The sequence below is a fragment of the Streptomyces sp. NPDC057697 genome, from assembly GCF_042799335.1.
Classification (GTDB): domain Bacteria; phylum Actinomycetota; class Actinomycetes; order Streptomycetales; family Streptomycetaceae; genus Streptomyces.
In genome coordinates this window covers 733,860-847,396 of the sequence record NZ_JBHVJA010000002.1, presented here as the reverse complement: position 1 = coordinate 847,396, position 113,537 = coordinate 733,860, and the positions used below count along the sequence as shown (strand labels likewise).

General features: G+C 72.1%; 96 protein-coding genes, 2 tRNA genes, 2 pseudogenes and 1 riboswitch (1 of these 101 only partly in view). Of the genes and pseudogenes, 41 read left to right on the top strand and 59 right to left on the bottom strand.

Going from position 1 to position 113,537, the window contains the following annotated elements; translation table 11 throughout:
- Positions 1-171 carry the start of a TetR/AcrR family transcriptional regulator gene (locus ACFVFH_RS08780; RefSeq protein WP_383765198.1) on the bottom strand. The gene continues 471 nt to the left of window position 1, outside the view, so 171 of the gene's 642 nt are visible here — the first part of the coding sequence; its start codon is at positions 169-171; its stop codon lies off the left edge, out of view.
- Positions 172-358: 187 nt separating this feature from the next.
- Here ACFVFH_RS08780 and ACFVFH_RS08775 point away from each other — a divergent pair, with 187 nt between their 5' ends.
- The 4 genes from ACFVFH_RS08775 to ACFVFH_RS08760 all read left to right on the top strand — a co-directional run bounded on the left by ACFVFH_RS08775 (position 359) and on the right by ACFVFH_RS08760 (position 5,224).
- A complete protein-coding gene (locus ACFVFH_RS08775; protein WP_383765196.1) occupies positions 359-1,912 on the top strand; it encodes an APC family permease in 1,554 nt (517 codons plus the stop codon).
- Positions 1,912-3,012, top strand: a complete 1,101-nt coding sequence (locus ACFVFH_RS08770) for an alcohol dehydrogenase catalytic domain-containing protein (RefSeq protein WP_383765194.1) — start codon at positions 1,912-1,914, stop codon at positions 3,010-3,012. Before ACFVFH_RS08775 ends, ACFVFH_RS08770 begins: the two co-directional genes overlap by 1 nt.
- Positions 3,013-3,099: 87 nt before the next feature.
- Positions 3,100-4,434, top strand: a complete 1,335-nt coding sequence (locus ACFVFH_RS08765; RefSeq protein ID WP_383765192.1) for an NAD-dependent succinate-semialdehyde dehydrogenase — start codon at positions 3,100-3,102, stop codon at positions 4,432-4,434.
- Between the two features lie 310 nt (positions 4,435-4,744).
- Positions 4,745-5,224, top strand: a complete 480-nt coding sequence (locus tag ACFVFH_RS08760; RefSeq protein WP_383765190.1) for a VOC family protein — start codon at positions 4,745-4,747, stop codon at positions 5,222-5,224.
- A gap of 248 nt (positions 5,225-5,472) precedes the next feature.
- On the opposite strand, the pseudogene ACFVFH_RS08755 reads toward ACFVFH_RS08760, so the two are convergent.
- Positions 5,473-6,060 (bottom strand): annotated as a pseudogene (locus tag ACFVFH_RS08755) (MFS transporter); the annotation flags it as partial.
- Here ACFVFH_RS08755 and ACFVFH_RS08750 point away from each other — a divergent pair.
- Positions 6,060-6,317: pseudogene (locus tag ACFVFH_RS08750) on the top strand (TetR-like C-terminal domain-containing protein); the annotation flags it as partial. The pseudogenes ACFVFH_RS08755 and ACFVFH_RS08750 sit on opposite strands and share 1 nt — an antisense overlap.
- Positions 6,318-6,362: 45 nt before the next feature.
- Here the strand turns inward: ACFVFH_RS08750 and ACFVFH_RS08745 are convergent.
- From ACFVFH_RS08745 to ACFVFH_RS08720, 6 genes are all read right to left on the bottom strand, one after another.
- Positions 6,363-6,986, bottom strand: coding sequence for a nucleotidyltransferase domain-containing protein (locus ACFVFH_RS08745; RefSeq protein ID WP_383765188.1), 624 nt, complete (start codon positions 6,984-6,986; stop codon positions 6,363-6,365).
- A gap of 528 nt (positions 6,987-7,514) precedes the next feature.
- Positions 7,515-8,441, bottom strand: a complete 927-nt coding sequence (locus ACFVFH_RS08740; RefSeq protein WP_383765186.1) for an NAD(P)H-binding protein — start codon at positions 8,439-8,441, stop codon at positions 7,515-7,517.
- Positions 8,438-8,797: a DUF952 domain-containing protein gene (locus ACFVFH_RS08735; protein ID WP_383765184.1), complete on the bottom strand. Its 360-nt coding sequence runs from the start codon at positions 8,795-8,797 to the stop codon at positions 8,438-8,440. The genes ACFVFH_RS08740 and ACFVFH_RS08735 overlap by 4 nt, the downstream gene beginning before the upstream one ends.
- Before the next feature lie 9 nt (positions 8,798-8,806).
- Positions 8,807-10,240: a choice-of-anchor A family protein gene (locus tag ACFVFH_RS08730; protein WP_383765183.1), complete on the bottom strand. Its 1,434-nt coding sequence runs from the start codon at positions 10,238-10,240 to the stop codon at positions 8,807-8,809.
- 647 nt (positions 10,241-10,887) lie between these two features.
- Positions 10,888-11,895 carry an NAD-dependent epimerase/dehydratase family protein gene (locus tag ACFVFH_RS08725; protein ID WP_383765599.1) on the bottom strand — a complete coding sequence of 336 codons (1,008 nt, stop codon included), beginning with the start codon at positions 11,893-11,895 and terminating at the stop codon, positions 10,888-10,890.
- A gap of 85 nt (positions 11,896-11,980) precedes the next feature.
- Entirely contained in the window at positions 11,981-12,934 is a 954-nt protein-coding gene (locus ACFVFH_RS08720; RefSeq protein WP_383765181.1) for a LysR family transcriptional regulator, read from the bottom strand.
- A 244-nt stretch (positions 12,935-13,178) separates the two neighbouring features.
- Here ACFVFH_RS08720 and snpA point away from each other — a divergent pair, with 244 nt between their 5' ends.
- Positions 13,179-13,859, top strand: coding sequence for a snapalysin (gene snpA, locus ACFVFH_RS08715; RefSeq protein WP_383765179.1), 681 nt, complete (start codon positions 13,179-13,181; stop codon positions 13,857-13,859).
- Positions 13,860-13,928: 69 nt separating this feature from the next.
- Here the strand turns inward: snpA and ACFVFH_RS08710 are convergent, their stop codons facing one another.
- Entirely contained in the window at positions 13,929-15,224 is a 1,296-nt protein-coding gene (locus tag ACFVFH_RS08710; RefSeq protein WP_383765177.1) for an MFS transporter, read from the bottom strand.
- A gap of 105 nt (positions 15,225-15,329) precedes the next feature.
- Between ACFVFH_RS08710 and ACFVFH_RS08705 the strand changes: the two genes are divergently transcribed.
- A complete protein-coding gene (locus tag ACFVFH_RS08705; RefSeq protein ID WP_383765175.1) occupies positions 15,330-16,031 on the top strand; it encodes a FadR/GntR family transcriptional regulator in 702 nt (233 codons plus the stop codon).
- 98 nt (positions 16,032-16,129) lie between these two features.
- On the opposite strand, the gene ACFVFH_RS08700 is transcribed toward ACFVFH_RS08705, so the two are convergent.
- From ACFVFH_RS08700 to ACFVFH_RS08690, 3 genes are all read right to left on the bottom strand, one after another.
- Positions 16,130-16,804, bottom strand: coding sequence for a DUF6304 family protein (locus ACFVFH_RS08700; protein WP_383765173.1), 675 nt, complete (start codon positions 16,802-16,804; stop codon positions 16,130-16,132).
- Between the two features lie 215 nt (positions 16,805-17,019).
- On the bottom strand, positions 17,020-18,015 hold the full coding sequence (locus ACFVFH_RS08695) for a family 2 encapsulin nanocompartment cargo protein polyprenyl transferase (protein WP_383765597.1): 996 nt from the start codon (positions 18,013-18,015) through the stop codon (positions 17,020-17,022).
- 211 nt (positions 18,016-18,226) lie between these two features.
- Positions 18,227-19,633 carry a family 2B encapsulin nanocompartment shell protein gene (locus tag ACFVFH_RS08690; protein WP_383765171.1) on the bottom strand — a complete coding sequence of 469 codons (1,407 nt, stop codon included), beginning with the start codon at positions 19,631-19,633 and terminating at the stop codon, positions 18,227-18,229.
- Positions 19,634-19,821: 188 nt separating this feature from the next.
- Between ACFVFH_RS08690 and ACFVFH_RS08685 the strand changes: the two genes are divergently transcribed.
- The 3 genes from ACFVFH_RS08685 to ACFVFH_RS08675 all read left to right on the top strand — a co-directional run bounded on the left by ACFVFH_RS08685 (position 19,822) and on the right by ACFVFH_RS08675 (position 22,562).
- Entirely contained in the window at positions 19,822-20,271 is a 450-nt protein-coding gene (locus ACFVFH_RS08685) for an RrF2 family transcriptional regulator (RefSeq protein WP_383765169.1), read from the top strand.
- 105 nt (positions 20,272-20,376) lie between these two features.
- Entirely contained in the window at positions 20,377-21,573 is a 1,197-nt protein-coding gene (locus tag ACFVFH_RS08680; protein ID WP_383765168.1) for a globin domain-containing protein, read from the top strand.
- Positions 21,574-21,623: 50 nt separating this feature from the next.
- Positions 21,624-22,562: a 1-aminocyclopropane-1-carboxylate deaminase/D-cysteine desulfhydrase gene (locus ACFVFH_RS08675; RefSeq protein WP_383765166.1), complete on the top strand. Its 939-nt coding sequence runs from the start codon at positions 21,624-21,626 to the stop codon at positions 22,560-22,562.
- Between the two features lie 13 nt (positions 22,563-22,575).
- On the opposite strand, the gene ACFVFH_RS08670 is transcribed toward ACFVFH_RS08675, so the two are convergent.
- Complete coding sequence (locus tag ACFVFH_RS08670; RefSeq protein WP_383765164.1) at positions 22,576-24,180, bottom strand: Na+/H+ antiporter; 1,605 nt, start codon at positions 24,178-24,180, stop codon at positions 22,576-22,578.
- 57 nt (positions 24,181-24,237) lie between these two features.
- On the opposite strand from ACFVFH_RS08670, the gene ACFVFH_RS08665 reads away from it, so the two are divergent.
- The 3 genes from ACFVFH_RS08665 (at position 24,238) to ACFVFH_RS08655 (ending at position 26,091) form a co-directional block, all read left to right on the top strand.
- On the top strand, positions 24,238-24,498 hold the full coding sequence (locus ACFVFH_RS08665; RefSeq protein ID WP_383765162.1) for a UBP-type zinc finger domain-containing protein: 261 nt from the start codon (positions 24,238-24,240) through the stop codon (positions 24,496-24,498).
- A 229-nt stretch (positions 24,499-24,727) separates the two neighbouring features.
- Positions 24,728-25,141 carry an anti-sigma regulatory factor gene (locus ACFVFH_RS08660; protein WP_072483809.1) on the top strand — a complete coding sequence of 138 codons (414 nt, stop codon included), beginning with the start codon at positions 24,728-24,730 and terminating at the stop codon, positions 25,139-25,141.
- Complete coding sequence (locus ACFVFH_RS08655) at positions 25,030-26,091, top strand: RNA polymerase sigma factor SigF (protein ID WP_383765596.1); 1,062 nt, start codon at positions 25,030-25,032, stop codon at positions 26,089-26,091. Before ACFVFH_RS08660 ends, ACFVFH_RS08655 begins: the two co-directional genes overlap by 112 nt.
- Positions 26,092-26,181: 90 nt before the next feature.
- On the opposite strand, the gene ACFVFH_RS08650 is transcribed toward ACFVFH_RS08655, so the two are convergent.
- On the bottom strand, positions 26,182-26,559 hold the full coding sequence (locus ACFVFH_RS08650; protein WP_383765595.1) for a hypothetical protein: 378 nt from the start codon (positions 26,557-26,559) through the stop codon (positions 26,182-26,184).
- Positions 26,560-26,800: 241 nt separating this feature from the next.
- Here ACFVFH_RS08650 and ACFVFH_RS08645 point away from each other — a divergent pair, with 241 nt between their 5' ends.
- Together ACFVFH_RS08645 and ACFVFH_RS08640 are read left to right on the top strand one after the other, a co-directional pair.
- A complete protein-coding gene (locus ACFVFH_RS08645; RefSeq protein WP_383765160.1) occupies positions 26,801-27,769 on the top strand; it encodes a diacylglycerol/lipid kinase family protein in 969 nt (322 codons plus the stop codon).
- Between the two features lie 319 nt (positions 27,770-28,088).
- Positions 28,089-28,346 (top strand): WhiB family transcriptional regulator, encoded by a 258-nt coding sequence (locus ACFVFH_RS08640; RefSeq protein ID WP_003953983.1) that lies wholly within the window; start codon positions 28,089-28,091, stop codon positions 28,344-28,346.
- Positions 28,347-28,541: 195 nt separating this feature from the next.
- Here the strand turns inward: ACFVFH_RS08640 and ACFVFH_RS08635 are convergent, their stop codons facing one another.
- Both ACFVFH_RS08635 and ACFVFH_RS08630 read right to left on the bottom strand, forming a co-directional pair.
- The gene (locus tag ACFVFH_RS08635; RefSeq protein WP_383765594.1) at positions 28,542-30,008 is read right to left on the bottom strand and encodes a histidine kinase N-terminal domain-containing protein; all 1,467 of its coding nucleotides are present in this window, start codon (positions 30,006-30,008) and stop codon (positions 28,542-28,544) included.
- 365 nt (positions 30,009-30,373) lie between these two features.
- Positions 30,374-31,444, bottom strand: coding sequence for an SIS domain-containing protein (locus ACFVFH_RS08630; protein ID WP_383765158.1), 1,071 nt, complete (start codon positions 31,442-31,444; stop codon positions 30,374-30,376).
- A 195-nt stretch (positions 31,445-31,639) separates the two neighbouring features.
- Between ACFVFH_RS08630 and nagB the strand changes: the two genes are divergently transcribed.
- Positions 31,640-32,425, top strand: a complete 786-nt coding sequence (gene nagB, locus ACFVFH_RS08625; RefSeq protein WP_383765157.1) for a glucosamine-6-phosphate deaminase — start codon at positions 31,640-31,642, stop codon at positions 32,423-32,425.
- Positions 32,426-32,601: 176 nt separating this feature from the next.
- Here nagB and ACFVFH_RS08620 read toward each other — a convergent pair whose 3' ends face one another.
- The 4 genes from ACFVFH_RS08620 to ACFVFH_RS08605 all read right to left on the bottom strand — a co-directional run bounded on the left by ACFVFH_RS08620 (position 32,602) and on the right by ACFVFH_RS08605 (position 37,349).
- A complete protein-coding gene (locus ACFVFH_RS08620; RefSeq protein ID WP_383765155.1) occupies positions 32,602-34,143 on the bottom strand; it encodes a glycoside hydrolase family 3 protein in 1,542 nt (513 codons plus the stop codon).
- Between the two features lie 3 nt (positions 34,144-34,146).
- A complete protein-coding gene (locus tag ACFVFH_RS08615) occupies positions 34,147-34,977 on the bottom strand; it encodes a carbohydrate ABC transporter permease (RefSeq protein WP_344508893.1) in 831 nt (276 codons plus the stop codon).
- Positions 34,974-35,966, bottom strand: coding sequence for a carbohydrate ABC transporter permease (locus tag ACFVFH_RS08610; RefSeq protein WP_383765153.1), 993 nt, complete (start codon positions 35,964-35,966; stop codon positions 34,974-34,976). The genes ACFVFH_RS08615 and ACFVFH_RS08610 overlap by 4 nt, the downstream gene beginning before the upstream one ends.
- 99 nt (positions 35,967-36,065) lie before the next feature.
- The gene (locus tag ACFVFH_RS08605; protein WP_383765151.1) at positions 36,066-37,349 is read right to left on the bottom strand and encodes an extracellular solute-binding protein; all 1,284 of its coding nucleotides are present in this window, start codon (positions 37,347-37,349) and stop codon (positions 36,066-36,068) included.
- A gap of 279 nt (positions 37,350-37,628) precedes the next feature.
- Here ACFVFH_RS08605 and ACFVFH_RS08600 point away from each other — a divergent pair, with 279 nt between their 5' ends.
- The 5 genes from ACFVFH_RS08600 to ACFVFH_RS08580 all read left to right on the top strand — a co-directional run bounded on the left by ACFVFH_RS08600 (position 37,629) and on the right by ACFVFH_RS08580 (position 44,420).
- Positions 37,629-38,393 (top strand): GntR family transcriptional regulator, encoded by a 765-nt coding sequence (locus ACFVFH_RS08600; protein WP_383765149.1) that lies wholly within the window; start codon positions 37,629-37,631, stop codon positions 38,391-38,393.
- 267 nt (positions 38,394-38,660) lie between these two features.
- Positions 38,661-38,915 (top strand): DUF3311 domain-containing protein, encoded by a 255-nt coding sequence (locus ACFVFH_RS08595; RefSeq protein WP_383765148.1) that lies wholly within the window; start codon positions 38,661-38,663, stop codon positions 38,913-38,915.
- Complete coding sequence (gene mctP / locus ACFVFH_RS08590; protein WP_383765147.1) at positions 38,912-40,546, top strand: monocarboxylate uptake permease MctP; 1,635 nt, start codon at positions 38,912-38,914, stop codon at positions 40,544-40,546. The genes ACFVFH_RS08595 and mctP overlap by 4 nt, the downstream gene beginning before the upstream one ends.
- 165 nt (positions 40,547-40,711) lie before the next feature.
- Positions 40,712-40,853: riboswitch (cobalamin riboswitch) on the top strand.
- A 139-nt stretch (positions 40,854-40,992) separates the two neighbouring features.
- On the top strand, positions 40,993-43,404 hold the full coding sequence (locus ACFVFH_RS08585) for a ribonucleoside-diphosphate reductase subunit alpha (protein ID WP_383765146.1): 2,412 nt from the start codon (positions 40,993-40,995) through the stop codon (positions 43,402-43,404).
- Complete coding sequence (locus ACFVFH_RS08580; RefSeq protein ID WP_383765144.1) at positions 43,404-44,420, top strand: ribonucleotide-diphosphate reductase subunit beta; 1,017 nt, start codon at positions 43,404-43,406, stop codon at positions 44,418-44,420. Before ACFVFH_RS08585 ends, ACFVFH_RS08580 begins: the two co-directional genes overlap by 1 nt.
- On the opposite strand, the gene ACFVFH_RS08575 is transcribed toward ACFVFH_RS08580, so the two are convergent.
- Positions 44,417-44,629, bottom strand: coding sequence for a hypothetical protein (locus ACFVFH_RS08575; protein WP_383765142.1), 213 nt, complete (start codon positions 44,627-44,629; stop codon positions 44,417-44,419). The two genes, ACFVFH_RS08580 and ACFVFH_RS08575, sit on opposite strands and share 4 nt — an antisense overlap.
- A gap of 81 nt (positions 44,630-44,710) precedes the next feature.
- On the opposite strand from ACFVFH_RS08575, the gene ACFVFH_RS08570 reads away from it, so the two are divergent.
- Positions 44,711-45,685 carry a GlxA family transcriptional regulator gene (locus ACFVFH_RS08570; RefSeq protein WP_383765140.1) on the top strand — a complete coding sequence of 325 codons (975 nt, stop codon included), beginning with the start codon at positions 44,711-44,713 and terminating at the stop codon, positions 45,683-45,685.
- Positions 45,686-45,757: 72 nt separating this feature from the next.
- Here ACFVFH_RS08570 and ACFVFH_RS08565 read toward each other — a convergent pair whose 3' ends face one another.
- The 9 genes from ACFVFH_RS08565 to ACFVFH_RS08525 all read right to left on the bottom strand — a co-directional run bounded on the left by ACFVFH_RS08565 (position 45,758) and on the right by ACFVFH_RS08525 (position 54,219).
- Entirely contained in the window at positions 45,758-46,489 is a 732-nt protein-coding gene (locus ACFVFH_RS08565; RefSeq protein ID WP_383765138.1) for a D-Ala-D-Ala carboxypeptidase family metallohydrolase, read from the bottom strand.
- Positions 46,490-46,664: 175 nt separating this feature from the next.
- Positions 46,665-47,303, bottom strand: coding sequence for a peptide deformylase (gene def / locus ACFVFH_RS08560; protein WP_383765136.1), 639 nt, complete (start codon positions 47,301-47,303; stop codon positions 46,665-46,667).
- A 142-nt stretch (positions 47,304-47,445) separates the two neighbouring features.
- Entirely contained in the window at positions 47,446-48,438 is a 993-nt protein-coding gene (locus tag ACFVFH_RS08555) for a tetratricopeptide repeat protein (protein WP_383765134.1), read from the bottom strand.
- 91 nt (positions 48,439-48,529) lie between these two features.
- Positions 48,530-49,795: an HD-GYP domain-containing protein gene (locus ACFVFH_RS08550; RefSeq protein ID WP_383765132.1), complete on the bottom strand. Its 1,266-nt coding sequence runs from the start codon at positions 49,793-49,795 to the stop codon at positions 48,530-48,532.
- Positions 49,792-51,228 carry an HD-GYP domain-containing protein gene (locus ACFVFH_RS08545; protein ID WP_383765130.1) on the bottom strand — a complete coding sequence of 479 codons (1,437 nt, stop codon included), beginning with the start codon at positions 51,226-51,228 and terminating at the stop codon, positions 49,792-49,794. Before ACFVFH_RS08545 ends, ACFVFH_RS08550 begins: the two co-directional genes overlap by 4 nt.
- A 133-nt stretch (positions 51,229-51,361) precedes the next feature.
- A complete protein-coding gene (gene rsrA, locus ACFVFH_RS08540; protein ID WP_093549884.1) occupies positions 51,362-51,682 on the bottom strand; it encodes a mycothiol system anti-sigma-R factor in 321 nt (106 codons plus the stop codon).
- Positions 51,679-52,335: a sigma-70 family RNA polymerase sigma factor gene (locus tag ACFVFH_RS08535; protein ID WP_189273941.1), complete on the bottom strand. Its 657-nt coding sequence runs from the start codon at positions 52,333-52,335 to the stop codon at positions 51,679-51,681. The genes rsrA and ACFVFH_RS08535 overlap by 4 nt, the downstream gene beginning before the upstream one ends.
- Positions 52,336-52,691: 356 nt before the next feature.
- Positions 52,692-53,387, bottom strand: coding sequence for an alpha/beta family hydrolase (locus ACFVFH_RS08530; RefSeq protein WP_383765128.1), 696 nt, complete (start codon positions 53,385-53,387; stop codon positions 52,692-52,694).
- A 16-nt stretch (positions 53,388-53,403) separates the two neighbouring features.
- The gene (locus ACFVFH_RS08525; protein WP_383765126.1) at positions 53,404-54,219 is read right to left on the bottom strand and encodes an SOS response-associated peptidase; all 816 of its coding nucleotides are present in this window, start codon (positions 54,217-54,219) and stop codon (positions 53,404-53,406) included.
- A 77-nt stretch (positions 54,220-54,296) separates the two neighbouring features.
- On the opposite strand from ACFVFH_RS08525, the gene ACFVFH_RS08520 reads away from it, so the two are divergent.
- The 4 genes from ACFVFH_RS08520 to ACFVFH_RS08505 all read left to right on the top strand — a co-directional run bounded on the left by ACFVFH_RS08520 (position 54,297) and on the right by ACFVFH_RS08505 (position 57,915).
- Complete coding sequence (locus ACFVFH_RS08520; RefSeq protein WP_383765125.1) at positions 54,297-55,010, top strand: M50 family metallopeptidase; 714 nt, start codon at positions 54,297-54,299, stop codon at positions 55,008-55,010.
- A gap of 155 nt (positions 55,011-55,165) precedes the next feature.
- Positions 55,166-56,482, top strand: coding sequence for a 3-phosphoshikimate 1-carboxyvinyltransferase (gene aroA, locus ACFVFH_RS08515; protein ID WP_383765123.1), 1,317 nt, complete (start codon positions 55,166-55,168; stop codon positions 56,480-56,482).
- A gap of 3 nt (positions 56,483-56,485) precedes the next feature.
- Positions 56,486-57,502 carry a ribosome small subunit-dependent GTPase A gene (rsgA, locus tag ACFVFH_RS08510; protein WP_383765121.1) on the top strand — a complete coding sequence of 339 codons (1,017 nt, stop codon included), beginning with the start codon at positions 56,486-56,488 and terminating at the stop codon, positions 57,500-57,502.
- Positions 57,503-57,591: 89 nt separating this feature from the next.
- On the top strand, positions 57,592-57,915 hold the full coding sequence (locus ACFVFH_RS08505; protein WP_266414540.1) for a multidrug efflux SMR transporter: 324 nt from the start codon (positions 57,592-57,594) through the stop codon (positions 57,913-57,915).
- On the opposite strand, the gene ACFVFH_RS08500 is transcribed toward ACFVFH_RS08505, so the two are convergent.
- Positions 57,845-58,597, bottom strand: coding sequence for a TetR/AcrR family transcriptional regulator (locus ACFVFH_RS08500; RefSeq protein ID WP_383765119.1), 753 nt, complete (start codon positions 58,595-58,597; stop codon positions 57,845-57,847). The genes ACFVFH_RS08505 and ACFVFH_RS08500 overlap by 71 nt on opposite strands.
- 122 nt (positions 58,598-58,719) lie before the next feature.
- Here ACFVFH_RS08500 and hisN point away from each other — a divergent pair, with 122 nt between their 5' ends.
- Both hisN and ACFVFH_RS08490 read left to right on the top strand, forming a co-directional pair.
- Positions 58,720-59,520, top strand: a complete 801-nt coding sequence (gene hisN / locus ACFVFH_RS08495; protein ID WP_383765117.1) for a histidinol-phosphatase — start codon at positions 58,720-58,722, stop codon at positions 59,518-59,520.
- Positions 59,521-59,694: 174 nt separating this feature from the next.
- Positions 59,695-60,099 carry a cyclic nucleotide-binding/CBS domain-containing protein gene (locus tag ACFVFH_RS08490; protein WP_383765116.1) on the top strand — a complete coding sequence of 135 codons (405 nt, stop codon included), beginning with the start codon at positions 59,695-59,697 and terminating at the stop codon, positions 60,097-60,099.
- Between the two features lie 75 nt (positions 60,100-60,174).
- On the opposite strand, the gene ACFVFH_RS08485 is transcribed toward ACFVFH_RS08490, so the two are convergent.
- Positions 60,175-61,626, bottom strand: coding sequence for a catalase (locus ACFVFH_RS08485; RefSeq protein ID WP_383765114.1), 1,452 nt, complete (start codon positions 61,624-61,626; stop codon positions 60,175-60,177).
- Positions 61,627-61,787: 161 nt separating this feature from the next.
- Here ACFVFH_RS08485 and ACFVFH_RS08480 point away from each other — a divergent pair, with 161 nt between their 5' ends.
- The 4 genes from ACFVFH_RS08480 (at position 61,788) to ACFVFH_RS08465 (ending at position 65,262) form a co-directional block, all read left to right on the top strand.
- Complete coding sequence (locus ACFVFH_RS08480; RefSeq protein WP_383765112.1) at positions 61,788-62,207, top strand: Fur family transcriptional regulator; 420 nt, start codon at positions 61,788-61,790, stop codon at positions 62,205-62,207.
- Positions 62,208-62,410: 203 nt separating this feature from the next.
- Entirely contained in the window at positions 62,411-63,220 is an 810-nt protein-coding gene (locus ACFVFH_RS08475; RefSeq protein WP_383765111.1) for an ABC transporter ATP-binding protein, read from the top strand.
- Complete coding sequence (locus ACFVFH_RS08470) at positions 63,217-64,086, top strand: ABC transporter permease (RefSeq protein ID WP_383765109.1); 870 nt, start codon at positions 63,217-63,219, stop codon at positions 64,084-64,086. The genes ACFVFH_RS08475 and ACFVFH_RS08470 overlap by 4 nt, the downstream gene beginning before the upstream one ends.
- A 75-nt stretch (positions 64,087-64,161) precedes the next feature.
- Positions 64,162-65,262 carry an ABC transporter substrate-binding protein gene (locus tag ACFVFH_RS08465; RefSeq protein WP_383765592.1) on the top strand — a complete coding sequence of 367 codons (1,101 nt, stop codon included), beginning with the start codon at positions 64,162-64,164 and terminating at the stop codon, positions 65,260-65,262.
- Positions 65,263-65,345: 83 nt separating this feature from the next.
- Here the strand turns inward: ACFVFH_RS08465 and ACFVFH_RS08460 are convergent.
- The 4 genes from ACFVFH_RS08460 to ACFVFH_RS08445 all read right to left on the bottom strand — a co-directional run bounded on the left by ACFVFH_RS08460 (position 65,346) and on the right by ACFVFH_RS08445 (position 70,951).
- Positions 65,346-65,419: transfer RNA gene (locus tag ACFVFH_RS08460), tRNA-Met, on the bottom strand.
- A gap of 93 nt (positions 65,420-65,512) precedes the next feature.
- Positions 65,513-67,633, bottom strand: coding sequence for a tetratricopeptide repeat protein (locus ACFVFH_RS08455; RefSeq protein WP_383765107.1), 2,121 nt, complete (start codon positions 67,631-67,633; stop codon positions 65,513-65,515).
- A gap of 213 nt (positions 67,634-67,846) precedes the next feature.
- Positions 67,847-67,920: transfer RNA gene (locus ACFVFH_RS08450), tRNA-Met, on the bottom strand.
- 52 nt (positions 67,921-67,972) lie between these two features.
- Complete coding sequence (locus tag ACFVFH_RS08445; protein WP_383765590.1) at positions 67,973-70,951, bottom strand: UPF0182 family protein; 2,979 nt, start codon at positions 70,949-70,951, stop codon at positions 67,973-67,975.
- A 137-nt stretch (positions 70,952-71,088) separates the two neighbouring features.
- On the opposite strand from ACFVFH_RS08445, the gene ACFVFH_RS08440 reads away from it, so the two are divergent.
- Positions 71,089-71,649 (top strand): PPA1309 family protein, encoded by a 561-nt coding sequence (locus ACFVFH_RS08440; RefSeq protein ID WP_383765106.1) that lies wholly within the window; start codon positions 71,089-71,091, stop codon positions 71,647-71,649.
- A gap of 31 nt (positions 71,650-71,680) precedes the next feature.
- Here the strand turns inward: ACFVFH_RS08440 and ACFVFH_RS08435 are convergent, their stop codons facing one another.
- From ACFVFH_RS08435 to ACFVFH_RS08420, 4 genes are all read right to left on the bottom strand, one after another.
- Positions 71,681-72,769 (bottom strand): PDZ domain-containing protein, encoded by a 1,089-nt coding sequence (locus tag ACFVFH_RS08435; RefSeq protein ID WP_383765104.1) that lies wholly within the window; start codon positions 72,767-72,769, stop codon positions 71,681-71,683.
- A gap of 143 nt (positions 72,770-72,912) precedes the next feature.
- Positions 72,913-73,083 (bottom strand): hypothetical protein, encoded by a 171-nt coding sequence (locus ACFVFH_RS08430; RefSeq protein ID WP_383765103.1) that lies wholly within the window; start codon positions 73,081-73,083, stop codon positions 72,913-72,915.
- Between the two features lie 128 nt (positions 73,084-73,211).
- Positions 73,212-73,673: a molybdenum cofactor biosynthesis protein MoaE gene (locus tag ACFVFH_RS08425; protein WP_383765101.1), complete on the bottom strand. Its 462-nt coding sequence runs from the start codon at positions 73,671-73,673 to the stop codon at positions 73,212-73,214.
- Between the two features lie 102 nt (positions 73,674-73,775).
- Entirely contained in the window at positions 73,776-74,918 is a 1,143-nt protein-coding gene (locus ACFVFH_RS08420) for an SDR family oxidoreductase (protein WP_383765100.1), read from the bottom strand.
- 192 nt (positions 74,919-75,110) lie between these two features.
- Between ACFVFH_RS08420 and ACFVFH_RS08415 the strand changes: the two genes are divergently transcribed.
- Together ACFVFH_RS08415 and ACFVFH_RS08410 are read left to right on the top strand one after the other, a co-directional pair.
- Positions 75,111-76,565 (top strand): zinc-dependent metalloprotease, encoded by a 1,455-nt coding sequence (locus ACFVFH_RS08415; protein ID WP_383765098.1) that lies wholly within the window; start codon positions 75,111-75,113, stop codon positions 76,563-76,565.
- Entirely contained in the window at positions 76,562-77,107 is a 546-nt protein-coding gene (locus ACFVFH_RS08410; RefSeq protein ID WP_383765096.1) for an NUDIX hydrolase, read from the top strand. Before ACFVFH_RS08415 ends, ACFVFH_RS08410 begins: the two co-directional genes overlap by 4 nt.
- A gap of 80 nt (positions 77,108-77,187) precedes the next feature.
- On the opposite strand, the gene ACFVFH_RS08405 is transcribed toward ACFVFH_RS08410, so the two are convergent.
- From ACFVFH_RS08405 to ACFVFH_RS08390, 4 genes are all read right to left on the bottom strand, one after another.
- Positions 77,188-77,943, bottom strand: a complete 756-nt coding sequence (locus tag ACFVFH_RS08405; protein ID WP_383765095.1) for an AIM24 family protein — start codon at positions 77,941-77,943, stop codon at positions 77,188-77,190.
- A gap of 19 nt (positions 77,944-77,962) precedes the next feature.
- On the bottom strand, positions 77,963-78,643 hold the full coding sequence (locus ACFVFH_RS08400) for an AIM24 family protein (RefSeq protein WP_383765094.1): 681 nt from the start codon (positions 78,641-78,643) through the stop codon (positions 77,963-77,965).
- Between the two features lie 11 nt (positions 78,644-78,654).
- Positions 78,655-80,334 (bottom strand): TerD family protein, encoded by a 1,680-nt coding sequence (locus ACFVFH_RS08395; RefSeq protein ID WP_383765093.1) that lies wholly within the window; start codon positions 80,332-80,334, stop codon positions 78,655-78,657.
- Between the two features lie 107 nt (positions 80,335-80,441).
- The gene (locus tag ACFVFH_RS08390; protein ID WP_383765091.1) at positions 80,442-81,065 is read right to left on the bottom strand and encodes a M48 family metallopeptidase; all 624 of its coding nucleotides are present in this window, start codon (positions 81,063-81,065) and stop codon (positions 80,442-80,444) included.
- A gap of 218 nt (positions 81,066-81,283) precedes the next feature.
- Here ACFVFH_RS08390 and ACFVFH_RS08385 point away from each other — a divergent pair, with 218 nt between their 5' ends.
- Together ACFVFH_RS08385 and ACFVFH_RS08380 are read left to right on the top strand one after the other, a co-directional pair.
- Positions 81,284-82,429 (top strand): ThiF family adenylyltransferase, encoded by a 1,146-nt coding sequence (locus ACFVFH_RS08385; protein ID WP_383765089.1) that lies wholly within the window; start codon positions 81,284-81,286, stop codon positions 82,427-82,429.
- Positions 82,430-82,470: 41 nt separating this feature from the next.
- Positions 82,471-83,973 carry an ABC1 kinase family protein gene (locus ACFVFH_RS08380; RefSeq protein WP_383765087.1) on the top strand — a complete coding sequence of 501 codons (1,503 nt, stop codon included), beginning with the start codon at positions 82,471-82,473 and terminating at the stop codon, positions 83,971-83,973.
- 371 nt (positions 83,974-84,344) lie between these two features.
- Here ACFVFH_RS08380 and ACFVFH_RS08375 read toward each other — a convergent pair whose 3' ends face one another.
- The 5 genes from ACFVFH_RS08375 to ACFVFH_RS08355 all read right to left on the bottom strand — a co-directional run bounded on the left by ACFVFH_RS08375 (position 84,345) and on the right by ACFVFH_RS08355 (position 88,391).
- Positions 84,345-84,560, bottom strand: a complete 216-nt coding sequence (locus ACFVFH_RS08375; RefSeq protein WP_383765085.1) for a hypothetical protein — start codon at positions 84,558-84,560, stop codon at positions 84,345-84,347.
- Between the two features lie 236 nt (positions 84,561-84,796).
- The gene (locus tag ACFVFH_RS08370) at positions 84,797-85,120 is read right to left on the bottom strand and encodes a hypothetical protein (protein ID WP_383765589.1); all 324 of its coding nucleotides are present in this window, start codon (positions 85,118-85,120) and stop codon (positions 84,797-84,799) included.
- A gap of 32 nt (positions 85,121-85,152) precedes the next feature.
- The gene (locus ACFVFH_RS08365; RefSeq protein ID WP_383765084.1) at positions 85,153-85,521 is read right to left on the bottom strand and encodes a WhiB family transcriptional regulator; all 369 of its coding nucleotides are present in this window, start codon (positions 85,519-85,521) and stop codon (positions 85,153-85,155) included.
- A gap of 173 nt (positions 85,522-85,694) precedes the next feature.
- Positions 85,695-86,033 carry a hypothetical protein gene (locus tag ACFVFH_RS08360; RefSeq protein ID WP_383765082.1) on the bottom strand — a complete coding sequence of 113 codons (339 nt, stop codon included), beginning with the start codon at positions 86,031-86,033 and terminating at the stop codon, positions 85,695-85,697.
- Positions 86,034-86,198: 165 nt separating this feature from the next.
- Entirely contained in the window at positions 86,199-88,391 is a 2,193-nt protein-coding gene (locus ACFVFH_RS08355) for an ATP-dependent DNA helicase UvrD2 (RefSeq protein ID WP_383765080.1), read from the bottom strand.
- 319 nt (positions 88,392-88,710) lie between these two features.
- On the opposite strand from ACFVFH_RS08355, the gene ACFVFH_RS08350 reads away from it, so the two are divergent.
- Positions 88,711-88,965, top strand: coding sequence for a mycoredoxin (locus ACFVFH_RS08350; protein WP_329919845.1), 255 nt, complete (start codon positions 88,711-88,713; stop codon positions 88,963-88,965).
- A gap of 73 nt (positions 88,966-89,038) precedes the next feature.
- Here the strand turns inward: ACFVFH_RS08350 and nudC are convergent, their stop codons facing one another.
- The 5 genes from nudC to ACFVFH_RS08325 form a co-directional block, all read right to left on the bottom strand.
- On the bottom strand, positions 89,039-89,986 hold the full coding sequence (gene nudC / locus ACFVFH_RS08345; protein WP_383765079.1) for an NAD(+) diphosphatase: 948 nt from the start codon (positions 89,984-89,986) through the stop codon (positions 89,039-89,041).
- Positions 89,987-90,030: 44 nt separating this feature from the next.
- Positions 90,031-91,425 (bottom strand): dipeptidase, encoded by a 1,395-nt coding sequence (locus tag ACFVFH_RS08340; protein ID WP_383765077.1) that lies wholly within the window; start codon positions 91,423-91,425, stop codon positions 90,031-90,033.
- An 85-nt stretch (positions 91,426-91,510) separates the two neighbouring features.
- Positions 91,511-95,275, bottom strand: a complete 3,765-nt coding sequence (locus ACFVFH_RS08335) for a UvrD-helicase domain-containing protein (RefSeq protein WP_383765075.1) — start codon at positions 95,273-95,275, stop codon at positions 91,511-91,513.
- A gap of 58 nt (positions 95,276-95,333) precedes the next feature.
- Entirely contained in the window at positions 95,334-99,215 is a 3,882-nt protein-coding gene (locus ACFVFH_RS08330) for an ATP-dependent helicase (RefSeq protein WP_383765074.1), read from the bottom strand.
- A 401-nt stretch (positions 99,216-99,616) separates the two neighbouring features.
- A complete protein-coding gene (locus ACFVFH_RS08325; protein WP_383765073.1) occupies positions 99,617-100,051 on the bottom strand; it encodes an MGMT family protein in 435 nt (144 codons plus the stop codon).
- 206 nt (positions 100,052-100,257) lie between these two features.
- Here ACFVFH_RS08325 and ACFVFH_RS08320 point away from each other — a divergent pair, with 206 nt between their 5' ends.
- The 3 genes from ACFVFH_RS08320 to ACFVFH_RS08310 all read left to right on the top strand — a co-directional run bounded on the left by ACFVFH_RS08320 (position 100,258) and on the right by ACFVFH_RS08310 (position 106,929).
- Positions 100,258-103,134, top strand: a complete 2,877-nt coding sequence (locus tag ACFVFH_RS08320; RefSeq protein ID WP_383765072.1) for a lysylphosphatidylglycerol synthase domain-containing protein — start codon at positions 100,258-100,260, stop codon at positions 103,132-103,134.
- Between the two features lie 335 nt (positions 103,135-103,469).
- A complete protein-coding gene (locus ACFVFH_RS08315) occupies positions 103,470-105,074 on the top strand; it encodes an alpha/beta hydrolase (protein WP_383765070.1) in 1,605 nt (534 codons plus the stop codon).
- Positions 105,075-105,405: 331 nt separating this feature from the next.
- The gene (locus tag ACFVFH_RS08310; protein WP_383765587.1) at positions 105,406-106,929 is read left to right on the top strand and encodes an alpha/beta hydrolase; all 1,524 of its coding nucleotides are present in this window, start codon (positions 105,406-105,408) and stop codon (positions 106,927-106,929) included.
- Between the two features lie 61 nt (positions 106,930-106,990).
- Here ACFVFH_RS08310 and moeZ read toward each other — a convergent pair whose 3' ends face one another.
- From moeZ to ACFVFH_RS08285, 5 genes are all read right to left on the bottom strand, one after another.
- Positions 106,991-108,169, bottom strand: a complete 1,179-nt coding sequence (gene moeZ / locus ACFVFH_RS08305) for an adenylyltransferase/sulfurtransferase MoeZ (RefSeq protein WP_383765069.1) — start codon at positions 108,167-108,169, stop codon at positions 106,991-106,993.
- A gap of 85 nt (positions 108,170-108,254) precedes the next feature.
- Positions 108,255-109,085, bottom strand: a complete 831-nt coding sequence (locus ACFVFH_RS08300) for a spherulation-specific family 4 protein (RefSeq protein ID WP_383765067.1) — start codon at positions 109,083-109,085, stop codon at positions 108,255-108,257.
- Positions 109,073-110,038, bottom strand: coding sequence for an NAD-dependent epimerase/dehydratase family protein (locus ACFVFH_RS08295; RefSeq protein WP_383765066.1), 966 nt, complete (start codon positions 110,036-110,038; stop codon positions 109,073-109,075). The genes ACFVFH_RS08300 and ACFVFH_RS08295 overlap by 13 nt, the downstream gene beginning before the upstream one ends.
- A 155-nt stretch (positions 110,039-110,193) precedes the next feature.
- Positions 110,194-111,570, bottom strand: coding sequence for a hypothetical protein (locus ACFVFH_RS08290; protein ID WP_383765064.1), 1,377 nt, complete (start codon positions 111,568-111,570; stop codon positions 110,194-110,196).
- Positions 111,563-113,380 (bottom strand): DUF3492 domain-containing protein, encoded by a 1,818-nt coding sequence (locus ACFVFH_RS08285; RefSeq protein WP_383765062.1) that lies wholly within the window; start codon positions 113,378-113,380, stop codon positions 111,563-111,565. The genes ACFVFH_RS08290 and ACFVFH_RS08285 overlap by 8 nt, the downstream gene beginning before the upstream one ends.
- Positions 113,381-113,537 lie beyond the last annotated feature (157 nt).

Here is a 113,537-nt window from a genome sequence, read left to right as displayed (position 1 = left end):
GAAGTAGTGGTGGATCAGTCCGGGCCGGACCCCGAGGTCGTCGGCGATCCGCTGCCGGGTGACGCACTCCAGCCCTTCCTGGAGCCCGACCCGGGCGGCCGCCGCGACGATCTCGCCGCGGCGCTCGGCCGCCGATTTGCGCACTTGTTTCCCGGGACCCCTTGACGTCATGGCGACGATGCTATTGGCTTTGCTGCCAATTGAGTAATTGGCTCTATCGCCAATAACTCGACGCCACCGGGGCGGGCGCCGCCGGGGCCGACGCCGTCACCGAGGTGCGGCGGCCGGAGGCCGGTGCCCCGGGGCGAGCGGCGCCGCCGGGCGCGCTCTGCACATGCACCACTGCCAGGAGACCAACGTGGACGACCCCCGCACCGATGCCGGTGATCTGGCCGAGTACGGCTACCAGCAGGAACTGAAGCGCACCCTGTCCGCGTGGGCCGTGTTCGCCATCGGATTCGCGACCATCTCCCCCGTCGTCGGCATCTACGCCGTCGTCCAGCTGGGGTTCGTCTTCGCCGGGCCCGCCTGGATCGGGGCGGTCGTCGTCGCGTTCCTCGGGCAGTTGCTCGTGGCCACGGTCTACGCCGAGCTGTCCTCGCAGTTCCCGATCACCGGAGGCGTCTACCAGTGGGTCCGCCGACTGGGCGGGCCGCGGCTCGGCTGGCTGGTCGGCTGGATCTACCTCGCCTCGGCGGTCGCCTCCCTGACCACCGTGGCCTACCTGGGCGCCACCTGGCTGCACATGCTGGTCAGCGACGCGGCGCTGTCACCGGCCACCCACGTCCTGCTGGGCGTGGTCTTCGTCGCCGCGGCCCTCGGCATCAACCTGCTGGGGGTCAACCCGGTCAAGCACTTCCTCAACGCGGGCATCGTCGCCGAGGGGGTCGCCTCCATCGCCGTCAGCCTGATCCTGCTCCTCTTCGCGCGCCACAACGGGTTCGGCATCCTGTTCGACACGTTGGGCGCGGAATCCGCCTCCGGCGGGTCCGTCGCGGCCGGGTTCCTGACCTGTCTGGCCGTGGCCGGCTGGGCCTTCCTGGGCTTCGACGCCACCACACAGGTCGCCGAGGAGACCGAGCAGCCCCGCCGCAGCGTGCCCCGGGCGCTGGTGCGTGCCTATCTGTTCGTCGCCTTCACCGTGCTGCTCACCGCGTTCGCCGTGACCCTCGCGCTGCCCCGCCCCGAGGAGGCCGTCTCCGGGAAGGTCGCGGACCCCGTCTTCACCGCCGTCACCGACGGCCTGGGGGCTTGGAGCGAGAAGCCCTTCATCGTGGTCGTCCTGATCGCGTTCTTCGCCTGCGCCATCTCGATCCAGACCTACATCGGGCGGGCCGTCTACGCCTTCGCGCGCGACCGGCAGCTGCCCTTCTCGCGTCGGCTCGCCACCGTGGGGCCGCGCCAGATCCCCTGGGTCTCGCTCGTCGTGACGGCCGTCCTGGCCGGTCTCGGCCTGGTGCTCGGGCTGAACGGCAACGCGGCGGCCACGCTGATCGCCTTCGGGTCCGGCGGTTTCTACTTCGTCTTCCTGGCGGTCGCCGTCGTCGCGCTCCTCGCCCGTCTCAACGGCCGCTGGAATCCGGCCGCCGGAGAGCTGCGCCTGGGCCGTACCGGCCTGCTGATCAACGCCCTCGCGGTGGTGTGGCTGCTCTTCGAGGCGGTCAACATCGCCTGGCCCCGCGCCGGGCTGGCCCCGGCCGGAGGCAGCTGGGTCCAGGTCTGGGCCGTGGTCCTGGTCTTCTCCGCGCTGTTCGTCGTCGGGCTGGCCTACGTCGTGATCGCCAAGCCCCACGCCCAGCTGCCCCTCGGCCCGACCGGCGGCGACGCCACCGGACGGGCCGCCGCAGAACCCGTCACCGAATCCGTAACCGAACCCACCGCTGAACCCACCGCAGAAGTTAAGGCGCCCTGATGTCCACCCAACTCTCCCCCGCGATCGCCTTCGACCCCGTCGCTGGGCTGCACACCCGCGAGATCTCCCACCGGCCCGCCGGACCGGGCGAGGTCGAGATCGAGGTGCGTGCGGCAGGGGTGTGCCACTCCGATCTCCACATCCTCACGGGCGACTGGCCCAGCGACCGCCCCCTCGTCCTCGGCCACGAGGCCGCCGGGGTGGTCGCCGCGGTGGGGCAGGGGGTCACCGACCTCAAGGCGGGCGACCACGTCGTACTCTCCTGGTTCGCGCCCTGCCGTCGCTGCCGCAAGTGCCTGGCCGGAACGGCCTGGCTGTGCACCGGCACCCGGGCCGTCGCCAACACGCTGCCCGACGGGACGACGCCCTTCACGGACGCCGGGGGCGAGGAGATCTGGCCCTACCTGGGGCTGGGCGCGTTCACCGAACGGCTGGTCGTGCCGGAATCGGCCGCGGTCAAGGTGCCCGACGAGCTGCCGTTCGGCATCGGGGCCCTCCTCGGCTGTTCCATCTCCACCGGTATCGGCGCGGTCATGAACACCGCCGGGGTCCGGCCCGGCGAATCCGCGGTCGTCATCGGCACCGGCGGGGTCGGACTGTCCGTGGTGATGGGGCTGCGCCTGGTGGGGGCGGACCCCGTCGTCGCCGTCGACCTCTCACCCGAACGCCTCGCCGCGGCGAGGCGCTTCGGAGCGACCCATACCCTCGACGGCGCCACGACCGACGTGGCCGCCTGGTGCCAGGAAGAGCTCGGCGGGGCCGACTACGCCTTCGAGGCGATCGGCAGCCCCAAGGTCATCGAGACCCTTCCCGCGATGCTCACCTCGGGGGGCGCGGCCGTCCTGGTCGGCATGGCCGCCGCCGGCGCGACGGGCGCGTTCGACCTCTTCGACCTCGCCGACCAGGGCAAACGCATCCTAGGATGCAACTACGGTTCCAGCGTCGGTGCGCTCGACATCCCCAAGCTGGCCCGCCTCTACCTGGCCGGGAGGCTTCCGCTGGACGAGCTGATCGGCACCGTCCGCCCGCTCCGGGAGGCGGCCGCCGCCTTCGAGGACCTCCGGTCCAACGTCGGGGTCCGCACCATTCTGGAGCCGTAGGAGTTCTCGCCGCGTACCCGTGGCAGACATACCCACGCAGGAAACGGCCTCCGGCCGCCGCACCCCCCAACTCTTCCGGGAGAATTGATGTACGCCGTCACCGACCCGTCCACCGGCACCACCGCAGAGACCTACCCGACCGCCACCGACGCCGAGATCGCCGCGGCCGTCGACGCCGCCCACGCGGCCACCGTCTGGGGGCGGACCAGCTCGGTGGCCGAACGCGCCGCGCTGCTGCGCCGGCTCGGGGACCTCCACGCCGAGCACCGCGCCGAACTGGCCGCCGGGATCGTACGGGAGATGGGCAAGCCGCTCGAAGAGGCCGAGGGCGAGATCGACTTCTGCGTCGACATCTACCACTACTACGCGGACCACGCCGAGGCGTTCCTGGCCGACGAGGAACTGCGGGTGACCTCGGGCCCCGGCCACGCCGTCATCCGGCGCAGCCCGGTGGGCGTGCTGCTCGGCATCATGCCGTGGAACTTCCCCGCCTACCAGGTCGCGAGGTTCGCCGCCCCCAACCTCGCCCTGGGCAACACCATCCTCCTCAAGCACGCCCCGCAGTGTCCGGCCACCGCGGCGCTGCTCGAACGGCTGTGCGCCGAGGCGGGCTTCCCGGCGGGGGCGTACGTCAACATCTACGCCACCAACGAGCAGATCGCCGACGTGATCGCCGACCCGCGCGTCCAGGGCGTCTCCCTCACCGGCTCGGAGCGGGCCGGTGCCGCCGTGGCCGAGATCGCCGGACGGCACCTGAAGAAGGTCGTCCTCGAACTCGGCGGCTCCGACCCGTTCATCGTGCTCTCCACCGACGACCTCGACTCCGTGGTGGACGCCGCGGTCTCCGCCCGGCTCGACAACACCGGCCAGGCCTGCAACGCCGCCAAGCGGTTCGTCGTGGTGTCCGAGCTCCACGACGCGTTCGTCGAGAAGTTCACCGAGCGGCTCCTCTCCCGCCAGTCCGGCGCACCGCTGTCGTCGGTCGCGGCCGCCGAGACCCTCGGCCGCCAGGTGGACGCCGCCGTCGCCGAGGGCGCGACGCTGCACACCGAGGGCGAGCGCAAGGGCGCCTACTTCCCGGCCGGGGTCCTCACCGGACTCACCACCGACCACGCCATGGCACGCCAGGAGCTCTTCGGACCGGTCGCCATGATCTTCCCGGCGGCCGACGAGGACGACGCCCTGCGCATCGCCAACGACACCCCCTTCGGCCTCGGCTCCTACCTCTTCACCACGGACCCCGCGCAGGCCGAGCGGGTCGCCGGCCGCATCGAGGCCGGCATGGTCTTCGTCAACGGCGTCGGCGCCGAGGGGGCCGAGCTGCCGTTCGGCGGCATCAAGCGTTCCGGCTTCGGCCGGGAGCTGGGCCGGCCGGGCATCGAGGAGTTCGTCAACAAGAAGCTCATCCGCACCATCGTCTAGGCTCCCGCGCCCACGGCTCCGCCGCGGGCCGGACAGGCTCCCCGAAGGGCCCGACCACCGGATTTCTCCGGAGCGGTCGGGCCCTTCATCATGTGCGCAGGCGGTGGGAGACGGTTTGCAGAGCCGTTTACCCGGAACGCGGCCGTGTCGTCCGGGGTTTCGCCTTCCCCGAGGGGACCATATGAAGTCGGCCACCACCGGTCCCCCGCCGTTCCGCTCCTGGTTCCCCCGATGACTCTTCGGCACAGGATCGGTCGTCATGGGCGGACCCGCGCGGGCGGCGGGGCCGCGTACACGAGGGGAGACAGCGATGACCACCGAGGGCTTCACCACATGTCTGTGGTTCGACGGACAGGCGGAGGAGGCTGCGGAGTACTACGTCTCGGTCTTCAGGAACTCCCGCCTCGGCAGGATCGGCCGGTACAGCGAGGCGGGGCCGGGACCCGCCGGGTCGGTGATGACGGTCGAGTTCGAGCTCAACGGCCAGCGGTTCGTCGGGGTGAACGGCGGGCCGGAGTTCACCTTCAACGAGGCCGTCTCGTTCCAGATCGACTGCGCCGACCAGGCGGAGGTGGACTACTACTGGGGCAGCCTCACCGACGGCGGCGAGGAGGGGCCCTGCGGCTGGCTGAAGGACCGGTACGGCCTCTCCTGGCAGGTCGTGCCGGACGGCCTGACCGAATTGCTCCTCGACCCGGACGCGACGAAGGCCGCCAGGGCGACCGCCGCGATGATGGCCATGAAGAAGCTTGACATCGCCGCACTGCGGACAGCGCACGACGCGGGCTGAGCCACGCTGAACCGCGCCGGCGCCGGAGGGCGGAGGGCGGAGGGCGGAGGGCCGGACGCCGGAAGGCCGGACGCCGGAAGGCCGGACGCCGGAAGGCCGGACGCCGGAAGGCCGGACGCCGGAGAGCCGGATCCGCCGACGACCGTCGGACCCGCCCTCCGGCGTCCGCGCCTCGGCGTCCTCCGGCACGCGCCACGCCCCCGCCCGCCGAGATCCGCCCCTCTGCACCCGACCCCTGCACCCGGGGGTCACCCCCGCCCGCCGCGTCCCGCACGGCGCGGGCCGAGGAAGGCGCCCGCGAGCAGCGCGCCAGCCAGGACCAGTGCCGAGTCGACCAGGATCGCGACCGTGACGCCCGAGAGGACGCCCTCGGGGCCGGTGTCGCCGAGGGCGGACATCCGGGCCGTGGCGACGGCGCTCATGACCGGGATGCCCATGGCGATGCCGACCTGTTGGGTCATGGTGGCGAGGCCGGTGGCCAGGCCCTGTTCCTCGTCGGGGAGGCCGGAGGTCGCGGTGACCATGAAGCCCACGATCATCAGCATGTTGCCGATCCCGCCGACGAAGGTGGCCGCCAGCAGCAGCGCGATCCAGCCCCCGGAGCTCCCGAGCGCCACCAGGGAGAGGGTGGCCGCCGCCTGGACGGCCCCGCCCGCGACGATCGTCGTACGGCTTCCGAACCGGCCGACCGCACGGCCGCCGAGCATGCCGCCGATCACCGTGCCGACGCCCAGGACACCGAAGGCGAGACCGGTGGCGAGCGGTGAGTAGCCGAGGACTTCCTGGAGGTAGAGGGTGAGCAGGAAGACCAGCGAGGTCTCCGTGACGAAGGCGATCCTGCGACCCGCGCACCGCCGAGGCGTTGCACCGGTTCTGCGCGATCCGCGTCGAGGAACGGGCCGGCTGCGTCACCGAAGCCGTCGAGCGCGGGGAGCTGCCCGGGGGCACGGACCCGCACGAGGTCATCCGCGCCGTGTCGGCGCCGCTCTGCTACCGGCTGCTGGCCAGTGGCGGCCCGCTCGACGAAGCGGCGGCGGACCGGGCCGCCGAGGCTGCCGGGGCGGCGGCCCGAGCGGGCGCGTACGTCGGCTGACGACCGCTCGCCCGGCCGGGTCCGTACGTCGGCCGGCCGGGCCGGTCAGTCCGCCGAACAGGCACGCAGACGGGCCGCCCATGGATGGCCGGCGCCCCGGGACAGCGTGATGGTCTCGGTCAGCCAGGCTCGCTGGTCCGCGGTGAGGACCGGCAGCACCTCGGCGAAGTCCCGCTCGTCCTTCGGACGCGGGGACCCCGCCTTGTACAGCAGCTGCACCTCGGGGCAGAGGTACGGGACGCCGCTCGCGGAGACGCGGCCGAGCCGGTCCAGCGGCAGGCGGATGCGGGGATCGCGGCGGAAGAGCCAGTCGCCGTCCTCCGTGTCGTCGAGCATGAGCTGGACGCGCCAGGGCTCGTCCGGCCCCGGGCGGCACCAGATGTCGTGCACCTCCGGCGGCAGGGTCTCGCCGGGGAGCCAGCGGCGCAGGGTTCCGGGCGGGTCCGCCGCCCACCACTCCCAGCCCGCCAGGACCCGCTGGGCGGCGAGCTGGTCGCGGCGGAGCAGCAGTACGTCGATGTCGGCGTGATCCCGGAAGGCATGGCCCACGGCGAGTTCGACCGCGTATCCCCCGGCGATCCACCAGGGCACGCGCAGCGGAGCGAGGAGCCGGGCGGCCTCGTCCGGCGAGGGCGGGTCCCAGGGGCCCCACGGGGTTTCGGTACGCATGACCCAGGGCCTTTCTTCCGGATCGGGTCGCTTTCGCCCGGATCGGTTCTGATCGTGTCGGACCAGGTCGGATCGGATCGAGCACGGACCGGGCCGAGTCGGATCGGATCAAGCCGGTCCGGGCCGGTCCGGGCCGGTGCGGGCCGGTGCGGGCCGGTGCGGGCCGGTCCGAGCCGAGCCGAGCCGGTCCAGGCCAAGTCGGATCGGGCCAAGTCGGATCGGATCGAGCACGGACCGGGCCGACTCGGCCCGATCCGCGTCGGCGGCGCGTCGAGTCGAATCGGGCCCGATCGCGCCGAGTCGACTCGGGCCGGGTCGAGTCGGGCCGGTCGAGTCGGGCCGGTCGAGTCGGGCCGGATCAGGGAGCGGCGTCAGGTGCGTGCGACCGCACGGCGGCGGCGGGGGGGATGGCCCGGAGCGTCGGCGCGCGGGCGCACCAGGCCCCTCGCGGGGCCGGTGGCGTCGTCCGCCCCGGGCAGGACGCAGGGCCCGGCTCCCCCGTCCCCGACCGCCGCGCCCGCCGTGGGCTCAGTCCGTCCTCAGCAGATGCCGGTAGCTGTCCGGATGCTCCCTCAGGAAGGCGGCCAGGCCCGTCGCCGGATGCCCGGTGAGCCGCGGCACGGCGTCCGAGACCGTGGCCATCTCACCGGTGGCGATGGCCTCGTACGACGTGACCCAGCCGGCCACCTCCCAGTCCTCGGCGCCGTACTGCGCCCGGGAGGCGTAGGCCTCCTCGCGGGTCTCCGGCACATAGGTGACGGTCCGGCCGCTGACCCTGCTCAGTTCCTCGGCCGCCTCGGTGAGGGTGAACGCCTCGGGGCCGGTGAGGTCGTAGGTGAGCCCGTCGTGGCGGGTGCCGGCGCTCTCGGCGTCGGCCAGCAGGACGGCCACCGCGGCGTCCGCGATGTCGTCGTGCGCCACCGCCGCCACCCGGCCGTCGCCCGCCGGGCCGCGCAGCACCCCGTCGGCACCGGTCATGGCCGGGATGCCCGCGAGGTAGAGGCTGTCGCGGAGAAAGGTGTACCGGACATCGGCGGCCCGGATGCGCGCCTCGGTGTGCCAGTGGTCCCGGGCGAAGGTGAACGTGGCGTCCGGCGCCGCGCCCAGGAAGGAGACGTACACGATGCGTTCGACGCCCACGGCGACGGCCGCGTCCACGGCCGTCGTGTGCTCACGCACCCGGTCCGGGCTCTCGTGCGCCGAGACGAGGAACAGCGTGTGCGCCCCGGCCAGCGCGCGGCGCATGGCCTCCCCGTCCCCGTACGGGGCGGGCGGCGCGGCGACGGCACCGGGCAGTTCGGGCAGCCGGGAGGGGTCCCGTCCGAGCAGTCGGACGGGCACGCCCGCGCGCGCCAGGCGCAGGGCGACCCGGCCGCCGACGGCTCCGCCCGCGCCGGTGACGGCGACGATGGGGGCGCCCGGGTTCTCCGGGCCGGTGGGGGGTGGGTTGCTCATGCGGGGTCGCCTTCCTTGCGGGGCCAGGGGCGCACCTCCACGACCGCGTCCACCGGGACGGGTCCGTAGACGTGCGGGAACTCCTCGCCGCCGGGCACGAAGGACTCGTACCGTACGGGCGCCGGGAGCCGGTCGGGATCGATGACGAGGACGACGAGTTCCTGGTCGCCGGTCCCGGCACCGCTCCCGGCCCCGTACAGCATCTCGGCCACGCCGGCGAGTTGGTGGGGCAGCGAGCAGTGGATGAAGCCCTCTTCGTGCAGGGTGCGGCCGCGGGTGGACATCTCGTACGTCCCGATCCCGCGGGCCGCCTCCCACAGCGGGCCTTCGGTGAGGTGCAGCAGCAGTTCGGCCATGGGCCAAAGCTAGCCGCGTCGACGCGCCCGCCGGGCCATCAGCGTGGCCGCCGATCCCGACACGAGCAGCGCGGCGGCGATCCCGCCGAGAATCCACTCACCGCGCGCACCCGTGTCCGGAAGCTCCCCTCCGGGGTGCGGCTCCTCCGGCCCACCCGGCACGTCCGGCCCACCCGGCGCGTCCGGCCCACCCAGCGCATCCGGCCCACCCAGCGCATCCGGCCCGCCCGGCTCCTCGGGCTCCTTCGGCCCGCCGGGCTCCTGCGGACGGGTGCGGGTCGGGGTGGGCTTCGGACCGGGGGTGTGGGTGGCGGTGGGGGTCGGCGTGGGGGTGGAGGCGGGGCTGGATGTCGTCGGGCTCGGGCTCGGGGTGGGCGTCGGGGTCGGGGTCGGTTCCTCGCCGCAGGTCGGCAGATCGCCGTCGAAGGGATAGGCGTGCAGCTCCTGGCCGCCCGACTCGCCCGCCGAGGCGTGGGTCAGTGAACCGGCGGTGTAGAAAAGGCCGTTGGTGCCGCTCATGTCCAGGGTGGCCGTGCTCGACCGCTGCCCGATCAGCACACTCCCCTGGAACTGACCGGTGCCGTGCAGCCCGACCTCGGTGGCGTCCGGGAAGTTCCACAGCAGGTGCTCACGGAGTCCGGGCTGCGGAAGGGAGCCCGCCGTCGTGCTGATGCTGCGGCTGCTCCCGTAGACGTTGACGAGCACCGTCGCGCCCTCCGGGATCCCGTTGAACACCAGCTCCTGCGGGCCGCCCCGGGCCGAGACCAGATCGGCGTCCACCGCGAACACCTGGAGGGCCGAGGTGCCGTCGCCAGTGAAGACGGTCTCGGGACCGGCGTCGACCACCGTGCCGGTGGCGGGGCGGCGGTGGTCCCGGCCGTCGTCGTAGGCATAGCAGTGGGCCGCCTCCGTCAGCCGGTCGCGCAACTCCGTGTACGGGCCGGTGGCGGCCGGGTCGTGGACCGCCTCCGGGATCACCGTTCCGGAGTCGCGCCCGGCGTACCTGACGACACCGTGGTTCGCCCCCTCCTCGGCAACCGGCCGCTGCCCGGCCGCGACGGTCAGGTAGTCGGAGCCGTCGGGCGGCGGCACCCGGGAGCCCACGCCTGCCACGCCGACGTCGTGGATCCGCGAGGCGCCCGCGCGCTTGTCCATGTCGAACCGTTCGAGGACGACGGTCCTCCCCTCGGCCTCGGCGGCGGCCTCCCGGACCAGGAAGTCGCCGCCGACGAAGATGTCGATCCCGCTGTCGTGATGGGCGACGGGTCCGTTGTGCCGATCGGGCCAGGTCGTCGGGCAGTCGCCGCCCAGGCACGGGCCGAGCCCGCCGGGCAGCGGGTCGGCGAGGGCGAGCGATGCCATCGTGCCCACCATGGCCGCGGCCGCCGCCGTGGCCACCGCCGCCCGGATACCTGTGCCGCGTCTGCGCGCTTGTGTTGCCATAAGGGGCAATATGCAGCTTTACCTAATAAATGACAGGAAGGCCACGCCGGTTCATGCCCGATGCACCCGTATACACCGGCCGCATCCGGGTAATCGGACGCCGGTCCCACCCGCGCGCACGTGCGGGCGTGGTACGAACACCCGGCGCCCGTCGCCGTCCTCGCGCCCCACCCACGCGCACGTGCGGGCGTGGTACGAACACCCGGCGCCCGTCGCCGTCCTCGTGCCCCACCCGCGCGCACCTGCGGGCGTGGCCCCGGTACTCAGTGGTGAGTGACGGCCGTCCCACCCGGGCACGCGCGCGCGTGTCGTCGCCACGAGCCCCTCGACGCCCTCCCGTGTCGTCCCACCCGCGCACGCGGGCGCGTGTCGACATCGTGTCCGATGAAGGCATCGTGTTCGTCGTCCCACCCGCGCACGCGGGCGCGTGTCCGTGCTCCATGGCGCCGGGGATCGCGGTGTCCGCGTAGTCCCACCCGCACGCGTGCGTGTCCGTGAGCGGGGTGCGCTGCTTGGCCCGGGTGTGGTCCCGGTCCCACCCGCGCACGCGGGCGCGCGTCGGCCGGGCCGTTCCCCCGGGCCGCTCCCCGGCCCCGCCCCGCCCCGCGCGCACGCGCACGCCCGGTCCGAAGCGGCGCGGCGGGCCGTCAGGCGGCCGGATCCGCCAGCAGTTCGGCCTCCACCCGCGGGTCCAGGCCGACCGCGGGCCGGTCCGGTCGCTGCGGGGGCTCGCCGCCCAGCTCCACCAGCCACTTCCAGGTGTCGGCGACCGTCTCCTCGACGGGGCGGCAGCGCAGACCGGTCGCGTACGCCCTGGCGACGTCACCGCGGTGGATCGCGTCGTACAGCTCGCCCGGCGGCAGCCAGACCGGCAGATCGTTCCATGGCTCCACGCCCGCCGCGAGGATCCGCTCCGCGGGCGTCCAGCGCAGCTCCGCGTCGGAACCGGTGGCCCGTACGCAGGCCTCCAGCAGCTGCCGCATGGTGGCGTGCCCCGAGCGGCTGACCAGGTTGTACGGCCCGTGCAGCCCGCTGCGGGCCGCGTCGAGCAGCCACTCGGCGAGGTCGCGGGCGTCGATGTACTGAAGCATCAGATCCGGGGTGCCGGGGGCGAGTACGGGCCCGCCCCGGGCGATCCTCAGCAGCCACCAGGGCAGTCGGCCGATGTTCTCCCAGGGCCCCAGGATCAGCCCCGCGCGGGCGAGCAGGGCCCGGTCGCCGAAGGCGTCGAGCGCGGCCAGTTCGCCGCCGCGCTTGGCGAGGGCGTACGAGACGTCACCGCCCGCGTCGGGCGAGGCACCGGCCACCACCGGCCCCTCCTCCGGCAGGCCGTCCGGGGCCGGTTGCTCGTACACGGAACGGCTGGAGACATACGCGTACCGGGCGGTCCGGTCCGCCAGCAGCCGGGCCGCGTCCCGGACGGCCGAGGGGGCGCCGCTCCAGGTGTCGACCACCAGGTCCCAGGCGTGCCCGCCGTCCGTTCCGCCGGATTCGGCCAGGGCGGCGAGGCCGCCCTCGGCGGTGCGGTCGCCGAGGAGTTCCGACACGCCCGCCGGGGGCGCGTGCCGGCCCCGGTGGAACACCGTGACGTCCCAGCCGCGCGCCAGCGCCGCCTCGGTGACCGCGCGCCCCACGAACTCCGTACCGCCCAGCATCAGAAGCCTCATGGGACCGACTCTGCCCGGCGGACGACCCGGTGGGAACCCGGCCTCGCTCTCGGCGGAATCGGGAACCCGTGCGTCAGGGCGTGCGGGCGAGCGGGCTGCGGTTGCGCAGCAGCCACTGGTGGTACCCGGCCGCGCGCCGGGCCGCTTCCCGGTAGGCCGCCTCCAGTTCCCCGTAGACCGTCGCCATGTCGGCGCCCGGCCGGGAGACCAGCAGCAGCCGTACGGCGAGGGGGTCGTCGCGCAGCGGGCGGATCGCCATGTCGTCGCGCGGTCCGGAGGTGGGCTGGCAGGGGGCGACCGCCTCGCCGAGCACGACGAGGGAGGCGGCGGTGAGGTAGTCGCCGTGCAGCACGGTCGGGGCGACGCCGGCCGCGCCGAACACCCGGCGCAGCCCGTCCCATTCGCCGTCCACCGTGGGATCGACCATCCACCGGTCGGCGGCCAGGTCGACGAGGTCGACCACCGGCCGGGAGGCGGCCGGGTGGTCCCTGGACATGGAGATGAACTGCGGTTCGCGGTCCAGGAGTACGCGCTGCTCCAGGCCGTCCGGGACGGCCAGCGGGCTGCCCTCGACCTCGTGCACGAAGGCGACGTCCAGCACGCCCGACGCGACGTCGCCGAGCAGCGCGCGGGCCGACACGTCGACCCGCAGCGAGATGTCCGTACCGGGCAGCCGGAGCCGCAGCCGGCGCAGCCAGCCGCCGATGACCCGGCTGGCGGTGCAGCCGATGCGCAGCCGGGGCCCAGAGGCGCCGACCGCGTCGGCCTCCGCCCGCGCGTCGCTGACCAGGGCGGTCATCCCGTCGACCAGGGGGCGGGCCCGGCTGAGGACAGCGCGGCCGAGCAGCGTCGGGCGGCAGCCGGTCCGCTCGCGGCAGAACAGCTCGGCGCCCAGGGCGTTCTCGATCCGGCGCAGCTGGGTGGTCAGGGAGGGCTGGCTGACGCCCAGCCTGCGGGCCGCTCGGTGCAGGCTGCCCGTGTCCGCGATGGCGCAGAGCGCCCTGAGGTGTCTCACCTCAAGCTCCATACGGTCGAGCGTAGGGCGGCGGGCGACTGTCGCACCAGACTCCCCAATCGCCTCAAAGTCCTTTAATTCACCTGGAGTTGGTGCAGGCTTCGACGGCGGTACCGGAGGGGGTGATAACCGCGCGCTATCGCCGGTTGACATCATCCGCCGGGGCTCGCGCTCCCCGACACTCTCTCCGTACCGCACCCGTCCGAGTCCGATCATCGGACGGGTTCATCGGACCGGTAACGGTAGGAGACCCCCCATGAGACACCCCAGGACCGTCATGTCGGCCGTGGTCGGCCTCGGCTTCGGCCTCGCCGCCGCGCTGGGCACGGCACCGGCCATCGCCTCCCCGGCCCCCGCCACCGCGCCCCCCACCGCCACCGCGTCGAAGGCCGAAGCGGGCTACGCCGCCTACGCCGGTTCGCGCGAGAACGCCGCCGCGAACAAGGCGTTCTTCGAAGCGGTCGTCAAGTCCGTGGCGAAGAAGCAGGCGGCGCACCCCGGCATCAAGTCGGTCACCATCGTCTACAGCACCGCCAACGCGCCGAGCTTCCGTACCCAGATATCCAACAGCGCGCAGATATGGAACAGCTCCGTCTCCAACGTTCGGCTCCAGGAGGGCTCGAACGCGGACTTCAACTACTACGAGGGCAATGACTCCAGGGGCTCGTACGCGAGCACCGACGGGCACGGCAACGGATACGTCTTCCTGGACTACGCGCAGAACCAGCAGTACGACTCGACCCGCGTCACCACGCACGAGACCGGGCACGTGCTCGGCCTTCCGGACCACTACTCCGGCCCGTGCAGCGAGCTGATGTCGGGCGGTGGCCCCGGCCCGTCCTGCACCAACCCGTACCCCGACGCGAACGAGCGCAGCCAGGTCAACTACCTCTGGCAGTACGGCTTCGCGGCCTCCCTCGCGCGCAACGCCTCCTGACTCCGGTCCGGACGCGCCGCACCACCGGGGCCACCTCGTAGGACGGGGTGGCCCCTCCGCGCGTCCGGCCTACTCGTCCCGGGGGCCGGTACGGAGCAGGGTCAGCCGCACTCCGACGAGCAGCTGGAGCGCGGCGAGCACGAGCAGTACGGCCAGCGGCAGCGCCCAGCCGCCGGTGGACGAGCGCAGCAGCCCCACGCCGAAGGGGCCTGCCGAGGCGAGGAGATAGCCGGTGCTCTGGGAGAAGGTCGACAGCGCGGCGGTCTCCTGCGCGCTGCGGCCGCTCGTCCCGATGACGGCCAGGACCAGGGGGAACGCCCCCAGCCCGAAGCCGGTCAGTACGGCCCACAGGACGGGCAGGGCCACCGGGGCGCAGAGCAGACCGAGGTAACCGGCCATCAGCGCGGCGCCGACCAGGACGAACGCGCACCGCAGCCGCGCCGCCGTCCGGGTGAGCGGCATCAGGACGAAGGTCGAGGGCACCCCCACGATCAGCGCCAGCCCCAGCATCACCCCGGCCCGGTCGGAACTCATCCCGTGGTCGGACAGGACGGTCGGCAGCCAGCCGATGACCGCGTAGCTGTTGAGGGACTGAAGGGCGAAGAACGCCGTCACCAGCAGCCCGAAGCGGGTGCGCCCGGCGCTCCAGGCGGAGATCCGGCCCTCCTGCGCACGCTGTGCCGCGACCCGCCAGGACCCCGGCCGCAGACCCCACACCACCAGGGCGGCCACGGCGGGCACGGCCCAGACCGCCAGTCCCGTCGACGCCTTCCCCGCCAGACCGGCGACGGGCACGGCCACGGCGGCCGCGACGGCCGAGCCGAGCGCCATCGTGGTGGTGTACACCCCGGTGAGCAGGGCGACACGGGCGGGGAAGTGCGCCTTGACCACGGCGGGCAGCAGGACGTTGCACAGGGCCGGCCCGGCCGCCCCCAGCAGCGTGCCCGCCAGCAGCGCCCAGGTCTGCGGCACCGCGCGCACGGCGAGCCCCGCGGAGAGCACCGCCAGAGCCAGCAGGACGGCACGCTCGGTGCCCAGGCGCCGGGCCAGCATGGCGCTGGTCGCGCCGACCGCCGCGAAGCACAGCGTCGGAAGGGCCGGGACCAGCGACGCGACGAGCGGGCCGAACCCGAGCTGGGCCCGGAGCTGCTCCAGCAGCGCGGACGCGCTGCTGATGCCCAGCCGCAGGTTGAAGGCGATCAGGACGATGCCGACGGCGGTCAGCCAGGCAGCGGCGGAACGGGACATCGGCCGGGCGGGGGCGGGGTCCGAGGAAGGGGCGGGCTCCGGGGCCGGGGCGGGCTCCGGGAGCCGGTCGGCCTTCGAGGGACGGGCGGTGTGCGGGGATCGGCGAGCGAGTGGCATGACGGAAACATAAAACGTCTGACCTTTAACGTCCAACCTTTAAAGTAGGATGGTTCCCGCACCCGCTCGCCCCGCCGGACCCCACCCGGCCAGGAAGGATCCCCCGTGGCCCTGCCCTCCGTCCGCCGCTCGGTACTGGTCGACGACGTCATCCAGCGGCTGCGTGACGAGATCACCTCGGGAAGATGGCCGCTGGGGGCCCGCATCCCGACCGAGACGGCCCTCATCGCGGAGCTAGGCGTCGCACGCGGAACGCTCCGCGAGGCCACCCGCGCCCTCATCCACGCGGGGCTGTTGCAGGCACGGCAGGGCGACGGCACCTATGTGCGTGCCACCAGCGAACTGTCCGGCGCCGTCCAGCGTCTCGACAGCGAGCTGGGCGAGGTCCTCGAAGTCCGTCAGGGCCTGGACGCCCAGGCCGCCCGGCTGGCCGCCGCCCGCATCACCCCCGAGGCGCTGGCCCTCCTCGACGCACTGCTGGTCCGGCGCGCCACCGCCTGGCGGGAGCGCGACCGGGACGCGTGGATCGAGGCCGACCACGCCTTCCACCAGGCGGTCGCCACCGGCGCCGGCAACAGCCTGCTGAGCGACCTCTACGCCGCTCTCGGCCCGGCCCTGCGCCGCTCCATGGCAGCCCACTGGGACGATCACGGCTTCGACGGCGCGGACCCCCGCGGGCACGAACAGCTGCTCGACGCGCTGCGCGCCGGGGACGCCGACCGCGCGGCCCGCAGCGCCACTTCCAACATCGACGCCACCGGCGACTGGCACGCCACCACGCCGCCCTCCCGGCCCGGACCGGCCTGAGCCCCGGCCCGGCGGGAGAAGGAGCGGGAGAAGGCCAGGCGTCTTCCGCGCAGGAGCAGGAGCAGGTCAGGCGTGTTCCGCGCAGGAGCGGGAGAAAGTCAGGCGTGTTCCAGCGGGAACGCGCCGCGGTGTCCGGTGCCCGCGCCGGTGTCCGGGCGGGGCTCGTACTCGCGGCAGCTCCAGATCTCCTGGACGAATCCGGTACGCCGCTCCCACAGGTCCAGGACGTCGCCCTCACCGGCCGCCCCGCGGTAGGCGTCCTTGGCGCCCCGGAAGCAGGCGAGACCGCCGGAGAGCCCGCGCCCGATGGCCGGGGCCGGGAAGTAGTCCGAGAAGGCGCAGGCGATGCAGGTCCGCAGCCGTACGCCGGGCGGCAGGGCGCGCTGGATCGTGGCGAGGGCGGAGGCGAAGTCGCTCTCGGCCCGGTGGGACGCGTAGGCCGCGCCGCCGAACTGCAGCTCAAGACTGAGATGCGAATCGGGGCGGCGCAGCGACAACAGGCAGCTGAGCGTGGCCTGGTGAACGGCTCCGTCCCAGCTGACCGGGAACGGCAGGTCCCACTCCAGGACGCAGTCGCTCAGCGCGCCGTCCACCAGCACGAACCGGTCGTCGGCCGGTGGCGTGCCGACCGCCGGGGTGAGGCCGTCGAAGCTCGCGCCCTCGAAGTCGATGCCCCTTGTCCGGAGGCGTAGTTGCTGTCCGTCGGTGGTGAGGACGACGGCGTCGGAACCCTGTCGGTCCCGGTACCACCCTGCCCATGACTCGTCTGTCATGGGCACGGACTGTAGCCCGTGCCCATGACAGTCGCCGTGTCGCCCTCCGTTTCCCGCCACGGGGGTTGTGACCTCGGCGGCTCCTGCCGTTCTCCCGCCGCCGCCCCCTTCGCCGTTCCCGGCCCCCCGTGCCCGGGAATCCGCGTTCCGCTCAGGTGCGTCCGCCCCCCGTACGGCCGCTCCCGGCGCCTCCGTTCCGCTCCCGGCGCCCGGTCTCAGTGCGTCCGGCGGGTGACGAACTCCGCCAGGGTCAGGAGGTCCCCGGCGCGGGCCAGGTCGGGGACCGCCCGGGACAGATGGTGGACCGCGCGGGCCATCCGGTCCGCCGCGCAGATCTGCGCCCAGTCCCGGCCGCCGGCCCGGTCGACGGCGTCGGCGGCGCGGGCGACCTCGCCGGGCGCGCTCATCGATCCCCGGTAGAGCGCGGCCAGTTCGGCCGCCGCCGGGGTGCCGGAGGTCAGCGCGGCGACGACGGGCAGGGACTTCTTGTGGGCGACGAGGTCCGCTCCGACCGGCTTCCCGGTCCGCGCCGGGTCCCCCCAGATGCCGATCAGGTCGTCGATGAGCTGGAAGGCGAGGCCCGCCTCCCGGCCGAAGCCGTCCATCGCGCCGACCGCCCGCTCCTCCGCGCCCGCGTACAGCGCGCCCAGCGCGCAGGCGCAGCCGAGCAGGGCGCCGGTCTTGGCGGTGGCCATGGTCAGGCACTCGTCCAGCGTGACCTCCTCGGGCCCCCGGTCCTCGAAGGCGCAGTCGGCCTGCTGGCCCGCGCACAGCTCGATGATGCAGGTCGAGAGCCTGGCCGAGGCGCGGGCCCCGGCCGGGACCGGGTCCTCGGCGAGCAGTCGCTGGGCCAGGGCGAGCATGGCGTCGCCCGCGATGACCGCGTCCGGGATCCCGAAGACGGCCCAGGCCGTGGGCCGGTGACGGCGGGTCCGGTCCTCGTCGATGACGTCGTCGTGCAGCAGGGTGAAGTTGTGGGCCAGCTCCACGGCGACGGCGGCCCGTACCGCCTGTTCCGGGTCGCCGCCCAGCGCGCGGGCCGCGGCGAGGACCAGGGCGGGCCTGATCGCCTTGCCCGCCGGGCCCGAGGACGGACCGCCGTCGGCCTCCTGCCAGCCGAAGTGGTACATCGCGACGCGGCGGATCGATCCGGGCAGGGACTCCACCGCGGCGCGCAGCCGGGGGTCGACGAGGGCCCGGGTCCGCTCCAGGAGGACCTCGGCCTCCTGGCCCTGGGCCGGGAGGGCGGCGCCCCGTGTCGGCGGGACGGGCGCGGTGTCGTCGCCCGGGGCCCGGGGTGTCAGTGGTTGGGGTACGTGGTGGGTCTTCACTGGGCGTCCTCCCGAGGCCGCCCCGGGCACGGTTGCCCGGTGGCGGAGGTTGACAGGGGCCCGGACCTTGTCCGTCCGGGCCCCCGAGGGGCTACCGCCAGCGGCCGACCTCGACGTTTTCCAGGACGCCCAGGGCGTCCGGCACGAGGATGGCCGCGGAGTAGTAGGCCGTCACCAGGTAGGAGATGATCGCCTGCTCGTCGATCCCCATGAAGCGGACCGAGAGGCTGGGCTCGATCTCGTCGGGGATGCCGGTCTGGTGGAGCCCGATGACGCCCTGCTCGTCCTCGCCCGTCCTCATGCAGATGATCGAGGTGGTCCGGGCGTCCGAGACCGGGATCTTGTCGGACGGGAAGATCGGCACTCCCCGCCAGGCCGGCACGTGGTGTCCGCCGATGTCGACGGTCTCCGGGACCAGACCGCGCTTGTTGCACTCGCGGCCGAAGGCGGCGATGGCCTTCGGATGGGCGAGGAAGAGCTTGGAGCCGCGGCGGCGCGAGAGCAGTTCGTCCATGTCGTCGGGGCCGGGCACACCGTCGTGCGGCTGGAGGCGCTGCCCGTAGTCGCAGTTGTTGAGCAGCCCGAACTCGCGGTTGTTGATCAGCTCGTGCTCCTGGCGCTCGCGGAGCGCCTCGACCGTCAGCCTCAGCTGCTGCTCGGTCTGGTTCATCGGCTGGTTGTAGAGGTCGGCGACCCGGGTGTGGACCTTCAGCACGGTCTGGGCGACGCTCAGTTCGTACTCGCGGGGCGCCGCTTCGTAGTCGACGTACGTGTGCGGGACGACGGCCTCGCCGACATGGCCCGCGGAGAGGTCGATCGCCGCTTCGCCGTACTTGTTGGTGCGCTGCTCCGGGACGGCGAGCAGGCCGGCGAGGTGGTCGCGGAGCGAGCCGGCCCGCTCGGCGAGGTCGAGGACGTCCGCCCGGCTCAGCGTGAGCACCGTGCAGGCGGTGACGGCGCGGGCCGTGTACTCCCAGACGGCGTCGCCGTCGACGAGCGACTGGTCGCCGAAGTAGGCCCCGTCGGCGTGGACCCCGAGCACCGTCTCGTCGCCGTACGGGCCGGTGCCGATCTTCTCGACCTTGCCGTGCGCCAGCAGATAGACGCTGTCCGCCGCATCCCCCGACGCGGCCAGCACCTGTCCCGCCGCGATCTCGCGCTGTTCGCACCGCCGGGCGAGCTCGCCCAGCACTTCCTCGTCGCCGAAGTCCCTCAGAGCGGGCAGCTCGCCGAGCTCGGCGGGGATGACCGCGACCCGGTCCCCCGTCTGCACGAAGGTCACCCTGCCGTCCCCGACCGAGTAGCTCAGCCTGCGGTTCACCCGGTAGGTACCACCCTGCACCTGCACCCACGGCAGCGACTTCAGCAGCCACCGCGAGGTGATCTCCTGCATCTGCGGGGCGGACTTGGTGGTCGTCGCGAGGTTCCGCGCCGCCGCCGTCCCCAGACTCTGCCGGGGTGGCGCCGACGTGTCCTGAACCTCTTCACCAACGGACATCTGACGTCCTCTCGATTCTTCGGCTGACCTGCGTGAAGAAGCCTTTCAGCACGGAGAGCGCCCGCACCATTACACAAAAGAGTGTGATTAATCGGCCTAGGGCTGGGCACGACGCACAGCGATGTCCGCATTGTCCGAGGATTCGCTTTAACTTGCATCTGTGATGCAAGTTATCTACGCTTCCCACCATGCGGCTGACGAGATTCACCGACGTGGCACTGCGCGTACTGATGCGCCTCGCCGTCGCGGAGAACGAGGATCCGCCGACCACCCGGGAGGTGGCGGCCACCATGCAGGTGCCGTACACCCACGCCGCGAAGGTCGTCGCCAGGCTCCAGCACCTCGGCCTCGTCGAGGCCCGGCGGGGCCGGGGCGGCGGGCTCAGCCTGACCGGCGCGGGGCGCTCCGCCTCCGTCGGTGAACTGGTCCGTGAGCTGGAGGGACCCGGCGACGTCGTCGAGTGCGAGGGCGCCACCCCGTGCCCCCTGCGCTCGGCCTGCCGGCTGCGCAGCGCCCTGCGCCGCGCGGAGGAGGCCTTCTACGCCTCCCTCGATCCGCTCACCGTCACCGATCTCGTCGCATCCCCCACCGGACCGCTGCTGATCAGCATCGGCAGCGGCCGCCCGGACACCGGCTGACCCGGTCCCTCACCCCACCCCGGCCCCACCCGGCTCCGCGCCGCCCGGTTCCATGCCGCCCAAAAATACGCATCTCAAATACCAATTAAAATCCAAGGAGTACCGATGCTCTCCGAGACGTCGACCACCACCGTCCGCGCCACCCTCCCCGTCGTGGGCGCGGCCATCGGAGACATCGCCGATCTCTTCTACCGCAAGCTCTTCGACGCCCACCCCGAGCTGTCGCGGGACCTGTTCAACCGCGGCAACCAGTCGTCCGGAGCCCAGCGCCGGGCGCTCGCCGGCTCCATAGCCGCCTTCGCGACCCAGCTGATCGAGCACCCGGACACCCGCCCCGACGTGATGCTCGGCCGGATCGCCCACAAGCACGCCTCCCTCGGCGTCACCGCGGCCCAGTACGACGTCGTGCACACACACCTGTTCGCCGCCATCGCCGAGGTGCTCGGCGACGCCGTCACCCCGGAGGTCGCCGCCGCCTGGGACGAGGTCTACTGGCTGATGGCCGGCGCCCTGATCTCGATCGAGGAGCGGCTGTACGCGCAGCAGGGTGTCGTCGCCGGAGACGTGTGGCGCGCGTGGGAGGTGGTCGCCCGGATCGAGGAGACCGCCGATGTCGCCACCTTCCAGCTGCGCCCGGCCGACGGCGCCCCGGCCCCGGCCTTCCGGCCCGGCCAGTACGTCTCCGTCCAGGTGGAACTCCCCGACGGGGCGCGCCAGATACGCCAGTACAGCCTCTCCCGCGCCCCCGGCTCGCGGCTCCGCTCGATCACGGTCAAGCGGGTGCACGGCGGCGGCTCGCCCGACGGGGAGGTCTCCCGCCATCTGCACACCGAAGTGCGCGCGGGCGACCTGCTGCGCGTCTCCGCCCCGTACGGCGATCTGGTGCTCGACTCCGCCGACGCCCCGATCCTGCTCGCCTCCGCGGGCATCGGCTGCACCCCGATGCTCTCGATGCTGGAACACCTCGCGGCGAGCGGCCACCGCGCCCCGGTCACCGTCGTGCACGCCGACCGCTCCCCCGCCACCCACGCGATGCGCACCGACCACGCCCTGCTCACCGGCAAACTCCCAGACGCCACCGCCCACTTCTGGTACGAGGACCCCGAGCCCGGCCACCCCGCCGACCGCACCGGCCTCGTCGACCTGAGCGGACTCGCCGTCGCCCCCGGCACCCACGCCTACCTCTGCGGCCCGCTGCCCTTCATGCGCGCGGTCCGCACCCAGCTGCTGGCCAAGGGCGTCCCGGCGGCCGACATCCACTACGAGGTCTTCGGCCCCGACATGTGGCTGGCCCGGGACTGACCCCCGGCGCCACCGGCCGCGCGGGCGACCGGCCCGGCGACAATGGCGCCATGTCCTTCGAAGCGCCCGACCTCTCCCGGCTGCGGCCGGTGCTGCCCTCGCCGCTGCGACCGGTCGAGGACGAGCGCTTCGCGCGCCACGGCGTACGGCTGCTGCTCAAGCGCGACGATCTGATCCACCCCGATCTGCCCGGCAACAAATGGCGCAAGCTCTCGCTCAACCTGCGGGAGGCCGCCGGACGCACCGTGCTGACCTTCGGCGGCGCGTACTCCAACCACCTGCGGGCCACCGCCGCGGCCGGCCGGCTGCTCGGCTTCCCCACCATCGGGGTCGTGCGGGGCGACGAGCTGGCCGACCGCCCGCTGAACCCCTCGCTGGCCCGGTGCGCCGCCGACGGGATGACCCTGCGCTTCATGGACCGCGCGACCTACCGCGCGAAGGGCGATCCAGAGGTCCTGGCGGGGCTGCTGAGCGCCTACGGGGAGTGCTGTGTCATCCCGGAGGGCGGCAGCAACGCCCTGGCCGTACAGGGCTGTACAGAGCTGGGGCGCGAGTTGCGCGGCCGGGCCGACGTGGTCGCGGTGGCCTGCGGCACCGGGGGCACCCTCGCCGGTCTCGCCGCCGGTCTCGCGCCGTCGCAGCGCGCCCTCGGCGTCCCGGTGCTGCGCGGCGGCTTCCTCGGGGACGCGGTACGGGACCTCCAGCGGGAGACGTTCGGCGGCCCGGCCGGTTCGTGGTCCCTGGACGAGCGGTTCCACTTCGGCGGCTACGCCCGGACGCCCCCGTCCCTGCACGCCTTCGCCGACGACTTCGAGCAGCGGCACGGCCTGTCCGTCGAGCGGATCTACGTCGCCAAGCTGCTGTACGCGCTCACCGAGCTGGCCGGCCAGGGCGCGTTCCCTCCGGGAACCACGGTCGCGGCGGTCGTCACGGCCGGGGACGCGCGGCCGGAGGGCGGGGCCTCCCCCGCCCCTGCGGGGGAGGCGTGATCCGGGCCGGACCTCAGCGGGAGTCCGACTCCTCCCGGTAGGCCGCGGCCTCCTCCAGGTCGAGCCGCCGCAGCAGCGTCCGCAGCATCTCGTCGTCGATCCGCCGCTCGTCCCGCAGCGTCACGAAGACCGCGCGTTCGGCGTCGATCATCTCCCTGGCCAGCCGCCGGTAGGTGTCGTCCGCCGACTCCCCGGTCACCGGATCGGCCGCGCCCAGCCGCTCCCACACCGCGTTGCGGCGGCGTTCCAGCACCGCGCGCAGCCGGTCGGCGAGGGGGCCGGGCAGCTGGTTGCGCTCATCGGCGAGCAGCTCGTCGAGCCGCGCCTCGGCGGCCGCGGAAGCCTCGCTCTGGGCCTGCGCCTCGGCCAGCGTCTCGCTCTTCGCGTCGCGTCCCGGGAGCCTCAGGACCCGTACCAGCAGCGGCAGGCTGAGCCCCTGGATCACCAGGGTGCCGATGACCGTGGTGAACGTCAGGAAGAGCACCAGGTTGCGGGCCGGGAAGGGACTTCCGTCGGAGACGGTGAACGGGACGGAGAAGGCGATGGCGAGCGAGACGACACCGCGCATCCCCGCCCAGCCGACGATCAGCGGTGCCTTCCAGTCGGTGTCGGGCTCGCGGGCCCTGATCCGTTTCGACAGCCACCGGGGCAGGTACGTCGCCGGGAAGACCCAGACGAAGCGGACCACGACGACGGCGAGGAAGACGAGCACCGCGTACCGGACGGCCTCGCCCACGGCGTAGGTGCCGAGCCCCTTCAGTACGAAGGGCAGCTGGAGCCCGATCAGCGCGAAGACCGCGGACTCCAGGACGAACGCGACCATCTTCCGGACGGCCTCCTCCTGGAGCCGGGTCGCGAAGTCGACCTGCCAGGACCGGTGGCCCAGGTAGAGCGCCACGACGACCACGGCGAGCACCCCGGAGGCGTGCACCCGCTCGGCCGCCGCGTACGCCACGAAGGGGATCAGCAGCGACAGGGTGTTCTGCAGCAGCGCCTCCTTGAGGTGGGTGCGCAGCCAGTGCAGCGGCACCATCAGCACCAGGCCGACCGCGACCCCGCCGACGGCGGCGAGGAAGAACTCCCCGATCCCCGCGCCCCAGCTCATTCCCTCGCCCACGGCGGCGGCGAGCGCCACCTTGTAGGCGGTGATCGCGGTGGCGTCGTTGACCAGCGACTCGCCCTGAAGGACCGTCGTGACCCGGCCGGGCAGCCCGACCCGGCGCGCGATCGCGGCGGCCGTGACCGCGTCCGGCGGAGCGACCACCGCGCCGAGCACCAGCGCGGCGGTGAGCGGCAGGTCGGGCACCAGGCGGTACGCGAGCCACCCCACCGCGACGGTCGCGAACAGCACGTAACCGATCGAGAGCAGCGCGACCGGCCGGACGTTGGCCCGCAGATCGAGGTACGAGCTGTCGACGGCCGCCGTGTAGAGCAGGGGCGGCAGCAGCAGCGGCAGCACGACGTGCGCGTCCAGCGTGTAGGTGGGCACCCCCGGCACATAGGAGGCGATCAGGCCCGCGGCGACGAGCAGCAGCGGGGCGGGCACCGGGGTGCGGCGGGCCGCCCCCGCGACCGCCGCACTGACCGCGACCAGCCCCACCAGCGGCAATACGTCCATTCCACGGTCCTCACATCCGCAGTCCACGGTCCACGTATCCGTCGTAACCTGACAATCATGAGTGACTGCCCGCACGTGTCCGCACTGCCGCGCCCCGAACCGGCCCCGCTCGGCGCGACCTGTCCGGGCTGCCTGGCGGCGGGCACCCACCCCGTACAGCTGCGGCTCTGTCTGGTCTGCGGCCATGTCGGCTGCTGCGACTCCTCGCCCCTGCGGCACGCCAGGGCCCACTTCGAGGAGACCGGCCACCCGGTGATGCGGAGCTTCGAGCCCGGCGAGAGCTGGCGCTGGTGCTTCGAGGACGGTTCGATCGTCTGACGCCGGGGTACGTCAAACCGGCGCCGGTTCTTCGTAATTGACCGACGCAGCCCTCTAGCCACTGTGTGTACTCATGGGTTTACCATGAGTGACAGCCATGGGCTGGGGCTCTGGCGACACGGCATCATGGGTCGCGATAGCGTCGCGGACCAGACCGAAGACGTACCACATGGCTCCGGGGCACCCTTCCCGGATCCTCGAAAGAGTTTGTGCCACCTTGGAGGTGAGGGTGTCCCAGATCGCAGGCGAGCCCGGGAATCAGGACTTCGTAGAGGTCCGGCTGCCCGCTGCGGGTGCCTACCTGTCGGTGCTGCGGACGGCCACGGCCGGTCTCGCAGCGCGTTTGGACTTCACTCTCGACGAGATCGAGGATCTTCGCATCGCGGTCGACGAGGCCTGCGCGATCCTGCTTCAGCAGGCCGTGCCGGGCTCCGTCCTCAGCTGCGTCTTCCGGCTCGTCGAGGATTCTCTCGAAGTCACGGTGGCCGCCCCCACGACGGACGGACGGGCGCCGGAGCGCGACACCTTCGCCTGGACGGTGCTCTCCGCACTGGCCGGCAAGGTCGACTCCTCGGTGGCCGACGACCGGACGGTCAGCATCAGCCTCTACAAACAGCGCGGCGCGGGACCCGGGCCGGCGTGAGCAACGGGAACGGGGTCGGTCCTGTGCGGGACGAAACGATGCGACCAGGGGTGGTGCGCGCAGCAGGCATCCCGGAACAACAGGCCCTGCCCCATCCGGTGGACGGGGCGGACGGGCCGGTGGGCCGTACGGTCGCGGTGGAGCAGTCGCAGGCGGAGCGGGCAGGCCAGATGAGCGAGCACGGGCACCACGATCCACACGACCGCAGCGGGGCGCGGGCGCTCTTCGTCGAACTGCGCGCGCTTCCCGACGGGTCGCCCGAGAAGGCCGAGCTGCGCAACCGGCTGGTGCGGATGCATCTGCCGCTGGTGGAGCATCTGGCCCGCCGCTTCCGCAACCGCGGCGAGCCGCTGGACGACCTGACCCAGGTCGCCACGATCGGCCTGATCAAATCGGTGGACCGGTTCGACCCGGACCGCGGCGTCGAGTTCTCCACGTACGCGACCCCGACGGTCGTGGGCGAGATCAAGCGCCACTTCCGCGACAAGGGCTGGGCGGTCCGGGTGCCGCGGCGCCTCCAGGAGCTCCGGCTCTCGCTGACCACGGCTACCGCCGAGCTCTCCCAGCAGCACGGCCGCTCGCCGACGGTCCATGAGCTGGCGGAGCGGCTGGGCATCTCCGAGGAAGAGGTCCTGGAGGGCCTGGAATCGGCCAACGCGTACAGCACGCTCTCGCTGGACGTGCCGGACACCGACGACGAGTCCCCGGCGGTCGCGGACACGCTGGGCTCCGAGGACGAGGCGCTGGAGGACGTCGAGTACCGGGAGTCCCTCAAGCCGCTGCTGGAGGACCTGCCGCCGCGCGAGAAGCGGATTCTGCTGCTGCGCTTCTTCGGCAACATGACCCAGTCGCAGATCGCGCAGGAGGTCGGCATCTCGCAGATGCACGTCTCCCGGCTGCTGGCCCGCACGCTGGCGCAGCTGCGTGAGCGGCTGCTCGTCGAGGAGTAGCGCGACCGGGGCCGTCGCCCACGCGGCCCTCCCGCGCCCGGGGCGGGCCGGTGCCGTGCGTTCCGTCCGCCCGGCTGCCGGGCGGACGGTTCAGCCCTCCGGTGTGGTGCCGGGCCGGCGGATTCCGAGGGCCTCGATCGTCGTCGGCCTGACCAGCTGGTAGAAGGCCGTCAGGGTCACCGCGGCGAGCACGATCCCGGCCGGGATCAGCACGCCCTGCGACCTCAGCAGCGTCCAGGCCACCGGGAGCGCGATGAGCTGGGTGATGAGCGCGGGGCCGCGGCTCCAGCTGCGCCGCCGCAGCAGACCGCGGGCGGCGAGGAGCGGGATCAGGGCGAGCGCGATCAGTGTCAGCCCGCCCATCTCCGCCTGCTGCGGGCTCTCGGGGCGTCCGAGCAGCCCCATGACCAGCATGTAGATTCCGCCGATGGCGAGCGCCGCCCCTTCCAGGGCGGTGAGTCCGGCCACGAGAGTGATCCTGCTCGGCTTCGCCGGTTCGAGCCTCGGCGAGGGCGACGAGGAGGGCGTGTTCTGCTGAGTACTCACCCTTGCAGGTTGGCATCCCGGCGGCGCGGAAGCGAAGCCGGGGTCGCGATCGCCACGGGAACGGAGCAGCCCGCCCGTCCCGCCGCACCCGGGTCGTCACCGAGCGTGAAGGTCATGGGGCAGGACTTCAGGGCGATACCGCGCGGTAGGTAGTCTGGCGGTCATGCGCGCACTCCTCGTGGTCAATCCAGCTGCTACCACCACCAGTGCGCGGACGCGTGATGTGCTCATCCACGCGCTGGCCAGCGAGATGAAGCTGGAGGCCGTCACCACGGAGTACCGGGGCCACGCCCGGGACCTGGGGCGGCGGGCCGCGGACGCCGACGACATCGACCTGGTGGTCGCCCTCGGCGGCGACGGCACGGTCAACGAGGTCGTCAACGGCCTCCTGCACAACGGCCCCGATCTGGACCGCCTGCCCTGCCTCGCGGTGGTCCCCGGCGGCTCCACCAATGTGTTCGCGCGCGCCCTGGGGCTGCCCAACGACGCGGTGGAGGCGACCGGCGCGATCCTGGACGCGCTCGCCAACCGGACCGAACGCACGGTCGGTCTCGGCCTGGCGGCCGGCACCCCGGGCACCGAGGACGAATCGGTCCCGGAACGCTGGTTCACTTTCTGCGCCGGGCTCGGATTCGACGCGGGCGTGGTCGGCCGGGTCGAACAGCAACGCGAACGCGGCAAGCGCTCCACCCATGCGCTGTACGTGCGCCAGGTGGTCCGGCAATTCCTCGACGAGCCGCACCGCAGACAGGGCGTGATGACCCTGGAGACCCCCGGACAGGAACCGGTCACGGACCTGGCGCTGTCCATAATCTCGAATACCGCGCCCTGGTCCTACCTGGGCAATCGCCCGCTGTACGCCTCCCCGAAGGCCACCTTCGACACCGGCCTGGACGTCCTCGGACTGAAGCGGCTCTCCACTCCGGCGGTCGCCCGGTACGGCAGCCAGCTGCTCACTTCGAGCCCGGAGAAGGGCCCGTCGGGAAAGCACGCCGTTTCACTTCACGACCTCACGGACTTCACCTTGCATTCAAAGGTGCCACTCCCTTTCCAGATGGACGGCGACCATCTGGGAGTGCGTACAAGTGTGACGTTCACAGGCGTACGCCGTGCACTGCGTGTGATTGTGTGAGTGGAAGGGACCAAAGTCCTTTAACTCGAACGTTTGGGCTGGGCTCCACCCCATAGAAGTACGGCTGTGACCTAGTCGACACCGAGGAATCAAAAAAAAGTTTCCAGAAGGGGTTGTATCCGCCGCTGAGGTTTGCGAATCTCTACATGGCGATCGGGACGGCCCGCAACACCGGCCTCCACTGAGAGCCAGAACCCCTCCTCACTGCACAGGACCACAACCAGTTCATCTGGGCGTCGGCCCATCACCTGTGGGGGGATTCGTGAAAGCGTTCACATTCACAAGCACCAGTATGTAATACCAAGGAGAGGTAGCAGCCATGGACTGGCGTCACAACGCCGTTTGTCGTGAGGAAGACCCCGAGCTGTTCTTCCCCATCGGCAACACCGGTCCTGCGCTGCTGCAGATCGAGGAAGCCAAGGCCGTCTGCCGTCGCTGCCCCGTCATGGAGCAGTGCCTGCAGTGGGCGCTCGAGTCCGGCCAGGACTCCGGCGTCTGGGGTGGCCTCAGCGAGGACGAGCGCCGCGCGATGAAGCGCCGTGCCGCTCGCAACCGGGCGCGTAACGCCAGCGCCTGACCGACGCCACCGCTACGAGCCTCAGCCAGGCGGCGCGTACAGAGCGTACGCACAACCCCGCCCCCCGAGTCGCAGCGCGCAGTACCCCCGAAGCGCATGCATGAACAGTGGGCCCGGACCGTGAGAACGGTCCGGGCCCACTGCTGTGTGCGGGCCATCGCCCGGCCGCCGTCGCCAACCGGCCGACGGCGAGGGCTACTTCTCGGACCGGACCGGGATGTCGAGCACCACCTGGGTGCCGCGTTCGGGAGCCGGGACCATGCCGAAGGTTCCGCCGAGCTCCCCCTCCACCAGCGTCCTGACGATCTGGAGCCCCAGATTGCCGGCGCGCTGCGGATCGAACCCCTCGGGCAGTCCGCACCCGTCGTCCTGGACCGTGATCAGCAGCCGGGTCCCGGCCGAGGAGCCGCCGCGCACCGCGGACACCTCCACCGTTCCGGACTCGGCGAGCGTGAAGGCGTGCTCCAGGGCGTTCTGCAGGACCTCCGTGAGCACCATCGCCAGCGGCGTGGCCACTTCGGCGTCGAGGATGCCGAAGCGTCCCGTCCGGCGGCAGGTGACCTTGCCCGGCGAGATCTCGGCGACCATCGCGATGACGCGGTCGGCGATGTCGTCGAACTCCACCCGCTCGTCCAGATTCTGGGACAGCGTCTCATGGACGATGGCGATCGAACCGACGCGCCGGACCGCCTCGTTGAGCGCCTCGCGGCCGCGCACGGAGTCCATCCGGCGGGCCTGGAGCCGCAACAGGGCGGCAACGGTCTGGAGGTTGTTCTTCACCCGGTGGTGGATCTCCCGGATGGTGGCGTCCTTGGTGATCAACTCGCGTTCGCGGCGACGGAGTTCGGTCACGTCCCGGAGCAGGACCAGCGAGCCGATCCGGACGCCCTTGGGCTTGAGCGGGATCGCGCGGAGCTGGATCACCCCGCCCGCGCACTCGACCTCGAACTCCCGGGGCGCGTAGCCGCTGGCCAGTTTCACCAGGGCCTCGTCCACCGGGCCCCGGGAGGGGGCGAGTTCGGCGGTGATCCCGCCGAGGTGCTGGCCGACCAGGTCGGAGGCGAGGCCCAGACGGTGGTACGCGGAGAGGCCGTTGGGGCTGGCGTACTGGACGACCCCGTCGGCGTCGAGCCGGATCAGCCCGTCGCCGACGCGCGGCGAGGCGTCCATGTCGACCTGCTGGCCGGGGAAGGGGAAGGACCCGGCGGCGATCATCTGGGCCAGGTCGGAGGCCGACTGGAGATAGGTGAGCTCCAGCCGGGACGGGGTCCGGACGGTGAGGAGGTTGGTGTTGCGGGCGATGACCCCGAGGACCCGGCCCTCCCTGCGCACGGGGATGGACTCGACCCGTACCGGCACCTCCTCGCGCCACTCCGGGTCGCCCTCGCGCACGATCCGGCCCTCGTCCAGCGCCGCGTCCAGCAGGGGGCGGCGGCCGCGCGGCACCAGGTGTCCGACCATGTCGTCCTGGTAGGAGGTGGGGCCGGTGTTGGGGCGCATCTGGGCGACGGACACATAGCGGGTGCCGTCCCGGGTGGGCACCCAGAGCACGAGGTCGGCGAAGGAGAGGTCGGAGAGCAGCTGCCACTCCGAGACCAGCAGGTGCAGCCACTCCAGGTCGGTGTCACCGAGGGCTGTGTGCTGGCGTACGAGGTCGTTCATGGAGGGCACGTGTGCGAGCGTACCCGCGTGCGGGCAAAGGTTCCGAACCGGACGACCCGGCCGCGCGTGCAGGAGGAAGGGCCCGGAAATTGCGGCGCTCCGACGGATGGACACGGGCGAATGGTCTAGTCCACAATGCTCAAGACAGAGCTTCCGCTCTCCCCGCACAGGAGGGCGGATCGAGGTACCCGCGCTCTCTGCCCTGACCGCGCCGGTATCTCTCCCCCGGCCGGGGGCACCGCACACCGTCGGCCGGACAGACCGGTCGTACCGGCCGGTCTTACTCCGGGCTGCGGTGCCGGACGGGCCGAGGGTCCCGTCCCGGCGCCGTGGCCCGCGGGTGTTCCCGGGGCCGTCCGCCGCGCTCAGCGGGTCTCGGTGACCTTGGCCAGGGCGCGGGGCGCGTCCGGATCCTGGCCGCGGGCGATCGTCACCTCGTACGCCAGCAGTTGCAGCGGCAGGATCTCCAGGACCGGCTGGAGCTCCTCGGCGACCCCGGCGGTCGGCAGCACGAAACCCGCGGAGGCCGCCTCGACCTGGGCCCGCGGGCCGACCACGAAGAGGTCCGCGCCACGGCCCCGCAGCCGGTCCAGGACCGGCTGGAGCGCCTCGCCGCCCCGGCCGTCGGTGACCACGGCGATCACCGGGGAGATGTTGTCGACCATCGCCAGCGGGCCGTGCAGCAGGTCGGCGCCCGAGTAGGAGAGGGCCGGGATGTAGCTGGTCTCCATCAGCTTCAGGGCCGCTTCCTTGGCGGTGGGGTAGCCGTAGCCGCGGGAGGTGATGACCATGCGCTCGGCGAAGCGGTAGCGCGCCGCCAGGGCCCTGACCTCGTCCCCGCGGGCCAGGATCTCCGCGGCCCGGTCCGGCAGGACCCCGGCGGCCGAGCCGTCGCCCCCGGCCAGCCCCTCGACGAAGAGGTAGAGGGACAGGAGCGAGGCGGTGTACGTCTTGGTGGCGGGTAGGGCCTTCTCCGGTCCGGCCAGGATGTCGATGTGGTACTCGGAGACGGCGGACAGCGCCGAGTCCCGGTTGTTGGTGACGGCCAGCGTGATCGCGCCGGCCTCGCGCGCCGCCCGCGTGGAGGCGACCAGGTCGGGCGAACCGCCGGACTGGCTGACGGTGATCACCAGGACGTCCCTGAGGTCCGGCTTCGCGCCGTACGCGGTGGTGGTCGACATCGAGGCGAGCCCGCAGGGCAGGCCCAGCCGGATCTCCAGCAGGTACTTGGCGTACAGCGCGGCGTTGTCCGAGGTGCCCCGGGCGGTGAGCAGGACGAAGCGCGGCTTCCGCGCCGCGACGGCGGCGGCCGCCGCTCGGATCGCGGGGGCGCCCCGGTCCAGGATGCGGCGGAGCACCGCGGGCTGCTCGGCCATCTCGCCGGACATGATCCGGCCCGGCCGCTCGCTCTCCCGGGCGGGTGGAGTGGCGGACATGTCGAGTGCCTCCCAGGGGTCCCGGGGCGCCGGCGACGCCGTCCGGACCAGTCGACCACGGAGGGCCGAAGGACCGCCAGCGGACGGCGGCCGTCGTGGGCGCATCCACCGTGCCCGCGTTGACGGGGTCTGCTAGATTGGGAGCCTATTGGTCTATACCACCTGACTCCACTCTTCAGATCGGCAGGCCCGCGCGTGGAAGTTGTCATCGTCCCGGACGCCAAGGCAGGCGGCGAACTCATCGCGGAGGCCATCGCCGCCCTGCTGAGCCGCAAGCCCGACGCCCTTCTCGGCGTTGCCACCGGCTCGACCCCGCTGCCCATCTACCAGGCGCTGGCTGCCAAGGTCCGCTCCGGTGCCGTCGACGCCTCGCGCGCCCGCATCTGCCAGCTCGACGAGTACGTCGGACTGCCGGCGGGCCACCCCGAGTCCTACCGCTCGGTGGTGCTGCGCGAGGTCGTCGAACCGCTCGGTCTGTCCGAGTCCTCCTTCATGGGCCCCGACGGCTCCGCCGAGGACGTCCAGGCGGCCTGCCAGGCGTACGACAAGGCGCTCGCCGAGGCGGGCGGCGTGGACCTCCAGCTCCTCGGCATCGGCACCGACGGACACATAGGCTTCAACGAGCCGTGCTCCTCGCTCGCCTCCCGTACCCGGATCAAGACGCTCACCGAGCAGACCCGGATCGACAACGCGCGCTTCTTCGACGACGACATCACGCAGGTGCCGCACCACGTGATCACCCAGGGCATCGGCACCATCCTGGAGGCCCGTCACCCCGTCCTGCTCGCCACCGGCGAGGGCAAGGCGGACGCCGTGGCGCAGACGGTGGAGGGCCCGGTCGCCTCGGTCGTGCCCGCGTCGGCGCTCCAGCTCCACCCGCACGCCACGGTGGTGGTCGACGAGGCCGCCGCGTCCAAGCTGAAGCTGGCGGACTACTTCCGCGCCACGTACGCGGCCAAGCCCGCGTGGCAGGGGCTGTAGGACCTCGCCCACGGACCGGACCGGGCTCGCGGGTCCGGTCCCGGAGAGGCCCCGGCCGACCGGGACACGACGAGAGGGCCGGGGCACCCGCACTGGGTGCCCCGGCCCTCTCGTGCGCCGTCGACGGGCCCGGCCGGGCGTGATGCGGCCCCCCGGCCCCGCATCACGCCCGGCGCTCAGGCCGCCGGGCCGTCCGTGCCCCTGACGATGAGCTCCGCCGCCGCGAGGCCGCAGACCCGGGCCGCGCCATGGGTGGCGATGTGCAGGGCGCCACGGGCGGCCGCCTGCGGAACGCCCATCTCGACCACGACGGTGTCGGGCCGCCGGGCCACCAGGGCGTCGAGCGCCTCGCCCATCCAGGCGTGCCGGTGGACGTCGCGGACCACGACGACGATGCGCCGCTCCCCCGCCGCCGCCAGCACCGCTTCGACGGGCGCCTCGGTCTCGCTGCTGTACGTCCCGGTCCCGGTGCCCGGCACCAGCCGGGCCAGCTCGGCGCCGACGCCCCACGGGGTCTCGTCGCCGACGGCGATGTTCGACGCCGAGGTGAACGCGGCGACGTACCCGGGCTCGGTCAGCGGGGCGGCGGAGCCGGTCGCCCGCACGGCCCGGCGGGCCGCGACCAGGCCGATGTCGGAGCCGATTCCGGTGCCGGGCGCGGTCCCCTCCTGCGCTGCCGCACCCGGACCCGGACCGGCCTCCTTGGCCCCCTGCGTCCAGGACGCGAGGGCACGCACCCGTGCGGCCGCGTCCGCGAGCCGCTCCTCGGCGAGTTCACCGCTGTGCACCGCGCGGACCAGCGCGTCGCGCAGCCGGAGCACCGTGCCGTCGTCCTCCAGGCCGCCACCGACACAGAGCGCGTCGGCCCCGGCGGCGATCGCGAGGACGGAGCCCTGCTCGATGCCGTACGTCGCGGAGATGGCCTGCATCTCCACGGCGTCGGTGACGATCAGACCGTCGTAGCCCAGCTCCTGGCGGAGCAGGCCGGTGAGGATCTGCGGGCTCACCGTGGCGGGACGCTCCGGGTCGAGCGCGGGCAGCAGGATGTGCGCGCTCATCACGCACTTGGAGCCCGCCGCGATGGCCGCCCGGAAGGGCACCAGCTCACGGGCGTGCAGGGTCTCCAGGTCCACGTCGATGCGCGGCATCGCGTGGTGCGAGTCGATCGCGGTGTCGCCGTGCCCCGGGAAGTGCTTGGTGCAGGCGGCGACCCCGGCGGCCTGGAGGCCCTCGATGTACGCGGCGGTGTGCCGGGCCACGAGCGCGGTGTCGGCGCCGAAGGACCGTACGCCGATGATCGGGTTGCCCGGGTTGGAGTTGACGTCCGCGGACGGCGCCCAGTTGAGGTTGACGCCGCACTCGGCGAGCCGGCGGCCGAGCTCCTGGGCGACCGCGCGGGTCAGGTCGAGGTCGTCGACGTGTCCGAGGGCGAGGTTGCCCGGGAACGAGGAGCCGGTGCGCACCTCCAGGCGGGTGACGTCGCCGCCCTCCTCGTCGATCGCGACGAGAAGGTCCTCGCGCCCGGCCCTGAGCTGGGCGGTGAGCGCGGTGACCTGCTCGGCCGTACGGATGTTGCGCCCGAACAGCGCGACGGAGGCGAGGCCCTCGTCGACCCGGCGCAGCACCCAGTCCGGGGCGGTGGTGCCGGTGAATCCGGGCTGGAGGACGGCGAGCGCGTCGCGGGTGACGGTGTCCGTGGTGGATATCAAGGTGGTCATGGGTTATCCCTTCACGGCACCGTCGGTGAGGCCGCTCACGGCCTTGCGCTGCAGGAAGACGAACAGGACGAGGATCGGGATGGCGAAGATCGAGGCCGCCGCCATGGTGGCGCCCCAGTCGTCGCCGAACTGGCTCTGGAACTGGGAGAGCCAGAGCGGAAGCGTCTTGGCCTCGGGGTCCTTGTTGAGGATCAGGACCAGCGGGAATTCGTTCCACGCGGTGATGAAGCCGAAGAGCGAGGTGGCCATCAGACCGGGGGCGAGCAGCGGCAGGATGACCTTGACGAACGCCTGCGGGCGCGTGCAGCCGTCGACCATGGCGGACTCCTCCAGTTCCTTGGGCACCGCGGCAACGTAGCCGCGCAGCGTGAGGATCGTGAAGGGGAGCACCATCACCATGTAGAAGAGCGTCAGCGGGACCAGGCTGTTGAGCATGTCCGCGTCGCGGACCAGCATGTAGATCGCGATGACCATGACTTCCCACGGCGCCATCTGGGCGATCATGAAGACCAGGATCATGCCCTTGCGGCCCTTGAACCGCATCCGGGCCAGCGCGAACGAGGCGAAGAGCGCGATGATCAGCGAGAAGACCACCGCGAGTAGGGTGACGGTGAGCGAATTCCTGACCAGGGTCAGGAAGTTCGGTGCGTGGTACGCCGTCTTGAAGTGCTCGAAGGTGATGTCGGTCGGGAACCAGACCGGCGTCTCGGTGATGATGTCGCCGGTCGGCTTGAACGCCGTGCTGAACATCCAGTAGACGGGGAAGACCAGTGCGGCGAAGAGGATGATCGCCGTCGCGTTGGGCCAGATGCGGCCGAACAGTGAGCGCTTCACAGCTCGTCCTCCTCTTGCTTGAGAACGATGCGGAGGTAGTAGGAGGTCAGCCCCAGCATGATCAGGATGGTCAGCAGCGAGATCGCCGCGCCCATGCCGTAGTGCTGGTTGCCGACGCCCTCGACGAAGGCGTAGATCGGCAGGGTCTCGGTGAGTCGGTTGGGGCCGCCCTCACTGATGGTGAAGATCTGCGGGAACGCCTTGAAGACCCAGATGACTTCGAGGAAGGTCGTGGCGTAGAGGAAGGGCCGCAGGAACGGGAAGGTCACCGAGGTGAAGATCTTCCAGTTGCCGGCGCCGTCGAGCGCGGCGGCCTCGTACAGCTCCTTGGCGATCGTCGTGGTCGCCGCGTAGAGGTTGATCGCCACGAAGGGGATGGATCCCCAGACGATCAGCAGGGTGACCACGAAGAAGGTGGAGAACTGCGATCCGGTCCAGTTGAAGTCGGCCATCGAGTGCCAGCCGAGCTTGTCCAGCACGTAGTTGACCACGCCGTAGCGCGAGGCGAACAGCCACTGGAAGACGGTGGACGCGGCCACGATCGGCATCGCCCAGGCGAGCACCAGGCCGACCATCAGGGTCAGCCGCATCTTCTTGCCGAGGCGGGCGAGCAGCAGTCCGACCAGGGTGCCGAGGACCATGATCAGGACGACGTTGGCGCCGGTGAACACGATCGTCCGGAGTGTGACCTTCCAGAAGTCCTCACCGGTGAGGACCTCCTGGTAGTTCTTGAAGCCGTTCCACTCGGTGACATGCTGGATCAGCTGTCCCATATTGAGGTTCTGGAACGACAGCATGGCGTTCTTCACCAAGGGGTACCCGAGGAGGAGCGCCGTCACCGCGAGTGCGGGAATCATCAACAGGTACGGCGCCGCGCCGATCCCCGGCTTCCGCTTCTTTCCCCCGTGCTGCCCGACGGGTGGTTTCCCGTCCTGCCTGCGGACTGCGGCCGTCTTGGCCACATCCGAGGGATCGGTCTGCACTGCCATGCTCGCCATCTCTTCCAACAAAGCCCTACACGGAACGGTGCGTACAACCGGGGCGGCGGGTCAGGACCCGCCGCCCCGGCGCGGGACGCGCTACTGCGACTACTGCTGCTGGCTGAGGCGCTTGTTGAGCTCGCCCTCGACCTGCTTGGCGGCGTCGGCGGGCGACTTGCCCTGCAGAACCAGGGTCATGTAGGTCTTGATCGGGTTCGGCGGGTTCTCGACCGGCGCCCACTCCGGGATCAGCGGCGTGGTGCCACCGGACTTGGCGGCGGCCGGACCGGCGGCCTCGGCGGCGGGCTGGCCGACGGTGTACTTCTGCATGGCGTCGTTCTTCGGGGACCAGCCGGCCTCCTTGATGAGCGCGCCGTCGTTCTGCTCGGAGAGCGCGATCTTCAGGAATTCCTTGGCCAGGTCCTGCTTCTTGCTGCCCGCGGCCACGGCGAGGTTCGAGCCGCCCAGGAAGACGCCCTCGGGCTTGTCGGCGGTCTCACCGGGGATGGTGAAGAAGCCGATGTCGTCCTTGAGCTTCGGGTTGGCCTTGAGTGCGGTACCGGCCTCGTAGCCCATCGCGATGATGGCGCCGGTCTTGCCCTTGGCGAAGACCTCGGCCTGCTGCGGGGTGGCCTCGTCCTTGTCCTTGGGAGCCTTGGAGAAGGCCTGGTACTGCTTGTAGACGTCCATGGCCTCGGCGACCTTCGGGTCGGCCAGGTTGGAGACGTACTTGTCGCCTTCCTTCTTGACCGGCGAGACGTCCTTGCCGACGAGCAGGCCGTCGAAGAAGTACCAGTTCTGGCCGGGCAGGTAGATCGGCTCGGCGTCGCCCTTCTTCTCGATGGCCTTGAACGCCTTGAAGAGGTCGTCGCGGGTCTTCGGCGTCTCGGTGATACCGGCGTCCTTGAAGACCTTCTTGTTGTACATGACGACGCGGTTGCCCACGTACCACGGCAGGGCGTACTGCTTGCCGTCGTAGATGGAGGGCTGGTTGACGCCGTCGGCCCAGGCGGAGCCGATCTCCTTCTTCAGGTCACCGAGGTCCGCGAGACCGCCGGTCTTGGCGTACGCCGGGGTCTGGGTGTTGCCGATCTCCAGGACGTCCGGCGGGTTGGACTCGGAGAGGGCGGTGGTGACCTTCTGCTGAATGCCGTTCCAGTCCTGGACTTCGATCTTCAGCTTGGCCTTGGTCTTCTTCTCGAACTCCTCGGTGACCGTCTTGGTCCACCCGTCCGGGTTCGAGCCGGACATGGTCCACACCGTCAGGGTCTGGCCCTTGTACGCGTCCGGACCGGCCTTCTTGCCACTGTCGCCGCCGTCGTCGGACCCACACGCGGCGAGGCCGATCATCATGCCCGCGACGCCGATCGCCGCGATGAGCTTGCGCTTCACGCCAAACCCTCCTCAGGGATACTGCAACCCCGCCCACCGCGAAGACATTCGACGAGTACTGCTGGGGCTGGACCTGGTCTTTAATGGTTTAGACCAGTACCGGGAGCTTGGCCTAGACCTTTTGGGGTGTCAAGGGTGTATAAGAAGTGCACTCGCGTCCGTTATAGGACCGACACCTAAGGGAGGGCGACGAGCCGTGACCGGACCGTGCCACCATGTGAGCCGCGACAGACGGAGGAGCCGGTGACGGCAGCAACGCAAGCGTCGGGAAGGCGGACCATGGGTGCCGACGGGGGCAGTACGGAGAACGAGACGGGCGCGGCCACGCGTACGGCGCGCGTCCCGAAGTACTACCGGCTGAAGCGACATCTGCTCGACATGACGGACACCATGCCGCCGGGCACCCCCGTGCCACCGGAGCGGACCCTGGCCGCCGAGTTCGACACCTCGCGCACCACCGTGCGCCAGGCGCTCCAGGAGCTGGTCGTCGAGGGCCGCCTGGAGCGCATCCAGGGCAAGGGCACCTTCGTCGCCAAGCCGAAGGTCTCGCAGGCCCTGCAACTCACCTCGTACACCGAGGACATGCGCGCCCAGGGCCTCGAACCGACGTCCCAGCTGCTGGACATCGGCTACGTGACCGCCGACGACACGCTCGCCGGACTCCTCGACATCACCGCCGGCGGCCGGGTGCTGCGGATCGAGCGGCTTCGGCTGGCGAGCGGCGAGCCGATGGCGATCGAGACCACCCATCTTTCGGCCAAACGCTTTCCGGCGCTGCGCCGTTCGCTGGTGAAGTACACCTCCCTCTACACCGCGCTGGCGGAGGTGTACGACGTACGGCTGGCGGAGGCCGAGGAGACCATCGAGACCTCACTGGCCACCCCGCGCGAGGCCGGGCTGCTCGGCACGGACGTGGGCCTGCCGATGCTGATGCTCTCCCGGCACTCGGTCGACGGACAGGGCGAGCCGGTGGAGTGGGTGCGCTCGGTCTACCGGGGCGACCGGTACAAGTTCGTGGCGCGGCTGAAGCGGCCCACGGACTGAGAGCGTCCGGCGCGATGGACGATTTTCCGCCACCGCGCCCGTACGGACCACCGCTGAGGGCCCCCGTGGAATTCACCATTCCACGGGGGCCTCTCGCATGCCCTGGTACGGACCAACTCTCGTACGCCTGACGCAATTTCGAGCATATGCACCCACCCGGGCGACCGTTGTCGGACCGCAATGCGGACAGGGGGTGACGTTGACCGGAACCCTCCCCTAGATTTCCTGCGCATTACCAGGTGATCAGCGAGGGGACGGAGTCGCCGCATGCCAGCAGAACCAGAAGGAAAACCGCCCACCGTCACACCGGTCCGGGTGGTCATCGCCCTCTGTCTCGTCGCGCCGTTCGTGGCGATGCTCTGGGTGAGTTCGTACGCGAAGGTGGACCCCACCTTCATCGGCATTCCGTTCTTCTACTGGTACCAGATGCTCTGGGTGCTCATCTCCACCGCGCTCACGATGACCGCGTACAAGCTGTGGCAGCGTGACCAGCGCGCCCGCAAGGGAGGTGGGCAGGCGTGAAGGACGGTGTGAACGGCGTCGCGCTCGGCGTCTTCATCTTCTTCTTCGTGGCCGTCACGGTCATGGGCTTCCTGGCGGCGCGGTGGCGCAAGGCCGAGAACGAGGCCAGTCTCGACGAATGGGGCCTGGGCGGTCGTTCGTTCGGGACCTGGGTCACCTGGTTCCTGCTCGGCGGCGACCTGTACACCGCGTACACCTTCGTCGCCGTTCCGGCGGCGATCTACGCGGCGGGGGCGGCGGGCTTCTTCGCCGTGCCCTACACGATCCTGGTGTACCCGCTGATCTTCACCTTCCTGCCGCGGCTCTGGTCGGTCTCGCACAAGCACGGATACGTCACCACCTCGGACTTCGTCCGCGGGCGCTTCGGCTCCAAGGGACTGTCGCTGGCGGTCGCCGTCACCGGCATCCTCGCCACGATGCCGTACATCGCGCTCCAGCTCGTCGGCATCCAGGCGGTGCTGGACGTGATGGGCGTCGGCGGCGGCGAGAACACCCACTGGTTCGTCAAGGACCTGCCGCTGCTGATCGCGTTCGCGGTGCTCGCCGCGTACACCTACTCGTCGGGGCTTCGGGCGCCCGCGCTGATCGCGTTCGTCAAGGACGGGCTGATCTACCTGGTCATCGCGGTGGCGATCATCTACATCCCGATCAAGCTCGGCGGCTTCGACGACATCTTCGCCAAGGCGGGCGAGGCGTTCTCGAAGACCAATCCGGCGACCGGACAGCCACGCGGCGCGCTCGCGCCGGGCGAGGCGGGCCACTGGGGATACGCCACCCTGGCGCTGGGCTCGGCGCTGGCGCTGTTCATGTACCCGCACTCGATCACGGCGACGCTCTCCAGCCGCAGCCGCAACGTGATCCGGCGCAACACCACGATCCTGCCGCTGTACTCGCTGATGCTGGGCCTGCTGGCGCTGCTCGGCTTCATGGCCATCGCCGCCGGGATCAAGGTGGACAACGGACAGCTGGCCATCCCGCAGCTGTTCGAGGACATGTTCCCGGACTGGTTCGCGGGCGTCGCGTTCGCCGCCATCGGCATCGGCGCGCTGGTGCCCGCCGCGATCATGTCGATCGCCGCGGCGAACCTCTTCACCCGCAACATCTACAAGGACTTCCTGAGGCCGGACGCGACCCCGGAGCAGGAGACCAAGGTCTCCAAGCTGGTGTCGCTGCTGGTCAAGGTCGGCGCGCTGGCCTTCGTCCTCACCATGGACAAGACGGTCGCGATCAACTTCCAGCTGCTCGGCGGCATCTGGATCCTCCAGACGATGCCGGCCCTGGTCGGCGGCCTGTTCACCCGCTGGTTCCACCGCTGGGCGCTGCTCGCGGGCTGGGCGGTCGGCATGGTGTACGGGACGGTGGCCGCGTACGGGGTCGCCAGCCCGACCCAGGCGCACTTCGGCGGATCGTCCAAGGAGATCCCTGGCATCGGCGAGATCGGCTACATCGGCCTCACCGCGTTCGTGCTGAACGTGGTCGTGACGGTGGTGCTCACCTTCGTCCTGAACGCCGTGAAGGCGCCCGCCGGGACCGACGAGACCTCCCCGGCCGACTACACGGCCGACGCGGGCGACCCGGGTGTCAGCGCGGAGCTCCCGCCGGCCACGGCAGGGGCGCCGGGCGGCCACTGAGGCCCGCGCCAACGGCCCGTCGACGGCCCGTCGAGCCTCCTCCAGCGGGGCGCGGCGGGCCGTCGGCGTGATCCGGCCCCACGGCCCCGGAAAGGGCCGTACGGCTCATTCTGTGGGCCCGCTCCGACGGGCGCGACACAACATGTGGGGGCTGCCTCATCAGGCAGCCCCCACATGTATGCTCGTCCTCGCTGTCGCCGCAGGGGAATCCGGTGAGAATCCGGAACTGTCCCGCAACGGTGTATTCAGTGCGCTTTTGTGCACCCCCGAGTCAGTCCGACGACCTGCCGGCAGCGCATCCGGCTCGACCGAACCGGATGCCAGACGTCCGGGCCTCGCGGTTGGGCCGGTGGACGCCGTGCGGAGTGCTGCCCTGCCCCGGGTGCGTGTCCGCCCGGCTGCCACGATCCCCCGCCGGCCCCGAGCCGAGCGAGGGAGAGCACCACGTGACCATCGCGCCAGCCGATCCGGCTTCAGTCGCCGAGTCCGCAGCAGCCGAGTCCGAGGCAGCCGTACAGGACGGACCGGGGACCGCGCTGCTGCGCACCCTGACCGCCCTCACCGCCGATCTGCCCGACACCGACCCCGGCCGGGTCGCCGCCGCCGCGCTGCGCGGCCGCAGCGCGCGGGCGGACGAGGCCGAGCTGCGCGCGCTGGCCACCGAGGCCGCCGCGGGTCTGATCTCCGAGGACCCGGCCTACTCCCGGCTCGCCGCCCGGCTCCTGACCCTCGCCATCGCGGACGAGGCGGCCGGCCAGGGCGCGGTCTCCTTCTCCGCCTCGGTCGCCGTGGGGCACCGCGAGGGCCTGATCGCGGACCGTACCGCCGAGTTCGTGGCCCGGCACGCGGCCGCGCTGGACGCGCTGGTGGAGCGTGCGCTCGCCGACGGCGCGGACGACCGCTTCGGCTACTTCGGGCTGCGGACGCTGCACAGCCGCTATCTGCTGCGCCACCCGCACACCCGTCAGGTCATCGAGACGCCCCAGCACTTCATGCTGCGCGTCGCGGCCGGGCTCGCCGAGGACGACTCGCAGCGCGCGGTGGACGAGGTGGCGGCGCTGTACGGGCTGATGAGCCGACTCGACTACCTGCCCTCCTCCCCCACGCTCTTCAACTCCGGCACCCGGCACCCGCAGATGTCCTCCTGCTACCTGCTGGACTCCCCGCTGGACGAGCTCGACTCGATCTACGACCGCTACCACCAGGTGGCGCGGCTCTCGAAGCACGCGGGCGGCATCGGTCTGTCGTACTCCCGCATCCGCTCCCGCGGTTCGCTGATCCGCGGCACCAACGGGCACTCCAACGGCATCGTGCCGTTCCTCAAGACGCTCGACGCCTCGGTCGCCGCGGTCAACCAGGGGGGCCGCCGCAAGGGCGCCGCCGCCGTCTACCTGGAGACCTGGCACGCGGACATCGAGGAGTTCCTGGAGCTGCGCGACAACACGGGCGAGGACCAGCGGCGTACGCACAACCTCAACCTGGCGCACTGGATCCCGGACGAGTTCATGCGCCGGGTCGACGCGGACGGCGACTGGTCGCTGTTCTCGCCCGCCGACGTGCCCGGCCTGGTCGACCTGTGGGGCGACGAGTTCGACGCCGCGTACCGGGCCGCCGAGGCGAAGGGCCTGGCCCGCAAGTCGCTCCCGGCCCGCGAGCTGTACGGCCGGATGATGCGCACCCTCGCGCAGACCGGCCAGGGCTGGATGACGTTCAAGGACGCCTCCAACCGGACCGCCAACCAGACCGCCGAGCCGGGCAGCGTGGTCCACTCGTCGAACCTGTGCACCGAGATCCTCGAAGTCACCGACGACGGGGAGACGGCCGTCTGCAACCTGGGGTCGGTCAACCTCGGCGCGTTCGTGTCCGGCGGCGACATCGACTGGGAGCGGCTGGACGCCACCGTCCGCACCGCCGTGACCTTCCTGGACCGGGTCGTCGACATCAACTTCTACCCGACCGAGCAGGCCGGCCGCTCCAACGCGAAGTGGCGCCCGGTGGGCCTGGGCGCCATGGGCCTCCAGGACGTCTTCTTCCAGCTGCGGCTGCCGTTCGACTCCCCCGCGGCCCGCGCGCTCTCCACGAAGATCTCCGAACGGATCATGCTCGCGGCCTACGAGGCGTCCTGCGAGCTCGCCGAGCGGTCGGGTCCGCTGCCCGCCTGGGAGCAGACCCGCGCCGCGCGCGGAGTGCTGCACCCGGACCACTACAGCACCGAGCTGAACTGGCCGGAGCGCTGGGACGCCCTGCGCGCCCGGGTCGCGAAGAGCGGGATGCGCAACTCGCTGCTGCTCGCCATCGCGCCGACGGCGACGATCGCCTCGATCGCGGGGGTCTACGAGTGCATCGAGCCGCAGGTCTCCAACCTCTTCAAGCGCGAGACGCTCAGCGGTGAGTTCCTCCAGGTCAACGCGTATCTGGTGGACGAGCTGAAGAAGCTCGGCGTCTGGGACGCGCGGACCCGTGAGGCGCTGCGCGAGGCGAGCGGCTCGGTGCAGGGCTTCGCCTGGATCCCGGAGGACGTGCGGGCGCTGTACCGCACGGCGTGGGAGATCCCGCAGCGCGGCCTGATCGACATGGCGGCGGCCCGTACGCCGTTCCTGGACCAGAGCCAGTCGCTGAACCTGTTCCTGGAGACGCCGACGATCGGCAAGCTCTCCTCGATGTACGCGTACGCCTGGAAGCAGGGGCTGAAGACGACGTACTACCTGCGCTCGCGCCCGGCGACCCGGATCGCCCGTGCCGCCTCCGGCCAGGCCGCGGCCGCCGCCCCCATTCCCGTACAGCAGGCGTCGGCGCCCGACGCGGACGCGATCGCCTGCTCCCTCGAAAACCCCGAGTCCTGCGAGGCCTGCCAGTAATGAGCACATCCGAGAACAAGAACCTGCTCGACCCGGGGTTCGAACTGACGCTGCGGCCGATGCGCTACCCGGACTTCTACGAGCGCTACCGCGACGCGATCAAGAACACCTGGACGGTGGAGGAGGTCGACCTGCACTCCGACGTCGCCGACCTCGCCAAGCTGTCCCCCGGTGAGCAGCACATGATCGGCCGGCTGGTCGCGTTCTTCGCGACGGGCGACTCGATCGTCTCCAACAACCTCGTGCTGACGCTGTACAAGCACATCAACTCCCCGGAGGCGCGGCTGTACCTGTCGCGGCAGCTCTTCGAGGAGGCCGTGCACGTCCAGTTCTATCTGACGCTGCTGGACACCTATCTGCCCGACCCGGACGACCGGGCCGCCGCGTTCGACGCGGTCGAGGAGATCCCCTCGATCCGTGAGAAGGCGCAGTTCTGCTTCAAGTGGATGGACTCGGTCGAGAAGATCGACCGGCTGGAGACGAAGGCCGACCGCCGCCGCTTCCTGCTGAACCTGATCTGCTTCGCGGCGTGCATCGAGGGGCTGTTCTTCTACGGCGCCTTCGCCTACGTCTACTGGTTCCGCTCGCGGGGTCTGCTGCACGGTCTCGCCACGGGCACCAACTGGGTCTTCCGTGACGAGACGATGCACATGAACTTCGCGTTCGAGGTCGTGGACACCGTCCGCAAGGAGGAGCCGGACCTCTTCGACGACGAGCTCCAGCAGCAGGTCACCGACATGCTGAAGGAGGCCGTGGCCGCGGAGCTGCAGTTCGGCCGCGATCTGTGCGGTGACGGCCTGCCCGGCATGAACACCGAGTCGATGCGGCAGTACCTGGAGTGCGTCGCCGACCAGCGGCTGACCCGGCTGGGCTTCCCGGCGGTCTACGGCTCCGAGAACCCGTTCTCCTTCATGGAGCTCCAGGGCGTGCAGGAGCTGACGAACTTCTTCGAGCGCCGGCCGTCCGCCTACCAGGTGGCGGTGGAGGGCTCGGTCGCCTTCGACGACGACTTCTAGATCCTGGCCCAGCTTCTGAGGTAGGGGCGCCGCGCAGCCGTGACCGGCTGCGCGGCGTCCGCCGTTCGTGGGGGTTCGTCGCTCCGGGCGCGTTCCGCGGCACGCAGCTCGCGGTCGATGCGGCGCTCGCGGGCGAATCCGACGAGGGTGGGCAGCAGGAAGAGGGCGATCAGCACGGTGATGCCCAGGACGTTCTGGAATGTGTTCATGGCTCCACTCTCGTCCGCGCGGAGCGATCGCGGCAGTGGCAGGACTGTCATGGACCATCGAATTACTGCCACACTGGCTCCATGCTGAAGAATGTCGCCGCCCTGCTGCTCGACGAGGTCCACCCCTTCGAACTCGGTGTGCTGTGCGAGGTATTCGGGCTCGACCGCAGCGACGAGGGACTCCCGGTCCATGACTTCGCCGTGGTCTCCGCCGAGGGCCCGGTGCTGCGGACCCACGCGGGGTTCACCATCAGCACCCCGCACGGCCTCGACCGCCTGGAGGAGGCCGACCTCATCGCCGTGCCGGCCGGCAGCCACTTCATGGACCGGGAGTACCCCGAGGAGGTGCTCGGCGCCCTGCGCCGGGCGGTGGACCGGGGCGCGCGGGTGCTGAGCGTCTGCTCCGGCGCGTACGTGCTCGGCGCGGCCGGGCTGCTCGACGGGCGCCGCTGCACCACGCACTGGCGCCATGCCGCGGAGCTGGCCCGCCGCTATCCGCGGGCCGTCGTGGAACCCGATGTGCTGTACGTGGACGAGGGCCAGGTCATCACCTCGGCGGGCACGGCCGCCGGGATCGACGCCTGCCTGCACCTGGTCCGGCAGGCGTACGGACCCGACGCCGCCAACGCGATCGCCCGCCGCATGGTGGTGCCGCCGCACCGGGACGGCGGCCAGGCGCAGTACATCGAGCGGCCGCTCCCCCGGACGCCCTGCGACACCGTCGGCGAGACGCTCGTCTGGATGGAGCGCCACCTGGACCGGGAGATGACCGTCGAGCAGCTCGCCGCGCAGGCCCACATGTCGCCGCGCACCTTCGCCCGCCGCTTCCAGCAGGAGACCGGGACCACTCCGTACCGCTGGCTGCTGCGCCAGCGGGTGCTCCTGGCCCAGCATCTGCTGGAGACCTCGGACGACACGGTGGAGACGATCGCCGGGCGCACCGGTTTCGGGACCGCCGCCGCGCTGCGCCACCAGTTCGTCCGCTCCCTGGGCACCACGCCGAACGCGTACCGCCGCACCTTCCGCGGACCGGGCGCGATGGTCGACGTGGCCTGACGGGGCCGCCGGCCGTCCTGTGCGGGAGGCGGGGGCGGGGCCCGCCTGCTCCGGCGGGCCCCGCCTGCCGTGTCAGATGCCGCAGTTGGGGGCGGACCAGAAGTGGCTGGGGCCCTGGTTCACATGGACGTGGTCGTTGTGGTCCGGGTAGCCCGGACCGAGGATGCCGTTGAAGCCGTGGTTGCGGGCCTCCTTGGCCAGGGTGCAGAAGGCGATCCCGCCCAGGTCCGCCGCGTCCCCGTACAGATGGCGGCTGTTCGACGCCCCGCCGACCGCGCTGTTGCAGGACGTGGAGCGGAAGCCGCTGTTGACGGTGATGGGGCGGTCACCGAGCGCGTGGCGCAGCGCCTCCAGCTTCCACATGGTGCTCAGCGCGTTGGCCTTGGCCGTTCCCGCGGCGACGGCCCCGCCGGCCCAGGTGCTGTTGCAGTGGTTGAGCTCGGCATAGGTGAAGTGGGCCGGGGTGCAGTCGTTGTCCTGGAGCGCGTAGATCTTGGCCTGGGTGGCCGGGCCCGCGATGCCGTCGGCGGCGAGGCCGTAGGCGGCCTGGAAGCGCTTGACGGCGGCGGTGGTGGCCGGTCCGTAGGAGCCGTCGACGGCGAGTACGGAGTTGTAGCCGGGGTATCCGGCCACCCGGATCTGGAGCTGGACGACGTCGTTGCCGGTGGCGCCGGGGGACAGCGTGCGGGTCCAGGTGTAGCAGCCGTCGGCCTGTGCGGTGCCGGCGGTCACCATGGCACCACCCAAGGCGAAAGCCATGGTCATGACAAGTCCGAGCAGGAGTCGTGCGGCACGTCTGAGCATATGAGGGCTCCCCGTTGTGACGACAGTGTGGTCAGAGAGCTTGTCGGACGAGTCGACGCGCGTCAACTACGCGGGAGCCGAGGGGAGTTGACGGGATCCCCGGCACAGAAGCCGCCGGGCCCGCCCCTCGCGAGACGGCGAGGGGGCGGGCCCGGCGGTGACGGTCGGGGTGCGCTCAGTCGTTCGGCACGGTCTCGTAGCGCGGGGTGTTCTCCGCCATCTGCCGCAGCGCGTCCTTGCGGTCCCGCTTCGAGAGCCGGTCGATGTACAGATAGCCGTACAGGTGGTCGGTCTCGTGCTGGAGGCAGCGGGCGAAGTAGCCGTCGCCCCGGACCTTGATCGGGTTGCCCAGGGCGTCCTGACCGCGGACCACCGCGTAGTCGGGGCGGGCCAGCGAGGCGTACGCCGTCGGGACGGAGAGGCAGCCCTCGTTGGAGTCGTCCAGGACCCGGTCCTCGGGCGCCAGCTCTTCGAGCACCGGGTTGCAGACGGCGCCCACGTGCCGCACGCCCTCGTCGTCCGGGCAGTCGTAGACGAAGACCTTGAGGTCGACACCGATCTGGTTGGCGGCCAGGCCGACGCCCTCCGCCGTCCGCTGGCTCGCGAACATGTCGTCGATCAGCCGGGCCAGCTCGTCGTCGAACTCGGTGACGTCCTTGCACTCCTTGTGGAGCACCGGGTTGCCCACCACCGTGATCGGACGCGAGGTGCCGCGCTCGCGGTGTGCCGCCTCGCGCGCCTCACAGTCCTCGGTGTCCACGACGAAACCCTCGTCGTCGACGCTGATCTGCTCGTCCGTCTCCTGCTGCGCCATGTCCGCCGTACGCCTTCCTCAAAACCTGAAACCGGGCCTTGTACCCGAAGCCCGGCCCTACCCGAAACCCGGCCGTCCGACTCTTCCACGGCCCGGACATCCGGGCGCCGCGACCGGTGCCCGTACAGCCTACGGGCACCGGTCAGCAGACTTCTTCGAGATCCCGCCACTCGCGGCTGTCCGGGCTGTCCGCCACCCAGCCGTCCAGCAGACCGCGCACCAGTCCGGCCGGGGCCGCTATCCCGCACTCCCGCTCGGGCAGCCACAACTCACCGGCGGTGCGATGGCCCAGCGGGCCCGGATGCCCCGGCTCGCTGTGGTCGTGCGGGTCGAGATGCTCGCCGTCGCCCTCGTCGCTCTCCATCCGGCTCTCCGAGCAGGCCCGGCAGAGCAGCCGCACGGAGGACGACCAGTCCTCGGCGGCGAACCCGGCGTCGGACGCCAGCTGCTCCAGCGCGTCCCGGTCCTCCTCGGTGGCCGCTTCCAGCAGCACCACCCAGGTCGGCACGGGGGACGGCGCCCACAGCTCGATCTCGTCGAAGACGGGGTACGAGGGCCCGGCCGCGGTGACCCGCTCGCCGTGCGGCACCCCGTCGTGCAGGACGACCTCGCCCCAGCGGCGGCCGGACGACGGCAGCGGGATGGAGAGCACCTCCATCCGGGCCGGATCGAGCCTGCGGCCCCAGACCACCTCGGCCTCGCCCTCCGGCGACAGCCGTACCGCGGCGCTGCCCAGCTCCATGCCGACCGGCTCGCTGTTGGCCGCCGAGGTGTGCTGGCCGGCGCCCGGCACCTTCAGGCCGTACGCCTGCCAGGCCCGGCGGGCCAGCGGCCAGTCCTGGAGCGCCGTGGCGGCGATCCCGACGTTCCACCAGTCGGGAGCGCCCGATTCCTTGTCGAGCAGCGCGACGGCCCGCAGGCCGGCGGCTCTCGCCTGTTCCCAGTCATGCCGGAACTTGTGCAGCAGCGCCAGGTTGAACCATGACTCGGAGAGCCAGGGTTCCAGGTCCGCCGCACGTGTCAGCAGTGCGCCCGCGTCCTCGTACCGGCCGTCGCCGATCAGCGTGAACGCGCGGTCGGTGGCCTGCCGCCAAGAGGCGGAAGGCCGATGCCGTACCTTCCCGAAGATCCTCACGATTCCCGCCCGTCCCGACTGGACACCCTCGTTTTCCGCTCTTCTTCGCATCCAACCATGCCGGGCCGGACGCCCGCTCATTACCCATGGGTTACCCGGGCGGGACCGGGGCAGGAGCGCCCCGGGCCAGGACCCTGGCCAGTGATTCCACGACTTCGGGCTGATAGTCGTGGGCGGTCCCGAGCCTGAGTTGTTCCAGTGCGCCCAGCGGCCCGATGAGACTTTCCCCGCAGAGGTCGTCGTATGCGTTGACGACTCTGACGATCCTGGCGGACAACGGCTGCTCGCGGTAGGGGTCTGCCTGCCGTTCCACGACGACGGCGACCTCGGTGTCCACCCCGGTCTGCCGGACCACGGCGCCGCCGAGCAGGGCGATGCGGCGCTGCTCGGCGGCGGGCAGGGTGGCCGTCGCCCCGTCCGGGACCGGGTCGACCAGGGAGAGCTGGCCGATGTCGTGCATCAGCGCGGCGTGCTCCAGCACGGTCAGCCGGTTCCCGGAGAGCCCCAGCTCGCGGCCGACCGCCCGGCAGAGCGCAGCGACCCTGCGGGCATGCCCGTGCGGGGTGTACCCGGCGATCTCGGTGGACCGGGCGAGCGAGGCGATGGTCTGCCGGTAGGTGGTCCGCACCGCGGCGAACCGGCGGAACGAGACCTGGGTCAGCAGCAGCGGTACGCACAGCACCGGCAGCGCCCACAGCCCGGCGACGGCCACCCCGAGGGCCATCACGACCCCGGTCGCACAGACCGCGGACCCGATGCCGAGGAGACCGCGCAGCTCGTCCCTGAGCAGCGGCGGGTAGGGGTGACGGGTGCGCGAGCGCAGCAGCAGGGCCGCGAGCACGGCGTCGCACAGCGCGGTCAGGACGAGGATCAGGAGCAGGAGGAGCACGTAGTACGGGCCCTCGGCCAGCCGGCCACCGGCCCGCCCGCTGTTGTACAGCGGCTGGAAGCAGACGGCGGCGAAGGCGACGGTCAGGACGCGGCGGGCCACCCGGTCGGGGGCGGGCCCGGTGCCGCGCGCCACCTGGGGCACACAGGCGACCAGCTGGGCGGCGACGAGCACGGCGATCACCTGGAGGACGCCGTGCGCCGTCGGCGCCCCGCCGCTGCGGCCGAGCAGGGCGTACGCGAGGGCTCCGGCGGCCCCGAGCGGCGCGGGCTCGCGCTCTCCGGGCAGCGCGCCCCAGCGGGCCAGCTCGCCCACCGTGATCAGCACCCCGAAGGCGAGGGCGTGGCCGGGGTCGTGGACACCGCCCCAGAAGGTGTGGCCCAGCCCGGCGGCGGCGAGCAGCGCGGCGGCGCCCCGGACTGCGAGGACGGCGGGGGGCGGCCGTCTCCCGGCCCCGGTCCGGCTCATCGGCGGCGGTCCGCGGGCGCCTGCGGGCCGGGGGCCGCGCCGGGCCCGGCCGCCGATGCCTGCGGCGGGGGCACGCGGGAGGGCCGGGCGGCCGGCACGGCCTCGTCCCGGGGCGCCGGGGCCCCGGGCCCGTCCGCCGTCCCGGCCGCGGTCACCGCCGACCAGCCGTGCCGGTCGAGGCCGCGTACCAGCGCCCGGACCATCTGCGGGTCGAACTGGGTGCCCGAGCAGCGCTTCAGCTCCTCCAGCGCGGCCGGCACCGGTCGCCCACGCCGGTAGGACCGGGTGGAGGTCATCGCGTCGAAGGCGTCCGCCACCGCGACGACCCGGGCGAACTCCGGGATCTCGCGCCCGCTGAGCCCGTACGGATAGCCGCTGCCGTCGAGCCGTTCGTGGTGGTGCAGGATCGCGTCGCGCGCCTCGCCGAGGAAGCCGATGCCGCGGACGATCTCGTGCCCGTACTCCGGATGCAGCTCGATCACCTGTCGTTCCTCCGGCGTGAGCGGGCCGTCCTTGCGGAGCACCCGGGTGGGGACGCCCAGCTTGCCGACGTCGTGCAGGATGCCGGCGAACCGGACGACCTCCAGACGGTCCTGGTCCATGCCGAGTTCGCGGGCGATGAGGACGGAGGCCCGCCCGACCCGTTCGCTGTGGCCCCGGGTGTAGGTGTCCTTGATGTCGACCGCCTGGACCAGCGCCCGGATGGTGGCGCGGTGGGCGGTGTGCTCGCGATGGTACTGCGCGAAGACCCAGCAGGAGATGTACATCGGCAGCAGCACGATGAGCGCGGACAGCGGTCCGTACGGGCCGCGCCACAGCACCGCCATCATCAGCCCGGCCAGTCCGTGGACCAGGTGCGGCCCCAGCGAGCGGGGCAGCAGCCCGCTCCAGGCCCGTCGCGGGGGGACCCGTTCCGCCACGGCCAGGACGGAGCCGTCCAGCGCGGTCAGGACGAGGCTGAAGGCCAGGGCCCCGGCGCAGGCGGGCAGCAGCGCGTGCGGGAGGTCGGGGAGCCCTCCGGTGCCGGTGCCGCCGAGCGTGGCGGGGCCGCCGAGCAGCGCGTGGACGGACGAGGCCGCCCAGACGGTGACGGCGAGCTGCGCGGCGCGCCAGACGCGGCGCGCGGCGACGGGCGGGCGCTCCACCCGGCCGACGAGCGACCCGGGGACGGCGACCAGGGCGGCCGCGGCGGGCGGCAGCAGGAAGGCCGCGGCGAGCAGCAGCGGGAAGAACGATCCGGCGTGGATCGGCACGGAACTGCCGAAGAACGGGCCGCGCCCGGGGAGTTCACAGGCCAGATAGAGCCCGGTGAGCAGGGCGACGGTGACCCAGGGGGTGCCCGCGCCGGCGCGCAGCGCGGGAAGCGCGCCGCACAGGGCGCCCGCCGCGACCACCGCGATGTACGCGCGCGCCGCCCCGCGTGTGGCTCTCACCCGCTCGGCCCCTCCACCTGGTCAATGGAGGCGCCACGCTAGCGAGTTGTGCGACGGGTGGAGCGTCAATGCTCCCGATTAGCACATTCGGGTGATTCGGTGGCGTCGGCCGGGTCCGGCCCGCCGCCGGCTGTCACTCCTTGGCGGCGGTCGGCTGTTCGCTCTCCGCGGCCGTCAGGTCCTGCTCGGGCACGGCCTGCCCCGAGCGGATCAGATCGATCCGGCCCATCACCTTGGACCGCAGATCACTGGGCACGTCGTCCTGGCCGCAGCAGCGCTTCACCAGCTTCTTGACCGCCTGCTCCAGGCCGTACTTCTCCAGGCACGGGGAGCACTCCTCGAAGTGCACCTCGAACTTGGTGCAGTCGCTGTCGGGCATCTCGTGGTCGAGGAACTCGTAGAGATGATCGAGGACTTCCGAGCAGTCCGTCTCGTGCGGCTCTCCGCAGCTCATGAGCCCGAGCCTTTCCGATCGTCCGACTCTCCGGCACCGGCCGGGACGAGCCCGCGCTCACGGGCGTAGTCCTCCAGCATGCCGCGCAGCTGGCGGCGGCCCCGGTGCAGTCGGGACATCACCGTACCGATGGGAGTCCCCATGATGTCCGCGATCTCCTTGTAGGCAAAGCCCTCGACATCGGCGAGATACACGGCGATGCGGAACTCCTCGGGGATCGCCTGCAGTGCGGACTTCACGTCGGAGTCGGGCAGGTGGTCGAGCGCCTGCGATTCCGCGGAGCGCAGACCGGTCGACATGTGCGACTCGGCGCGCGCGAGCTGCCAGTCCTCGATCTCCTCGGCGGCGCTGCGCTGGGGCTCGCGCTGCTTCTTGCGGTACGAGTTGATGAACGTGTTGGTGAGGATGCGGTACATCCACGCCTTGAGGTTGGTGCCCTCACGGAACTGGTGGAAGGAGCCGTACGCCTTGGCATACGTCTCCTGGACCAGGTCCTCGGCGTCCGCGGGGTTGCGCGTCATGCGCAGCGCGGCCGAGTACATCTGGTCGAGGAAACCGAGCGCGTCCCGCTCGAAACGCGCGTTGCGCTCGGCGGTCGTCTCCTGTGCGCGGCCGTCGTCGGTCCCTGTGTCGGTCCCAGTGACCGGACCCACCTCCTCCAACGCTGTGGCGGATCCGAGACCGGACCCGCTCGAATCGGAGAATAGTCGACCTTGCTTCGTGACGGGCTGTCGTTCCGATCCGCCCAGGGTCCGCTCGGGAGCGGTCGTGCCCGCGTGCAGGACCGTCCACTCCAGGTCAGCGGCGTTCGAGCGGCGCGGGCAGATGGTCGAACCCATGCGACGGACTCCCTCTCCACGTACGACGTTGATGTACCGATGACACCGACAACAGTGGCCCCCCGCACAACATTCCCGGGGCCCGCGTCACACCGTTTCCGGGGTCCACCCCACCCGATTCCCGGGCCGTGCGCCCCGACGACTCCCAAGGACCGCTCCCCGGGTCCGCGTCACCCGAGGGCGGTCAGCCAATCGGTCACAGCGCCGGTCAGGATCCCCATCGCCGCCTCCTCGCCCGGACCGGTCCTCTTCGGTACGGCGAAGCCGTGGTCGCCATAGGGCACTTCGGCGATCCGGTACTCCCCCGGCGGGAACTCGTCGGGCCGCCCGAACGGGTCGCGGCCGCCCTGCACCACGAGCGTGGGCACGCCGGTGCCGAGGAGTTCGTCCGCGCGGGACTTCTCCGGCCGGCCCGGCGGGTGCAGCGGGAAGCTGAGCGCGAGGACCGCGCGGGCGCCGAGCTCCGCGGCCGTCCGGCAGGCCACCCGGGCGCCGGCGCTGCGCCCGCCCGCGACGACGGGCGCCCCGGCGGCGGTGAGCGTGGGCCACAGCCCCCGCCATCCGGCGTCCAGGGTCTTCGGGGCGGGCGCGAGCCGTTTCCCGGCGACCCGCCACGGCTGCTCCACCAGGGCGACGGTCACCCCGTGGGCGGGCAGCGCGGCGGCCAGGGCCTGGAGGTCGCGGGCCTCGATGCCGCCGCCCGCGCCATGGCCGAGGGCCAGCACGGGGCGGGGGGCGGGGGTCTTCGTCGTGCCCGTCGCGGGGAACCAGGTGATCCTGGCCGGTCCGGCGGCGGTGTCGACCGTTTCGGACCGGTGGCCCGGCTCCGCGGTACTCGGGTGTTCGGCGGTGCTCACGTGTCCCATCCTCCCCTCGGGGGGCTCAGAAGAGGGTGCTCTCCTCCGGCGCGGCCAGTTCTTCCAGCAGTTCGGGCCCGTTGTTGCGGACGTTGCTGACGGCCGTGGCCACCGGGTAGGCCCGCATCAGACCGCCCGGGGGCGGTGCGAGCAGGGCCCGCAGCTCCTCGACGTCGGTGTGCGACGGGTCGAGCCAGGCGTCCCAGCGGTCCGGGGTCAGCATCAGCGGCATCCGGGGGTGGATGTCGGCGAGCGAGGCCGGGCCTTCGGCGGGTGCGACGGCGAGCGGGGTGGTCTCCGCCTCGGTCGTGATCACCGAGCAGGTCACCCACCAGGCCATCGGGTGGTCGTCCGGCAGGGTCCGGTCGCGCCAGAACTCGTACAGCCCGGCCATCGCGAAGACCGAGCCGTCGGCGGGCGTGACGAAGTACGGCTGCTTGCGCGGGCGCTTCCGCTTCCCCTGCTCCTCCAGCTGCCGCTCGTCCGCGCCGGTGACCCACTCGTAGTAGCCGTCGGCGGGCAGGATGCAGCGCCGGGAGACGAAGGGGCGGCGGAAGGACGGCTTCTCGTGGACGGTCTCCGCGCGGGCGTTGATCATTCGGGCGGCGCCCTCCGGCGACTTCGCCCAGGAGGGTACGAGCCCCCACTTCAGCGCGCGCATCTGGCGAACCGGACGCTGGTCGTCTGCGTCTTTCACAGGACGTTCCAGTACGGCGTAGACCTCCTTGGTGGGCGCCACGTTCCAATCGGGCGCGAGGGCCTCCGCGGGTTCCCACTTCTCGACCTGGAAGAGTCCGGTCAGGTCCTCGGGCCGCCGACTCGCTGCATACCGTCCGCACATGAGTGCCAGACTGCCACGACCGTCACACCGGCAGGACGGCGATACCGCAAGCCGAACCGCAAGGAGCCGCCCGCACCATGGACAGCACCGATCTGGGCAACCTGTGGGACCGCGTCTTCGGTACCCAGCCGGCCCCCGCGCAGTGGCTCGTGGTGGTGACCGGCACGCTCGCGCTGTTCGCCGTCGTGCCGAACCCGCTCTGGCGGCCGGCCCGCAACGCGATCACCATCGCGCACGAGGGCGGGCACGGGCTGGTCGCGCTGCTCACCGGACGGCAGCTGTCCGGCATCCGGCTGCACTCGGACACCAGCGGCCTGACCGTCAGCCGCGGCAAACCGACCGGCATCGGCATGGTCCTCACCGCGGCCGCCGGCTACACCGCCCCGTCGCTGCTGGGCCTGGGCGGCGCGTGGCTGCTGGTCCAGGGCAGGATCACGCTGCTGCTGTGGGTGGCCACCGCGCTGCTCGCGGTGATGCTGGTGATGATCCGGAATGTGTACGGGGCGCTGGCGGTGATCTTCGCCGGTTCGGCGTTCCTGCTGGTGTCCTGGCTGGCCGCACCGGACTGGCAGTCGCTGTTCGCGTACACCGTGGTGTGGTTCCTGCTCCTCGGCGGCGTGCGCCCGGTCTTCGAGCTCCAGTCCAAGCGGCGGCACGGCGGCGCGCCGGACTCGGACGCGGACCAGCTCTCACGGCTGACGGACGTACCGGCCGCGCTCTGGCTCTTCCTCTTCCACGTGGTGTCGCTCAGCTCGCTGATCGGCGGCGGGCGCTGGCTGCTCGGCCTGTAGATCCGGCGGCGGCACCGGCAGGGGGCTTCCCCCGCTCCGGCGGAGCCGTGCGCCCGGGGCCCGGGGAACGGGGTGAGCGGCGACCGGGCGGCGGGGTGCCCGCCCCGGCCGCGCGACGCCGCGAGGCCCGGTGCCGGACGCTCTAAAGTAGGGCCATGACCGAAAGCTCCGTGCACCCCGCTCTCTGGCCCGCCCCGCATGCGACCGGGGCCGTCGACGCGACGGTCACCGTGCCCGGGTCGAAATCGGTCACCAACCGCGCGCTGGTCCTGGCCTCGCTCGCCGCCGAGCCCGGCTGGCTGCGCCGCCCGCTGCGCTCGCGCGACACCCTGCTGATGGCCGAGGCTCTGCGCTCGATGGGCGTCGGCATCGAGGAGGGCGTGGGCCCGGACGGCTCCGGCGAGGCCTGGCGGGTCATCCCCGCCGGACTGCACGGCCCGACCACGGTCGACGTCGGCAACGCGGGCACGGTCATGCGCTTCCTGCCGCCGGTCGCCGCCCTGGCCGACGGCCCGGTCCGCTTCGACGGCGACCCGCGCGCGTACGAGCGCCCGCTGACCGGTGTCATCGACGCGCTGCGCGTGCTCGGTGCCCGGATCGACGACGAGGGGCGCGGTTCGCTGCCGATGACGGTGCACGGTGGCGGTGCGCTGGACGGCGGCCCGGTCGAGATCGACGCCTCCTCGTCCTCCCAGTTCGTCTCGGCGCTGCTGCTGTCGGCGCCCCGTTTCAACCAGGGGGTGGAGGTCCGCCACACCGGCGCCCGGCTCCCCTCCATGCCGCACATCCGGATGACGGTCGACATGCTGCGGGCGGTCGGCGCGCAGGTCGACGAGCCGGAGACGGGCGGCGAGCCGAACGTCTGGCGGGTCTCGCACTCCGCCCTGCTCGGCCGCGACCTGACCATCGAGCCCGACCTCTCCAACGCCCAGCCCTTCCTCGCGGCCGCCCTGGTCACCGGCGGCCGGGTCACCATCCCCGACTGGCCCGAGCACACCACCCAGCCGGGCGACGCGCTGCGGGAGATCTTCACGGCGATGGGCGGCAGCTGCGAGCTGACCGGGCGCGGCCTCACCTTCACCGGTTCCGGCCGTATCCACGGCATCGACGTCGACCTCGGCGAGGTCGGCGAGCTGACCCCGGGCATCGCGGCGGTCGCGGCCCTGGCCGACTCGCCGTCCACCCTCAGTGGCGTGGCCCATCTGCGGCTGCACGAGACGGACCGGCTCGCCGCGCTCACCAAGGAGATCAACGAGCTGGGCGGCGACGTCACCGAGACCGCCGACGGCCTCCACATCCGGCCCCGGCCGCTGCACGGCGGTACGTTCCACACCTACGACGACCACCGGATGGCGACCGCGGGGTCGATCATCGGCCTGGCCGTCCCCGGAGTGGAGATCGAGAACGTGGCGACCACCGCCAAGACCCTGCCGGACTTCCCGCAGATGTGGACCGGAATGCTCGGGGCCTGAGACATGCGCCGCTACGGCAAGAACCCCGACGAGGACGACATCCGGTTCCGCCCCAACCCGAAGGGCAACCGGCCCCGCACCCACACCCGCCCGAAGCACGAGGACGCCGAGGAGGGCATGGTCCTCACCGTCGACCGGGGCCGCCTCACCTGTCTCGTCGACGGCCGCACGGTCGTGGCGATGAAGGCCCGTGAGCTGGGCCGGAAGGCCGCCGTGGTGGGCGACACCGTCTCCATCGTCGGCGATCTCTCCGGTGACAAGGACACCCTCGCCCGGATCGTCCGCATCGGTGAGCGCCGCTCGGTGCTGCGCCGGACCGCGGACGACGACGACCCGTTCGAGCGGGTGGTCGTCGCCAACGCCGACCAGCTGGCGATCGTCACCGCGCTGGCGGATCCGGAACCCCGCCCCCGGATGATCGACCGCTGTCTGGTCGCCGCGTACGACGGCGGGCTCTCCCCGCTGCTGGTGCTGACCAAGTCCGATCTGGCCTCCCCGGACAAGCTGCTGGAGGCGTACACCCCGCTGGGTGTGCCGTTCATCGTGACCAGCCGCGAGGAACTGGAGAACGGCGACGCGGCCGAGCGGGTCCGCGAGCAGCTGAACGACCGGGTCACCGCCTTCGTCGGGCACTCCGGCGTCGGCAAGACCACGCTGGTCAACGCGCTGGTGCCGAAGGACCGGCGGCGTACCACGGGAGTGGTCAACGCGGTCACCGGCCGCGGCCGGCACACCACCACGTCGGCGCTGGCGCTGCCGCTGCCGGACTACCGCGGCTGGGTGATCGACACCCCCGGGGTGCGCTCCTTCGGGCTGAACCACATCGACCCGTCCCGGGTGATCCACGCGTTCCCGGACCTGGAGCCGGGCACCGAGGGCTGCCCGCGCGGCTGCACCCACGACGGTCATCAACCGGAATGCGCCCTGGACGCCTGGGTGGCGGACGGCCACGCCGATCCGGCCCGGCTGGACTCGCTGCACCGGCTGCTGTCCACCCGGGAGCGACGCGAGGGCGACTGACCGGGCACGTTTGCGCGCTGCCGCCGCAGGTAAATGCATAATCACATTCAGTGTGGCGAGGCGGTCACCGACGTGGGAGGGCACTGACTATGGCGTGGCTGCTGGTCGTGGTCGCAGGACTCTTGGAGACCGGCTTCGCCGTCTGTCTGAAACTCTCGCACGGCTTCACCCGGCTCTGGCCGACCATCGCGTTCTGCGTCTTCGCCCTCGGCAGCTTCGGTCTGCTGACGATGTCGCTGAAGAAGCTCGACGTGGGGCCCGCCTATGCCGTATGGACCGGGATCGGCGCGGCGGGCACCGCGATCTACGGCATGGTCTTCCTGGACGACGTGGTCTCCACCCTCAAGCTGGTCTCCATCTCCCTGGTGATCCTCGGGGTGATCGGGCTCCAGCTCTCGGGCTCGTCCCACTGACCGCGTCCCCCGCCCGCGCCGGTGACCCCGCTCCCGGTCCGCCCGTGTCCTCCGCCCGTGCCGGTGGCCCCGCTCCCGGTCCGCCCGCGTCCCCCGCCCGCGCCACGGCCCGGCGCACCAGCGGCACCGTCCCCTCGTCCTGTGCCGCCGCGGGCACCAGCGCGTAGCTCAGGGCGAGTCGCAGCGCGATCTCGCAGCCGGCGGCCAGTGTCTCCGGATCGCACGGCGGCCGTTCCGTGCCGAGTGCGGCCACCGCGCGCTCACCGGCCCTGCGGAGCAGTTCGGCGGGGGCCGGCGGCCAGGGCTCGGCGCGCCGCGGGCCGTGGACCGGGGCCGCGGTCGGCGCGGGGCGGGGCAGGCGCTCGCTCCAGCACCCGGTGAGCAACGCCCTGACCAGTACGTTCGCCCGCGCGGCGCGAACGGTCCAGGCAGCGGTGGCGGCCAGCCTGTCCTCCGTGTCCCCGGCCGATGCCAGCGCCCGCTCGACTCCGGCGAGATAGCCCTCGACGGCGTCGCGGACCAGGGCACGGGCCAGCCCGTCCTTGCCGCCGAACTCGTTGTGGAGGGTCTGCCGGGAGACGCCCGCGGCGTACGCCACGTCCACCATGCGCACCGAGGTCCAGGGCCGGGTCGCCAGTGCCGAGAGGGCGGCGTCCAGCAGTACGTCTCGCGCCGTGGGCATCGCCGCCTCCCCCCGCCGAGGGTTCCGCGTCCCAGAGTTGACGCGCGCCCCGGGGCTGTCAATGGCCCGCGCGGCCCCGGGGTCCTGTGGCCCCGTACACCCGTGATCGATACTGTGACGGCATGCCCGATTACCACGATGATCTGCGCCTTGCCCATGTACTGGCGGATGCCGCCGACGCGGCGACGATGGACCGGTTCAAGGCTCTCGACCTCAAGGTCGAGACGAAGCCGGACATGACGCCGGTGAGCGAGGCCGACAAGGCCGCCGAGGAGCTGATCCGCGGTCACCTCCATCGGGCCCGCCCGCGCGACGCGATCCTGGGCGAGGAATTCGGGATCGAGGGCACCGGCCCCCGGCGCTGGGTCGTCGACCCGATCGACGGGACCAAGAACTACGTACGCGGCGTGCCGGTCTGGGCGACGCTGATCTCGCTGATGGAGGCCGGTGAGGACGGCTTCCGGCCGGTGGTCGGCGTGGTGTCCGCGCCCGCGCTGAACCGTCGCTGGTGGGCGGCGAAGGGAGCGGGCGCGTTCTCCGGCCGCAGCCTGACCTCGGCGACCCGGCTCCAGGTGTCGAAGGTCGAGCGGATCGCGGACGCCTCGTTCGGGTACGCCTCCCTGAGCGGCTGGGAGGAGCAGGGCCGCCTCGACGGGTTCCTGGATCTGACGAGGGCCTGCTGGCGCACGCGCGGGTACGGGGACTTCTGGCCGTACATGATGGTCGCCGAGGGTTCGGTGGACATCTGCGCGGAGCCGGAGCTCTCGCTCTGGGACATGGCGGCCCCCTCGATCGTCGTCCAGGAGGCGGGCGGAAGCTTCACCAGCCTGGACGGGGTCCCCGGTCCGGGGGGTGGCAACGCCGCGGCCTCGAACGGGCTGCTCCACCACGAGCTGCTCGGCTATCTGAACCAGCGCTACTGAACCGGCCCGCCCGGCAGCGGTACGTCACCGAAGGGCGTCGCGCCCCGGCGCACGCCTTTTGGGCGATTCACCCCTCTTGTTCCATCCGCGCATCGGTGCAACTCTGAGAGTCCCCCCGCTTGTGAACTTGTGAATCGGCGCACGCGCCGTTTCACCAAGGAGGTGGCTCCCTTCATGCTCGTCCGAGACGCCATGAGCACACTGGTCCTCACCATCGGCCCCGCCCATACGCTCCGCCAGGCAGCCCGGCTGATGTCGGCCCGCCGCATCGGGGCGGCGGTGGTCCTGGACAACGACAACAGCGGGCTCGGCATCCTCACCGAACGCGACATCCTCAACGCGGTCGGCTCCGGCCAGGATCCGGATGTCGAGACCGCCGCCACCCACACCACCACCGACGTGGTCTTCGCCGCGCCCACCTGGACCCTGGCCGAGGCCGCGGAGGCCATGACGCACGGCGGCTTCCGTCATCTGGTCGTGCTGGACGACCACGGGCCCGTGGGCATCGTCTCCGTCCGCGACATCCTGCGCTGCTGGATCCCCGCGAGGCGCCGCCATCACGCGGAACTCCTCGGCTGAACCCCCGGCGGACGACCGGTGGGCCGGCCACCCCCGCAGGGGAGACCGGCCCACCGCCGACGACAGTCGTCCGGGTCAGCCGCGAAGGGCCTGGACCGCGGCCTCCAGACGCTTGCCGAAGTCGCCGTCCGCCTGGCGGAAGTTGTTGATCGCACGCTCGGCGATGTCGTCGCGCGACACCTTGGCGATGAACCCGGCGAGGTTGTCGATCAGCCGGGCCTTCTCGTCCTCGGAGTAGAGCCGGTAGAGGTTCCCGGCCTGCACGAAGTCGTTGTCCTCGGCGTGGCTCGGGGCCGCGTGCGTGGCGACCTCGCCGGTGACGACGGTGGGCTCCCAGAGCGGGCGGTCGGTCTGGACCGGACCGCCGAAGCTGTTGGGCTCGTAGTTCTTCGCGCCCTTGTGGCGGCCGTCGTACAGATAGCCGTCACGGCTGTTGGTACGCGCCTCGGTGGCGTGCGGACGGTTCACCGGCAGGTGGTCGGCGTTGATGCCGACGCGGTAGCGGTGGGCGTCGCCGTACGCGAAGAGACGGCCCTGGAGCATCTTGTCGGGCGAGGGGCCGATGCCCGGCACGAAGTGCGCGGGGCTGAAGATCGACTGCTCGGTCTCCGCGAAGATGTTCTCCGGGTTCCGGTTGAGCTCCAGCTTCCCGATCTCGATCGGCGGGTAGTCCGCGTGCGGCCACACCTTGGTGAGGTCGAACGGGTTGAAGCGGTATGTGGCCGCCTCGGCCGCCGGCATGATCTGGACCTGCACCGTCCAGGACGGGAAGTCGCCGCGCTCGATCGCCTCGCGCAGATCGCGCTGGTGGCTGTCCGGGTCCTCACCGGCGAGCTTGTTGGCCTCGGCCTGGGTGAGGTTCTTGATGCCCTGGTCGGTCTTGAAGTGGTACTTGACCCAGAAGACCTCGCCCGCCTCGTTGTTCCACTGGTACGTGTGCGAGCCGTAGCCGTTCATGTGGCGCAGCGTGGCGGGGATGCCCCGGTCGCCGAAGAGCCAGGTCACCTGGTGGGTGGACTCGGGCGACAGACCCCAGAAGTCCCAGACGTTGTCCGCCTCCTGCGAGCCGGTGTACGGGTCGCGCTTCTGGGTGTGGATGAAGTCCGGGAACTTGATGGCGTCCTTGATGAAGAACACCGGGGTGTTGTTGCCGACGAGGTCGTAGTTGCCCTCTTCGGTGTAGAACTTCAGCGCGAAACCGCGCGGGTCGCGCACCGCGTCGGCCGAGCCGAGGTTCCCCGCGACGGTCGAGAAGCGGAGGAAGGTCTCGGTCTGCTTGCCGACCTCGGAGAGGAACTTCGCCCGCGTCCACTGCGAGACGTCGCGGGTCAGCGTGAACGTGCCGTACGCGCCGGCGCCGCGGGCGTGGACGATGCGCTCCGGGATGCGCTCACGGTTGAAGTGGGCGAGCTTCTCCAGCAGCGACTGGTCCTGCACCAGGACGGGACCGCCGACGCCCGCGGTCTGGCTGTTCTGGTTGTCGGCGACCGGCGCGCCGGCCTCCGTGGTGAGCGGTCCCTGCGTCACGTGCGCCTCCTGCGTCGTTCCTGCACATTCGTCATGTCCTGCACAGCCTGTCCCTTGGCGTATGCCGGTCTCGATCCTACAATGGACTAAGTCCAAGTCAAGTGAGCATCCAAAGTCACACCCGTTCGGGACCTGGTCCCTTCACTGTTAGGCTTGTTTCTATGAGTGACCTGTTGGAACGACTTCGCGGACGCGGCTGGCGCATGACTGCGCAGCGGCGCGTCGTGGCCGAGGTCCTCGACGGGGACCATGTGCACCTGACGGCCGACGAGGTCCATGCGCGGGCCGTGGCCAAGCTGCCCGAGATCTCCCGCGCCACCGTCTACAACACGCTGGGCGAGATGGTGACGCTCGGCGAGGTCATCGAGGTCTCCACCGACCGCCGCGCCAAGCGCTACGACCCGAACGCGCACCGGCCCCACCACCACCTGGTCTGCGCCAACTGCGGCACGATCCGCGACGTGCACCCGGCCGGTGACCCGATGGCCGACCTGCCGAGCGACGAGCGCTTCGGCTTCACGGTCTCCGGCGTCGAGGTGACCTACCGCGGCCTCTGCCCCACCTGCGCGGCGACGGGCTGAGCGGTACGCCGAACGACGAAGGCCCCGGTGCGAGCATCACCCGCACCGGGGCCTTTCGCACGGAATCCCCCGGCGGACACCCCCTCCCCCCGCCACCGGCACACGCGCACCCTCTTCCCCAATCTGACGGGTAGTCATATCGTCTGCGGCGATCGCCTCCGCCCCGCGGCGGAACCGCACCTCGATACGCGCGAGGAGAGACCGTGGGAGATCCGCACCCGACCCCACCGACCACCGCAGCCACCCGCCCCAAACTCCGCGCCGACGCCCTCACCCGCTCGTTCGGGCGGGGCACCAAGGCCCTGTCCGCCCTCGGCCCGCTCGATCTCTCCGTCGCGCCGGGCGAATTCACCTGCGTCGTCGGCCCGTCCGGCTGCGGCAAGTCCACGCTGCTCAGGATCGCCGCCGGACTCCTCAGGCCCAGCTCGGGCGAGCTGTCCATCCGTACGGCCTCGCCCCGGCCGGCGGCGATGATCTTCCAGGACTACGGCATCTACGACTGGAAGACCGTGCTCGCCAACGTCCGGTTCGGCCTCGACATCCAGCGCGTGCCGCGCAAGGAGGCCGACGCCAGGGCGCGCGACTGGCTGGCCCGCACGGGGCTCTCCGACTTCGCGGGGGCGTATCCGGCCGCCCTCTCCGGCGGAATGCGGCAACGGGTCGCGATCGCCCGCGCCCTCGCCGTCGAACCCGAGGTACTGCTGATGGACGAGCCGTTCGCGGCGCTCGACGCCCAACTGCGCACCATCCTCCAGGACGAGCTGCTCGATCTCACCCAGACCACCCGCACCACCACCCTCTTCATCACCCACAGCCTCGAAGAGGCGATCGTGCTCGGGGACAGGGTGCTGGTGATGTCCGCCAGGCCGGGGCGGTTCATCGCCGAGCGCCGCCCGCCGTTCGGCCGGCCACGCACCGGCACCGTACGGTCGGCACCCGAATTCACCGAGCTGAAGAGCGAGCTGTGGGAGCTGCTGCGCGGCGAGGTGCGCGGGGAGGCGGTCCTGGCATGACCGTCACCGTGAAGGCCACCGGGTCCGACGAGGGCCTCCTGGTCCGCAGACCGGGCCCGCGGGAGCTGCGTCCGGTGCGCACCCACCGCAGGCGCCGCGCGCTGGAGACCGCCCTCGCCGTCGCCGTACCGCTGCTCCTCGTGCTGCTCTGGCAACTGGCCGCCGCACGGTCCTGGATCGATGCCCGGGTCTACCCCGCCCCCTCCACCATCCTGGCGGACGGCTGGGACCGGGCGGGCGCCGGTGAGCTGTGGCCGGACGTGTGGGCCACGCTCAAGCGGGTCCTCGGCGGCTATGCGATCGGCACCGTCGCGGGGTACGCGCTCGGCCTGCTGATGGGCTCGCTCTCCCTCGTACGGGCGGCGCTGGAGCCGTTGCTCGACGCCCTGTACGTCGTGCCGAAGCTGGCGCTGCTGCCGGTCTTCCTCAACATGTTCGGCCTCGGGGAAGGACCGCAGATCGCCCTGGTCGCCGCGACCGTCTTCTTCTTCGTCTGGATCTCCACCATGGCGGCCGTGCTCGCCGTCCCGGCCGGCCACCGTGATGCCGGTCAGGTCTTCGGCGCCTCGCCCTGGCAGATGTTCCGCCATGTGCTGCTGCCCGCCTCACTGCCCGCGGTCCTGGTCGGGGCGCGGATCGCGGCGGGGGTGGCCGTGCTCGTCATCGTCGCCTCCGAGCAGATCGCCGCGGCCGACGGTCTCGGCCATCTGATCTTCGACTCCCGGGCGCTGTTCCAGAACGACGTGATGTTCGTCGGCATCGTCTGTGTGGCGGTCCTCGGTGTCCTCTTCTCCGAAGCGGTACGGACCGTCGGGCGGCTGCTCACCCCCTGGGCCCCGCGCGACCGCGGCCGCGGCCGGTCCTGAACGGCTTCCCCACACCCCTCGTACGGAGGCACTGTGCGCACACCGAACCCCTTCATCCGCACCCTCGCGCTCGCCATGGTGTCCCTGCTCGGCGCGGCGGGCTGCGCCGGGCACGACTCCGGCGGCGACGGCCGGGCCGCCGCGCCACGCACCATCAGGCCCGTCGCGGGCTGCGGCACCGGCAGCTGGACCGACCCGGCCGACCTCGCCCCCGACCGGAAGGCGGCCCGCTGCGACCGGGGCGCCCCGGCCCCCCGGCCCCTGGCCAAGAAGCGGAGCATCACCGTCGCCACCGGCACCCTGAGCGCGGAGTACGTCGCTCCGCTCCAGATCGCGGTGGCGAAGGGCGAGTTCGCCAAGGAGGGGCTGGACGTCGAACTGAAGGTGCTGCCCACCCCGGACGCCCTGCCCCTGCTCGCCAAGGGCGATGTGGACGCCCAGTGGGCGGCCCCTGAGGCGGCCGTGATGAACGGCATCGACGGCGGCTTCGACATCAAGTGGGTCGCGGGGAACTTCTCCCCCGACCCCGCGTCCAGGAGCGGCCTGTGGGTGCGTCTCAAGGACGGCGAGAGCGCCGGGCACGTCGAGATGGCGGGCCGGAAGCTCGGCACCATGATCGGCAAGGGGTCGGTCATCGCGTACCCGATGGACACCTCCCTCAAGAAGCATGGCGGCGGCCTCGACCGGATCAGCTTCCAGCAGCTCGGTTCCGCCGATGTGCTGACCGCGCTCCAGAACGGCGGCGTGGACTCCGCCTGGCTGCTCGACCCCATCTGGCGCAAGGTGGACGGCGACCCGAAGTACGCGTTCCTGGGAGGCCAGCCCGTCGGCGAACCGCTCGGCGGCCTGCTCTTCGGCCCGACGCTGCTCAACGAGGCCCCGGACGCGGGGGTCGCCTTTCTCCGCGCCTACATCCGGACGGTGAACACCTACTTCGCCGGTGACTACAAGGCCGATCCCCGCTTCGTCACCGAGCTGGCGAAGCTGCTGAAGACCGACGAGGCCACGCTCCGCTCGACCCCGTCGATGCGGATGGACTGGGAGATACGCAAGGGCACGACGGACCGGGTGCAGCAGGCGTACGCCGATTCGGGCGTCTCGAAGGGCGCCCCGGTGCCGGAGGCGAAGGCCGTCGACCGGGCGATGTACTCGGAGGCGGTGGGTCACACGCCCTGAACCGCAGGGCATACGCACAGAGACCCCGGCCCGTCACACACAGAAGGCCGGATCCCCTCAAGGATCCGGCCTTCTGTCTTCAGTAGCGGGGACAGGATTTGAACCTGCGACCTCTGGGTTATGAGCCCAGCGAGCTACCGAGCTGCTCCACCCCGCGTCGTTGTGTTTAGAACTCTACGTCACCGCTCCGGACCAGCGCAAATCAGTTCCCCCGGGCAGCCCGGCGGGGCCGCGCGCGGCCCCGCCGAAGCTATGCGGTCAGCTCCTGGAGCAGCGCCTCGCGCAGCCGGGCGGCCCGCTCGGCGACCTCCGCCGGACCCAGCTGGACCGCCCGCGCACACCAGCGCTGCCCCTCGGTCAGCTCGCCCCGGCGGGCCGCCAGCAGGGCGAGGCGCAGGGCGGCCCGTCCGTGCCCGTCGTTCGCGGCCCGGCTCCACCACAGCGCGGCCTCGCGCTCGCTGCCCTCGCGGGCCAGCAGCAGCCCGAGGTTGAAGGCGCCGTTGCGGCTGCCCGACTCGGCCGCCTCGCGGTACCAGCGGGCGGCGCTGTCCACGTCGCCACGGGCCGCCGCGAGCATCCCGACCCGCACCTGGGCGCGGCGGTGCCCCTGCTCGGCGGCCCGCTCGTACCACTCCTCGCACTCGGTCTTCTCCGGCATCGGCTCGCCGAGCGCGGGAGGGCCGGGCGGCGGCTGCCGGGAGTCCAGCACCCCGGCCAGCCGGAAGGCGGCCTCCGCGCTGCCGCCGCCCGCGGCGCAGCGCAGATGCCGTTCCGCCTCCTGCTCCTCGCCGTGGTGCAGCAGTGCCATGCCGACCTGGAGGGCCGCCTCGGTGTGACCGGCCGCCGCCGCCCGCTCGTACCAGACCAGCGCCATGCGGTCCTCGTCGCGCCCGGCGTACAGGATGCCGAGGTTGAACGCCGCGTCGACGCTGCCCGCCTCGGCCGCCTTGGAGAACCAGGGCTCGGCGCCGGTCGCGTCGCCCGCCTGGAGCAGGAGCACGGCCAGCGCGTTGGCGGCCTCGCGGTGGCCCGCGTAGGCGGCGCGGCGGTACCACTGCTCGGCCTGCGGCGTACGGTCCTGGGCCGCGCAGAGCAGGCCCAGGTTGTAGGCGCCGTTGACATCGCCCGCGTCCATGGCGGCGCGGTACCAGCGCTCGGCGGTCTGCTGCTCGCCCCGGGCCGCGTGCAGGGCGCCGAGGGCGTTGGCGGCGTTGCCGTCGCCGTCCTGGGCGGCGCGCAGCCACCACACGGCGGCGCTCTCCTCGTCGCCCGCGTCGCGCAGCAGGAAGCCGAGCGCGCAGGCGGCGCGGGCCTCGCCCGCCTTCGCGGAGACGAGGTACCACCGGCCGGCCTCCTTGGGCTCGCCGCGCTGTTCGAGGATGGCGCCGAGGTGCAGGGCGGCGCGCCGGTGACCACGGGCGGCGGCCTGGCGGTACCACTGCTCGGCCTCGCCCACCCGCCCGGCCGCCGGGCCCGCCACCGGGCCGTCGTCCTTGCGTCGCGCGGAACGGTCGGCCGTGCCGGGCCGGTCGCCCGCGCCGGGGCCCAGCCCGGGACGACCGAAGGCGTCGTGCGGGTCGTCGGCCGCATTGCGGTCCAGCATGCGCGCGAGGCGGTACGCGGCCTCCCGGTGCCCCTGCTCGGCGGCGGCCCGGAGCCAGCGCTCGGCGCCGACGTCGCTGCGGTGTTCCAGCAGCTCGGCCAGGGCGTACGCGCCGAGCGCGTGGCCCTGCTCGGCGGACTGGCGCAGCCAGTACTCGGCGCCGGGCTCGTCGCCGCGCTCGCGGTAGTGACGGCCCAGCGCGTGCGCCGCGGCGGCGGACCCCGCGACGGCGGCGATGCGCCACCAGCCGGCCGCGTCGTCGACGTATCCGCGCTGGTGGAGGAGGACGCCCAGGTTGTTCGCCGCGGCCCGGTCCCCGTCCGCGGTGGCCCCGCGCAGATAGGGTTCGGCGCCGTCCAGATCACCGCGGCGCAGCAGAAGGGCGCCGAGGACGCTCATCGAAGCGGTGTCCCCGGCGTCGGCGGCACGGCGGTGACGCGCCTCGCTCTCGGCGCTCTCCGGGCTCTCGGCGGCGCCGGGAGTCTCCGGGGTGCGGCCGGTCCCGGCGCTTTTTCCGGTCCTCGCGCTTCCCGTGGTCTCTGTGAACTCCGTGCTCTCGGCGGTCGCGGCACACCCCGCAGTCTCGGCAGTCTCGGTCGCCTCGATGATCTCAGGCGTCTCGGGTGTCTCGGGTGTGTCAGTGGTCTCGTTGTTCCCCCCGGCGGTACCACCGAATGCCGCATTCATCGCGCTACCCGGTCGATCAACGCGATGCCGCACAAACCGCCCTGTCTCCAACAGAGTTGCCCTGTCCCCCATAAATACCATCGTCGCACCACCTGTAACCCGCGTACACCTCGTATATCGCGGCCAGTGAGGTCACTTCAGCGTTTTGTCGACATGCCCACAGAGAGATAAGTCAAACACGTCCGGGCTCAACTCGTGCCCCGCGAACCGCACTTCACGCACCCTGCACAAGAAAGTCACCGGGACACGACGAAGGCCCGGATCCTCGAAAGGATCCGGGCCTTCGTCTTTCAGTAGCGGGGACAGGATTTGAACCTGCGACCTCTGGGTTATGAGCCCAGCGAGCTACCGAGCTGCTCCACCCCGCGTCGTTGTGTTGCAACCGTACCACGACGCGGGGGTGAGCCTTTACCGGGTTGCTCAGCCACCACTGTCAGCGCTGGCTGGTTTCTCCTTTTTGTCCGAACTGCTTGCTTTGTCCGCACCCTTTGCGCTGTCCGAACCGTTCGCACCGTCCGAGCCGTCGGCGCTGCCCGGCTTCGGCTGGGCGGCCGCCGCGCGCTTCAGCGCGTCCTGCAGATCCTCCTGGGCCTTGCCGTAGGCGGACCAGTCCTGGTCCTTCAGGGCCGCCTCGCCCTCCGCATAGGCCTTCTGCGCGTCCGCGATCGCCTTCTTCAGCGCCGCGTCGCCGGTGGCCGGCGGCTGCGTGGTGTCGCCCGGAGGCCGGGTGGTGTCCGAGGGCGGCTGGGTGGTGTCGGATTCCGTCACCCCGAAGACCGCGTTGAGTGCCTCGCCGAGGCTGTTCTCGAAGACGGTCTTCGACCCGTAGGACGCGGCGACCTTGCGCAGCAGCGGGTAGTTCTGCGTGCCACCGCGCGTGTAGACCGGCTCGATGTAGAGGAAGCCCCCTTCGAGCGGCACGGTCAGCAGGTTGCCGTACTCGATGTCGGAGTCGGTTCCCTTCAGGTTCCTCACGAACTCGGCGACGTCGTCGTTGCCGTTGAGCTCGCTCTGTACCTGGCCGGGGCCCTTCACCGTGGAGGTGACTCTCAGCAGCCTTATCGTGCCGTAGTCCTTGCTGGCCGCGTCCGCGTCCACCGCCATGAACGCCCCGAGGTCGGGCCGCCCCTTCGGGGTGAACGTGGTCGTCAGCGAGAACTTCTGGGCCGTCTGGTCCGGCATCTTTATGCTCAGGTAGTACGGCGGGACGGCACCGGACTCCTTGTTGGTCGGGTCGTCCGGGACCTGCCACGCGTCACTGCCGCTGTAGAACTGCGCGGGGTTGGTGACGTGGTAGCGGGTGAGCAGCTCGCGCTGCACCTTGAACAGGTCCTGCGGGTACCGCAGGTGGTCCATGAGCTCCTGCGGGATGTCCGCCCGGGGCTCCACCGTTCCCGGGAACGCCTTGCGCCAGGTCTTGAGGACCGGGTCCTTGGTGTCCCACTCGTAGAGCTTCACCTTGCCGTCGTACGCGTCGACGGTGGCCTTCACCGAGTTGCGGATGTAGTTGACCTGGTTCTGCTGGGCGACGACCGCACGCTGGTTGGTGGTCAGCGAGTCGGCCGTGGTGTCGCCGAGCGTCGTACGCGAGGCGTACGGGTAGCCGTTGGTCGTGGTGTACGCGTCGACGACCCACTGGATGCGGCCGTTCACCACGGCCGGGTAGGCGTCGCCGTCGATGGTCAGCCACGGGGCGACCGCCTCGACGCGCTCCTTGGGCGTGCGGTTGTAGAGGATCCGCGAGCCCTCGCCGATGGCTCCCGAGTACAGGATCTGCGGCTCGCTGAACGAGACGGCGTACGCGGCGCGGTTGAAGGCGTTGGAGAGGCTGACCCCGCTGTTGCCCTTGTAGCTGGTGGTCTTCTCGCCGTCCTCCTCGTAGTCGAGCTCCTTCTGGGGCCCGCCGACGATGGAGTACTGCTCGGTCTTCTCGCCGTAGTAGATCTGCTGCTCGTACGTGCCGAGGTCGCCGGTGGTCGGAAGACCGGACTCGGTGAAGTCCGGCGAACCCTTCGGGTTCTTGCCGGTCGTCGTGCCCCGGGCCGCGATGGCGCCGTAACCGTGGGTGTAGGTGAAGTGGTCGTTGATCCAGTTGCGCTTGGGGATGCCGTCGAGGTTGAGCTCGCGCAGACCGATGACCGTGTCCTGGTCCTTGCCGTCGGCGTCCTTATAGCGGTCGACGTCCAGCGTCTTGGGGAACTGGTAGTAGTTCCTCTTCTGCTGGAGCTGCTGGAAGGCCGGGGAGACGACGTTGGGGTCCATCACCCGGTAGCTGGCGGCGTCGTTCGCACTCGCGCGCAGCTTGGTGTCGTCGTCCGTCGTGCTCTTGCCCGAGTAGTCGTCGACCTGCGCGTTGTCGATGTCGTACGCGTCACGCGTCGCTTCGATGTTCTTGCGGATGAACGGCGCTTCCTTGGCCTGCTCGTTCGGCTGGACCTGGAACTTCTGGACGATCGCCGGGTACAGCCCGCCGATCAGGATCGCCGAGAGCACCATCAGGCCGAAGCCGATCACCGGAAGCTGCCAGGTGCGGCGCCAGAGCGTCGCGAAGAACAGCACGGCGCAGATCGCGGCGATGCAGAACAGGATGGTCTTCGCCGGCAGGTAGGCGTTGGCGTCGACGTACCGCAGGCCCGTCCAGTTGTCCGTGGCCTTGAAGTCGCTGGACTTCACGGCCAGGCCGTACCGGTCGAGCCAGTACGCCACGGCCTTCAGCGAGACGAAGACACCGAGCAGCACCGACAGATGGCCGGTGGCCGCGCCGGTCGCCCGCGCGCCGGGGCTGGTGACACGCAGCCCGCCGTACAGGTAGTGGGTCATCGCGGCGGCGATCAGCGAGAGCACCGTGGCCGCGAAGCCGAAGCCGAGCAGGAAGCGGTACCAGGGCAGATCGAAGGCGTAGAAGGACACGTCCAGATGGAACTGGGGGTCCTTCTGCCCGAACGCCACGCCGTTCACATACATCAGCCAGGTACGCCACTGGCCGGAGGCGGATGCCCCGGCGATCAGCCCGACGAGCGCGGTGATCGCGAGCAGCACCCACTTCTTGTACGGGGCGAGGCTCATCCGGTAGCGGTCCAGGCTCTGCTGTTCCAGGGACATCGCGCTCAGCGGCGGCCGGAGCCGGTGCGCGAGCCAGATGTTCAGGCCGACGGCCACGGCCATCAGCAGTCCGAAGACGAGGAACAGCCCGATCTTGGTCCACAGGGTGGTGGTGAAGACGGATGAATACGCGACCGACCGGTACCAGAGCCAGTCCGTCCAGAACCCGGCGAACATGACGAACGCCATGGCGAGAATCGCCAGGACGCCCAGTGTCATGAGCAGGGTACGGGCACGCCGGGACGGGCGGCCGACTCTGATCCGTGGCCCGGTCGGGCCTCCGCCGCGGTCCGGCATCTGGAAAGCCAACGTGCGCACCTCGAAGTTCGCGGGTCGTGTGGAGCGGGCCCAGCGATCGTAGAGCCCACCTATGCAACTTACTGAGGCTTTACCTAGTTCCCGTTCCCGGGGCGGAAGGAGGCAGGATATTGGCCATGTCCAACGTTTCCCCCTCAGGCCCTCCGATGGCCGCGAGCCCGCTCACCATCGCCGTGCTCGAAATCGACGAGTACATCTCCGGCCTCGGCTGGGACCAGCCGGCCCGGCTCTTCGCCCTGGTCGACACCGCCAAGCTCCGGGTCCAGGAGCCCGGTCTCGCCGCCCAGCTCGGTCTGGACGGCGCCGAATCCCCGACCGCCTCACTGACCCCCGTCGAGCAGGACGAGCTGCCGCCGGGCACCGCCCTGGACGAGTTCCTCGCCACGATCGCCTGGCCCGACGCCGTGACCGGGTGCGCGATGACGGTGGAACGGCTGATGCTGCCGCCGTCCGCCGAGGCCTCCGTGCCCGAGGGGCTCGACGACGCGCAGCTGACCAAGTGGGTCGCCAAGCACCCGGAGCGCCAGGAGGTGCGGATGACCGTGGCGGTCCTCCGGGACGGCACGCGCGAGTCGGCCGTACGGCTCCGCTCCAAGGACACCCCCAGCGAGGTGCGGACCGGCGCCGGTCTGGTGCCCGGACTGGCCGACGCGCTGGCCGCGACCTTCGAGGCCTGATCCCGCCGCGTCCCCGCGCAGGGGGGCGCGGTCAGCCTGCCGAGCAGCTCGGCAGCCCGGCCGTGTCCCCCACCCGGATCTTCTCCAGCGACTTCTTCGCGTCGTCGATCGTCCTGACCTTCACCAGCGTGAGTCCGCTCGGGGTGTCGGAGGCGGCGGCCTTGCAGTTCTCGTCCGGGGTCAGGAAGAACCTGGCCCCTGCGTTGCGGGCGCCGACCAGCTTCATGTTGATCCCGCCGATCGGGCCGACCTTGCCCTTGTCGTCGATCGTGCCGGTGCCCGCGATGAACTTGCCGCCCGTGAGGTTGCCGGGCGTCAGCTTGTCGATGATGCCCAGCGAGAACATCAGACCGGCACTCGGGCCGCCGACGTCGGCGAGCTTGATGTCGATCCGGAACGGGAACGTGTGGTCCGTCCCGGCCTGGATGCCGACGATCGCGCGGTTCTCCTTGGGGGCCTTCACGGTGGTGATGACGACCTCGCGGCTGCCCTCGGGCTCCTTGCCGGCCTTCTCGGCCGCCTGGGCCGTGCGGGCGGGGACGACCGTGAAGGTGACCTTCTCGCCGGGGTCGTGGCGGGTGACGAGCTTCGCGACGTCCTCGGGCTGCTTGACGGGGGTGCCGTCGACCTGCTTGATCACATCGCCCGCGTGCAGCTTGCCCTGGGCGGGGCTGTCCTTGACGACCGTGGAGACCACGACCCGCGACGTCACCGGGATGCCCAGCTCGGTCAGCGCGGCGACCTTGGCGCTCTCCTGGGACTGGCTGAACTCCTCGGCGTTCTCCTGCGTCGACTGCTGCTCGGTCTTGCCGTCGGGGTACAGGGTGTCGTGCGGGACGACCACGCTGTCGTGGGCCAGCCAGCCGTAGACGGACTCCACGAGGTTCATGTCGTAGTCGGCTCCGGTGACCCGGACCGTCGTCATGTTGAGGTTGCCGGACGTCGGGTACGTCTTGTGTCCGGAAATCTGCAGGACGGGTTCGCCGCCGACCTTGCCGAGGGTGTTCACGGTGGGCCCGGGAGACATCTCCGAATACGGCACTTTGATCAGCACGCCGGCGCAGAGCAGCGCGATGAGGATCAGCGTGGAGGCGAGCATCGTCGCGGTGCGGCGTGGCATGGAACGACAGTACGGGAAGGGTCTGTCAGTGCACCGCCGGGGCCGGTCCGTACGGGGCGGGAAACCTGGCGCGGGCCGCGCCCGAGGGCGTCGGCGGCAGGGTTCCTGCGGCGGATCGGCGACTGCGTACGCGCGGTGGAACGTCAGGCGATGTCGGAACCGGAAGGAGACTTCTCCATCGCCTCGCGGAAACGGGCATAGCCGGCGAGCTCGGAGACATCGCCGGTCGTTCGATTACGGGTGGCCCAGCTTCCCCATATCGCAGCGCCGAGCGCAGCGAAAAGCGGAATCGTCAACCAGGCAAGTGCTGCCATTACGACCTCCCTACCTCGTGAGCGACCGTAACTGACCGATCAGCAGATTAACCGTCTGGGACACCAACGCTCACGGCAGGGGTCGGGTTACGCAAATCGGGCCGGACGGCTTCCCGCCCGGCTTGCGTTCAGCAGGCGCCGACCCACTCCTCGGTACCGTCCGAGAAGTGCTGGTGCTTCCAGATCGGGACCTCGTGCTTGAGGTCGTCGATGAGCTTGCGGCAGGCCGCGAAGGCCTCCGCGCGGTGCGGACAGGAGACGGCGACGACCACCGCGATGTCGCCCACTTGGAGGTCGCCCACCCGGTGGACCGCGGCCAGCGCACGGACGGGGAAGTCCGCGACGACCTTCTCGGCCACCCGGCGCATCTCGTCCCGCGCCGAGGGGTGGCAGGAGTACCCGAGCCCGCCGACGTCCTGACCGCCGTCGTGGTTGCGCACCGTGCCGACGAAGAGCGCCGTGCCGCCCGCGGCGTCGTCCCCGACGGCCCGGAAGACCTCGTCGACCGAGAGCGGGGTGTCACGGATCTCCAGCAGCCGGACGGGGTCGCCCGCCGCCTGCTCGCCGGGGTGGTCGTACGTGGGTGCCATGGGGCCCATGGTGCCGCACGGCACCGACAAGGCGGAATAGCGTTTTCCACCGGCGGGCCGCCCCTGACCTTGGAGCCTTCTACAGAAGCTCCGCGGCAGCCCTCAGATGCGGCGGCGGGCCTTGCGGGCGCGGCGGACCAGGGCGGCGGTGCCGAGCAGCGCCACGGTCGCCCCGGCGGCGCCGGCGGCGGTGGCGTCCTTGCGGCCGAGGCGGCGTCCGGCGACGGTGTGCCTGCCCTCCACCTCTTCGAGGAGCGCGGCGAGCACTTCCTCGTTGGTCCAGCTCGGGCGCCAGCCCACGTCGTGCAGCCGGCTCACGCTGACCACCCAGGGGTGCATCGTGTACGCCAGGTCGCCCGCCGGGGACGGGGTGAGGCCGATCCGGTGCAGCCGGGCGGCAGCGCCCAGGGCCACGGCGGAGGGCAGCTCCATCCGCCGGACGCCGCTGAGCTCCTCGACCTCCTCCTGTTCCAGCCAGCCGTCGCAGCCGACCGCGAACTCGCCGTCGATCCTCTCCAGCGCCGCGTACTCCAGGGCCGTGACCAGGTCGTCGACATGGCAGAACTGCCAGGCCGGACGCGAACCGGCGACGACCAGGAGGCGCGGTGACTCGAAGTAACGGGTCAGCGCGGTGTCCGTGCCGCCGACCAGGACGGTCGGCCGGACCACGGTCACGTTGAGTCCGGGGTGGGCGCGGGGCGCGCGGCGGCCGAGCCGTTCGATCTCCAGGAGGTCGCCGACGCCGGTGGCCTCGGCCGTGGCGCGCAGCTCGGCGTCCTCGGCGAGCGGGATGTCGTTGTCGGGCAGCGCCCCGTAGACCATCGCCGAGGTGCACAGCACGACCCGGTGCACGCCGACGGCGGCGGCCGCCGTCAGCACGGTCTGGGTGCCGCGCACGTTGTACGCGGTGCGGGCGGCGGGGTCGGTCTCCAGGTCGAGGTCGAGTGCGAGATGCACCACGACGTCCGCGCCGCGCAGCTTCTCCGCGATGGCGGGGTCGCGGACGTCGAGAACGTGCCAGGTCGCCTCGGAGACGTCGCCGCGCCGCTCGTCGATGGCGATGACCTGCTTGATCTCCTCGGAGGCCGCGAGGCGTGCGGTGAGCAGCGCGCCCACGCCCCCCGCGGCTCCGGTGACCGCGACGACGGGGCCACGGTTCCTGGAACGGCTCTTCTCTGGTTTGTTCTCGGTCGAGGGGGCGGACAGGTTTCGCGCTGCGCGAACCTGAGGATCTGGGGAACTCACCGGGCGTCTCCAGCGGTTGTCTTCAGTACGTACCCGAATGACGCGTGCGTACCAGGTGGCGTCCATCCTGCCGCAGGCCGGGAGCCGACGGAGCACTGAGGGCCTGAGCGGTCTTTTGGTGTCTACGCTGGATGGTGATGTCGGGCAGTCGCCGTCGGTTCGAGCCGGCGGCCCTATGAGCCGAGGAAACCCGTGAGTGACACCCCATTCGGATTCGGCCTTCCGCCGGAGGAGCCGGAGAACGGCGACGAGGGCAAGAAGAAGGACCCCACCGGAGGTGGGCAGGGCTCGGGCGGGCCGGCGAACCCGTTCGGCTTCGGGCCCGGCGCGGGCGGGGACAACCCGTTCGCAGCGATGTTCGGCTCGATGAACCCCAATGACCTGGGTGCCGCCTTCCAGCAGCTCGGCCAGATGCTGAGCTACGAGGGCGGCCCGGTGAACTGGGACATGGCCAAGCAGATCGCCCGCCAGACGGTCTCGCAGGGCACGCCGGACGGCACGAAGGACGCCAGCGTCGGCCCGTCCGAGCGGTCCGCCGTCGATGAGGCGCTGCGCCTCGCCGACCTCTGGCTGGACGGCGTGACGTCGCTGCCCTCCGGTTCCGTCTCGACCGTGGCCTGGAGCCGTGCGGAGTGGGTCGAGGCGTCCCTGCCGGCCTGGCAGAAGCTGGTCGACCCGGTGGCGGAGCGCGTCGGTCTCGCCATGGGCGATGTGCTGCCCGAGGAGATGCAGGCGATGGCCGGCCCGCTGATCGGCATGATGCGGTCGATGGGCGGCGCGATGTTCGGCCAGCAGATCGGGCAGGCCGTGGGCGTGCTGGCGGGCGAGGTGGTCGGTTCGACCGACATCGGCCTGCCGCTGGGCCCGGCGGGCAAGGCCGCGCTGCTCCCGCTGAACGTGGAGCGGTTCGGCAAGGACCTCAGCGTGCCGCAGGACGAGGTGCGGCTCTATCTCGCGCTGCGCGAGGCCGCGCACCAGCGCCTCTTCGCGCACGTCCCGTGGCTGCGCTCGCATCTGTTCGGCGCCGTCGAGGGCTACGCCCGCGGCATCAAGGTCGACACCAGCAAGCTGGAGGACGTCGTCGGCCAGTTCGACCCCTCGCAGCCCGAGCAGCTCCAGGACGCTCTTCAGCAGGGCATGTTCCAGCCGGAGGACACCCCGGAGCAGAAGGCCGCCCTGGCCCGGCTGGAGACGGCGCTCGCCCTCGTCGAGGGCTGGGTGGACGCCGTGGTCCACGAGGCCGCGAAGTCCCGTCTGACCTCGGCGGACGCGCTGCGCGAGACGATGCGCAGGCGCCGTGCCTCGGGTGGTCCGGCCGAGCAGACCTTCGCCACGCTCATCGGCCTGCAGCTGCGCCCGCGGCGGCTGCGCGACGCCTCGCGGCTGTGGGCGTCCCTCACCGACGCGCGCGGTCTCGACGGGCGCGACGCCCTGTGGGAGCACCCCGACATGCTGCCGACGGCCCAGGACCTGGACGATCCGGACGGCTTCGTGCACCACGAGCAGCTGGACTTCTCCGAACTGGACAAGATGCTCGGCGAGGCCGCCAAGGGCCCGCAGAAGCCCGCCGCGGAGGGCAAGGACTCCTCCGGGACCGCGGAGGCCGAGGGCCGCGAGGACGACGACAAGGGCGACGGCGACCGGTGAGCCTGCACGACGACGCCGCCCTCGTGCTGAAGGGGTACGACGACCCGGCGGACCCGGCCCAGGGCGAGCTGCGCCAGACCTATCTCGACCACCTGGCGCAGCATCCCGACGGCATGTGGAAGGCCTGCGGAGCGGGCCATCTCACGGCGAGCGCCCTGGTCGTCGACCCGGAGCACGGCCGGGTGCTGCTCACCCTCCACCGCAAGCTCCGGATGTGGCTGCAGATGGGCGGCCACTGCGAGCCGCAGGACGCCTCGCTCGCCGCCGCGGCACTGCGGGAGGCGACCGAGGAGTCCGGCATCCCCGGCCTGACCCTCCTCGCGGGCGGCCCGGTCAGGCTGGACCGCCATGCGATCCCCGCGCCCTGCCACTGGCATCTGGACGTGCAGTACGCCGCGCTGGCGCCCTCCGGCTCGACGGAGCGGATCAGCGACGAGTCGCTGGACCTGCGCTGGTTCGCGTACGAGGAAGTCGCCTCGGTGGCCGACACCTCGGTCGTACGGCTGGTGGAACGCGCGCGTGCCGCGCTGGAGCGCCGGTAGGAGCGGTCCGTGGCACGGGCGAGGGGCGGCCTCCGTGGAGACCGCCCCTCACTGTCGCGCGCCCGCCGGTGCGTGGTGGCTCAGTTCCAGGAGTTGTTCTGGTTGTAGCCGTGGGCGCCCTGCTGTCCCATCCCGTACTGGGCCCGGATGCCCTGGCCGATCTCGTGGCCCTGCGGGGGCAGCACCTCGCTCGGCTGGACCAGGGCGAAGCCCTGGCCGAGGAAGCTGAGCTCCCAGCCCTCGCCGGTGTTCCCGCGCCTCCGCCAGACACCCGAGGAGTGCGTCTGGGCCTGCATCTGCACCCGCAGCGAGCTGGACCAGGCGACGATCGCGTCGGCGTCGGCGTTGACGTACTTGTCCGGCGTGACCTGCATCATCAGCGGCTGGCCCGAGGTCATCAGAGCGACCTTGCCGGTGCCGGAGATGTTGAGCTGGTACTTCCCGGTGCCCGAGATGCCGTACTGGCTGTCCACCGCGATGACCTCGGTGTGCAGCGCGGAGTCCAGCGCCAGGACGTAGGCGCTGTCGACCGTGATGCCGTCGTGGTCGACGTCCACCACATGGATGTGCTGCGCGAGGTTGGCGAGGAAGACGGTGCCCTGCCCGGAGCAGCGCATCAGGTCGAGGCCCTCACCGGTGCTCGCGCGGGCGTGGCGCTGCCCGTGCGACTGGTACTCGCCGTCGAACTCCATCAGACCCTGGTACGCGACCATGGCGCCCTTGCGGGCGAGGACGTCGTCGTGGCCGGTCAGCGCGACCCGCAGGAGCTGCGGGTTCTGGATGGCGTAGCGGTCCTGGGACTGCTGTTCCGTGTAGCTGAAGAGTGGACTCTGCATGGTTGTTCTCCTCCCCCTGTCAGTTCCGGACCCGCAGGCGGTCGGTACTGTCCTCGCTCGGCTGTACGACGACGACGCCCTGGCCGGAGAACGCCATCTGGTAGGCCTCGCCGCTGCCCCGTCCGATGAGCGAGGAGGCCTTGAAGCTGCGCTTGCCCTTCACCTTCAGGTTCGGGGACCACGCCACGAGGGCGTCCGGGTCGACATAGGTCTCGTCCTCGCCGCGTCCGCAGTCGACGACGATCGGCGTGCCGCGCGAGGTGATGGCGACCCAGCCGGTGCCCGAGATGCAGACGTTCCACAGGCCCTGGCCGGCGAACTTGGCGAGGCCCTTGACCCGCTCCACACCCCAGGTGAGGTGGCCGTCGAAGGCGAGGACATTGGTGCCGTTGACCGAGAGGGAGTCGTTGTTGAGGTTGATGACGACCACGTCGGCGCCGTAGTCGGCGAGGTAGAGCAGCCCGTCCCCGGAGCACTTCATGATCGGCGTGCCCTCGCCGGTGATCCACTGGGACGCGATCTGCCGGACGGCGGGCGGGTTGGGTTCGTACTGGATGAAGCCCTCGTAGGCGACCATCGAGCCGGTACGTGCGTAGAGGTCCTGGCCGGTGGCCATGGCGACCTTGAGCATCGTGCTGCCGTGGTTCTCCATGCGGGCCGTGACGGGGGTCGGGGCGTAGCCCGCGAGTTGCTGATTCATGACGGGCTCCCTCAGACCTCGTAGGGCTGGACGACGATGAAGTTGCCGGGAGCGCCCCGGAACTGGAGGTTCACGGTCTCTCCGCTGTGCCCCGGGTAGGCGTTGCGGCGCAGCCGGACCTGGCTGGAGATGATCACCTGCGAGGCGGACGACCAGGCGACGACGGCGTTGCAGTCGGCGAAGGTCGTCGGTGTGACGGGCAGGACGACGGGCACGCCGTGGGTCTTGACGACGACCGTGCCGGTGCCCTGGAACTGCATGGTGAACAGGGCGCCGCCGGGAATGCCGTGGCCGTCGATCCTGCGGACCTCGTACTGGAGCGTCTCGTCGAAGGCGAGGACGTTCTCCGCCGAGACGCAGATGCCGTCGCCCTGCAACTCGATCGCGTGCAGATGGGAGGCGTCCTCGGCGAAGAAGACCTGTCCTCGGCCGGTACAGCGCATCAGCTGCATTTCCTGGCCGGTGGCGTTGCCGACGATACGGCCCACGAAACCGGCGCCCTTGTAGCCGAAGTCGACCTTGCCCTGGTACATCACCATGCTGCCCTGCCGGGCGAGCACGGGCGTGTCGCCGACGGTGAGGTCGACCCGCATGAGCTTCTGGTTCTGCGGGGTCCAGCGCTGTCCGGTGGCCGTCTCCTTGTACAGCTGGAGCGCCGCCTGGAGACCGCCACCGGCCTGCGGCAGACCCTGCGGTACTCCCTGGGGCGCACCGGGCGGCTGCTGACCGAACGGGGCCGGTGGCTGCTGGCCGTACGGGGCGGGCGGCGGGGCCTGCTGGCCGTACGGGCCGGGGGGCTGCTGGCCGTAGGGCGCGGCAGGGGGTGCCTGCCCGGGGACCTGCCCGAACTGCGGCTGCTGGGGCGGGTGGCCCGGCTGCCCGAACGGGGCGGGGGCGGGGGCGGGCGGCGGCACCACGCCGCCGGGAGGTACCAGCGGCGCAGCCATCGTCGGAGCGGCATGGATCTGCTGCTGCGGCGTGGGGATCGGGGCGGGGGCCGGGCCCGGGGCCGGGGTACCGAAGGACGGCGCCGGCTGCGGGGCCTGAGGCGGCTGCGGTGCGGCGGGAGCACCGAAGGACGGGGCGGGGGCCGGTGCGGCCGCCTGAGCGGGCGGGGCGAACGACGGCGCCGCTGCCTGCGGCTGCGGCGCGGCGGGCTCCTCCTCGGCTACCTCGCCGCCGAAGTTCTTCAGCAGTGCTTCGAGGCCGCCGTCGAAGCCCTGGCCGACCGCGGCGAACCGCCAGACGTCCTTCATGTAGAAGTCGCCCAGCATCACCGCACGCTCGGTGGTGAACTCCGAACCGTTGAAGGCGTACCTGACGACTTCCTCGCCACCCGCGACGATCCGGATGTATCCGGGGCCGATCTGGGACATCTGCCCGGCGCCGTCGACCGTCGCCGTGAACGACAGCTTGTGGATGTTCGCCGGGATGCGGTCCAGGGTGACGCGGAACGACTCGGTGTCGCCGGCCTGGGCGCCGAGAAGCTGAATGGACTCCTCGGGCGATTTAGGCTGATTGAAGAAGATGAAATACCGGTCGTCGGAGAGCTGCTCATTGGCGTCGAGGCCGAAGCAACTGATGTCGAAGGTCAGTCCCTGACCGGCGATCTGCACACCTACGTACAGATCCGTCCCCGGTGTGAGATCGCTGATCTTGGCCTTGTGGCCGCGTTGGAATTCCCTGGCCATGCGTAACGACCGTCCCCCATCCCGAATGTGAATGCGTCGCGTCAGGCTAACCGCAAACGCCGACACCCGGCCAAGCCGGTACACACCCGGTACAGAATCGGTGAACGTCACTCACCACGCGCGGCGGGCAGATGGGGCAGCCGGTCGGCGGCGACCACCCCCTCCAGATATCCGCGTGCGCGCTCGGTACGGGGATACGCCTCCAGCAGCCGCCAGAAGCGAGGACCGTGGCCGGGGACGAGCAGGTGGGCCAGCTCGTGGACGAGTACGTAGTCGACGACGTACTCGGGCATGCCCTGGAGCCGGTGCGACAGGCGGATGCTGCCTTCGGCGGGGGTGCACGACCCCCACCGGGTGTTCTGATTGGTCACCCACCGCACCGATGCCGGTCTGGCCCGGCCCTCGAAGTACTGGGCGGACAACTGAGCCGCCCGCTCCGCGAGTTCGCCGTCGCCGAAGACCCGCTTGCTCTCCTGCGCCGCGAGCTTGTCGAGCATGACGCCCACCCAGCGCCGCTCCTCGGCCTCCGACATCCGGGCCGGGATGAGCACGATGGTGCGGTCGCCCTCCCGGTACGCGGAGACCGTTCTGCTGCGGCGATTGCTCCTGCGGACCTCGACCGCGCTGGTCACGGGGGCACGGCGCGGCCGGTCCACCGCGCCGCGCTGCTGGGTCCGGGCGCTGCGCGCGGGGGTCTCCCCGGCGAATCCGGGTGACGGGTCGGCGGGCACGCCACGACGTTACCCGGTGTCCGTGGGGTAAGTCCCGCCTCCGGGACGGTTCGCCTTGATCCACTCCACGGCATGCACCATTTGAACGACTAATACCCCATGCCTGTGGACAACTTTCCGCACGCTTCGGCGCCCGCCTGCATTCTGGCAACGGATCTCGCGAAGATCCGGGCCCGCGCCCGCACACATGGATCAAGGAACACAGACCGGGGGTAACCATGCATCCGATGTTGAAGCCCGCACTGCGCCGCGCATGGCGCAGCCGTGGGACCGTGCAATTCGGGGTGACTCACGCGCACGCGGTGAAGTTCGGCCCGCTGGATATCGCCACGGGCAGTTTTCTGGAACTGCTCGACGGAACGCGCGGCCTGCCGCTGCTGCGCGAGGAAGCCCGGACGCTGGACCTGTCGGACCATCAGGTGGACACCCTGGTAGCCCGATTGGCGAACGCGGGGCTGATCGACGACGTACGGTCCGCCGGCCCGGAGACCGAAACGTTGCGGAACCGGCCCGGCGCGCTGGACCGGCACCGGCCGGATCTGGCCTCGCTCTCCGTCGTCCATCCCGAACCGGGCGGCGGGATGCGGCGGCTGGCGGCGCGTCGGGGGATGCGGGTCCAGGTGCGGGGCGCCGGCCGGGTCGGGGCCGCCGTCGCGGCGGTGCTGTCGGGGTCGGGGGTAGGCAGGGTGGAGGTTCTCGACGGCGGGCACACCGAGCCGGGTGATGTCTCGCCCGGCGGGCTTCCGTCGGCGGCCGTCGGGGAGCGCAGGGACACCGCCGCCCGTCAGCTGGTGCGCAGATCCGCCGCGGGGGCGGCTCCCCGGGCGGCGGAGACGGCGGGTTCCCCGGCCGGTGGCGAGCCGGGGCTGTCGCTGGTCGTGGTGGCCCCTCGCGACGGCCTCTCGGTGTACGCCCCCGACCCCCGGTCTGCCGAACCGTGGATCGCGTCGGGGACTCCTCATCTCTACGCCGGAGTGATGGAGGCGACCGGGGTCGTCGGGCCCCTGGTCCTGCCCGGGGGCACGGCCTGCGCCGGGTGCCTGGCCCTGGAGCGCGCCGCCCGGGACGAGGACTGGACCAGGATGCTGTCGCAGTGGCGGTCCGGGCGGCGCACCGCCGTGCAGGCCTGCGATCTGGGCCTGGCGACGGCGGTGGCGGGGCTGGCGGCCGCCCATGCGCTGTCCTTCCTGGACGGGGACCTGCCCGCGAGCACGGGGACCCGCTGGGAGGCGGCGCTACCGCTGCTGGACTGGCGGTCCGAGCGCCTGGGACCGCATCGGGACTGCTCCTGCGGAGCGGCTGGGCACACGGGGAGGGAGCGCTCCTCCGGGACCGGGGCGAGGCAGGACACAATGGCCGGGTAACCGCCGCACGCGGTACGGCAGTCTGGGATTTGGAGGGGCTCATGTCTGATCTACCCCGGAAAGCGGTCACCCGTACCGCCAAGCTGGCCGCCCTGCCTCTGGGCTTCGCGGGCCGGGCCACGTGGGGTCTGGGCAAGCGGATCGGCGGGAAATCGGCGGAGTTGGTCGCCCGGGAGGTGCAGCAGCGCACCGCCGACCAACTGTTCAAGGTCCTCGGCGAGCTGAAGGGCGGGGCGATGAAGCTCGGGCAGGCCCTGTCCGTCTTCGAGTCGGCCCTGCCCGAGGAGGTCGCCGGTCCGTACCGGGCGGCGCTCACCAAACTCCAGGAAGCCGCGCCGCCCCTGCCCAGCGGCACCGTCCATGCGGTGCTGGCGGAACGGCTCGGCGAGGACTGGCAGGAGCTGTTCCTCGAATTCGAGGACAAGCCGTCGGCCGCCGCCTCGATCGGTCAGGTGCACCGGGCGGTGTGGCACGACGGGCGGCACGTCGCGGTGAAGGTGCAGTATCCGGGCGCCGGGGAGGCGCTGCTCTCGGATCTGACCCAGCTCAGCAGATTCGCCCGGCTGCTCGGTCCGTTGATCCCCGGGATGGACATCAAGCCGCTCATCACGGAGCTGCGCGACCGGGTCTCGGAGGAGCTGGACTACGAGCAGGAGGCACGGTCGCAGCGGGATCACGCCGAGGAGTTCGCGGACGACCCGGACGTGGTGATCCCCGGTGTGGTGCACCAGTCCGACCAGGTGCTGGTGACGGAGTGGATGGACGGTGTCCCGCTCGCCGACGTGATCGCGGAGGGCACGCCGGAGCAGCGGGACCGGGCCGGTCAGTTGCTGGCCCGTTTTCTCTTCTCGGGGCCCGCGCGCACCGGACTGCTGCACGCGGACCCGCACCCGGGCAACTTCCGGCTGCTGCCGCCGGACGAGGAGGCCGCCGAAGACGGGGAGTGGCGGCTGGGAGTCTTGGACTTCGGGACGGTGGACCGGCTGCCGGGCGGTCTGCCCCAGACCATCGGGGACTCCCTGCGACTGACGCTGGCGGGCGAGGCGGACGCGGTGTACGAGCTGTTGCGCGGGGAGGGGTTCGTCAAGGACACGATCGAGCTCGACCCGGATGCGGTGCTCGACTATCTCGTCCCCATCATCGAGCCGGCGCAGGTGGAGGAGTTCACGTTCACCCGGAGCTGGATGCGCAATCAGGCGGCACGGATCGCGGACCCCCGCTCCCCCGCTCATCAGCTCGGCAAGCAACTGAACCTGCCGCCCGCCTATCTGCTGATACACCGGGTGACGCTGAGCACGATCGGGGTGCTGTGCCAACTGGGTGCCACGGTGCGGCTGCGCGACGAGCTCTCTTCCTGGTTGCCGGGTTTTCTTCTGCAGGACGAGCAGGAGCAGGACGGAAAGGATCTGGAGCAGGACGGAAGCGGGCTGGAGCGGGGCGGAAGCGGGCTGGAGCGGGACGCGGAAGGGCCGACGGTCCAGGAGTTGGCCCCGCAGAAGTCGGCCGAGCGGGAGTTGGCGGGCGACGCACCCGCCGGGACGTAGTCCGCCGGGACGTAGTCCGCCGGGACGTAGTCCGCCGGGACGCATCCCCCGCCCGCACTCCCACCGGACCGACCGCCTTCAGGCGGGGCCGCCGCCGGGGGTTGCGCCGACGGGCGGTGCGCCTTGGGGGGCGCCACCGGACGGATCGCCCCCGCCCCCGGGCGGGGTCGGCGGAACCGGTCGCCGGACGGGGCGGCACCCGACGGGTCGGCCGGGTCGGCCCCCTCGGGTACGGCAGCAAGTGGCAGGTCCGCCGGGCTGTCGCTGCCGGAAGGGGGGCACCCGACGGGTCGGCCGGGTCGGGCAGGTCGTCCCCTCTCCGACAGGGCAGTGCCCTGTGGTGCTGCCGGGGGCCGCTTGCTGGTGGGTGGTCACCACCAGGCGGAGTCGAGGCGGCTCTCGATCGACCGGATGTGGGTGCGGGCACACTCTTCGCAGAAGTACTGGTGGCTGCCGTTCTCCACGGAGCAGATCCAGGTCGGCGGCGCGGTCTCGCCGTCGGCCGCGGTACCGCACAGGGCACAGGCGACGGCCGCCGCGTCGCTCTGCGCGGGCCGCTGCGTCCGGTGCTGTTTCTCCTCGTCCACCTCGTGACGATAACGCCGTCGTCGCCGTGCCGCGCGGCGTCATTGGGCGGTGCCCCTGCGGCACGGCACTCCCACGGGGCATCGCCCCGGGCTCCGCCTCAGGCCGCGGTCGCGGAACACGACCGCGGGGCCGGTCCGTCCGGACCGGCCCCGCGGAAGGGGTACTGGCTGGGTACTGATCGCTGCCGGGCGGAGAGCGGCCGCCCGGCAGCGGGTCCTGCTGGAGTTCGGCGTGACTAGTGCATGACTGCCATCGCCAACGCCCGGCGGGCGCGCATCGAGGCGCGCTCGGCCCGGCGCTGCATCCGGCGCGCGTTCACCAGGCGCACGGCCTGCCGCTGCACGTCGGCCTCCCTCAGGCGGTCGTGCATATGAGCACGGGCCAAGGCTTCTGGGATGAGTTGCATTTCGCGGGTCCTGTTCTGACGCGAGTCGTTCGCGCCGATGATCGTGACGTTCGGTGTTGCGGAGCCGACGGGCTCATGAGTGGGGACGGACATTTCTGCCTGATTTCGGGGTTCGTGGGTGTGGGGACGATCGATGGTGCCGATGCGCTTCATGTGTTTGGGGGCCGTGACCCCCAGTCCGGCGGTCACGCCGCGACCGGGTTCTTGCGCGGACGACCACGCGGCCGCTTGCGAGCGACGACGACGCCCTGGATGAAGAGCTCACCGCCCCAGACGCCCCACGGCTCGCGACGCTCCTTGGCACCCGCGAGGCAGGCCTCGACGAGCGGGCAGGTGCGGCAGAGGGACTTGGCGTACTCGACGTCGGCGGGCGACTCCGCGAAGAAGACCTCCGGGTCGTAGGAGCGGCACGGGACGGGCACGCCGAGGTTCTCGATGGCGTCGTCGAGCGCGGTGAGCGCAGTGAGGGGGATCAAGGTGGAGTCCTCCGTGAGGCCGGGCGGCGGGATCGTGTCGGAAGTCGGTACGGACGGGGCGTGCGCTTCGAGTTGCACGGTGGGTGGTGTCCTCGTCTGGTCGTTCCGGCCTGTTGGCCGGGTGGCGGCTGGTACCGGGTACTGCTTGTCCCGAGGCTCCTTCGCGCTGTCTCGTCCGTTTGGACAAAACAAAAGGGCCGCGGATCCCGAGTGGGGTTCCGCGGCCCTGAAGGCGCCGGCCTGATGGTGAATCAGGCTGGATCACTCCAGGGTTCAGGCCCACGGAAGGCCCACATCGTGTGGTGGTGCATCGTCTGCTTCTTGGCGCCGGATTCCGCTCCCGCACCGACGGCCGCAAAGGCATAGGCCTGGGCGGCCCGTCCCTTCGCTACTGCTGCTGCCGGTGCCTGAGCCGGTCGCTCATTGCGCTCCTGCACGGGGAGGCTCGCCGGGGACAGCGGACGGGCGGCGGAAATGCCGGACAGACCGGTGCCACGGAGCGAGGACTCGGAGGAGCACGCGAGGCCGAGCGAGCAGGCGGAGACGACCGAGAGATCGGTCATTTTGTTGGTCTCGATGATGCTGATCACTTCAATCGCCTCCTCTCGGCGTCTCGGGCGGACCGGCGGGCCGGTCCTACGTATTCGGATAAGTACAGCACAGGACCACGGCTTCAGAGAAGTCGCTGTTCCCGTGGTTAAGAACCTATGGTGACGACTGGGGCGGGCGCAAACTATTTTTTCGACGAGTTTTTCTCACATCTCGTCAGCGGTCCCGCCGAGCGCTTCCTCCACCGTCTCACCTGCGCAAATAGCGAGGACGGCGGTTCCGAACCGGCCCAGCTTCCGCGCGCCGACCCCGGAGATCACCGCCAGCTCGCCCTCACTGCCCGGTACGGCCTCGGCGATCGCCATCAGCGTCTTGTCCGTGAAGACGCAGTAGGCGGGCTGACCGATCTCCTTGGCCCTCACTGCCCGCCAGTCGCGCAGCCGCTCGTACAGCGCCTCGTCCATGTCCGAGGGGCAGTCCTCACAGCGCATCAGCTTCATCTCGCCGGCGTCGGTGAGGGTCCGGCCGCAGACCCGGCACCGGGCAGGGCCTCGACGGCCACGCTTGGGAACCGGCCCGGGACCCCGTTCGATCCCGCCGCCACCGGCCGCGCCACGCGCGCCGAGGGGCACCGAGCCGGGGCGCAGGCCGTTGAGGAAGCGGCTCGGGCGCCGTCCGGCGCGGCCGCCGGGCGAACGGGAGAGCGACCACGACAGCGAGAGGTGGACACGGGCCCGGGTGACGCCGACGTACAGCAGTCGGCGTTCCTCCTCGATCTGCTCGTCGGTCTTGGCGTAGGTGATCGGCATCATGCCCTCGGTCAGGCCGACCAGGAACACGGCGTCCCACTCCAGGCCCTTCGCCGAGTGGAGCGAGGCGAGGGTGACCCCCTGGACCGTGGGGGCGTGCTGGGCGGCTGCCCGCTCGTCGAGCTCCGCCACCAGGTCGGAGAGGGTCGCGCCGGGCCGGGCCCGTTCGAATTCCTCGGCGAGCCGGACCAGGGCGGCCAGGGATTCCCAGCGGTCGCGGACCGCCCCCGAGCCCGCGGGGGGTTCCGAGGCCCACCCCTTGGTGGAGAGCACCACGCGTACTTCCGCGGGCAGCCCCTCCGCCTCGTCGAGCAGGGGGTCGTTGCCCCCGGCGCGGGCGGCGCCGCGCAGGGCGACCCCCGCCTCCCGCACCTCCGCCCGCTCGAAGAAGCGCTCCGCGCCCCGCAGCTGGTACGGCACACCCGCGTCCGCGAGGGCCTGCTCGTAGACCTCGGACTGGGAGTTGACCCGGTAGAGCACGGCGATCTCGCCGGCCGGGACTCCCGCGGCGATCAGATCGCGGATCCGGCGGGCGGTGCCCTCGGCCTCCGAGGGTTCGTCCGCGTACTCCGTGTAGGAGGGCTCGGGGCCGGGCTCGCGCTGCGAGACCAGTTCGAGCCGGTGCTCCGCCGCGCGGCCGCGGGCCTGGCCGAGCAGTCCGTTGGCCAGGTGGACCACCTGTGGGGTGGAGCGGTAGTCCCGGACCAGCTTGACCACCGTCGCCCGGGGGTGGCGGGTGCGGAAGTTCAGCAGGTGGTCGGGGGTGGCTCCGGTGAAGGAGTAGATCGTCTGGCTGGCGTCGCCGACGACGCACAGGGTGTCCCGGTCGCCGAGCCAGAGGTCCAGCAGCCGCTGCTGGAGCGGGCTGACGTCCTGGTACTCGTCGACGACGAAGTGCTGGTACTGGCGGCGGACGTGGTCGGCGATGTCGTGGCGGTCCTGGAGGATGGCGACCGTGAGGAGCAGCACGTCCTCGAAGTCGATCACCGAACGGTCGCGTTTCAGCTCCTCGTACGTCGCGTAGATCTGGGAGATCTCGGCCGGGTCGCGCGGGGCGTCGCGCTGGGTCTTCGCGATCACGGCCGGGTAGTCGGCGGGCACGGTCTGGGTGACCTTGGACCACTCGATCTCGCTGGTGACGTCCCGCAGCTCGTTGCGGTCGAGCCGGATGCGGCAGCGGGCAGCGGCCTCGGCGACCAGCTGGACCTTGCGCTCCAGCAGCCGGGGCAGTTCGCCGCCGACCGCCTTCGGCCAGAAGTACTGGAGCTGGCGCAGTGCGGCGGAGTGGAACGTGCGTGCCTGGACGCCGCCCGCGCCGAGCTGGCGCAGCCGTCCGCGCATCTCACCGGCGGCCCGGTTGGTGAACGTGACAGCCAGTACGCTCCCGGGCTGGAGTATTCCGGCGCGCACTCCGTACGCGATGCGATGGGTGATCGCACGCGTCTTGCCGGTACCGGCTCCGGCCAGCACGCACACCGGGCCGTGCAGGACCGTGGCGACCTCGCGCTGCTCGGGGTCCAGGCCGTCGAGCACGGCGTCCGCCGACTCGGGGACCTGCGGGAAGAGGGAGGAATGCGTTGCTGCTGTCACCCTGCCAATGCTGCCAGGTCGGAAGAGACGGGCGTGGAAGTTGTCCACAGGGGAACCGCATCCGTCGTACTAATGCACCGCAGGCCCGGCCGATGGTCCACTGATGGACCGCAGCCCCCGATCCCATCCACCGCAGTCCCGTGAACCGTGGGCGGCTGTGGGAATGGCGGTCGCCTCGCGTACGTTCCCCTTCCGTGCGGTGACGCACGGTCCAGCTTCTCCGCGTGACGGATGAGACGGACGGGCCGGACGGGACGCACGGGTCCGGCAGGACCGCAGGCGAGTCCGGAAGACTGACGAGACCAAGGAGCACGAAGACATGTCGGGCACTGTGACGATGTACAGCACCACGTGGTGCGGCTACTGCCGTCGGCTCAAGAGCCAGATGGACCGCGAGGGCATCGCGTACAACGAGATCAACATCGAGCACGACCCGCAGTCCGCGGCCTTCGTCGAGAAGGCCAACGGGGGCAACCAGACCGTTCCCACCGTCCTGGTGGTCGGCTCCACCGGTGCCGAGGCCGTCATGACGAACCCGTCCCTGGCTCAGGTCAAGCAGGCGCTCGCCGCCTGACCGCGCCTTCCGTCGTACGCGGACGCCCCCTCCGGTCGAGCACCGGAGGGGGCGTCCGCGTACGGGAACGGGGTCAGGCGGCGCTGCCCGGCTTCGGGAGCGGCTTGCCGTACCAGATCTCGATCAGCCGGGCCGCGATCGAGATGCCGAACGGGGGCAGGATCTCGCCCGATTCGAAGGCGGCCTTCAGGTCCTCGCGGGAGAACCAGCGGGCCTCCTCGATCTCCTCGCCGTCCACATTGATCTCGAACGAGGTGGCCCGTGCCATGAATCCGAGCATCAGGCTCGACGGGAACGGCCAGGGCTGGCTGGCGATGTACTCGACCTCGCCGACCGTGATGCCCGCCTCCTCGAAGACCTCGCGCGCCACGGACTGCTCGATCGACTCGCCCGGCTCGACGAAACCGGCGAGCGTGGAGAAACGGCCCTCGGGCCAGTGCACCTGGCGGCCCAGCAGGGCGCGGTCCTGGTCGTCCGTCACGAGCATGATGACCGCGGGGTCGGTACGCGGGTAGTGCTCGGCACCGCAGGCCGGGCAGCGGCGGATGTGGCCGGCCGCCGCGATAACCGTGCGCTCGCCGCAGCGGGAGCAGAAACGGTGCAGGCGCTGCCAGTTCTCCAGGGCCACCGCGTGCACCATCAGGCCCGCGTCGCGCGGGCCGAGCAGCAGACCCGCCTCGCGCAGTCCGGCCGGGCGGGCCGGCTGGTCCATGCGGCCGGGCAGGGAGTCCTTCTGGAGCGCGAAGTAGCTGACGCCGTCCTCGTCGGTGCCGAGGAAGTAGCGGTGGGTCTCGGTGACCGGGGCCTCGAAGGCCGGGGTCATGACGATCTCCGTACCGCCGTCGGCGGTGTCGTCGATCAGCACCTGGCCGCCGGAGACGACGAACACGCGGGTGGTCGGGTGGCTCCACGCGGCGGACAGCCAGGCCTCGTCGAGGCGGTGGTGCGCGGCGCGGTCGATGCCGCTGGGCGCGGTGAGGCCGATGGGCCGGTCTGCGGTGGCGTTGTCGAAGGTGCTCACAGGTGCTTCCTACTCCCCCGGGATGGATCGGGTGTTCAGAGGATTCAGCGGAGTGCGGCGGCCAGATCGCCCCACAGGTACGCGGTCGTCTCCACGCCCTTGAGCAGGAGGTCGAGCTCGACCTTCTCGTTGGGGGCGTGCCAGCCGTCGGACGGTACGGAGATGCCCAGGAAGAGGACGGGGGCGCCGAGCACGTCCTGGAGGTCGGCGGCGGGTCCCGAGCCTCCTTCACGGGTGAAGAGGATCTTCTGGCCGAAGGCCCGTCCCATGGCGCGGGCCACGGCCCGCAGGGCGGGGTGGTCCAGCGGGGTCAGACAGGGGCGGGTGGCCGGGGCGAAGGCGATCCGGTGCCCGAGGCCGGCCGGGAGCCGTGCCTCGGCCCAGGCCCGGACCACGTCCTGGATCCGGTCGGGGTCCTGGCCTGCGACCAGCCGGAAGCTGATCTTCACCAGTGCGGAGGACGGGATGATCGTCTTGCTGCCCGCGCCCTGGTAGCCGCCGCCGATGCCGTTGACCTCGGCGGTGGGGCGGGCCCAGATGCGCTCCAGGGTGGAGTAGCCCGACTCGCCCGAGGTGGCGCGCGACCTGGCGGTGCGCAGCCAGGTGGCCTCGTCGAAGGGCAGCTCGGCGAGGAGGGCGCGCTCGGCCTCGGTGAGCTCGGCCACTCCGTCGTAGAAGCCGGGGATCGCGACGCGGCCGTCCGCGTCGTGCAGCGCGGCGACGATCCGGGCGACGGCGGTGGCCGGGTTGGGGACCGCGCCGCCGAACGAACCGGAGTGGATGTCCTGGTCGGGGCCGTACAGCTCGATCTCGCACTCCGCGAGGCCGCGCATGCCGGTGCAGACCGTGGGGGTCGACTCGTCCCACATGCCGGTGTCGGAGACGATCACGGCGTCGGCGGCGAGCCGGTCGGCCCGCTCCTCGACCAGGGCGCGGAAGTGCGGCGAACCGGACTCCTCCTCACCCTCGATCAGGAGCTTGAGGTTGACGGCGGGGGTGGTACGGCCGGTGGCGGCGAGGTGGGCCCGGACGCCGAGGGTGTGGAAGAACACCTGTCCCTTGTCGTCGGCGGCGCCGCGCCCGTACATCCGGCCGTCGCGGATCACCGGCTCGAACGGGTCGGTGTCCCAGCCGTCCTCGCGGGCGGCGGGCTGCACGTCGTGGTGTCCGTAGACGAGGACGGTCGGGGCGTCCGGATCGTCGGACGGCCAGTGGGCGAAGACCGCCGGGGCGCCGGGCGTCTCCCAGATCTCGGTGACCGGGAAGCCGGTCTCCTCCAGCTTGGCGGACAGCCACTCGGCGCTGCGCCGTACGTCACCGTCGTGCTCCGGCTGGGCGGAGACGGAGGGGATGCGCAGCCAGTCGGCGAGGTCGTCCAGGAAGGCTGTGCGGTGCTGCTCGGTGTACGTACGGACGGCGCTGTCCGGGGTGTCGCTCATGGCATTGAGCCTAGTGCCTCGCCCGGCGGGGTCCGCCCGCCGCTGTGCTCCCCCGCCGGGCGGCCGTGGTCCGGCGGACAGGGCCCTACGGCTCGGGCGGCGGCTCGTCGAGCAGGATCCGTTCCAGCTCCGCGCGGCCCGGCAGGCGGGCGGGGCGGACGGTTTCCCCGCTGCGCACGTACAGGAACGTGGCGGTGACGTCGGTGAGCGGCAGGCCGTGCAGCTCCGCCCAGGCCAGGCGGTAGACCGCGAGCTGGAGGGGGTCGGCGGTGTGGGCGCGGGCGGTCTTCCAGTCGACGATCTCGTAGGTGTCCCCGGTGCGGTACACCGCGTCGATGCGGCCGCGGACCACCCGGCCCGCCAGGGTGATCTGGAACGGCGTCTCGACGCGGTACGGGGTGCGGCGGGCGTACGGGGTGCGCTCGAAGGCCTCCTTCAGCGCGGCGAGGTCGCGCTCGTCGGCGATCTCCGCGTCGTTCTCCGCACCGCCCGGCAGCTCGTCGGGCCCCAGCATGGGGAGCGGCAGCTCCTCGAAGCGGGACTCCACCCAGGCGTGGAAGCGGGTGCCCCGGCGGGCCGCCGGCTGCGGCGGCCTCGGCATCGGGCGGGCCAGCTCCCGGGCGAAGGCGTCGGGGGCGTCGGCGAGGCGCAGCAGCTGGGTGGCGGAGAGCGACGCGGGGACCAGGACGTCGCGCACGGTGGCGCGGGCGCGGCGCAGTTCACCGGCGAGGGCGTCCAGGTCGCGGTCCCAGGAGGCGAGGGTGCGGGCCTCCTCGGGGGTGAGACGGTGCGCCCCGGCGGACTCGGGGGCGCGGGCCGCGGGGACGTGGGGGGCGGGGGGCAAGGGCGTGGAGGCGTGTCCGGGGGGTGCGGAGGTGTGGGTGGGGGGCGTGGGGACGTCGGTGGACGGGGGGTGCGCCGGGAGCGCGTCCCAGTCGTCGGGGGACCCGGCCCCGTCGGGGAAGCCGGCCCCGTCGGGGAAGCCGGCCCTGCCGGGGAACCCGGCCCCGTTGGGGAAGCCGGCCCTGCCGGGAGGCCGGGCACCGGCGTGCCGGGTCCCGCCCGGGAGCGGGGCCCCGCCCTCGTACGCGCCGCCTTCATACGCGCCGTCGCCGTACGCGCCGTTGTCGTTCACCTCCGCGCCCGCGTACGCCCCGTCCTCGTAGGGCCCGTAGCCGTACGTCTCTTCGCCGTACGCCTCGTCGTCGGGGAACGGCGCCTCGTCGTCCGCCCAGTCGTCGGGGAAGGGGGCGTCGGGGAACGCCTCCTCGGGGAAGGGGGCGTCGTCGTGTACGGCGGCGGGCGAATCGTCGTGCGCGGCCGGTGCCCCGTCCGCGGTGGCCAGGGCCTCCAGGTGGGCCATCACCGTGGCCGCGGCGGCCCGTCGGCGGGTCAGCGCGGTGTCGTCCAGGGGCAGCGGCCACGCCAGGTCGGCGGTCCCCTCGCCGAGCGCCGGGTTCTCCTCGTTCTCGGCCGGCTCGTCGGCCCAGACCTCGATCTCGCCGTGCCCGGCCGCGCAGTGCTCGTACAGCGCGTGCAGGAAGCCGGACGGGCCGCGCGGCTTCTTCTGGGACGGGCCCCACCAGTGGCCGGAGCCGAGCAGCAGGGTGCGGGGCCGGGTGAAGGTGACGTATCCCAGGCGGAGCTCCTCGGTGTGCTGGTGCTCCTTCATCTCCTCCTTGAACGCCTTGAGCCCCTTGGCGTCCCAGGAGTGCACATCGGGGAGGGTCGCCCGGTCGCCGCGCAGGGCGTGCGGGAGGACCTTGGACTGGGCGGTCCAGGAGTCGCGGGACTGGCCGCTGGGGAACTGGCCGGTGACCAGTCCGGGCACGGCGACGACGTCCCATTCCAGGCCCTTGGACTTGTGGGCGGTGAGGACCTTGACGGTGTTCTCGCCGCCGGGCAGGGCGTTGTCCAGGCCCTTCTCGTACTGGACGGCGGTGCGCAGGAAGCCGAGGAAGGCGAGGAGCGTGGCCTCTCCCTCGACGGCGGAGAAGCGGGCCGCGACATCGAGGAAGTTGGCGAGGGTCTCCCGGCGGCGGGCGGCCAGGGCCTGCGGCGACGCGGAGAGCTCGACCTCCAGACCGGTGGTGGCCAGGACCCGGTGCAGCACATCCATCAGCGGGTCGCCCAGCGAGCGGCGCAGATCGCGCAGTTCGGCGGCGAGGCGGGCGAAGCGGACGCGGGCCTCGGCGGAGAACGGAAGTCCGTCGTCCGCCTCGCCGCCCGCTTCGAGGAAGGTGTCCAGCGCGTCGGCGAGCGAGATCACCTCGGCCGGGTCGATGCCCTCGACCGCCTCGGCGAGACGGCGGTCGGGGTCGACATCCTCGTCGCCGTGGGCCGCGCGGTGGACGAGGAGCCGGGCCCGGCGGCCGAGCAGGGCCAGATCGCGGGGGCCGATCCGCCAGCGGGGGCCGGTGAGCAGCCGGACCAGGGCGGCGTTGGCGCCCGGGTCCTGGAGCACCTCGCAGACCGCGACGAGATCGGCGACCTCGGGCAGATGCAGCAGCCCGGACAGCCCGACGACCTCGACCGGGACGTCACGGGCCACCAGCGCGGCCTGGATCTCCGGGAAGTCGCCCGCCGTGCGGCACAGCACGGCGATCTCGCCGGGCGCCTTGCCGGTCCGCACCTGATGGGCGATGGCGTCGGCGAGCCAGTCGATCTCCTCGGCATGGGTGCGCAGCAGGGCACAGCGGACGGTGCCGTCGCGCTCGGCGCCGGGGGCGGGGCGCAGCGCCTCGACGCCTTCGTGCATGGCGCGCAGCGGTGCGGCGAGGCCGTTGGCTAGGTGCAGGAGCCGGCCGCCGCTGCGGCGGTTCTCGCTGAGGGAGTGGCGGGTGGCGGGGGTGCCGTCGGCGTGCGGGAAGTGGCGCGGGAAGTCGTCGAGGTTGGCGACGGACGCGCCGCGCCAGCCGTAGATCGCCTGGCAGGGGTCGCCGACCGCGGTGACGGCGTGCCCGGTCGCGCCCCCGGGGCCGCTGCCGAAGAGGGCGGAGAGCAGGAGGCGCTGGGCGACGGAGGTGTCCTGGTACTCGTCGAGCAGGACGACGCGGAATTCGTCGCGCAGGATCGTGCCGACCTCGGGCCGGGTGAGGGCCAGCTCGGCGGAGAGCGCGATCTGGTCGCCGAAGTCGAGGAGGTCGCGGCTCTTCTTGGCCTCGCGGTAGCGCCGGGTCAGCCGCAGCAGCTCGCGGCGGGCCTCGGCGGTCTCGGGAATCCTGCGCAGCTCGGCATTGCTGAGCCGGGCCGATTCGAGCGTGCCCAGGAGGGCGGTGTCGTGCTCGGCGAGCTGCTCGGGGCGTACGAGGTGTTCGGCCAGCTCCGCGTCGAGCGCCAGCAGATCGCTGACGAGGGCGGGGAACGACCTGGTCAGGGCCGGGTAGGGGCCGGGGGCCTCGCGTAGTACGCGGGCGGCGAGCTGGTAGCGGGTGGCGTCGGCGAGGAGGCGGGTGGTGGGTTCGAGCCCGATGCGGAGCCCGTGCTCGGTGAGCAGCCGGCCGGCGAAGGCGTGGTACGTGGAGATGCTGGGCTCGCCCGGGGGGTTGTCCGGATCGATGGCTTCCGGATCGGTGACCCCGGCCGCGATCAGGGCCTTGCGGACGCGCTCGGCGAGCTCACCGGCGGCCTTGTTGGTGAACGTGAGCCCGAGGACCTGCTCGGGGGCGACCTGGCCGGTGCCCACCAGCCACACCACGCGCGCCGCCATCACCGTGGTCTTCCCGGACCCGGCTCCGGCCACGATCACCTGCGGGGCGGGCGGCGCGGTGATGCAGGCCGTCTGCTCCGGGGTGAACGGGATACCGAGGAGCTCCTTGAGCTGCTCGGGGTCGTTGATGCGTGAGGACACCCGTCGAGGCTAACCGGGCCCACCGACAACGCGTGGTCCCGGAGGCCCGGGACCACGCTCACTCCAGGACGTGGCGGCCCTCCGGCTGTGCGCTGCACGAGGCCCGGAAGGCGCAGTGCGTGCAGTGCTGGCCGGTCGTGGGGGTGAAGCGTTCGTCCAGGACCCGGCCCGCGGCGGTGGCCAGCAGCTCGGGGACCCACTCACCGGCGAGGGGCTCCTGCGCCTGCACCTTGGGGAGGGCTTCGCCGCCCTCCTTCTTCGGGGCGGGCTGGCGCAGCTGTACGAGTTCGGCGCCGCCGGGCTCGGGGCGGCGGCCGTCGAAGACCTCGTCGACCGCGCCTTCCCGGACGGCCAGCTGGTACACGGCGAGCTGGGGGTGGCGGGCGACCTCGTCCCTGGTCGGGGACTGCTTGCCGGTCTTGAAGTCGACGACGTAGGCACGGCCCTCGGCGTCCTGTTCGACGCGGTCCATGGAGCCCCGGATACGTACCTCGTACTCCCCCGCCGCCAGTGTCACGTCGAAGTCGTGCTCGCTCGCCGCGGGGGTGCGGCCGGCCCGGTCCATGACGTGCCAGCGCAGGAAGCGTTCCAGGGCGTCCCGTGCCTGTTCCTTCTCCTGCCGGGACTTCCAGGGGGCGTCGAAGACGAGACCGTCCCAGACCGAGTCCAGCCGCTCCATCAGTACGTCGAGATCGGCGGGGGTACGCCCGGAGGCCACTTCGTCGGCGAGCACGTGGACGACGTTGCCGAAGCCCTGCGCCGCCGTGGCCGGGGCGTCCGCCTTCACCTCGCGGCCGAGGAACCACTGGAGCGCGCAGGTGTTGGCGAGCTGGTCGAGCGCGCTGCCGGAGAGGGCCACGGGCTGGTCCCGGTCGCGGAGCGGGACGGCGGAGCGGGTCGGTTCGTACAGGCCCCACCAGCGGTGGGGATGGGCCGCGGGTACGAGCGGCCGGCCCTCGTCGTCGGTGAGCGCGGCGAGGCGGGCGAGGCGGTGCGCGGCCTCCTCGCGCAGCGCCCCGGAGGCTTCCGGGTCGACGGTGGTGGCGCGGAGTTCGGCGACGAGCGCGGCGACGGCGAGCGGACGGCGCGGGCGGCCGGTGACGTCGCGCGGTTCCGCACCGAGCTCGGTGAGGAAGCGGGACGGCTGGTCGCCGTCGTCGGCGGGCGCCTTCACCGCGGTGACGACGAGGCGTTCGCGGGCCCGGGTCGCCGCGACGTAGAAGAGCCTGCGCTCCTCGGCGAGGAGGGCGCCGGGGGTGAGGGGTTCGGCCAGACCGTCGCGGCCGATCCGGTCCGCCTCCAGCAGAGAACCGCGACGGCGCAGGTCCGGCCAGAGTCCCTCCTGCACGCCCGCCACGACGACGAGCCGCCATTCCAGGCCCTTGGAGCGGTGCGCGGTCATCAGCCGTACGGCGTCGGGGCGCACCGCGCGCCTGGAGAGAGTGTCGGCGGCGATGTCCTGGGCGTCGACCTCCTCCAGGAAGTTGAGCGCCCCGCGCCCTCCGGTGCGCTCCTCGGCGCGGGCGGCGGTGTCGAAGAGCGCGCAGACGGCGTCGAGGTCGCGGTCGGCGTTGCGGCCGCCCGCGCCGCCGCGCAGCGCGGCGCGCTCCAGTCGGCCCGGCCACGGGGTGCCGGACCACAGTGCCCACAGGGCCTCCTCCGCGGTGCCGCCGCCTTCGAGGAGCTCACGGGCCTTGCGCAGGAGTGCGCCGAGGCGCTGGGCACCGCGGGCGTACGCCGGATCGTGCGTGACGAGCCGTTCGGGCTCCGCGAGCGCGCGGGCCAGCAGGTCGCCGGAGGGCGCCGGTACGCGGTTCCCGGCGGCCCGCTCCTCGTCACGCAGGGCCCGGCCGAGACGGCGGAGGTCGGCGGCGTCCATGGAGCCGAGGGGGGAGGCGAGGAGGGTCAGAGCGGTCTCGGTGTCCAGCCAGGAGGACACCTCCGGAACGTCGCCCGCCGGGGCGGGTGCTGCCGGGGCGTCCGGGACATGGCCGTCCGCCGGGGCGAGTGCTGCCGGGACGTCGCCGTTCGCCGGCACCGCCGGGCCAGCCGTGTCGGCCGGGACGTCGTCCTTCCCCGCCACTGCCTGGCCAGCCGGGACGTCGCCGTTCGCTGCCACTGCCGGGCCAGCCAGGACGTCGCCGTTCGCTGCCGCTGCCGGGCCAGCCGGGACGTCGTCGTCCGCCGCCGCTGCTGGGGCTGCCGGGGCTGCCGGAACGTCGTCGTCCGCCGGCGCCGCCGGGCCAGCCGTGCCAACCGGGACGCCGTCACTCCCCGCCGCTGCCGGGCCCTCGTCCTCAGCCGGGCGGGAGCCCTCCGGAACACCGCCCCCGGCCACCGCGAAACCCGCCGGGGACCCCACCGGGCCACCGCCCTCGGCCACCGCAAAACCCGCCGCGGACCCCACCCGGGGCCCCTCCGGGGAGCCGCTCTCCCCCGCCAGGCCCCCCTCTTCTCGCACTCCCTCGCTCTCGCTCTCGACCCCGTCCTCCTCGTCCGCGCCCGGCGTGCCCCGGCGCAGGGCTGCCGTGGCGACCGCGCGCAGGGCTGTCAGGAGCGGGGCCACCGCCGGTTCGTGGCGCAGGGGAAGGTCGTCCCCGTCGACCTCAAGGGGGACGCCCGCCGCCGTCAGGGCGCGGCGCAGCGAGGGGATCGTGCGGCCCCCGGCCCGTACGAGCACCGCCATCTCTTTCCACGGGACGCCGTCCTCCAGGTGGGCCCGGCGCAGCAGATCGGCGATGTGGTCGAGCTCGGTGGACGCGGTCGGATAGGTGTACGTCTCCACGAGGCCGCCCTCGCGGACCGCGGTGAGCTCCCGGTGGGCACGGACCTTCGCCGAGGGCAGCCGGGTCAGCGGCATCCGGCGGGTGAGCAGCCGGGTGGCCGCCAGCAGCCGCTCGCCGGAACGCCGCGAGGTGGTGAGCACGCCGACGGGGGCCGGGGCGCCGTCCGCCCGCCGGAACGTCTCCGGGAAGTCGAGGATGCCGTTCACATCGGCCCCCCGGAACGCGTAGATCGACTGGTCCGGGTCGCCGAAGGCGATCAGGTCCCGGCCGCCGCCGGCGCCCGAGGTGCTCCCCCGGTTGCCCGCCAGCGCGTGCAGCAGCCGCACCTGCGCCGGGTCCGTGTCCTGGTACTCGTCCACGAACACCGCGTCGTACTGTCCCGCGAGCAGCGCCGCCACCTCGGGGCGCTCCGCGAGCAGCACCGCGCGGTGCACCAGCTCGGCGTAGTCCAGCACCCCCTGCCCGTCCAGCACGTCGAGGTACTCGGCGAGGAACTCGGCGGCGGCGCCCCAGTCCGGCCGGCCGGTGCGGCGGGCGAAGGCGGCCAGCGCGTCCGGGCCCAGGCCCAGCTCACGGCTGCGGGCCAGCACCGCGCGTACCTCGTCGGCGAAGCCGCGCGTGGTCAGACAGGCCCGCAGCTCGTCGGGCCAGCGGATGTGCGCGAAGCCGTCCCGCTCCAGTTCGAGCTGGCCGGCGAGCAGTTCGCGGACGGTGACGTCCTGCTCCGGGCCGGAGAGCAGCCGCAGCGGTTCGGCGAAGAGGTCGGCGTCCTGGTGGGCACGGACCAGGGCGTAGCAGAAGGAGTGGAACGTGGTCGCCTGTGGACCGCGGGCGGCACCGAGACGGGCGGCCATCCGGTCGCGCAGCTCGACGGCGGCCTTGCGGCTGAAGGTGAGCACCAGGACGCGGGCCGGGTCGCCGCCCCGTGCGATGCGTGCGGCGACCGCCTCGACGAGCGTGGTGGTCTTGCCGGTGCCGGGGCCGGCGAGCACCAGGAGCGGGCCGCCGGGGTGATCAACCACCGCGCGCTGTGCCGCGTCCAGGAGAGGAGGGTCCACGGAGCCCGGCGGAGTGCGCACCAGCCGGTACGCGCCCGAGGCCCGCTGCCGTGTTCGACGGTGCGGACTGTGCCGGGTGGTGGAGGAGGAGCTCACGTGGATCGCCGGTCCTGGTGGGTGTACTGATGATGAGGGTGCGGTGCGCGCCGCGAACCTACGAAGCTACGCCAGCGAAGGCGTCCCGGGGGACGACTGCGCTGCGTACCTCGTCACGTTCCGGGGCGCGGAGACCTCCCCGTCGCATATCGCGAGGACTCCTGTACCGCGTGTCGCGGAGACCTCCCCGTCGCGTGTCGCAAGGACACCCGCACCGCGTGTCGCGGGGTACGCCGCACCGCGTGTCACGGGCCCCGGCGCACCGCGCGTCCCCGGTCCCGTCGGGGCGGTCGGTACCGTCACGTCGTGGGTCACGGGCCCCGGCGCCGATCACTTCCCGTACCTCGGGCAAGTCGTACGGCCCCGGCGCCGCCCGCTGTGCCGCCGGATGGCCGAAGCTGTCAGTTGTGAGCACCTCCGCCCTCGTCCCGGTCCGCGCCCCCGTCCGCGGGGACGCCGTCCCACCGCGCCCGCTTCATGTCCAGGCGCGGCAGATGTCCCTCCGCCGCGCGCGGGGCCTCGCGCAGCGGGGTGCTCTCCGCGCGGTAGTGGTCCAGCGCCCGCAGCTCGTGGCCGGGGAGCAGCGCCCCGTCCGCGCGCACCACGCGCCACCACGGCACCGCCGCCCCGTACAGCGACATGACCCGGCCGACCTGGCGCGGGCCGCCCTCGTCCAGCCACTCGGCGACGTCGCCGTACGTCATGACGCGGCCGGGCGGGATCAGCTCGGCGACGTCCAGGACCCGCTCCGCGTACTCCGGCAGTGCGTGGCCCGTGGGGTCGCCGCCCGTCCGGTCCCCGTCCACCCCGTCGCCGCTCGTCCGGTGTTGGCTCATCCCGCCCATCCTGCCGTACGCCACCGACATCGCGGCCCGGTCCGTGCGTGGCCGGTCACAGGGTGTGCGGGCGCGGACAAAGGCGCGTATCTTGCGCTTCGCGTGTCCGTGCGGTGCCCCCTGGTGCCTCCCTCCGTCGCCGGGCCGTGCCACCATCGTGCGGGCGGTGACCGGTGATACGAGAACACGAAGACCAATCAGAGGCGATGAAGGAGGAGGGCGTGCAGCCACCGAAGGCGGCGGACGCCCCTGACGCCGAGCCGCATCCGGACGCCCCCGGCGCCTCCGGCGCACCCGCCGGAGAACCCGGGAGGGCCGTGGAGCCCGGGGCGCCCGGAGAATCCGCGAAGCCCGCCGCCGGGCGGGACGGGTCCCCGGGGCATCCGGCCGTCGGCTCGACGCTCTCGTCCGCCGCGGAGGAGCAGGCCGAGCGCGTCTCGGGGGACGAACCGCTGCTGCCCGCCCGCGTGCACCGCCCCTCCGACCTCATGCGGCTGCTCATCGGGGTCCTGGCGATCGTCGTCCTGTTCTCGATCGCGGCGTTCGCCCATGGCACGACCACCGGTCTCGAACAGGACATCAACAAGGGCACCGGCCAGGCGCCGGACATCCTGATCAAGCTGGCGGGGCTGGTCTCCAGCATCGCCGTGCTGCTCGTCCCGGTCGCCTTCGCCATCGAGCGGCTGATCAAACGCGACGGGCTCCGGATCGCCGACGGGGTGCTCGCCGCCGTGCTGGCGCACGGCGTCACGCTCGCCGCCGATCTCTGGGTCGCGAAGTCCGCCCCCGGCACCATCCAGGACGCCCTGACCCAGCCGCAGCCCGGTGACGCGCTCACCGATCCTGTGCACGGCTATCTCGCACCGGTGATCGCCTACATGACGGCGGTCGGCATGGCGAGACGGCCGCGCTGGCGGGTCGTGCTCTGGGTGGTGCTGCTGCTCGACGCGTTCGCCATGCTGGTCGGCGGCTACACGACCCCGTTCTCGATCATCCTCACCGTGCTGATCGGCTGGACCGTCGCGTACGGCACGCTCTACGCCGTCGGCTCGCCGAACGTGCGGCCGACGGGTCAGCACCTGATGGCCGGTCTGCGCCATGTCGGCTTCCGCCCGGTCAGCGCCATGCGCGCCGACGACGCCCCCGACTCGGGCGACCAGAGCGACCGGGGACGCCGCTATCTGGTCTCCCTGGAGGACGGGCCACCGCTCGACGTCACGGTCGTCGACCGTGAGCAGCAGGCCCAGGGCTTCTTCTACCGGGTGTGGCGCAGGCTCACCCTGCGCGGCATCACCCAGCGCCGCTCCATCCAGTCGCTGCGCCAGGCCCTGGAACAGGAGGCGCTGCTCGCCTACGCGGCGATCGCCGCCGGGGCCAACGCACCCAAGCTGATCGCCACGTCCGAGCTCGGTCCCGATGCCGTGATGCTGGTGTACGAGCACATCGGCGGCCGCTCCCTGGACGCGCTGGAGGACTCGGAGATCACCGACGAGCTGCTGCACGGCTCCTGGCGCCAGGTGAAGGCGCTCCAGTCGCGGCGCATCGCGCACCGCAGACTCACCGGCGACGCCATCCTGGTGGATCGTTCCGGCAAGGTGTTCGTCACCGATCTGCGCGGCGGCGAGATCGCGGCCGGTGATCTGGTCCTGCGGATGGACGTCGCCCAGCTGCTGACCACGACCGGTCTGCGGGTGGGTGCCGAGCGTGCCGTCGCCGGGGCGCTGGAGGTGCTCGGACCGGACGCCGTCGCGGACTGCCTGCCGCTGCTCCAGCCCATCGCGCTGAGCCGGTCCACGCGGGCGGCGCTGCGCCGGCTCGCCCGGGAGCGCTCGCAGCGGGAGCGGGAGGCGGTGCTGGAGGCGTCGGACGCGGCCAAGCGGGCCAGGGCGCACGAGCACGGAGCGCCGTCCGCGGCGTCGGACGGAACCACCGCCGGTACGGCCGCCGAACCGAAGGCCGACCGCGGGGCCGACCAGAAGACCGGCCGCAAGGCCGACCGCAAGGCGCTCCGCAACGAGAAGCAGGCCGAGAAGCGCGCCCTGGACGACGCGCTCGAAGGGGCCCGCGAGGAGGACCTGCTCTCCCAGATGCGGCAGCAGGTGCTGCTGATCCGGCCGCAGGCACCGGTCGAACCGGTGCGCCTCGAACGCATCAAGGCCCGCACCCTGCTCAGCTGCATCGCCGGTGCGATCGCCGCGTACTTCCTCATCTCGCAGGTCACCCAGGCCGACTTCGGCGCGGTCGTCGAGCAGGCCGAATGGGGCTGGGTGGCGGCCGCGGTCGGCTTCTCCGCCCTCAGCTACGTGGCGGCGGCGATGAGCCTGCTGGGCTTCGTGCCGGAGCGGGTCCCGTTCGGCAGGACGGTACTGGCGCAGGTCGCCGGTTCCTTCGTGAAGATCGTCGCCCCGGCCGCGGTCGGCGGTGTGGCACTGAACACCCGCTTCCTGCAACGGGCCGGGGTGCGTCCGGGACTCGCCGTGGCGAGCGTCGGCGCCTCGCAGCTGTTCGGTCTCGGCTGCCACATCCTGCTGCTCGCGGCCTTCGGCTATCTGACCGGCACCGAGAAGACCCCCTCCTCGCTCACCCCGTCCAGGACGGTCATCGCCGGGCTGCTGACGGTGGCCGTGCTGGTGCTGGTGGTGACGGCGGTGCCGTTCCTGCGGAAGTTCGTGGTGACACGGGTGCGGTCGCTGTTCGCCGGGGTCGTGCCGCGCATGCTCGACGTGGTGCAGCGCCCGCAGAAGCTGCTGACCGGCATCGGCGGGATGCTGCTGCTGACCGGCCTGTTCGTGATGTGCCTGGACGCCTCCGTCCGGGCGTTCAGCGGTCCGGACGTGCCGCACCTCAGCTACGCCAGCATCGCGGTGGTCTTCCTGGCCGGCAACGCGCTGGGGTCGGCGGCGCCCACACCGGGCGGAATGGGCGCGGTGGAAGGCGCGCTGACGCTGGGTCTGATCGCGGTCGGTCTGCCGAAGGAGGTCGCCGCACCCGCCGTGCTGCTGTTCCGCCTGCTGACGCTGTGGCTGCCGGTGCTTCCCGGCTGGCTCTGCTTCAACCATCTGACCCGCAAGGGCGAGCTCTGAGCCGGCCGCCCGATCCCGGGGCCGGGCCCCGACCCGGCCGTCCGATCCCGAGGCCCAGCCCGGCCCCGGCCCTGCCCTCCGGCCCGGGCCCGGGGCCGGGTCCGGGCCCCGGTCCGGCCCACTGACCCGCGAGGCCGGCCCCCGATCCAGCCACGCGACCCACGAGGCAGGACCCTGACAAACCCTCAGCCGCCGCGCGAGGCCGGTCGCAAGGCCGGTCACCGGTCCGCCCGCGAGCCCGTCCGCGAGCCCGGTCGGGCTACCGCGGGGCCGCCCGCCACCCGCTTGGACCGGTGCCCCGTGCACCGACCGGCTCACCGCCGCACCATGGGACCATGAGGACCTCCCCTGCCCTGCGTGCCGCCGCCCTGGCCGCCGCCGTCACCGTGCTCCTGCCCATCACCGCCTGCTCGGAGAGCGGCAACAAGGAAGGCCCGGACGGGCCGCAGAGCTCGCCCCTCGCGGCCAACGCCGCCGAGGCGAGCGGCTCCGGCGACCTCGCCTCCCAGAAGCTGACGTGGACGGCCTGCCCGGCCCCGTCCACCGCGCAGGGCGGCGGAAAGGCCCCCTCCCCGCTGCCCGGCGGCACCCGCTGGGAGTGCTCGTTCATGAAGGCGCCGCTCGACTACGCGAAGCCCAAGGGCGACACGATCCGGCTGGCACTGATCCGGGCCAGGGCCAAGGACCAGGGCCGGCGGATCGGCTCCCTCGTCTTCAACTTCGGCGGCCCCGGCGCCTCGGGCGTCGCCACCCTGCCCGCCTTCGGCACCGACTACGAGAAACTCCGCGCCCGCTACGACCTGGTCAGCTTCGACCCGCGCGGCGTGGGCCGCAGCGACGGTGTGGAGTGCGAGACCGACAAGCAGCTCGACGCCCGCTACGAGGCCGACGGCACCCCGGACACCAGTGCGGAGGTGGACACCTTCGTCAAGGACACCCAGTCGTACGCCCGGGCCTGCGAGAAGAACTCCGGAAGGCAGCTCCCCCACGTCGGCACCTCCAACGCCGCCCGGGACATGGATCTGATGCGCCAGGTGCTCGGCGACAAGAAGCTGTACTACTTCGGCATCTCGTACGGCACCGAACTGGGCGGCGTCTACGCCCACTTGTTCCCGAAGAACGTCGGCAGGGCGGTGCTGGACGCGGTGGTCGACCCGTCCGAGGACACCGAGCAGTCCTCACTCGGCCAGGCCAAGGGCTTCCAGCTCGCGCTGGACAACTTCACCAAGGACTGCGCCGACCGCGGCGACGCGTGCAAGCTTCCCGGTTCCACCTCGAAGGAGGTCGAACAGGGGATCTCCGAGCAGCTCGACCGGCTGGAGAAGAAGCCGATCCAGGGGCTCGGCGACCGCAAGCTGACGCAGACCCAGGCGATCACCGGCATCGCCGCCGCCCTCTACTCCAAGCAGACCTGGCCGCTGCTGGAGCAGGGGCTGGACGAGGCCGACGGCGGCAACGGCGGACTGCTCCTCGCCCTCGCCGACTCGCTGAACGGCCGTTCCGAGAACGGCCGGTACGACAACTCGATGGCCGCCAACGCCGCGATCAACTGCGCCGACTCCAAGCAGCGGTTCACCGTGGACCAGACCAAGGCCGCGCTCCCCGAGTTCCGGTCCGCCTCGAAGATCTTCGGCGACTATCTGGGCTGGTCCCTGATGTCCTGCACCGGCTGGCCGGTGGCGGGCGCCTGGGACACCCCCGACGTCCACGCCCCGGGCGCGGCCCCCGTCCTCGTCATCGGCAACACCGGCGACCCGGCGACGCCGTACGCGGGCGCGAAGGCGATGGCCGACGCGCTGGGCAAGGGCGTCGGCGTGATGATGACGTACGAGGGCCAGGGACACGGCGCGTACAACAGCGGCAACGCCTGCGTGCAGAAGGCCGTGGGCGGCTACCTGCTGGACGGCAAGGTCCCCGCGGCCGGAACCGTCTGCAAGTAGCGACCGGCCCCGGGCGGTCCGCCCGGGGCCCTTCGTCCGGACCTGGCCGGGCCGGACCGGCAGGCGGGACCCGACGCGTGCGACCGGGGTGCGGGGCAGGGGAATCGACGCGGCGCACGGGCGGCCGAGGACGACGCGGCGAGCGCACGCACCGGCCCCGCCGGCCCGGCACGATCCGAACGCAAGGCCCTAGCATGGGCGGACTCTCCGTACACCACGGGTGCGGGCAGACCTGCGCGCCGCGGGTACGGGTACATCGGGGAGGACGCCACACGTGGTCGCACACGCACGCGCCGGGGCTCTGGCCGGCACCGCACTTCTGCTGACGGGAATGCTCGCGGGCTGCGGCGGGGGTACGGACGACAAGCCCGCCGGCCGGACCGGCCGCGACGCCGCCGCCCCGGCCGACGGCCCGTCCACGCCGCCCGGCGAGCGGCCGGGCACCCCCCGGCTGCCCGCGTCCCTCGCCTCCCAGCAGTTGGACTGGAAGGGCTGCGAGGCCCGTGCGGGCGAGAGCGCGCCCGGATCCGCGTGGCGCTGCTCGACGGTCCGGGTGCCGCTGGACTACGCGAAGCCCGACGGCGAGACGATCGGGATCGCCCTGATCCGCAAGAAGGCCGGGAACTCCGGCCGCCGCCTCGGCTCGATGCTGTTCGACTTCGGCGGGCCCGGCGCCTCCGGGGTCTCGATACTCCCGCGCGCCGCCGGCGCGTACGACAACCTCAACTCCCGCTACGACCTGGTGGGTTTCGACCCGCGCGGGGTCGCGGGCAGCGAGGGGGTGAGCTGCCGCAGCGACAAGGAGCAGGAGACCGCCTACCGGAAGGTCGACATGACCCCGGACACGGCGGCGGAGGAGGCGGCGTTCCTGAAGGACGGCGCGGACTTCGGCGCCGGCTGCGAGCGCCGCTCCGGCAAGGTGCTGCCGTACGTCGGGACGTCCAACGCCGCCCGGGACATGGACCTGATCCGAGCGGTGCTCGGTGACAAGAAGCTCACCTACTTCGGCATCTCGTACGGCACCGAGCTCGGCGGCACCTACGCGCACCTCTTCCCCGCGCACGTCGGGCGCACCGTCCTGGACGCCGTCGTCGATCCGACCGCGGACACCATCGGCCACGCCCGCAACCAGGCGACCGGCTTCCAGCGGGCCCTGGACAACTACCTCAAGGACCGCGGCCAGGACCCGAAGGCCGGAACCCGGCGGATCGCGAAGCTGCTGGAACGGATCGACCGGAAGCCGCTACCGACCCGCTCGGGCCGCGAGCTCAACGACTCGCTCGCCGTCACCGGCATCGTCATGCCGCTCTACTCCAAGAGCAACTGGCCCTACCTGACCCAGGCGCTGGACGAGGCCGAGAAGAGCGGCACCGGGAACATGCTGCTCCAGCTGGCCGACTCGTACAACGGCCGGGACGCGAAGGGCCACTACGACACCCAGAACCACGCGCAGCGCGCCATCTCCTGCGCGGACAGCAAGCTCCGGCCGACGGCGGACGAGGCCAGGGCGCTGCTGCCGGAGTTCCGGAAGCTGTCCCCGGTGTTCGGCCCGTTCCTGGCGTGGGACACGGCCGGCTGGTGCTCGAAGTGGCCGGTGGAGGGGGAGCACGAGACCCCGGAGGCGAGCGCCCCGGGCGCCGGTCCGGTGCTGGTCGTCGGCACGACGGGGGACCCGGCGACGCCGTACGAGGGCGCGCGCAGGATGGCGGACGAGCTGGGCAAGGGCGTGGGCGTCCTGCTCACCAACAAGGGCGAGGGACACGGCGCGTACGGCCGGAACACCTGCGTGACCTCGACCGTGGACGCGTACTTCCTCGACGGGATGGTCCCGGAGGACGGGAAGACCTGCTCGTAGCGCCGGCCCGGGACCACGACGAAGGGGCCGGTCCGCGGACCGGCCCCTTCGATGCGCTCGTCTAGTACACCGGCTTCTCGGGCTCGATCTGGTTGACCCAGCCGATCACGCCGCCGCCCACGTGCACCGCGTCGGCGAAGCCCGCCGACTTGAGGACCGCGAGGACCTCGGCGCTGCGGACGCCCGTCTTGCAGTGCAGGACGATGCGCTTGTCCTGCGGGAGGTCCTGGAGGGCGCTGCCCATCAGGAACTCGTTCTTCGGGATCAGCTTGGCACCCGGGATCGAGACGATCTCGAACTCGTTCGGCTCACGGACGTCGATGATCTCGATCTTCTCGTCCGCGTCGATCCACTCCTTGAGCTGCTTGGGAGTGATCGTGGAGCCGAGCGCCGCCTCCTGGGCCTCCTCGGACACGACACCGCAGAAGGCCTCGTAGTCGATGAGCTCGGTGACGGTGGGGTTCTCGCCGCAGACCGCGCAGTCGGGGTCCTTGCGGATCTTGACCTGGCGGTACTGCATCTCCAGGGCGTCGTAGATCATCAGCCGGCCGACCAGCGGGTCGCCGATGCCGGCGAGCAGCTTGATGGCCTCGTTGACCTGGATGGAACCGATCGACGCGCAGAGCACCCCGAGCACGCCGCCCTCGGCGCAGGACGGGACCATGCCCGGCGGCGGCGGCTCCGGGTAGAGGCAGCGGTAGCAGGGGCCGTGCTCGGACCAGAAGACGGACGCCTGGCCGTCGAACCGGTAGATCGAGCCCCAGATGTACGGCTTGTTCAGCAGTACGGCCGCGTCGTTGACCAGATAGCGGGTGGCGAAGTTGTCCGTGCCGTCCACGATCAGGTCGTACTGGGCGAAGATGTCCATCACGTTGTCGGCTTCGAGCCGCTCCTCGTGAAGGACCACATTCACATACGGGTTGATGCCCAGCACCGAGTCCTTGGCGGACTCGGCCTTGGAACGCCCGATGTCGGCCTGGCTGTGGATGATCTGGCGCTGCAGGTTCGACTCGTCGACCTCGTCGAACTCCACGATGCCGAGCGTGCCGACACCGGCCGCGGCCAGGTACATCAGGGCCGGCGAGCCGAGACCGCCGGCGCCGACGCAGAGCACCTTCGCGTTCTTCAGCCGCTTCTGTCCGTCCATCCCGACATCCGGGATGATCAGATGGCGGGAGTACCTGCGGACCTCGTCGACGGTGAGCTCAGCAGCTGGCTCGACCAGGGGTGGCAGCGACACAGGAACCTCAACAATGCAGGTGGTCGGTTTCTACGTACTTCAGCTACGTACGGTTGTACTTGCCGTAACACTGCCACGCCCCCTCTCATTCCGAGATACCAGGTCCGATCCGCGAGACGATTTCGTCCCAGTACCTGGGCAGCGCCGCGAATGGATCGGTTTGTCCGTGCTGCCCGTCCCGGTCCGTGAAGAAGATCGTGCCCGCACCCTGCCAGCGGGCGACGCGCATGGCCTCGTCGAGGTGGGTGCGCGGGACGCCGTGGACGAAGTGCGCGAAACGCTCCGGCGGATAGGCGGCGGTCCACTCCGCCACCTGTGACCAGCGGTAGTCCGTCCACGGCCCGCTGAAGGTGACCAGTTGGTCCGCCGCCTCGGCGTAGCCGGGGTACGGATGGCTGCCCACCCCCAGCACCAGCGGCCCGCGCCCCTCCCCGTACGGGCGGTCGCCGTGCTCCAGGACCGTCGCCAGTGTGCTGGTCAGACGGCGCACCGCCGGGAGGTGGGCGCGCCCGGCCGGGCAGCGGCCGAGATAGAAGCCGTCGACGCGGTACCAGTCGAGGAAGCACTGCGCGTCGGCGATCAGCTCCGCGAAGGAGCGGCTGCCGAAGGCGAGATCGAGATGGCCGAGCAGCCGCCCGCCCGCCGCCCGGGTCAGATCGAGCGGATCGTCGCCGTGCACCGCCCGGTCGCGCGCGTTGCGGAGCCGTCCCGCGGCTTCCAGGCAGTGCGGGTCGGGGCGGGCGCCGGGGCCGTTGTCGATGTTGAGGACGGCCCAGTGCAGCGGGGTGCCGGGGCGGGCCAGTTCGGCCCATTCGGTCGGCGCCAGCAGCGGGTGCGCGTAGCCGGGGACGCCGAAGCCGAGCGGCTCGGCGCCACTGGTGCGGCGGGCGGTGCCGGCGCTGGTCAGATACGGCATGCCGCCTCCATCCAGATATCGGCGAGGGACTCCTCCAGATTGATCCGGGGGCGCCAGCCGAGCCGGTCCCGGGCGGTGCGGACATCGGCCTGCTGCCAGGCACCGCACCCGTCGGGGTAGGGGGACGGGGTCGCCGAGAGGTGCTCGATGACCGACTCGGCCGAGGTGCGCGGGGCGCCGATGGGCAGCCGGGGCGGGGGCGCGTCCAGCTCGTGGAGCGCGCCCGCGTATCCGGCGACCCTGGCGAGGACGGCGGCCGCGTCCCGCAGGCGCACGGCGCGGCCGGTGCCGATGTTGACGACGCCCTGGGCGGCGGAGAGCGAGGCGGCGTGCACGGCGCGCGCGACATCGCGTACGTCGACGAAATCGCGCTGCACCCCGAGGCCGCTGAGCTTCAGCTCGCCGTCGCCGGACTGCATGGCCCGGCGCATCGCCTCGGCGAGCCTGCCGAGCGGGGAGCCGGCCGGGGTGCCCGGCCCGACCGGGGAGAAGACCCGCAGCACGACCGCGTCGAGGCCGGAGCCGAGGACGAGTTCGGTGGCGGCGAGCTTGCTGACCCCGTACGGGCCGCCGGGGCGCGGGATCGCGTCCTCGGCGGTGGACGAGCCGGGCTGCGAGGGCCCGTACTCCGACGAGCAGCCGACCTGGACGAGCCGGGCCGTGCAGCCGCTGCGCCGCATCGCCTCGCAGACCGTGGCGACGGCGACCGTGTTGTGCCGGGTCAGATCGCGCGCCCCGCCGCGGGTGGCACCCGCGCAGTTGACGACGACTCCGGGGTGGACGGCGTCCAGGAACCGGGTCAGTGCGCCGGGGCTTCCGCTGGCGAGATCGAACCGTACGTCGGCGTCGTCGCCGCGCCCGAGCGCCGTGAGGTGCACGGCGGGGTCGGCGAGCAGTCGGTCGGCGACGAACCGGCCGAGGAATCCGTTGGCTCCGAGCAGCAGCACCCTCATCGCGCGCCCCCTCGGCGCCGACGGCGAGCTGCCGGTGAAGGGGATTGGGGGGTCATGTCCGGTGTCTCCTTGGGGAAGTGAGATGCGATAGCGGGGCAATGACCCGCGGCGTCGGCTCCGCGGGGCGTGCGATGGCAGTGGTACGGCTGTGGTGGTTACGCGTCGGCCGGGCCTTCGTCGACCGGCCGGGCGTTGTTGTGTGCGGACGCCCTGGAGAGGACGACCGTGGCGGTGGCCAGCAGTCCGAGCGCGGCGCCGCCGCAGGCGACGGCGGGCACGGCCCCGGTGCCCGACGCCATGACGAGCACGTCGACGGGGTGCGCGAGGGCATGCAGACCGGGCAGCCGCCCGGCCAGGACCAGTGCGGGGGCCAGCGCCTCGACCGCGCAGGCGACGGCCATGCCGCCGACGGCGAGCCCGGGAAACCCGTGCACGGTCAGCAGCCGGGCCAGCAGGAGCAGCACCCCGAGCGCGGCCGCCCCCGTGAACGCCCCGCCGCCCCCGTACGCCGCGCGCGCGAGGTACAGCAGACCGGCGAGGGCACACAGATGGAGTGCGACGGCCCCGAACAGCAGGGGGCGCACGCCCGCGGCGAACTCGTCCAGCGCGTGGCTGCCGCGGAGTCTGCGGTGCGCGTGCAGGGAGAAGAGGTGGGCGCACCAGGCGGCCGGGAGGAGCGAGAGGGCCAGGCCCAGCAGCGGTGCGGGGGTGACCGCCCAGGGGCCGTCGGGGCCGCCGCTGAGCACCTGGTCGAGCAGCGGTTCGCCGTACAGGACGTAGCCGAGGAGCCAGCAGCCGTACGCCTTGGCCGCGCCCGATGAGCGGCCTTCGGCGTGCAGGGGGCCGTTGCGCAGGCCGAGGGCGAGTCCGGCGAGGGCGGCGCACGCCCCGGCGAGGGCGATCGCGAGCCGTGCCCGGCCGCCGAGGGCGCCTTCGGTGAGCCCGAGTGCGCCGAGGGTCGCGAGGCAGGCGGCGCCCGGGGCCAGCGCGCGGAGCGACCAGGCGGCGCGGGTGGCGACATCGCGCTCCGGCGCGCCGGGACCCTCGGCGGGCGCCGACGTCACGCCGGGCACCCGGGCGAACAGCTCCTCGGCGAGCGAGAAGACGTCGCGGTGCCGGTAGCGGGCGGCGGTGCGGTCGGTGACGCCATGGGCTTCGAGCCCGGCGGCGACCTCCAGCGGATCGACGGCCCGTTCGCACAGCTCGCGGTGGCGGTGCATCAGCGATTTCACCGGGTCGGCGGGGCCGCGGCGCACGGCACCGGGCCGGCGCGCCGGAGCGGAGCGGGCGATCTCGGGGGCGCGGACGGGGACGGTGGGGCCGGGGGCGCCGCCGGGCGCGGGCGGCCCGGAGACCAGGGCCCGGGAGCGGGGGTCCCAGCTTCCGCCGGTGGTCGGTGTGGCGGGTGCGTCGGACACCTCGGTCGGGCCGCCCATGGTGATTCCTCCGTGATCGTCGTCGGCCGTGTCGGGCCGTGTCGCCCCGATGCGGCCCGGCCCGGCCGTCTCCTGCTCCTGCTCCCGCTCAGACATCGCCGCCACCCGCTCCCCCCGCTCCCGCGCAGACGGCCCGGGGTGCGGCGGCCCAGCTCGGCTTGCGCCAGACCGTGGCCGCCGATGCGGGGTCCGGGGCGGTCCACGGGCCCAGGACGTGCGCCTCGGGCGGGGTGGCGAACGGGCGGGGCCCGTCGGGGGCGCCCACCGCCGGAGCCGCTTCGCGCACCGGGGCGTGCGAGATCAGCTCCAGGTAGATGCCCCGGAATGCCGCGAGGCTCTGTTCGACGGTGAAGAGTTCGAGTGCGCGGGCGCGCGCCGCCGCTCCGAGCCGTGCGCGACGGCGGGGGTCCCGCAGCAGCGCGAGACAGGCGTCGGCCAGTGCCCTGGGGTTGCGCGGGGGCACCACGAGCCCGGTGCCGCCGATGACCTCGACGACCGCGCCGACGTCCGTCGACACCGTGGCCCGGCCGCAGAACATCGCCTCGACGAGACCGGCCGGAAATCCCTCGACCACGCTGGAGAGGACGACGACCCCGCCCGCCGCGTAGGCGTCCGGCAGATCGGGCACCTCGGCCCCGCCGAGCTCCTCGAAGGAGACCGGGTTGTCGCCGACGGTGTGGGCGTCCGCGGCCTCGTCGGGGAACAGCTGGGCGGCGAGCGCCCGGCAGTGCGCGAGATAGCCGGTGTCCTCCGGGCCCGCCGGGGCGCCGACGATCCTCAGCCGGGTGCCCGGCTCGGCCTTCCGCACCACCGCGAAGGCGTGCAGCAGCCCGACCAGGTCCTTGGCCGGCTCGATCCGGCCGACCCAGACCAGGGTGTCGTCGGGGCCGCTGTCGCCGCTCTCCCCCAGCGCGGCGAAGCGTTCCGACTCCATGCCGGGGTGGACGGTGCGCAGCTTCGCCGGCTCGGCGCCGCAGCGCTCCTGCCAGCGGCGGGCGCGGGTGTCCCCGGGGGTGACGATCGCGGCCTGCCGGTACACCTCGGCGGCGAGCCGCCCGTGGAAGGCGGCGAGCAGGGCGCGCACCGGCGCGCTCAGCGGGGCACCGGTCGTCGCGAGGTAGTGCGCCCGCAGGCGCACGCCGTGTTCGGTGACGAGCAGCGGCGCGCCGAAGAAGCGTTTGGCCAGGAGTCCCGGCAGCGCGGCGGCACCGGCGGAGGTCGCATGGCAGAGATCGACCGCCCCGAGGCCCTCCGCGTCGTACCAGTCGAGGGAGAGCGGGCGGAGTTCCCGGTCGAGTTCCCGGACGAGGGCGAGGAGGTCGGGGACGGCGGCGGTCCGGACGGTACGCCCGGCGCCCGGGGCGCGGCAGGCCGCTTCGAGCACCCGGACGGCTGTCTCCGAGCGGAGGGCGGCGGTGAGTCCGCCGTGCTCCCGGGCCAGTTCGGCGAGTCCGTACAGGCCGTCGGTGAACCGCGCGTCCGTGGCGGCCGTACGTCCGGCGCCGCCCGGTCCGCCTCTGCCGGGGGCCGTCTCCTCGCCCCCGTCGTCGGCGGGGTCGGCCGCGCAGACCGAGGCCGCGAGCTCCGTGAAGTGGGTGGTGAAGCGCTGCCGTTCGCGCCGTCCGTAGGGGCGGGTGCTGCCGCCGGTCACCATCCGGGCGAGCAGGCCCCGGGGCGCGCGGGTGCCGAGGAGGTCCGCGTCGGCCGTCCACAGCGGCGCGGTCCGCACCCGGCCGACCTGCGCGGGGAGCGGGACCCGGCCCCGCGCCTCCTGCTCGGCGGAGCGGCTGAGCGCGTAGAGATCGAACTCGTGCTGCGCGCATCCGCGCACCAGGCGGTCGCACCAGAACCCGGACTCACCGGTCGCATACGGGTAGCCACCGTCGGTGAGCAGTCCGATCCGCACGAGCGCACCCCCGATCTCCCTTGTGGACGGCCGCCGTTGGAATGGCGGCTCACAGCGGGACGACCGTAAGCGGATTCGCCGGTGGTGGGGGGGGCGCGTGTGGGTGCGCCCCCCCCCAACGGGGAACCAGGGGTACCAAAACGACCAAGCCCCACAA

Excerpts from the sequence above, each read along its gene's own strand:
- ACFVFH_RS08505 (WP_266414540.1), top strand. The coding sequence starts at position 57,592 with ATGGCGTGGCTGCTGGTCGTGGTCGCAGGACTCTTGGAGACCGGCTTC.
- ACFVFH_RS08640 (WP_003953983.1), top strand. The coding sequence starts at position 28,089 with ATGGACTGGCGTCACAACGCCGTTTGTCGTGAGGAAGACCCCGAGCTG.
- ACFVFH_RS08435 (WP_383765104.1), bottom strand. The coding sequence starts at position 72,769 with ATGCCACGCCGCACCGCGACGATGCTCGCCTCCACGCTGATCCTCATC.
- ACFVFH_RS08325 (WP_383765073.1), bottom strand. The coding sequence starts at position 100,051 with ATGAGCCAACACCGGACGAGCGGCGACGGGGTGGACGGGGACCGGACG.
- rsgA (WP_383765121.1), top strand. The coding sequence starts at position 56,486 with ATGCGCCGCTACGGCAAGAACCCCGACGAGGACGACATCCGGTTCCGC.
- ACFVFH_RS08600 (WP_383765149.1), top strand. The coding sequence starts at position 37,629 with ATGGGTGCCGACGGGGGCAGTACGGAGAACGAGACGGGCGCGGCCACG.
- ACFVFH_RS08395 (WP_383765093.1), bottom strand. The coding sequence starts at position 80,334 with ATGGCCAGGGAATTCCAACGCGGCCACAAGGCCAAGATCAGCGATCTC.
- ACFVFH_RS08310 (WP_383765587.1), top strand. The coding sequence starts at position 105,406 with ATGCTCGCGGGCTGCGGCGGGGGTACGGACGACAAGCCCGCCGGCCGG.
- ACFVFH_RS08525 (WP_383765126.1), bottom strand. The coding sequence starts at position 54,219 with ATGTGCGGACGGTATGCAGCGAGTCGGCGGCCCGAGGACCTGACCGGA.
- ACFVFH_RS08745 (WP_383765188.1), bottom strand. The coding sequence starts at position 6,986 with ATGCGTACCGAAACCCCGTGGGGCCCCTGGGACCCGCCCTCGCCGGAC.
- ACFVFH_RS08730 (WP_383765183.1), bottom strand. The coding sequence starts at position 10,240 with ATGGCAACACAAGCGCGCAGACGCGGCACAGGTATCCGGGCGGCGGTG.
- ACFVFH_RS08320 (WP_383765072.1), top strand. The coding sequence starts at position 100,258 with ATGAAGGAGGAGGGCGTGCAGCCACCGAAGGCGGCGGACGCCCCTGAC.
- ACFVFH_RS08580 (WP_383765144.1), top strand. The coding sequence starts at position 43,404 with ATGAGCACATCCGAGAACAAGAACCTGCTCGACCCGGGGTTCGAACTG.
- ACFVFH_RS08445 (WP_383765590.1), bottom strand. The coding sequence starts at position 70,951 with ATGCCGGACCGCGGCGGAGGCCCGACCGGGCCACGGATCAGAGTCGGC.
- snpA (WP_383765179.1), top strand. The coding sequence starts at position 13,179 with ATGAGACACCCCAGGACCGTCATGTCGGCCGTGGTCGGCCTCGGCTTC.
- ACFVFH_RS08595 (WP_383765148.1), top strand. The coding sequence starts at position 38,661 with ATGCCAGCAGAACCAGAAGGAAAACCGCCCACCGTCACACCGGTCCGG.
- ACFVFH_RS08740 (WP_383765186.1), bottom strand. The coding sequence starts at position 8,441 with ATGAGCAACCCACCCCCCACCGGCCCGGAGAACCCGGGCGCCCCCATC.
- ACFVFH_RS08710 (WP_383765177.1), bottom strand. The coding sequence starts at position 15,224 with ATGCCACTCGCTCGCCGATCCCCGCACACCGCCCGTCCCTCGAAGGCC.
- ACFVFH_RS08315 (WP_383765070.1), top strand. The coding sequence starts at position 103,470 with ATGAGGACCTCCCCTGCCCTGCGTGCCGCCGCCCTGGCCGCCGCCGTC.
- ACFVFH_RS08700 (WP_383765173.1), bottom strand. The coding sequence starts at position 16,804 with ATGACAGACGAGTCATGGGCAGGGTGGTACCGGGACCGACAGGGTTCC.
- ACFVFH_RS08470 (WP_383765109.1), top strand. The coding sequence starts at position 63,217 with ATGACCGTCACCGTGAAGGCCACCGGGTCCGACGAGGGCCTCCTGGTC.
- ACFVFH_RS08490 (WP_383765116.1), top strand. The coding sequence starts at position 59,695 with ATGCTCGTCCGAGACGCCATGAGCACACTGGTCCTCACCATCGGCCCC.
- ACFVFH_RS08680 (WP_383765168.1), top strand. The coding sequence starts at position 20,377 with ATGCTCTCCGAGACGTCGACCACCACCGTCCGCGCCACCCTCCCCGTC.
- ACFVFH_RS08300 (WP_383765067.1), bottom strand. The coding sequence starts at position 109,085 with ATGCCGTATCTGACCAGCGCCGGCACCGCCCGCCGCACCAGTGGCGCC.
- ACFVFH_RS08565 (WP_383765138.1), bottom strand. The coding sequence starts at position 46,489 with ATGCTCAGACGTGCCGCACGACTCCTGCTCGGACTTGTCATGACCATG.
- ACFVFH_RS08685 (WP_383765169.1), top strand. The coding sequence starts at position 19,822 with ATGCGGCTGACGAGATTCACCGACGTGGCACTGCGCGTACTGATGCGC.
- hisN (WP_383765117.1), top strand. The coding sequence starts at position 58,720 with ATGCCCGATTACCACGATGATCTGCGCCTTGCCCATGTACTGGCGGAT.
- ACFVFH_RS08430 (WP_383765103.1), bottom strand. The coding sequence starts at position 73,083 with ATGGCAGCACTTGCCTGGTTGACGATTCCGCTTTTCGCTGCGCTCGGC.
- ACFVFH_RS08770 (WP_383765194.1), top strand. The coding sequence starts at position 1,912 with ATGTCCACCCAACTCTCCCCCGCGATCGCCTTCGACCCCGTCGCTGGG.
- rsrA (WP_093549884.1), bottom strand. The coding sequence starts at position 51,682 with ATGAGCTGCGGAGAGCCGCACGAGACGGACTGCTCGGAAGTCCTCGAT.
- ACFVFH_RS08635 (WP_383765594.1), bottom strand. The coding sequence starts at position 30,008 with ATGAACGACCTCGTACGCCAGCACACAGCCCTCGGTGACACCGACCTG.
- ACFVFH_RS08630 (WP_383765158.1), bottom strand. The coding sequence starts at position 31,444 with ATGTCCGCCACTCCACCCGCCCGGGAGAGCGAGCGGCCGGGCCGGATC.
- ACFVFH_RS08340 (WP_383765077.1), bottom strand. The coding sequence starts at position 91,425 with ATGAGCGACACCCCGGACAGCGCCGTCCGTACGTACACCGAGCAGCAC.
- ACFVFH_RS08385 (WP_383765089.1), top strand. The coding sequence starts at position 81,284 with ATGCATCCGATGTTGAAGCCCGCACTGCGCCGCGCATGGCGCAGCCGT.
- ACFVFH_RS08645 (WP_383765160.1), top strand. The coding sequence starts at position 26,801 with ATGCGCGCACTCCTCGTGGTCAATCCAGCTGCTACCACCACCAGTGCG.
- ACFVFH_RS08690 (WP_383765171.1), bottom strand. The coding sequence starts at position 19,633 with ATGTCCGTTGGTGAAGAGGTTCAGGACACGTCGGCGCCACCCCGGCAG.
- ACFVFH_RS08290 (WP_383765064.1), bottom strand. The coding sequence starts at position 111,570 with ATGTCTGAGCGGGAGCAGGAGCAGGAGACGGCCGGGCCGGGCCGCATC.
- ACFVFH_RS08440 (WP_383765106.1), top strand. The coding sequence starts at position 71,089 with ATGTCCAACGTTTCCCCCTCAGGCCCTCCGATGGCCGCGAGCCCGCTC.
- ACFVFH_RS08400 (WP_383765094.1), bottom strand. The coding sequence starts at position 78,643 with ATGAATCAGCAACTCGCGGGCTACGCCCCGACCCCCGTCACGGCCCGC.
- ACFVFH_RS08620 (WP_383765155.1), bottom strand. The coding sequence starts at position 34,143 with ATGACCACCTTGATATCCACCACGGACACCGTCACCCGCGACGCGCTC.
- ACFVFH_RS08480 (WP_383765112.1), top strand. The coding sequence starts at position 61,788 with ATGAGTGACCTGTTGGAACGACTTCGCGGACGCGGCTGGCGCATGACT.
- ACFVFH_RS08675 (WP_383765166.1), top strand. The coding sequence starts at position 21,624 with ATGTCCTTCGAAGCGCCCGACCTCTCCCGGCTGCGGCCGGTGCTGCCC.
- ACFVFH_RS08295 (WP_383765066.1), bottom strand. The coding sequence starts at position 110,038 with ATGAGGGTGCTGCTGCTCGGAGCCAACGGATTCCTCGGCCGGTTCGTC.
- ACFVFH_RS08530 (WP_383765128.1), bottom strand. The coding sequence starts at position 53,387 with ATGGGACACGTGAGCACCGCCGAACACCCGAGTACCGCGGAGCCGGGC.
- ACFVFH_RS08570 (WP_383765140.1), top strand. The coding sequence starts at position 44,711 with ATGCTGAAGAATGTCGCCGCCCTGCTGCTCGACGAGGTCCACCCCTTC.
- ACFVFH_RS08520 (WP_383765125.1), top strand. The coding sequence starts at position 54,297 with ATGGACAGCACCGATCTGGGCAACCTGTGGGACCGCGTCTTCGGTACC.
- ACFVFH_RS08405 (WP_383765095.1), bottom strand. The coding sequence starts at position 77,943 with ATGCAGAGTCCACTCTTCAGCTACACGGAACAGCAGTCCCAGGACCGC.
- ACFVFH_RS08725 (WP_383765599.1), bottom strand. The coding sequence starts at position 11,895 with ATGCTGGGCGGTACGGAGTTCGTGGGGCGCGCGGTCACCGAGGCGGCG.
- ACFVFH_RS08665 (WP_383765162.1), top strand. The coding sequence starts at position 24,238 with ATGAGTGACTGCCCGCACGTGTCCGCACTGCCGCGCCCCGAACCGGCC.
- ACFVFH_RS08610 (WP_383765153.1), bottom strand. The coding sequence starts at position 35,966 with ATGGCAGTGCAGACCGATCCCTCGGATGTGGCCAAGACGGCCGCAGTC.
- ACFVFH_RS08575 (WP_383765142.1), bottom strand. The coding sequence starts at position 44,629 with ATGAACACATTCCAGAACGTCCTGGGCATCACCGTGCTGATCGCCCTC.
- ACFVFH_RS08465 (WP_383765592.1), top strand. The coding sequence starts at position 64,162 with ATGGTGTCCCTGCTCGGCGCGGCGGGCTGCGCCGGGCACGACTCCGGC.
- ACFVFH_RS08370 (WP_383765589.1), bottom strand. The coding sequence starts at position 85,120 with ATGAAGCGCATCGGCACCATCGATCGTCCCCACACCCACGAACCCCGA.
- ACFVFH_RS08455 (WP_383765107.1), bottom strand. The coding sequence starts at position 67,633 with ATGGTATTTATGGGGGACAGGGCAACTCTGTTGGAGACAGGGCGGTTT.
- ACFVFH_RS08670 (WP_383765164.1), bottom strand. The coding sequence starts at position 24,180 with ATGGACGTATTGCCGCTGGTGGGGCTGGTCGCGGTCAGTGCGGCGGTC.
- ACFVFH_RS08735 (WP_383765184.1), bottom strand. The coding sequence starts at position 8,797 with ATGGCCGAACTGCTGCTGCACCTCACCGAAGGCCCGCTGTGGGAGGCG.
- ACFVFH_RS08760 (WP_383765190.1), top strand. The coding sequence starts at position 4,745 with ATGACCACCGAGGGCTTCACCACATGTCTGTGGTTCGACGGACAGGCG.
- ACFVFH_RS08720 (WP_383765181.1), bottom strand. The coding sequence starts at position 12,934 with ATGGAGCTTGAGGTGAGACACCTCAGGGCGCTCTGCGCCATCGCGGAC.
- ACFVFH_RS08350 (WP_329919845.1), top strand. The coding sequence starts at position 88,711 with ATGTCGGGCACTGTGACGATGTACAGCACCACGTGGTGCGGCTACTGC.
- ACFVFH_RS08500 (WP_383765119.1), bottom strand. The coding sequence starts at position 58,597 with ATGCCCACGGCGCGAGACGTACTGCTGGACGCCGCCCTCTCGGCACTG.
- ACFVFH_RS08380 (WP_383765087.1), top strand. The coding sequence starts at position 82,471 with ATGTCTGATCTACCCCGGAAAGCGGTCACCCGTACCGCCAAGCTGGCC.
- ACFVFH_RS08425 (WP_383765101.1), bottom strand. The coding sequence starts at position 73,673 with ATGGCACCCACGTACGACCACCCCGGCGAGCAGGCGGCGGGCGACCCC.
- ACFVFH_RS08550 (WP_383765132.1), bottom strand. The coding sequence starts at position 49,795 with ATGAGCCGGACCGGGGCCGGGAGACGGCCGCCCCCCGCCGTCCTCGCA.
- aroA (WP_383765123.1), top strand. The coding sequence starts at position 55,166 with ATGACCGAAAGCTCCGTGCACCCCGCTCTCTGGCCCGCCCCGCATGCG.
- def (WP_383765136.1), bottom strand. The coding sequence starts at position 47,303 with ATGGCGCAGCAGGAGACGGACGAGCAGATCAGCGTCGACGACGAGGGT.
- ACFVFH_RS08765 (WP_383765192.1), top strand. The coding sequence starts at position 3,100 with ATGTACGCCGTCACCGACCCGTCCACCGGCACCACCGCAGAGACCTAC.